Genomic DNA, 112,271 nt, shown 5'->3' with positions numbered 1-112,271 from the left:
GCGGCGGCCGGGGCGCCGGGCGACGCGGCCGGGCGGGTGGTCGCCGCGGCGGCCTGGACGCTGCGCACGGCGCGGGCGAATCCGCTGGTCAGGGCCGCGCTCACCGGATGCTGGGCGGACCGTCTGCCGACCCCGCCGAACGGTCCCGCCGAGCTGGTCGGCCGCTTCCGGGACAGGGCGGTCGCCGCACTGGAGCCCGGCTGGCCGCGCGAGGAGCTGCCCGCCCTGGGCGCCGCCTGCGAGACCGCGGCCCGGCTGACGCTGTCCTGCGTGGTCGCCCCGGCGGACGGCGCGGACCCTCGGCCGGGTCCCGCCGGGCGGGCGCCGGGCCGGGTACCGCCGCCGCGGCGGGGGCCGCACCGGGAGCCGGAGGGCGAGGCGGTGGACCGGCTCGTACGGGGCGCGTTCGCGGGGCTGCCGGAGCGCGGCGCGGCGGCCGGACCCGGTCGGGCGGAGGGGCCGGTGTCAGTGCGCCGACCCGGACAACTGCAGCCCGATCACCCCGACGATGACCAGGGTGATGGAGACGATCTTCAGGGTGGAGACCAGGTCGCCGAGGAAGACCATGCCGTAGATCGCGGTGCCGGCCGCGCCGATTCCGGTCCAGACCGCGTACGCCGGGCCCACGTCGAGCTTGCGCAGCGCCAGCGTCAGCAGGCCGAAGCTGCCGAGGGCGAACGCGGCGAAGGCGAGGGTCGGGAAGAGGCGGGTGAAGCCGTGTGAGAGCTTGAGGCAGACCGCGAAGCCGGTCTCCAGGATCCCCGCCACCACGACCAGCAGCCACGCCATGTCCCATTGCCTCCGTCAGCTCGATGACCGCTTCAGCCAGGTGACCACTTCGCCGGTACGGGACCGGCCCGGGTGCGATTATGCCCGCGGCCCGGAGGGGCGGCAGCGGATTGCCGCGGTCAGTCGCCCTCGCGTCGCTCCCGGGTGGCCAGCAGGCGGCGCAGTGAGTACAGCCGGGCCGGCTCGGCGTGCCCGTCGGCCACCCACTCGTCCAGCGCGCAGTCCTGCTCGTCGTGGCTGCACGCGCGCGGGCAGCCTTCGGTGCCCGGCTCCAGGTCGGGGAAGGCGTGGATGACCCGGGACGGGTCGATGTGGGCCAGCCCGAAGGACCGTACGCCGGGGGTGTCGATGACCCAGCCGGAGTCGCCGGGCAGCGGCAGCGCGAGCGCGGAGGTGGTGGTGTGCCGGCCGCGGCCGGTGACCGCGTTGACCTGGCCGGTGGCCCGGCGGCGCTCGGGGACGAGGGCGTTGACCAGGGTGGTCTTGCCCACCCCGGAGTGCCCGACGAACGCCGTCATCCGCCCGGTCAGCTGCTCCCGGACGCGGTCGGCGGCGGTGCCGTCGGCGAGTTCGTCGCGGTTGGTGACGACGTACGGGACGCCGAGCGCGCCGTAGGACTCCAACAGGGCGTCCGCGGAGGCCAGATCCGACTTGGTCAGCACCAGGAGCGGGTCCAGGCCCGCGTCGTAGGCGGCGACCAGGCAGCGGTCGATGAGCCGCGGGCGCGGCTCGGGGTCGGCGAGCGCGGTGACGATGGCGAGCTGGTCGGCGTTGGCGACCACCACCCGCTCGTACGGGTCGTCGTCGTCGGCCGTACGGCGCAGCGTCGAGGTGCGCGGTTCGACCCGGACTATCCGGGCGAGGGTGTCCTTGGCGCCGGTCAGGTCGCCGACCACCGCGACCCGGTCGCCGACCACGGCGCTCTTGCGGCCCAGTTCGCGGGCCTTCATCGCGGTGACCGTGCGGCCTTCGATGAGGCAGGTGAGGCGGCCCCGGTCGACGGTCAGGACCAGGCCCTCGCAGGCGTCCTCGTGCTTGGGGCGGATGTTCGTACGGGGACGGTTGCCCTTGCGGTTGGGGCGTACGCGGACGTCGTCCTCATCGGGGTTCTTGCCGTAGCGGCGCATGGCGGCGGCTGCTCTCAGGCTCTCCGGGCGGGGACCGCCGGATCGAGCATGTCCGTCCACAGGCCGGGGAAGTCGGGCAGCGTCTTGCCGGTGGTGGCGACGTTCTCCACCTCGATGCCCTCGACGGCGAGGCCGATGACCGCGGCGGCGGTGGCCAGCCGGTGGTCCTCGTAGGTGTGGAAGATGCCGCCGTGCAGCGGGCGCGGCCGGATGTGCAGCCCGTCGGCGGTCTCGGTGACGTCGCCGCCGAGTTCGTTGAGCTCCTTGGTGAGCGCGGCGAGCCGGTCGGTCTCGTGCAGCCGCAGGTGGGCGACGCCGCGGAGCGTGGAGGGGGAGTCGGCGAGTGCGGCGACCGCGGCGATGCCCGGGGTCAGCTCGCCGACCTCGCCGAGGTCGACGTCGATGCCGTGGATCCGGCCGCTGCCGGTGAAGGTCAGCCCCTGGTCGGTCAGTTCGCAGGAACCGCCCATGGCGGTGAAGATCTCGCGCAGCGCGTCGCCGGGCTGGGTGGTGCGCTCGGGCCAGTCCGGGATGGTGACCCGGCCGCCGGTGACCAGCGCCGCGGCCAGGAAGGGCTGGGCGTTGGAGAGGTCCGGCTCGACGACCAGGTCGCGGCCGAGCAGGGCACCGGGGGTGACCCGCCAGACGTTCGGCTCGCCGCCCGCCTCCGGGGTGTCCACCTGGGCGCCGACGCCGCGCAGCATGTCGACGGTCATCCGGATGTGCGGCATCGAGGGCAGCGCCGCGCCGACGTGGCGGACCTCGACGCCCTGGTTGAAGCGCGCCGCGGACAGCAGCAGGGCGCTGACGAACTGGGACGACGAGGAGGCGTCGATCTCCACCCTGCCGCCCTCCAGGGCGCCGCCGCCGAACACCGTCATCGGGAGGGCGCCGCGGTTGTCGTCGTCGATACGGGCGCCGAGGGCGCGCAGCGCGTCGATGACACCGCCCAGCGGGCGCTCGTAGGAGCGGGGGTCGCCGTCGAAGCGGACGGGGCCGTCGGCGAGCGCGGCGACCGGCGGCAGGAAGCGCATGACCGTGCCGGCGTTGCCGACGTCGACGGTGGCCGGGCCGTGCAGCCCGGCGGGGATGATCCGCCACGCCTCGCCGCCGGCCGTGCCGGAGGGGCCGGAGGAGCTGGACGAGGCCGTCTCCTCGATGCCGACGCCCATGGTGCGCAGCGCCTCGGCCATCAGGAGCGTGTCGCGGGAGCGCAGCGGGCGGCGCAGCCAGCCGGGCTCGGAGGAGAGGGCGGCCAGGACCAGGCCGCGGTTCGTGACCGATTTCGAGCCGGGCACAGTGACGGTGGCATCGACCGCCCCCGGGGCTACGGGGGCGGGCCACAGGGCGGGGAGTGCGGGGCTCTCGGTCATGCCCTTACTTTAATGGCTGGGCAAGGGTGCCGATCTTGATCAAAAGCGGCGCAACCTGCACGAAACATGGCACTGGTAGTGCAGCCGCTGGCCAGAGGCGTATACGGGGCGCCACCGCCGTACGGAATACGGGTCACCGGTGGCCGGACGGCGCCGCCCGCCACGGGGCGCGGCCGGTCAGAGGCCGAGCAGCCAGCGCCCGCCGCCCATCAGGGAGCACAGCGTCAACACATGGAAGAACCCGAGCCAGACGGCCGCCGGGACGTGGGTCAGGCGGGCGAGCTGGTCCGGGTCGGAGTCCACGGCGCCGCCGCGCCGCCGCTTGCCCTGGAGCTCGAAGGGCGGCCGTATCCCGCCGAGCAGCAGGAACCACACCACCGCGTACGCGAACGCCGCCTGCACCTGCGGTGTCGTCAGCCAGGAGACCAGCAGGAAGGTGCCGCCCGCGAGGACGACGGTGAGCACGCCGTACGCGTTGCGGATCATCACCAGCATCGCCAGCAGCAGCGCGGTGGCGCCCCACAGGAGGGCCGTGATGTGTCCGGAGGCGAGCAGCGCGGCGCCCGCCAGGCCGAGCAGGGACGGGGCTGTGTAGCCGGCCGCGGCGGTCAGCACCATGCCCAGGCCGTGCGGCTTGCCCCGGGAGACGGTCAGCCCCGAGGTGTCCGAGTGCAGCCGGATGCCGTCCAGGCGGCGGCCGGTGACCAGGGCGATCAGCCCGTGGCCGCCCTCGTGGGCGATGGTGACGGCGTTGCGCGAGAGCCGCCAGGCGGTGCGCGGGACGACGGCGCCGAGGGCGAGCACGCCCGTGACGATCACCAGCCAGAGGCCCGGATCGGGCTGGGCCCCGAAGACCCGGTCCCATACGTCGGTGATGTGGTGGGTGTCCATGTCTCCCCTTCGTGTGGCATGGCAGTGTGGCATGCATGTGCGGTAGGTATGCGGCGAGCCGTCGCCCCGAGGAACTGACGGGGATCTTCGGCGTACAGCGGTGGGACCCGAAGGAGACCCTGGCGCCCAGTTGGAACATCGCTCCGACGGACAACGTGCGGGTGGTACTGGAACGTCCCCTCAAGGGCGAGGCGGCCGCCGCCTTCCCGCCCGGCCCGGTGCGCCAGCTGCGCACGCTCAAGTGGGGCCTGGTCCCGTCGTGGTCGAAATCACCCGAGGCCGCGGCGAAGATGATCAACGCGCGGGCGGAGACGGTGCACGAGAAGCCGTCCTTCCGGCAGGCGTTCGCCACCCGCCGCTGCCTGCTCCCCGGCGACGGCTATTTCGAGTGGGTCACCGACGCCGCCGAGCGGGAGCTGGAGGAGCAGGGCAGGCGGAAGCGGCCCCGCAAGCAGCCGTACTTCGTGACGCCCGCGGACGGGTCGGTGATGGCGATGGCCGGGCTGTACGAGTTCTGGCGGGACCGCACGCTGCCCGGCGACCACCCGCTGGCCTGGTGGGCGACCTGCACCGTCGTCACCACCGAGGCCGAGACCACCCCGCTCGCCGGGGCCGCCGGCGCCGAGGGCCCGCAGTCGCTCGCCGACATCCACCCCCGGATGCCGCTGGTCCTGCCGCCGGACCGCTGGGACGCCTGGCTGGACCCGGCCCGCACCGACCCCGACGAGGTCCGCGAGCTGCTGGCGCCCCCGCCGGCCGGGCTGATGCGGGCCCATCCCGTCCCGACCGGCGTCAGCAACGTCCGCAACAACGGGCCGGAATTGGTCACCGAGCTGGACGGCCCCGAGGTCGGCACGCTCTTCTAGGGGCCCGGGGCGCGCTGCGGTGCCCTTCCCGGTGCGCCGCGGGCAGGATGGGCGTATGAGCACAGGGGCGAACGAGAGCGAGACGGTCGGCACACCTGCCGGCGACGCGCGGATCACCTGGTACCGGGACGCCGAGCCGTCCCGGGCCGTGGTAGCCGTCGGCCACGGCGCGGGCGGCGGCATCGAGGCCCGCGACCTGCGGGCCCTCGCGGCGACGCTGCCGGCCCGCGGGTACACGGTCGCGCTGGTCGAGCAGCCGTGGCGGGTGGCCGGCAAGAAGCTGGCTCCCGCGCCGAAGACCCTGGACGCCGGGTGGACCGCGCTCTGGCCGGCGCTGGAGAAGCCGGGGCTGCCGGTGGTCGCGGGCGGTCGCAGCGCGGGCGCCCGGGTGGCCTGCCGTACGGCGCGCGAGCTGGGTGCCCACGCCGTCCTGGCGCTGAGCTTCCCGCTGCACCCGCCGGGGAGGCCGGAGAAGTCGCGGGCGGAGGAGCTGACGGGCGCCGGGGTGCCGACGCTGGTCGTCCAGGGTGGCCGGGACCCCTTCGGGCGGCCGGCGGAGTTCCCGGCGGGCACCGAGATCACCGAGGTGGACCACGGCGACCACGGCTTCGCCGTGCCGAAGTCGGCGGGGGTGACCGAGGCGGAGTCGATGGCACAGCTCACCGACGCGGTGGTGGCGTGGCTGGACGGCATGTTCGGCTGACCGGCCCGGGACGCGCCTCCCGTGGGCCGGATCCCGCCGGACCTGCGCGGAAGTCCCGCGGCGGACCGGGAATGATCCGGGACGCGGCCGCTGTTGTGCCTGGCGTAGGCAGTGGAGTACGTCCAGCGCAGCACGAGGAATGGGAGTCCGCCGCATGGGAATCGCTTGCCCGGCCCGCCCGGCCGCCGACCTGAAGTGGTCGCCGATGCAGGTGGCACAGCCCGCCCTCGTTGGAGCGGCGGCGGTACCGGATCGTCGTCTATTCTCCGAATCGAGTGGGTCCGCGGCTGGATCCGCCACGGGGTTGGAGGAGGTGGGTCCGGTCACCGGTACCGACGCAGGGACCGACGGCACGGCGGGAGAGCAGACCGCTGGTCGGCAGGAGAGCGACGCCGAGCGCAACGCGCGCTTCGAGCGGGACGCCCTCGGCTTCCTCGACCAGATGTACTCCGCCGCGCTGCGCATGACGCGCAATCCGGCCGACGCGGAGGACCTGGTGCAGGAGACGTACGCGAAGGCGTACGCGTCCTTCCACCAGTTCCGGGAGGGGACCAACCTCAAAGCCTGGCTGTACCGCATCCTCACGAACACCTTCATCAACTCCTACCGCAAGAAGCAGCGGGAGCCGCAGCGCAGCGCCGCCGACGAGATCGAGGACTGGCAGCTGGCGCGCGCCGAGTCGCACATGTCGACGGGTCTGCGCTCCGCCGAGTCGCAGGCGCTCGACCACCTTCCGGACTCGGACGTGAAGGCCGCGCTCCAGGCGATCCCCGAGGAATTCCGCATCGCGGTCTATCTCGCGGACGTCGAGGGCTTTGCGTACAAGGAGATCGCGGACATCATGGGGACACCCATCGGCACGGTGATGTCCCGTCTGCACCGCGGCCGGCGCCAACTGCGCGGCATGCTGGAGGATTACGCCCGCGAGCGCGGGCTGGTCCCGGCGGGGGCGACGGCTGCGAAGACGCAGCCCGCGCCGGCGTCGGAGCCGCACGACCGGAAAGGCTCGGGATCATGAGCTGCGGAGAGCCGCACGAGAAGGACTGCTCAGAGGTCCTTGACCACCTCTACGAGTATCTCGACCGCGAGATGCCGGCGGGGGAGTGCGCGGAGTTCCAGGTCCATCTCGACGAATGCTCGCCGTGCCTGGAGAAGTACGGCCTGGAGCAGGCCGTCAAGAAGCTCGTCAAGCGCTGCTGCGGCCACGATGACGTCCCCTCCGACCTGCGCTCCAAGGTCATGGGCCGGATCGACCTGATCCGGGCCGGGGAGGCCGTGCCCGAGGTCAGCGTGCTCGACCAGGCCCGGCATGAGCAGGCCCAGCGGGAGCGTGCGGCGGAGGCGTCCGGCGGCTCCGGCGCGGACGCGGCCGAGCCCGCCGGGAAGACCGAAGCACGCAGCAAGACGGCGCGCGCCGAATAACGCCGCGCATCACCCTAAGGGGTGAGGGCTGGGGCGATTCGTCCCGCCCGATCCGCTGATGCGCCCTCTGCGGCGCCCAGGCCCCTCTATTCTCGCCGAACCCCCGTGTACCGCGGTCGCGGCCGTGCCGGGGCGTGCGCTGGGGCAGGGTGAGGAGGGCGCGATGCGGGAACTCCCGGTGACCGCGCGGGTGTATGTCGGCTGCGCCGCCCTGGCCGCCGCGCTGTGCACGGCCCCCGCGATCCGGCTCGGCGCCGCCGCCCCCTGGAGCGGCGCCCTGGCACTCGCCGCCCTGTACGGACTCTGCGAACGGCTCCGCCGCTGCCCGCTGACCGAGGGCCTGCGGCGGCGCGCCGGCGGTGCGGGCGGCCCGGCCGAGGAGTCCGGCTCCTTTCCCCAGGGGTGGGCGACGCCGGTCCTGCTCGCCGGGGCGCTGCTGCTGCCCCCGCCGCTGGCCGCGCTGACCGCCGTCCCGGGCGCCCTGCTCGCCCGGGCCGCCGCGCCCTGGCCCGCCGTCCGCCGGCTCTGGCACGCCGCCGAACTCGCCCTCGCCTGCTGGACGGCCGGCCAGGTCTTCGGGGTCTTCCGGCCCTTCGGCCGGCACGCGCTGTCCGCACCGCACTTCCCGATCCTGTTGCTGCCCGCCGCGGCCGCCTCCGCGGCGTTCTGCGCGGTGCTCGCGGCGCTGGACGGCGGGGTGCTGGCGGCCGCCGAACGGCACCCCGTGCGCACCGCCTGGCGCGGGCTGCTGCCCCGTTCGTTGGGGCCGCATCTGGTGCACGGACTGGCCGGGCTGATGATGGCGGTGCTCTGGCGCAGCGTGTACGGGCCGCCGGCGGCGCTGCTGGTGCTGCTGCCGGTGTACCTCTCCTGCTGGGTGTTCGCCCAGTACCACCGCGAACGCGCCGCCCACCAGGCCACCATCCGCGCCCTCGTCCAGGCCGTCGACATCAAGGACCGCTACACCCGCGGGCACAGCGAGCGGGTCGGCCGGGCGTCGGTGATGATCGCCCGGGAGCTGGGCATGGCGCAGGACCGGCTGGAGGTGCTGCGGTTCGCCGGGATCCTGCACGACGTCGGCAAACTCGGCGTGCCCACCCGGCTGTTGCGCAAGGACGGGCCGCTGACCCCCGAGGAGCGGCGGATCATCGAGCTGCACCCCGAGTACGGGCATGAGATCGTGCGCGGGATCGGCTTCCTGGGCGAGGCGCGGGCGGCGATCCTGCACCACCACGAGCGGGTGGACGGGCGCGGCTATCCCTACGGGCTGACGGGTCGTCAAATTCCGGAGTTCGCCCGGGTGGTGGCCGTCGCGGACGCCTTCGACGCGATGACCTCCACCCGCTCCTACCGCCGCGCCCGCCCGGTTCCGGCCGCCGTGGCGGAGCTGCGCAGGTGCGCCGGGGCGCAGTTCGACCCGCGGATGGTCCGGGCGCTGGCGGCGGCGCTCCACCGGCACGGCTGGCACCCGGACGAGGTGACGGCGGGGGAGCCGGACCCGGGACTCCCGGCGGCCCGCGGAAACGTCCCGCCGGTGCGGGCGCCCCGGTCGGGCGCCGGGCGGGGCGGCGTCCGGTGACCGGCCGCCGCACCGTCGCCTGCGTCTACGTTCCCGCCGCCGCGCTCGCCTGCTGGGGCCTGGGCCGGACCCTGTGGGAGGGGGTCGCCGAGCCCGCGAACGCGCTGGCCTTCGGCGTGCTGATCGCGGTGGGCGAGGTGGTGCGCCGCTGCCCCACGGAGCGGGCCGGCCCCGGCCGGTGGGAGAGCGCGCCGCTCGGCGCCGCCGGGGCGCTGGCGTACGCGCTGCTCGGCGAGGTGGGCGGGCGGCCGACGAGCCACGGCGTACCGCAGACCGTGGCGGTGGTGGTGGCGGGCGGTCTGGTGGGGCTCGTCCCGTATGTCGTCCGGGGCGGCAGCCCGGCACTGGACCCGCTCGCCCGCCGGGTGCTGACCGTCGGCTTCGCCGCCACCTGCTTCCAACCCCTGTACGACACCGGCACCTTGCGCACCTGGGGCGCGGCCGGTCCGCTCCGCCCGCTGTTCCTGGTCGGGCTGCTGGCGCTGACCGTGCTGTGCGACGCGGTGCTGGCGGCGGCGCTGGCCCGGGCCCGTACCGGCTGGCCCTACGGGCCGCTGCTGCGCGACGAGTTGCGGGCGCTGCCCGGGATCGGGTCGGCCATCTGCGCGACCGGCGTGGTCATCGCGCTGGCCACCGCGGTCGTCGGACTGTGGGCGCTGCCGGTGTTCTGCCTGCCGCTGCTGCTCACCCAGTTCGCCTTCCGCCGGTACACGGCGGTGCGCGCCACCTACCGCCAGACCATCGCCTCGCTGGCCCGCGCCACCGAGATCGCCGGCTACACCCGGCCCGGCCACGCCCGCCGGGTCGCCGCGCTGAGCCGCGCGGTGGGCCGTGAACTGGGGCTGGGCGCGGCGGACTTGGACGTCCTCGAATGCGCCGCGCTGATGCACGACATCGGCCAGCTCTCGCTCGTCGACCCGGTCCCGGGCGGTGCCACCGCCGCCCTGCCGACCGCCGAACAGCGCCGGATCGCGCTGCTGGGCGGCGCCGTCGTACGGCAGACCGGCGTGCCCGCCGAGGTCGCGGTGATCGTCGAGCGGCAGGCGGATCCGTACCGGGAGCAGCCGGTCACCGCCCGTATCGTCCGCACCGTCAACGCCTACGACGATCTCGCCGCGCGCTCCGGGGGGCCGGGGGCGCCGCTGCGCGCTCTGGAGGGGCTGCGGCTGGCCACCGCGCAGGACCACGAGCCGCGGGTCGTCGAGGCGCTGTCCCGGGTCCTGGCGCACGGCGGCCGGGCGGGCCGGGGCCCGGCGGGCGGCGCCTGAGCCCGGCGCCCCTGCGCCGGGGCGTGGAACGGGCGGATACGGCGCCCCACCGCGCAGCGTTCGCGGCCCGTCCACCGTCATGGAACCCATGGGTAATGAGCGCCCTGCGAGATGGGCATGGTTGGATGCGAAGGAAGCCCCCCGAAGGGGGATTCAGGGGGTCGGCGAAGGGCAAGGAGCCGCAAGGGGGGCGCAGCACACCGGGCTGAGCCCGACGGCAATCTGTGGCAAGTTGTCGAGTGGGCCCCCAGAAGGCCCCGGGCACCGTCCGGGGCGCCTCCGGAGCGGCACAAGAGCAACCAGCAGGCGGGAATCGTGAGGATCTTCGGCAAGGTACGGCACCGGCCCTCCGCCTCGTGGCGGCAGGCGACCGACCGCGCTTTCACGCTGATCGGCGACGGCCGTTACGAGGACGCGGGGGCGCTGCTGACGCGCGCGGCGGACATGGAGCCCTGGCTGTCGGAGTCCTGGTTCAATCTCGCGCTGCTGCACAAGTTCCGGCACGACTGGGAGCAGGCGCGGGCCGCCGGGCTCCGCGCGGTCGCCCTGCTGGACCGCGAGACCGGGGCGCCCGACTGGTGGAACGTGGGCATCGCCGCCACCGCCCTCCAGGACTGGCCGCTGGCCCGCCGCGCCTGGCAGGCATACGGCCTCAAGGCCCCCGGCGAGGGCTCCCCGACCGGTGAGCCGCTGGGGATGGCCCTGGGCAGCGCCGCGGTCCGGCTCTCGCCCGAGGGCGAGGCCGAGGTGGTCTGGGGCCGCCGGCTGGACCCGGCCCGTATCGAGGTGCTGTCCATCCCGCTGCCGTCCTCCGGGCGCCGCTGGGGCGAGGTCGTGCTGCACGACGGCGTCCCGCACGGCGAGCGGATCACCGCGGCCGGCGGCGCCAGCCGGGCGTATCCGGTCTTCGACGAGATCGAGCTGTGGGCGCCGTCCCCGGTCCCCACCTGGGTGGTGCTCCTGGAGGCCGCCACGGAAGCCGACCGGGACGCGCTGGAGCGGCTGGCGGCCGACGCCGGGTTCGCCGCCGAGGACTGGTCGTCGTCGGTGCGGCTGCTGTGCCGTACGTGCTCGGAGAGCCGGATGCCCAGCGACGAGGGCGACGGCGAACACCTGGATCCGCACGACCACAGCGAACCGGGCCACCCGGGGCCGCTGGGGCACCGCACGGCCGGCTCCGGCTCGCTGTGGGTCCCCGAGCGCGAGTGCGGGATCGCCGCGCCCGCCGCCCTGGTACGCGGTCTGCTGGACGGCTGGGTCGCGGACAGCCCGGACAGCCGGGAATGGCGCGATCTTGAAGAGGTCTGCTGAGAGCCGGAGCGCGTCCCCGTAGGCTGTACGGCGACCATCAGGGTTTTCAGGAAGGCGTACGGCGGAGATGGCTCAGCAGGAGAGTGACCAGCAGGTGAGCGACGAGTTCGTCGACGACGTCACGGACGCGAAGGAGCGCGAGGCGGCCCACCGCGAGCGCGGCACCTCGCGCCCGATCACCGTGGTCGGCAACCCGGTGCTCCACAAGGAGTGCAAGGACGTCACCGCGTTCGACGACGCGCTCGCGCAGCTCATCGACGACATGTTCGCCAGCCAGCGCACCGCCGAGGGCGTCGGCCTGGCCGCCAACCAGATCGGTGTGGACCTGAAGGTCTTCGTCTACGACTGCCTGGACGACGAGGGCGTGCGGCACGTCGGCGCGGTCTGCAACCCCGTCCTGGACGAGCTGCCCGCCGGGCGCCGGGTCCTGGACGACTCCAACGAGGGCTGCCTGTCCGTCCCCGGCGCCTACGCCGAGCTGCCGCGCCCCGACTACGCGGTGGTCCGCGGCCAGGACGCCAAGGGCGAGCCGATCGTGGTCCAGGGCACCGGCTACTTCGCGCGCTGCCTCCAGCACGAGACCGACCACCTCTACGGCTACCTCTACATCGACCGGCTCTCCAAGCGCGACCGCAAGGACGCGCTGAAGCAGATGGCCGAGCGGGAGCCGCGCTACCCCGTCGTCGCCAACGACTGAACGGGGCGCGCGGGGCCCTACGACGCGCCCTGGTAGGCGGCCCAGACCTGGGGCGGGAGGGCTGTGCCCAGCCCGCTGCCGGGGCCGCCGACGCCGTTCAGCGGCAGCAGCTGGGGCGCTCCCGGCTTGTTCCGGAAGAGGGTGATGGCGGTGGTGGGCTCATCGCCGTCACCGGCGCCCTTGCCGGCTGCGGGGGCGCGGTCGGTACGGACGCGGGAGCCGGCGTCCCAGAGGGGGCCGGTGTCCGACGGCGGGCTGCCGACGAACCACGCCGACTTCATCCGGTCCCCCGGCTCGGTGGCCCCCGCCGCGACCGGCCGGCCGGCCGGCTTGCCGCCCGGTGAGCCGAGCGTCCGCCAGCCCACCCCCTCCAGCGCCCAGGTCACCTGCTGGGCCACCTCGGGGTCGAGGACCCGCTGGGGGTCGGTGCGGTCGAAGCCCTGCACGCTCTGCCCGCCGTAGGTCATCTTCGAGACCGCGTACGGCTCGGCGTGCAGCCCGCCGTTGGCGAAGGTGGTGTACGCGCTGGCCAGCCGGATCGCGCTGGGTGCCGAGGTGCCCAGCGGGAAGGTCTGCTCCAGCTGCGCCAGGCTCTCCTTGCGCAGCCCGGCGTCCAGCGCCAGATCCCGGATCCGCTCCAGCCCGAGGCGCTGCCCGGCCTGCACGAACGGCGCGTTCTCGGCCCGCATCAGGGCGCCGCGCAGATCCCCGGACCGCTTCTCCACGGCCGCCGGGCGCGGCTGGTCGCCGAACTCCTCGGCGTCCTGCTGGAGGGACGCCGCGAGCACGAACGGCTTGAAGGCGGAGCCGGCCGGGACCGCGGAGGTGTCCGCGTTGTTGCTGAAGTGCCGGGTGGCGTCGGCGCCGCCGTACAGCGCGACGATCGCCCCGTCCTTGGGGCGTACCGAGGCCGCGCCGAATTCCGCGTAGGTGTCCTCGGGGCGCTTCTCCGGGTCGATGTTCCGGCCGCGGACGTCGTCGACCGCCTTTTCCAGGCGGCGGGTGCGCTCCTTGTCGAAGGTGGTGCGGATGCGGTACCCGCCGCGGGCCAGGTCCTTGTCGGTCAGCCCGGTGGCGCTCTTGACGAACTTGTTGGCGATATCGACGAGATAGCCGATCTGGCCGGCCTGGCTGGTGGGCTTGGCCACCGGGCGCGGCTCCGGGAATTCCTGGTACGTGGCCCGTTCTTCCTTGCTCATCTTCCCGGTGGCGACCAGCCGGTCGAGTATCCACTTCCAGCGCGCCACCGCCCGCTCGTGATTGGCCTTGCCCAGCCCCGGGTCGTACTGCTCGGCGCCCTTCAGCAGGGACGCCAGCAAGGCCCCCTGACTGGGGTTCAGGTCCTTGGCGTCGATGCCGTAGTACGCGTGCGCCGCCGCCTGAATGCCGTTCGAACCGCGGCCGAACCAGCTGGTGTTGAGATAGCCGCGCAGTATCTCCCGTTTGGACTTCTGGTTGTTGACCTTCAGCGCGATGATGAATTCCTTCACCTTGCGGGTGGCAGTCTGGTCCGGGGAGAGATAGGTGTTCTTCACATACTGCTGGGTGATCGTGGAGCCGCCCTGGGTGTCCCCGCCGGACAGCATGTTCACCACGGCGCGGCCGATACCGGTCAAGGAGACGCCGGAATCGCTGTAGAAGGTGGCGTTCTCGGCGGCTATCACCGCGTCCTGGACGTGTTCCGGCACTTTGTCGAGGGTGACGTTCTGCCGGTTGACCGCGCCCACGCTGACCATCTGGCTGCCGTCCGCCCAGTAGTAGACGGTGGCCTCCTTGTTGGCCAGCGCGTTCTCGTTGGGGATGTCGACCTTGGCGTAGACGACCGCGAACAGCCCGGCCAGGCAGGCGACTCCGAAGGCGCAGCAGCCCAGCCACAGCCGCCATGACGGCAGCCAGCGGCGCAGGCCCCGCTTCCCCTGGCGCGGATAGTCGAAGTACCGGCGACGTTTTTTCGTGCCCTCCATACTCGCGTAGATGCGGTGGAGGTGGCTCCGGTTGCCGGTCCGGCCACCCGCTAATCGAACGCTCACAATTGGCGGGTGGCCGGAACGCGCCGGTCGTCAGGGTGCGGAGAGGTGCGCGGACGTGTCGGTCAGAACTCGTCGTCGAACGAGACCGAGCCCTCGACGGCGACCTGGTAGGCCGAGGCCCGCCGCTCGAAGAAGTTGGTCAGCTCCTGGACGTTCTGGAGTTCCATGAAGGAGAACGGGTTCTCCGAGCCGTAGACCGGCGGGAAGCCCAGCCGCTGCAGCCGCTGGTCGGCGACGCACTGGAGGTACTCGCGCATCGACTCGGTGTTCATCCCGGGCAGTCCGTCGCCGCACAGGTCCCGGCCGAACTGGAGCTCCGCCTCCACGGCCTCCTTGAGCATGTCGGTGACCTGCTGCCGGAGCGCGTCGTCGAAGAGGTCCGGCTCCTCCTCGCGGACCGTGTCCACCACCGAGAAGGCGAACTCCATGTGCATCGACTCGTCGCGGAAGACCCAGTTGGTGCCGGTGGCCAGCCCGTGCAGCAGACCGCGCGACCGGAACCAGTAGACGTACGCGAACGCGCCGTAGAAGAACAGCCCCTCGATGCAGGCCGCGAAGCAGATGAGGTTGAGCAGGAAGCGGCGGCGGTCGGCCTTGGTCTCCAGCCGCTCCATCTGCTCGACGTGGTCCATCCACCGGAAGCAGAACTGCGCCTTCTCCCGGATGGACGGGATGTTCTCCACGGCCGCGAAGGCGGCGGCGCGATCGTCCGGATCGGGGAGGTAGGTGTCCAGCAGCGTCAGGTAGAACTGGACGTGCACCGCCTCCTCGAAGAGCTGACGACTCAAGTAGAGCCGCGCCTCCGGGGAGTTGATGTGCTTGTAGAGGGTCAGCACCAGGTTGTTGGCGACGATCGAGTCACCGGTGGCGAAGAACGCGACCAGCCGGCCGATCATGTGCTGCTCGCCGGGGGACAGCTTGGCGAGGTCGGCGACGTCGGAGTGGAGGTCGACCTCCTCGACGGTCCAGGTGTTCTTGATCGCGTCCCGGTAGCGGTCGTAGAAGTCCGGGTACCGCATGGGGCGCAGGGTCAGTTCGAACCCGGGGTCGAGGAGGTTCTTGGGGCGGTCGGCGGCGGGGGTGGACATTACTGGCATGCCTCGCAGGACTCGGGGTTTTCCAGGGAGCAGGCGACCGCCTCGGGGTCGGTCACCGGCGGTTGCGCGGGGACGGTCGCGGCGCGGGCCGACTGGGCGATCCGGGTCGCCGGCCGCGAGCGCAGGTAGTAGGTCGTCTTGATGCCGCGCTTCCAGGCGTAGGCGTACATCGAGCTGAGCTTGCCGATGGTCGGCTGTGCCATGAAGAGGTTCAGCGACTGGCTCTGGTCCAGATAGGGCGTACGGTCCGCGGCCATGTCGATCAGCGCGCGCTGCGGGATCTCCCACGCGGTGCGGTAGCGGTGCCGGACGTCCTCGGGGATCCAGCTCACGTCCTGTACGGAGCCGTTGGCGTCCCGCAGCGCGTCCCGGGTCCGCGCGTCCCACAGGCCCAGGGCCTTGAGCTCCTCGATCAGGTACGCGTTGACCTGGAGGAACTCACCGGACAGCGTCTCGCGCTTGAAGAGGTTGGAGACCTGCGGCTCGATGCACTCGTACACACCGGCGATGGAGGCGATGGTGGCGGTCGGCGCGATCGCCAGCAGCAGGGAGTTGCGCATCCCGGTCGCGGCGACGCGGGTGCGCAGCGCCGCCCAGCGGTCCGCCCAGCGGGGCTCGGCGTTCGGGTAGTGGTCCGGGTGCAGCACACCGCGGGCCGTACGGGTCGCGGACCAGGCCGGGTGCGGGCCGTGCCGGTCGGCGAGGTCGGCGGACGCCTCGTAGGCGGCGAGCATGATCCGCTCGGAGATACGGGTCGACAGCTCCCGCGCCTCCGCCGAGTCGAACGGCAGCCGCAGCCGGAACAGGACGTCCTGCAGGCCCATCAGGCCCAGACCGACCGGGCGCCAGCGGGAGTTGGAGGCGGCGGCCTGCCCGGTCGGGTAGAAGTTGATGTCCACCACCCGGTCGAGGAAGGTGACGGCCGTACGGACGGTGGCGTCCAGCCGCTCCCAGTCCATCCGGCCGTCCTCGCCGAGATGCGCCGCGAGGTTGACCGACCCCAGGTTGCAGACCGCGGTCTCCCCGTCGTCGGTCACCTCCAGGATCTCCGTGCAGAGGTTGGAGGAGTGCACGACGTTGCCCGGCTCGGCGGTCTGGTTGGCGGTGCGGTTGGCGGCGTCCTTGAACGTCATCCAGCCGTTGCCGGTCTGCGCCAGGGTCCGCATCATGCGGGAGTACAGCACCCGGGCCGGGATCTGCTTGAGGGCCTTGCCCGCGGCCTCCGCCCCCCGGTACGCAGTGTCGAACTCCTCGCCCCACAGGTCGACCAGCTCCGGCACGTCGGCCGGCGAGAACAGCGACCAGTCGGCGTCCGCCTCGACCCGGCGCATGAACTCGTCCGGGATCCAGTGCGCGATGTTGAGGTTGTGGGTGCGCCGGGCCTCCTCGCCCGTGTTGTCGCGCAGCTCCAGGAACTCCTCGATGTCGGCGTGCCAGGTCTCCAGGTAGACGCAGGCCGCGCCCTTGCGCCGGCCGCCCTGATTGACCGCCGCGACCGAGGCGTCCAGGGTGCGCAGGAACGGCACGATGCCGTTGGAGTGCCCGTTGGTGCCGCGGATCAGCGAACCGCGGGCGCGGATGCGGGAGTACGAGAGGCCGATGCCGCCCGCGTGCTTGGAGAGCCGCGCCACCTGGTGGTAGCGGTCGTAGATCGAGTCCAGCTCGTCCAGCGGCGAGTCCAGCAGATAGCACGAGGACATCTGCGGGTGCCGCGTACCGGAGTTGAACAGCGTGGGGGAGGAGGGGAGGTAGGACAGCGTGCTGGTCAGCCGGTACAGCTCGGCGACGTCCGCGAGCGCCCGCGCCGAGTCGTCCTCGGCCAGGCCGCAGGCCACCCGCAGCAGGAAGTGCTGCGGGGTCTCGATGACCTGCCGGGTGGTGGGGTGGCGCAGCAGGTAGCGCGAGTGCAGCGTCCGCAGCCCGAAGTACCCGAAACGGTCGTCGGCGCCGTCCGCCAGGGCACCGTGCACCAGCGCGTCCAGCCGCTCGGCGTGCGTCCGCACGAACTCCGCGGTCCCGTCCGCGATCAGCCCCTCCCGGTGACCGGTCGCCACGGAGGCGGAGAAGGAGACCGCGCCCTGGCCGGCCGCCTCCTCGGCGACGGCGCGGGTGAGCAGGCGCGCGGCGAGCTTGGAGTACTGCGGCTCGTCGCCGATCAGACCCGCCGCGGCGTCGATCGCCAGCGACCGCAACTCGGCCTCGTCGGAGCCCGGGTGCCGGCCGCGCAGCGCGGCGGCGGCCACCTTGCCGGGGTCGGTCTCGGGCAGATCCGCGGTCAGCTCGGTCAGGGCGCGCAGCAGCGCGGTGCCCGGCCCGTCCGAGCCGAGGGGAGGCGTGGCCGCCGCGGGCTGCACAACCCCGGCGGCTGACGCGGGTTCCGTTGGCGCGATGGTCACGTGATGCTCTCCCTCACTCGGCGGGGGCCAGGAGAGCGGCGGCGCGACGGGCGCACGCGGGCAGGCGGCACCCCGTGACGGTCAGGGGCGCGCGGGCAGGCCGCACGGCGTCCATCGGCCCAACCCTCGGGGCCCGGACGTGTCGACGCCGCACCGATGGCGGTGCGGGCGTGCCGTCGGCAGGTCCTCGGACTCAGGGACGCACGACCGGGCCGTACGGAACGACCGGTGGTGCGCACGCATACCGTTGCGGGACAGTTCCGGATTCACACCGGATTCCCCTGCGGCGACAGCGAGGACGAGCATACATGTGGTGGTCGCCTCTGGCGCGCACCCCCACATCTAGTGCGGGGTGAGTGATCAAGCGGTTTCTGTCGGTGGCCTCGGCTATCGTCGGTTCTGCATTCCCTGCTCGGTCCGACAGCAAGGAGAAGCGCCATGTCCGCGCTCGCCGACCGCCCGCACATCATGGACGCCGAGCACTTTGAAGAGGCCGCCCGGATACTCGCCTGCCTGGAAGAGGGCGTGCGGTGGGAACTCATCGACGGGAAGGCCAGGAGCAAGCCCCTGCCGGACGGGGACCACGGGCGGATCATTCAGTGGCTCACGCGCATCTGCCTGCAGCACCGCCCCGAACTCTGGCTCTACAGCCAGGGGCTCAAGGCGCAGACGTACCGCGAGGGTCGTGCTCACCCGGACGGCTCGCTGGCCCCCAGTGGCTCTTTTGGGGGCCAGGGCGAATGGGCCGACCCCGACCCCGTGCTGATGGCCGTCGAGGTCACCTCGCACGACTCCGGAACCGAGCAGTGCTACCGGGTGGAGAAGCCCAGGGCCTACGCCGAAACCGGCATCCCGCTCTACCTGTTGATCGACCGGAAGTCGTGCCAGTTGTCGGTCTACAGCGAGCCCGACGGGGAGCGCTACGAGCTCGTGCGCACCGTGTCGTACGGCAAGTCGCTCCACCTACCGGACCCGGTTGGCATCACCCTCGACACCGAGCCGCTGAAGGATTGGGTCCACTGATCCTGCGCGGTTGCCGTGCCGCACACGAGAGGGCCGCCGCGTCCCTGGTGAACGCGGCGGCCCTCCGCCGGAGTTGACAGCGGTCAGTGCCCCGCCGGCGCCCCCGCCGTGGCGGGCGGCAGGTCGGCCGTGACGCCCTCGTCGCCGAGGTCGGCGGTGTAGTCGTCGGGGGAGGTCTCGTCGGTGCCCTCGGGAGCCTTGAAGGCCCGCAGGGCGAACGTCAGGACGACCGCCACCACCACGTTCAGGACGAAGGCGGTCAGGCCGATGTAGCCGATCTGGCCGATGCCGGGGATCTCCGCGCTGGAGCCGCCGAAGTGCTTCTGGGTCGGGCTGGCCACCCCGTACGCGGCGAGGGTGCCGTAGAGCATGCCGACCGCCCAGCCGGCCAGCAGGGCCCAGCGGTGGAACCACCGGGTGAAGAGGCCGCCCACCAGCGCCGGCATGGTCTGCAGGACCCAGATGCCGCCCAGCAGCTGGAAGTTGATCGCCACCGTCTTGTCCATGGTGAGGACGAAGGCCAGCGCGCCGACCTTGACCAGGAGGGAGACCAGCTTGGCGACCCTGTGCTCCTGCTCGGGGGTGGCGCCGGGCCGCAGGAAGTCCTTGTAGACGTTGCGGGTGAAGAGGTTGGCGGCGGCGATCGACATGATCGCCGCGGGCACCAGCGCGCCGATGCCGATCGCGGCGAAGGCGACCCCGGCGAACCAGCTGGGGAACATGTCCGCGAAGAGCTGCGGGATCGCCAGCTGCGGGTTGCCCTTGATGTCCGTACCGGCCTTGATCGCCATGAAGCCGAGCAGCGCCAGCAGCCCCAGCATGAGCGAGTACAGGGGCAGGATCGTGGTGTTGCGGCGGATCACGTTGCGGCTGCGCGAGGACAGCGTCGCGGTGATCGAGTGCGGGTACATGAACAGCGCCAGCGCCGATCCGAGCGCCAGAGTGGCGTACGCCCACTGGGCGTTGGGGCCGCTGGTCAGTTCACCGCGCAATTTGCCGGTCGGTCCGGTCTGGGCCAGCGCCTGGTGCGCCGACTGGAAGACGGCGTCGAACCCGCCCAGTTTGATCGGGATGTAGACGATCGCCACCCCGATGACGAGGTAGATCAGCCCGTCCTTGACGAACGCGATCAGCGCGGGCGCGCGCAGGCCCGAGGAATAGGTGTACGCGGCCAGCACGGCGAACGCGATCAGCAGCGGCAGGTCCTTGACGAACCAGTTGGTGTGCTCCCCGCCGCCGATGCCCATCACGTCCAGGACGGCCTGGATGCCGACCAGTTGGAGCGCGATGTACGGCATCGTGGCCAGGATGCCGGTGAGCGCCACGGCCAGCGACAGCCCCTTGGAGCCGAACCGCCCGCGTACGAAGTCCGAGGTGGTGACGTACCCGTGCTTGTGCGAGACCGACCACAGGCGGGGCAGGAAGGTGAAGATCAGCGGGTAGACGAGGATGGTGTACGGGACGGCGAAGAACCCGGACGCGCCCGCCGCGTAGATCGCCGCCGGGACGGCCACGAACGTGTACGCGGTGTAGAGGTCGCCGCCGAGCAGGAACCAGGTGATCCAGGTGCCGAAGCTGCGTCCGCCCAGGCCCCATTCGTCGAGGTTGGCGGACTGCTCGGCCTGTCGCCAGCGGGCGGCGAGGAAGCCCAGGACCGTGACGGCCAGGAAGAAGAAGACGAAGACGGCCAGCGCGACGCCGTTGACGCCCTTGGTGGCGGCGGCGAGCTGGGCGCCGGCGAGGTCCGTGGAGGTGGTGGAGGTGAACGTCACTGGTCCGCACCGTCCTTGCGGGCGCGCTGCTCACGCTGGACGAGTTTGTAGGCGATCGTGGTGAGCGCGGTCGAGATCAGCACCCACGCCATCTGGTACCAGTAGAAGAACGGGATCCCGATGAGCGTCGGCTCGATCCTGGCGTACGAACTCACCCACAGCATCGCCACGAACGGAGCGAGCAGGCACAATCCGGCCACCACGCGTCCGGGCGTGACGACCGGTCTGCGGTCCGGTGAATCGGCTTTCTCTGTCATGCCCGTGGCTCCGTCCCTGGCGAACTCCTGTGTAATCGGCATGAATTTAGGCCAGTGACGTGGCGCGCGTCACTAGCTGTCCGCATATCGGTATGGCGTCGGTGCGTTGGGCGGGGCGGCCGTCGGCGCGGCCGGGGGCGGGCGGACGAGCCCGGGGACGGCGTGTCCGGATCGGACAGGCGTCGGGGCGCGTCCGCGGGAGCGTGCCGGGGCGCGCCCGCGGGCAGGGGCCGGTGCCGCGCGGGCGGGGCGTCCGCGGCTCAGTCGGCCGGGCGCTGGAGTCGGGCCACGAACTTGTAGCGGTCGCCGCGGTAGACCGAGCGCACCCACTCCACCGGCCGGCCCTGGGCGTCGAGGGAGTGCCGGGAGAGCATCAGCATCGGCAGGCCGACGTCGGTGCCCAGGAGGCCGGCCTCGCGCGGGGTGGCGAGCGAGGTCTCGATGGTCTCCTCGGCCTCCGCGAGCCGGACGTCGTAGACCTCGGCGAGCGCGGTGTACAGGGAGGTGTACTTGACGAGGTTGCGGCGCAGCGCCGGGAACCGCCGGGCGGACAGGTGGGTGGTCTCGATGGCCATCGGCTCGCCGCTGGCCAGCCGCAGCCGCTCGATGCGCAGTACCCGGCCGCCGGCGGCGATGTCGAGCAGCCCGGCCAGCCGGTCGTCGGCGGTGACATAGCCGATGTCCAGCAGCTGGGAGGTCGGCTCCAGGCCCTGGGCGCGCATGTCCTCCGTGTAGGAGGTCAGTTGCAGCGCCTGGGAGACCTTGGGCTTGGCGACGAAGGTGCCCTTGCCCTGGATGCGCTCCAGGCGGCCCTCGACGACCAGTTCCTGGAGGGCCTGGCGGACCGTGGTGCGGGAGGTGTCGAACTCCGCGGCGAGGGTGCGCTCGGGCGGGACCGGGGTGCCGGGCGGCAGGGTCTCGGTGATCTCCAGCAAGTGCCGCTTGAGGCGGTAGTACTTGGGCACCCGGGCGGTGCGCGTCGCGCCGCCGCCGTTCTCGGCACTGCCCGCGTCGGTCTCCATGACCCGCCTCTCCGACTCCTGTCGTGCTGCCGTCACCGGCTCCTCCGTACGTAGCGGCTCACATCGTGGCACGGGTGGGACGCGGCTGTTCCCGCGCGGCTCCCGGCCCGGCAGATGTCGGTCCGGTAACGGACCTGACAGCGACTCTTATACACCCTTGACACCCCAAAAGGTCTAGGCCAAGCTGCGGGCACTGGTCTAAACCATTAAAGACCACACCCGTCCTTGAGGGGGAGAACGCAATGAAGCGTGGACTCATAGCGGCGACGGCGGTCGCGGGAATGCTGATGAGCATCGCTGCCTGTGGGTCGAGCGGCGGCAACGGCGCGGACGGCTTCAAGGGCCGGAAGCTGACCGTTTGGGTGATGGACGGTTCCAATCCGGCGCAGTGGACCAAACAGGTCTCCGAGCAATTCGCGAAGAAGACCGGCGCCACCGTCGAATTCAAGGTCCAGCAGTGGAACGGCATTCAGCAGAAACTGAGCACTGCCCTTTCCGAGGACACCCCGCCGGACGTCGTGGAGATCGGCAACACCCAGACCGCCGCCTATGCCAAGGCCGGCGCACTGGCCGACCTCGGCGATCTGAAGAAGGAAATCGGCGCGGACTGGAGCGACGCCTTCAACAAGGCCGCGATGGTCGACGGGAAGCAGTACGCGCTGCCGTGGTACGCCGGCAACCGCGTGGTGATGTACAACAAGAAGATCTGGGCCCAGGCCGGGATCACGTCCCTGCCCACCACACGCGCCGAACTCTTCAAGGCGTTCGATGCCATCAGGAGCAAGACCGATGCCGAACCGCTCTATCTCCCGGGCCAGAACTGGTACTTCTTCGACGGCCTGACCATCGGCACCGGCGCCGACCTGGTGAAGCAGGCGGGCGGTAAATGGGTGTCCAACCTCGGTGACCCCAAGGTCGCCAAGGCCATGGACATCTACAAGCAGTACCAGGCGTTCAGTACCGCCCCGAAGAACAAGGACGAGGCCACTCCACAGCAGGCCGAGGTCTTCGCCAAGGGGAAGACCGGCGCCATCATCGCCATGGGATACGAGGCCGCCGAGGCCGTCAAGACCAACCCGAAGATCAAGGACGACATCGGGTTCTTCACCATCCCGGGGGAGACCGCCGCCAAGCCCGAGGGCGTTTTCCTGGGCGGTTCCAACTTCGCGGTCGCCGGAATGGGCAAGAACCAGGAACTCGCCAAGGAGTTCCTCAAGGTCGCACTTTCCAAGGACAACGACGCGCAGATGGTCAGGGAAGCCGGCTGGACGCCCAAGTCCCCGGCCCTGGCCGGCGCCGCCAAGGAGAACCCGGCCGCCGCGGCTGCCGCACCCGCCGCCGCGAAGTCCGGCGGAACCACCCCGCTGATCCCCCAGTGGGCCGCGGTCGAGAACGTGCCGAACCCGATCAAGGACTACATGACCGCCGTCCTCGGCGGCAAGGCCCCGGCGGACGCCGCCAAGGACATCGAGTCCGAGATCAACGCGCGGCTCGCCAAGCAGTAGCCGCCCACCGGCCGCGTACGGGCCGGACGGCCTTCCGGGCCCGCGCCCGTACGCACCGCCGCATCCACGGGACGACCGCCGCTTCCACGGGACGACCGCCGCATCCACGGCAACGAGGGGACCACACGCTCATGGCAGTGCAGCTCGACGGCGCGGCGGGCAGGACCGCGCCGCGGACCGGCAAGGAGGGCCCGCCGCCCGCGCGGCGCGGCCGGGCAGCCCGCGGCGCGCCGTACCTCCTGCTGCTCCCGGCCCTGCTGGCGACCGCGGTCTTCCTCGGCTGGCCGATGGTCCGCAACCTGGTGCTCTCCTTCCAGAACCTCAACATGAAGGAGCTGATCCAGCACCTCACCGACTGGCGCGGCATCGGCAACTACCAGGAAATCCTGGGCAGCTCGCAGTTCTGGCGGGTCACCCTGCGCACCGTCGTCTTCACCGGCGCCAACGTCGTACTGATCATGGTGTTCGGCACGCTGATCGGGCTGCTGCTCGCCCGGCTCGGCAAGAAGATGCGGCTGGTGCTGTCCGTCGCGCTGGTGCTGGCCTGGGCGATGCCGGTGATCGCCGCCACCACCGTCTTCCAGTGGCTCTTCGACTCCCGCTACGGCGTCGTCAACTGGGTCCTGAACAGGCTCGGTTGGCACTCCATGGCCGGCTACGACTGGGTCGGCACCCAGCTGTCAACCTTCTTCGTCATCACCGTCCTGATCGTCTGGCAGTCGCTGCCCTTCGTGGCCCTCAACCTCTACGCCGCCACCACGACCATCCCCAAGGAGCTCTACGAAGCGGCCCGGATGGACGGCGCCGGCACCTGGAAGGTCTTCACCTCCGTCACCTTCCCGTTCCTCAAGCCCTTCTTCCTCGCCACGACGTTCCTCGAAGTCATCTGGGTCTTCAAGGCGTTTCCGCAGATCTTCGCCATCAACCAGGGCGGCCCGAACCGGCTCACCGAGACGCTGCCGATCTACGCCTTCACCGAGGGCGTCGGCAACCTCCACTTCGGGATGGGCGCCGCGATCTCGCTGCTGACCATCGCCGTACTGCTGGTCGTGACCGCCTACTACCTGCGCCTGACGCTCAGGCAAGAGGAGGACGCGCTGTGAGGCGCTCGCTCGCCGGCCGGATCTGGCCCAACGCGACGGCGGTGGTCCTCGCGCTCGGCTTCGTCTTCCCCGTGTACTGGATGTTCAGCACGGCCTTCAAGCCGACCCAGGACATCATCAGCAAGGACCCCGTGTGGTTCCCGCTCCACGGCACCGTCGAGCACTTCGCGACCGCGGTGAACGCCCCGAACTTCTGGCGGCTGGCCGGAAATTCCGTCATCGTGACCGTGCTCGCCGTCGGGCTCTCGCTGCTGATCGCGCTCTGCGGCGCGTTCGCCATCGCACGGATGCGCTTCAAGGGCCGCAAGGGAATCCTGCTGACCTTCATGGTCGCCCAGATGGCACCCTGGGAGGTCATGGTGATCTCGATCTACCTGATCGTCCGGGACGCTGACCTGCTCAACAGCCTGCTGCCGCTCACCTTCTTCTACATGCTGATGGTGCTGCCCTTCACCCTCCTCACACTGCGCGGCTATGTCGCCGCGGTCCCCAAGGAGCTGGAGGAGTCCGCGATGGTCGACGGCTGCTCGCGCCGGCAGGCGTTCGTCAGGGTCGTCCTCCCGCTGCTGGCGCCCGGCCTGATGGCCACCTCCCTCTTCGGCTTCATCACCGCCTGGAACGAGTTCCCGCTCGTGCTCGTACTCAACAAGGAGCCCGGCGCCGGCACCCTGCCGCTGTGGCTCTCCCAGTTCCAGACCCAGTTCGGCAACGACTGGGGCGCCACCATGGCCGCCGCCACGCTCTTCGCCATCCCGATCCTGATCCTCTTCCTGATCCTGCAACGCAAGGCGGTCGGCGGTCTCACCTCCGGCGCAGTGAAGGGATAACCATGGCCACCGTCATCCGTTCCGCCGACACCCTCACCCGGGACGCCCTCGCCGTGCTCCAGCCCGGCTTCACCGGCACCACCGCCCCCGACTGGCTGCTGCGCCGCCTCGACGAGGGCCTGGTGTCCGTCGGCCTCTTCGGACGCAATGTGCACAGCCCCGAGCAACTCGCCGCCCTCACCGGCCAGTTGCGGGGCATCCGCGAGGACCTGCTGGTCGCCGTCGACGAGGAGGGCGGCGACGTCACCCGCCTCGAAGTGCGCGGCGGCTCCTCCTTCCCCGGCAACCTCGCGCTCGGCGCCGTCGACGACACCGCGCTGACCCGCGACGTCGCCCGCGAACTCGGCCGCCGGCTGGCCGACTGCGGCATCAACCTCAACTGGGCCCCCTCCGCCGACGTCAACTCCAACCCCGCCAACCCCGTCATCGGCGTCCGCTCCTTCGGCGCCGACCCGCTGCGCGTCGCCCGGCACACCGCCGCCTACGTCGAGGGCCTGCAGTCCGCCGGCGTCGCCGCCTGCACCAAGCACTTCCCCGGCCACGGCGACACCGCCGTCGACTCGCACCACGACCTGCCGCGCATCACCGCCGACCTGGCCACCCTTCAGGAGCGCGAACTGGTGCCGTTCCGCGCCGCGATCGCCGCCGGCACCCGGGCCGTGATGAGCGCGCACATCCTGCTGCCCGCCCTGGACGCCGAGCACCCGGCCACGCTCAGCCCGGCCGCCCTGCACGGCCTGCTGCGCGCCCCCGCCACCGACGGCGGCCTCGGCTTCGACGGCCTGATCGTCACCGACGGCATGGAGATGCGCGCCATCTCCGCCATCTACGGCATCGAACGCGGCAGCGTCCTGGCCGTCGCGGCCGGCGCCGACGCGATCTGCGTGGGCGGCGGACTGGCCGACGAGGACACCGTGCTGCGGCTGCGCGACGCCCTCGTACGGGCGGTGCGCGACGGCGAACTGCCGGAGGAGCGGCTCGCCGACGCCGCGGCACGGGTGCGCGCCCTGGCGCGCTGGACCCGGAGTGCGGGCGCGGGGGAGGGTGCCGCGCCCGCACCCGGCATCGGCCTCACCGCGGCCCGCCGTGCCTTGCGCCTGACATCCGTCACCCCCTTTGAACCCCTGACCGCCCCGGCCTATGTCGCGGCGTTCACCCCCCTCGCCAACATCGCGGTCGGTGACGACACCCCCTGGGGCGTCGCCGCCGAACTGTCCCGGCTCCTCCCCGGCACCCGGACCGCCACCTACACCGCGCACGACGCCGCCCGGACCGGCCCCGCCGACCTCGTCGAGGCCCTGCTCACCGACGCCGCCGGCCGCCCCGTCGTGGCCGTGGTCCGCGACGTCCACCGCCACCCCTGGATGGCCGACGCCCTGCACACCCTGCTGACCGCCCGCCCCCGCACCGCGGTCATCGAGATGGGCGTCCCCCAGTCCCCGCCTCGGGGCACCCCCCACATCGCCACATACGGCGCCGCCCGGGTCTGCGGCCAGGCAGCGGCCGAGGCCCTGACGTCCGCGAGCCCGCACCCGACGGCGCGGGGCTGAGACGGGCGCCCGACCGCGCCCCGCCCAACCCGACCGGTGATCCGGCCAAGAGGCCGACGCGCCGGCCGACGCATCGGGAGGCGTGGCCGGTGTGATCGGTGAGCGGGCGGGCCGGACGCGGTCGGCCGCCCCCGCCGCGTCCGGCCCGGGACCGCTACGGCATCGCCGGCCATGACCTCCGGCGCACCCCCGCCAGGACCCCGTCCTTCCGTCCCCCAGCCGGTACAGCGGCTTTCCGCCCCGGCCGGTACGGTCGCCCTACAGCCTTACAGGCCCTGCCACTTCGGCTTGGCCGCGTACGTCGCGCGGAAGTACTCGCCGAGCTTCAGCTTGGACGCCGCCGCCTCGTCGACGACCACCGTCGCATGCCGGTGGAGCTGGAGCGCCGAGGCGGGGACCAATGCGGCCACCGGGCCCTCGACGCACTGGGCGATGGCGTCCGCCTTGCCCTCGCCCGTGGCGAGCAGCACCAGATGGCGGGCCTCCAGGATGGTGCCGATGCCCTGGGTGATGACGTGGTGCGGCACCTCGTCGAGGCTGTCGAAGAAGCGGGCGTTGTCTTCCCGGGTCTGCTGGGTCAGGGTCTTGATGCGGGTACGCGAAGCGAGCGACGAACACGGCTCGTTGAAGCCGATGTGCCCGTCGGTGCCGATGCCGAGCAGCTGGAGGTCCACGCCGCCGGCCTCGCTCAGGGCCCTGTCGTACGCGTCGCACGCGCCCTGGACGTCCTCGGCCGTGCCGTCGGGGCCCATGAACGCGGTCCCGTCGAGCCCGAGCGGCTCCACCACCTCGCGCAGCACCACCGAACGGTACGACTCCGGATGCCCGGCCGGCAGGCCCACATACTCGTCGAGCTGGCAGATCCGCGTCCGCGAGGCGTCCACCTCGCCGGCTCGGACCTTCGCGGCCAGCGCCTCGTAGATGGGCAACGGGGTCGAGCCGGTGGCCACGCCGAGCAGTGCGTCGGGCTTGCGGCGCATCAGGGTGGCGATGGCCTCCGCGATGAGCTCGCCGCCTGCCGCGGCGTTCGGCACGATGACAACTTCCACGCTTGGCCTGCCGTTCTGAAGAGTGGTCTCATGTGGTATAGACCAATCTAGCAGAGGCGGGCACGCCTGACCCGTCGGCGCGGCTGAACGCATCGGCACGAATGGCTGTCGCCTTCCCGTCGTCCCGGTGGCCTCTCCACTGCCCCGCGGCCGCCCGGGCGTCGGCCCGTCAGCCGCTCGGCGTCAGCCCCTCCTTTCCCCGGGTGTCACCCCTTACAGCAGCGCGCCGCCCGTGGCGTCGATCCACTGGCCCGTCACCCACCGGCTGTCGTTCGAGGCCAGGAAGGCCACGATGTCGCCGATGTCGGTGGCGTCCGCGACCCGGCCCAGCGGGGATATCGCCCCGGTCGCCGCGCGCGCCGCCTCGCTCCCCTCGCCGCGCAGCCAGGCGGCGTTCATATCCGTGTCGGTCGCCCCGGGGGCCACGGCGTTGACCGTGATCCCGCGCGGGCCGAGGTCCTTGGCCAGGGTCCGGGTGAAGACATCGAGCGCCCCCTTGGTCATCGCGTAGGCGATCAGCTCCGGCTTGGCCGCGCCGTGCGTCAGCCCCGTCGAGGTGTTGATGATCCGTCCGCCGTCCCGCAGCCTGCTCAGCCCCGACTGCGTGACGAAGAACGGCGCCTTGGTGTTGACGGCGAAGAGTCGGTCGTAGTCCTCCTCCGTCACCGTGGCGATCTTCTTGAGCGTCCCGTCCACCGCCTTGTTGATCCCGGCATTGTTGACCAGGATGTCCAGTCCGTCGGCCTGTGCGTCGAACGCGGCCCACAGTGCCTCGGCATCGCCGGGCACCCCCAACTCGGCGCGGACCGTGAACGCCTGGCCGCCCGCCGCCTCGATCGCCGCGACCGCCTCCTTGGCCGCCGCCTCGTCGCGGCCGTAATGCACGCCGACCCGTGCGCCGTCCTTCCCCAGCCGCTCCGAGATCGCCCGGCCGATCCCCCTGCCGCCGCCCGTCACCAGTGCCGTCTTGCCGTCGAGCGCGCCCATGGCGGTGTCCCTCCCCTTCGTTCGCGCGTCCGCGGGCTGATCCCCGTGTACGCCGGATCGCGTCGTGAACGCTTTCTGTAGCGCTCGCTATAGAAAAACCGTAGCACCATTTCCGTACCGCCCGCTATAAAATTCACTCCATGGTGGCCAAGGAGACGAAGCAGCGCGGCCGGCCCCGGGCCTTCGACCGGGAGACGGCGCTGGAGCAGGCGATGCGGTCCTTCTGGGAGTGCGGCTACGAGGCCACCTCGATCTCCGACCTCACCCGCGTGATGGGCATCAGCGCCCCCAGCCTCTACGCCGCCTTCGGCGACAAGCGGGCGCTGTTCGACGAGGCGGTGGCCGAGTACGGGCGGCTGTACGGCGGCTTCATCTCCCGCGCGATCGCCGAGGAGCCGACCGCCCGCCGCGGTATCGAGCGGGCGCTGCGCGAGGCAGCGGTCGAGTACACCGTGCCGGGCCGCCCCCGGGGCTGCCTGGTGATCAGCGCCGCGCTGAACACCACCCCCGCCTCCGCCGAAGTCGCCGCGTCCCTGCGGGAGATGCGGCAGAGCAATGTCCGGGAGATGGAGCGCGTGATCCGGGCGGACATCGCGGCCGGCGAGCTTCCGGCCGGTACGGACGCACGCGGCCTGGCGGAGTATGTGGGCGTCGTCGTCGCCGGTATGTCGCAGTCCGCCCGCGACGGTTCCGACCGTACGACCCTGGAGGCGGTCGCCGAGCTGGCGATGCGCGCCCTGCCGCGGCGGCCTTCACAGGGGGCATCCGGTGGGGGAGGGCGGAGGAGAGCGGCGGGCGGCAGAGGGCAAGGCCCCGGGCAGGGACCGAGAGAGTGACCGACTGCCGGACCCCGTCCGATCGGCCCCGAAAACACCCGCGGGCCGCGGCGCCGGGACAGGACCCTCAACCTGTCCGGCACCGCAGCCCGGAGCTGACATCGGCCGGCCCCGTACTAGCGGGCGGGTGGTGCCCCGTGTGCGGTAGGGGCACGGTCCCGTCCCGGGACCGGTCGATCAGAGGCCGTGGCGCAGTCAGGGCAGAGAGCGCTGCGGGCCTCGATCCGCTCTCCTGTGCGGGGAGAACGGAAGTTCATGGGCCTGGGGTTTCCCCCAGGCGTGTTGCGCCTCACATTGTGGACTAGACCATTCTTCCCTGTCCACGGTCGTGCACGCACTACAGATACACCGTACGCCGGTAGGCTCCAAGACGTGCCCTCCATGAACGATCTCGTACGCCAGCACACCGCTCTGAGCGACTCCGACCTTGAGTGGCTGCATCTGCTGGTCTCGGAGTGGCAGCTGCTCTCCGACCTGTCCTTCGCCGACCTCGTCCTGTGGGTCCCCACCCTCGACGGTACCCGTTACGTCTCCGTCGCCCAGATGCGGCCGAACACCGGCCCCACCTCCTATCAGGACGACATGGTCGGCCACCTGGTCCCCCGGGGCCGCCGCCCGATGCTGGACTCCGCCCTGGACGAGGGCCGCATCGTGCGTGAGGGCGACCCGGAGTGGCGCGAGGAGGTGCCGGTCCGCGTCGAGTCCATCCCGGTCCGCCGCGAGGGCCGGGTGCTCGGGGTGATCGCCCGGAACACCAACCTGCTGACCGTACGGACCCCCAGCCGGCTGGAGCTCACCTACCTCCAGAGCGCGTCCGACCTCGCCCAGATGATCGCCGCCGGAACGTTTCCCTTCCCCGGCCAGCAGGTCGACATGGACGCCTCGCCGCGCGCCGGCGACGGGCTGATCCGGCTCGACGCCGACGGTGTGGTCCAGTACGCCAGCCCCAACGCGCTCTCCGCCTACCACCGGCTCGGCCTCGCCGCCGACCTGGTGGGCCACCATCTCGGCCAGGCCACCGCCGAACTGGCGCCGGCCCGCGGCCCGGTGGACGAGGCCCTGGTCAAGCTGGCCAGCGGCTGGGCCCCGCGGGAATTCGAGGTCGAGGGCAACGACGGCGTGATCCAGTTGCGTGCCATTCCCCTCAAGCCCAAGGGCACCCATATCGGGTCGCTGGTGCTGCTGCGCGATGTGACCGAACTGAGACGCCGTGAGCGGGAACTGATCACCAAGGACGCCACCATCCGGGAAATCCACCACCGGGTGAAGAACAATCTCCAGACCGTTGCCGCACTGCTGCGGCTGCAGTCCCGCCGGATGGATTCCGAACAGGGCCGGGAGGCTCTCAACGAGGCGGTGCGCAGGGTCGGTTCGATCGCGATCGTGCACGAGACGCTGTCCCAGAACCTCGATGAGCGGGTCGAATTCGACGAGATCGCCGACCGGGTGCTGGCCATGGTCGCGGAGATCGCGCCGGGCAAGGTGACCACCCGCCGCACCGGGCGCTTCGGCATCCTGGACGCCGAGGTGGCCACGCCGCTGTCGATGGTGCTGACGGAGGTGCTGCAGAACGCCCTGGAGCACGCCTTCGACCAGCTGGAACACGGCACCGTCGAGGTCGGTGCGGTCCGCGGCGGCAGCCGCACGGAGCCCCGGCTGCTGGTCACCGTCCAGGACAACGGCCGCGGTCTGCCGGAGGGTTTCGATCCGCATCGCGCCGGAAACCTGGGGCTGCAGATCGTACGGACCCTGGTGGAGGGCGAGTTGGGCGGCACGTTCGACATGGTGCGCGGGCCCGAGGGGGGCACCCAGGTCATTCTCGACGTCCCGGTGCGGCCCGAGAAGCAGCACTGAGCAGCGGCGCAGGGGAGTACGGAGGAGCGCGGAGCCCCAAAACAGCGGCAAGCCCCGGACCGATCGGTCCGGGGCTCAAAGCTGTTGCGATGCGATAACGACCGGGTTTCAGCTCCGGGCAGGCATCGAAGGTACTGCGCGCTGCGGCTCGGGGGCCACGGGGCGGCTGGCTCAGGCGCTGGCGTTGCGCGCCCGGTTGCGAGCTGCACGGCGCTTCATCGCGCGGCGCTCGTCCTCGCTCAGACCACCCCAGACGCCGGAGTCCTGGCCGGACTCAAGCGCCCACTGCAGGCACTGCTCCATGACGGGGCAGCGGCGGCAGACGGCCTTGGCTTCCTCGATCTGCAGCAGCGCAGGACCGGTGTTGCCGATGGGGAAGAAGAGCTCGGGGTCTTCTTCGCGGCAAACGGCGCGGTGACGCCAGTCCATGGCTGCTCCATCTCCTCGTGTGACGGGATCGTTGCTTGTGAATGTGAACGCTTTCACGAATCCCTCCACAAGGGAAGGGCCGAAAGCCAGTCAAGAACTGGTGCGGTCCTGTGGAATGAGGAGGAGGATTCGGGCTCTCAAGGGGGCCGGTAAAGCGGCCGTCCCGATCGCCATGAAGAGACTCGCAAACCTCGGCGACGGATACAACCCCTTCCGGAAACTTTTTTTTGATTCCTTGGTGTCGCCTAGCTCACAGCCGTCATTCCAGGGGGTGGAAGCCAGCCTAAACGTTCGAGTGAAAGGACTTTAGGCCCTACTGCTCACACAATCACACGCAGTGCACGGCGAACGCCTGTGAACGTCACACTCGTACGCAGTCCGAGGTGGTCACCATCCATCTGGAACGGCAGCGGAACCTGCGAATGCAAGGTGAAGTCCGTGAGGTCGTGGAGTGAGAGGACGTGCTTGCCCTGGGGGCCGCGATCCGGTGTGGAGGTGAGGAGTTGGGAACCGTAGCGGGTCACCGCGGGCACCGAGAACTTGTCCAGCGCGAAGAGGTCCAGGGCGGTGTCGAAGGACGCGTCGGGGGACGGGTAGATGGGGCGGTTGCCCAGATATGACCAGGGAGCGGTGTTGCAGATTATGGACATCGCGAGGTTCTCGACGATCTCCGTGCTGCCCGGCTCCTCGCCCGGTCGTTCGAGCGTGATGGTGCCCCGGCGGCGGTTGGCCTCGCCGAGGAACTGCCGTACGACCTGTCGCACGTAGAGGGAGTGGGTCGACCGCTTGCCGCGCTCTCGCTGCTGTTCGACCCGGCCGACGACGCCGGCGTCGAAGCCGAAGCCCGCGCAGAAGGTGAACCAGCGGGCCGGCACTCCCTCGTCCACGCTGCCCGGAGTGCCCTCGGCCAGTCCCAGGCCCACCGTGCGCTCGCTGCGGTCGCGCAGCGCGTCCAGCAGGGCGCCGGTCGCCTCCACGACGTCGTTGGGCAGCCCGAGGGCGCGCGCGAAGACGTTGGTGGAGCCGCCGGGGACCACGGCCAGCCGCGGGTGCGAGTCCGGGTCGGGGCCGGTCGTGAGCAGGCCGTTGACGACTTCGTTGACCGTGCCGTCGCCGCCGAGCGCCACCACCAGCTCGGTCTCCCCGCCCTCGGCGGCCTCCCGGGCCAGGTCGCGGGCGTGGCCGCGGTACCGCGTCTCGGCGACCTCCAGCTTGAGGTCACTGGCCAGTGCGTGGGTGAGTACCTCACGGGTACGGGCGCTCGTGGTGGTTGCTGCGGGATTGACCACGAGAAGTGCGCGCATATGGAGCAGCGTACCTACCTGCCGGTACCGGTCTCACGCCTGTCCGGGGTACGGGCGGGCCGGGCCGCACGCCGGGCCGGCGCTACCCTGCTGGGGTGACCAGTCAGCAGAAACAGTCCGCGAAGCGCGCCGCCGGAGCCCCCGCCGTACCGGAGCCTGCCGGTCCGCGGCCTGCCCGGCTCGGGGCCGCCGCGGCGCTCACCGCCGTCGAGGGGCTGGCCTTGGCCGTCCTCGGCGCGTACATGCTGATCAACGGGCTGGTCGGGGCGCCGGACAGCCCGCAGCAGGCGGAGATGGGCGGGCTGACCATCCTGGCGCTGGCGGTGCTGCCGCTGGTCGCCGCGCGGGGGCTGTGGCTGCGCCGCCGCTGGAGCCGGGGGCCCTCGCTGATCACCCAGATCGTGGCGCTGCCGGTGGCCTGGACGCTGGTCAAGGGCGGTGGCGCACTGATCGCCGCCGGGGCCGGGCTGGCCGTGGCGGCGCTGGTCGTGCTCGTCCTGCTGGTCAACCCGACCGCGACCGAGGCGCTGGGCATCGGCCCGCGGGAGTAGCGGGACCAGGGTCTGTCGCTGGGCCAGGGTCGGACAGGCCCTGGGTGCGAGACGCGGAGCACGGCGCGGCGGCGGGGCCTTAAGGGGCTCCGCCGCCGCGCCGTTCGGTGCCGGCTGCTCCTCGGCTACTCCTCGACCAGGAGCTTGTCGCGCAGCTGGGCCAGGGTGCGGGCCAGGAGGCGCGAGACGTGCATCTGGGAGATGCCGACCTCCTGGGCGATCTGCGACTGGGTCATGTTGCCGAAGAACCGCAGCAGCAGGATCTTCTTCTCGCGCGGCGGGAGATCCTCCAGCAGCGGCTTGAGGGACTCGCGGTACTCCACGCCCTCCAGCGCCTCGTCCTCCGCGCCGAGGGTGTCCGCGACGGCGGGGGACTCGTCGTCCGTGTCCGGGACGTCCAGCGACAGCGTGCTGTACGCGTTGGCCGACTCCAGCCCCTCCAGGACCTCCTCCTCGGAGATCCCCAGGTGCTCGGCCAGCTCATGGACCGTGGGCGCCCGGCCGTGCCGCTGGGAGAGCTCCGCGGTGGCGGTGGTCAGCGACAGCCGCAGCTCCTGGAGGCGACGCGGGACGCGGACCGCCCAGCCCTTGTCACGGAAGTGCCGCTTGATCTCCCCGACGACCGTGGGCGTGGCATACGTGGAGAACTCCACGCCGCGCTCCGGGTCGAAGCGGTCCACCGACTTGATCAGGCCGATGGTGGCGACCTGGGTCAGATCGTCGAGCGGCTCGCCGCGGTTGCGGAACCGCCGGGCCAGGTGCTCGACGAGCGGCAGATGCATCCGTACGAGGGTGTTGCGCAGCTCGGCGCGCTCCGGGGAGCCCTCGGGGAGCTTGCGCAGCTCGTAGAACATCGCCCTGGCGCCGCTGCGCTCGTGACCGTCCTGCGGCTCCGGGGAATGCTGATCCTGGGGCTTGTCGTCGGGGCCCGGCGGCCCGTGCCGATCCGCCTGCCGACCCTGCTGCTCGCTCTGGTCCATGTGGTCCGCCCGCTCTGCCTGCTCCGCCGCGTCCAACCGGCCGCCGTGGTCGTCCGCTCCCACCGGGTGCGGCCGGGCATGCTGCCCGGGGATGGTCGCGCCCGCCGCCATCCTCGCGCCGCGTTCGAGATCTTTCACGGGGCCCCCTGTTCGGTCATGACGGTCCGGGACCGGCGCCGCGCTCCTTGTACAGACTGATGGTGACCGTTCGGTCCTCGGCGACGGTGGAGTCGACCTTGCCGGCCAGCGCGGAGAGCACCGTCCAGGCGAAGGTGTCGCGCTCGGGAGCGCGGCCGTCCGTCGTCGGGGCCGACACCGTCACCTGGAGTGCGTCGTCGATGAGACGGAAGACGCAGCTCAGCACACTGCCGGGGACGGCCTGTTGCAGCAGGATCGCGCAGGCTTCGTCGACCGCGATGCGCAGATCCTCGATCTCGTCGAGGGTGAAGTCCAAGCGGGCTGCGAGTCCGGCCGTGGCCGTACGCAGCACTGACAGGTAGGCACCCGCAGCGGGCAGACGGACTTCCACGAAGTCCACAGTCCCGGGCTCGCCTGCGATCTGGGACACCCTCACCTCCAAGGTGGCACAAGCTGGTTGAGCTGGAATGCGTGATGAATGCTCTTGGTGTTCGCGTTCTTCGGGGGTGTCCGTGCCGGGCAGCCCTCCCGTCGGGTGAAAGGAGAACGATCCGGCGCGGCACATGGTTCGGCTGTGACGCTATCGCGATCCGCGGGCCGGTGTCGCCCGGAAGGAGCAGGGCAGCCATCCGGACGGAGACGGCCCGGGCTCGCCCGGCGTCGCGTCTGTCACTGAGTGTAAAACCTCGGGCACGGACAGTGGTAGGGGTCGAAGCTGTCAAATCGCAGCCGATTACGCTCCGTTGACCTCTGCCGTGCCGGCCAGGTCGTGCAGCTCCTCTCCAGTGAGCCGGAAGACGGTCCATTCGTCCATGGGTCGGGCGCCGATGGATCGGTAAAAACCGATGGACGGTTCGTTCCAATCGAGGACTGACCACTCGAAACGCTCGTATCCGCGGTCCGTGCAGATCTTCGCGAGGGCCGCCAGCAGGGCCTTGCCGTGACCGCCGCCGCGCGCCCCGGGGCGCACGTACAGGTCCTCCAGATAGATACCGTGCGTGCCCGTCCACGTCGAGAAGTTCCGGAACCACAGAGCGAAGCCCACGGGGACGCCGTCGGCCTCGGCCAGCAGCGCGAAGACGGCCGGCTGGGGGCCGAACAGGGCATCCCCGAGCTGCGTTTCGGTGGCCCGGGCGGCCTCCGGGACGCGTTCGTAGGCGGCCAGTTCGCCGATCATGGCCAGGATGACCGGTATGTCCTCGGGGGTCGCTTCGCGGATCATGCGGCAAGGCTAGGGCCTGTCCGGTGGGTCGGCGTCGGACAGAACCTGACGGGCGCCGGGCAGCGGTGTGCGGCTCACGGGGGTGCCGGCAGGCCGGGGCCTCACACCAGGGTCTGGTCCGCGAAGCACCAGCGCCACGAGTCGCCCGGCTCGAACGACCGCATCACCGGGTGGCCGGTCTCCTCGTAGTGCGCGGTCGCGTGCCGGTACGGCGAGGAGTCGCAGCAGCCGACGTGGCCGCAGACCAGGCAGAGCCGCAGCTGGACGGGATGGCTCCCGGCGGCCAGGCACTCCAGGCAGGTGTCGCTCAGCGGTGCCGGTTCGGCGCGCGGGAGGTCGGGAACATGCGTGCACTCGCTCATGATGGCCAGGTTAGATCGCCGGGAGGACCGACGGAGGATACCGGGACGGGACGGGACGGGCCGATGGACGTGATGCCGCTGCTGTTGCTGGTCGCGGGGAGCGCGGGGGTCGCCGGGCTGGCGCGGCGCACGCCGGTGCCGGCGCCGCTGCTGCTGGTGGCCGCGGGGCTCGGCGCCGCGTACATCCCGGGGATCCCGGACTACACCCTCGACCCGCACGTCGTGCTGCCGCTGCTGCTGCCCCCGCTGCTGCACACCGCCGCGCTCGACAGCTCCTATCTGGACCTGCGGGCCAACCTGCGGCCGGTGGCGCTGCTGTCGTTCGGCTATGTGCTGTTCGCGACGCTGGCCGTCGGCTACGTGGCCTACCTGGTCATCCCGGATCTTCCGCTGACCGCCGCGCTCGTCCTGGGCGCCGTCGTCGCGCCGCCGGACGCCGTCGCGGCCACCGCGATCGCCCGCAGACTGCGGCTGCCGCACCGGATCACGACGATCCTCCAGGGCGAATCGCTGGTCAACGACGCTACCGCGATCACCGCGTACAAGGTGGCGCTGGCCGCCGCGCTGGGGGCCGGCGCCACCTGGGGCGACGGCATCAGGCAGTTCGCGGTCGCCTCCCTGGGCGGCATCGGCATCGGTGTCGTCCTGATGGTGCCGCTGCACTGGCTGCGCTGCCGGCTGCGGGAGTCGGCCCTCCTGGAGAACACCCTCTCGCTGCTCATCCCGTTCACCGCCTACGCGGCCGCCGAGCAGGTCGGGGCCTCCGGGGTGCTCGCCGTCGTCGTGGTCGGCCTCTACCTGGGGCACCGCTCCTGGCAGGTCGACTTCGAGACCCGGCTCCAGGAGGGCGCCGTCTGGAAGATGGTCTCCTTCGTGCTGGAGTCCGCGGTCTTCGCGCTGATCGGGCTCCAGCTGCCGGTCGTGCTGCGCGGGCTGGGAGAGTTCAGTACGGCACAGGCCCTCGGGTACGCGGCCGTACTCTTCGCCGTGGTGGTGCTGGCGCGCTTCGTGTGGGTGTTCCCCGCGACGTATCTGCCGCGCCTCCTGTCGGCCCGGATCCGCGCCCGGGAGCCGGACACGACCTGGACCGCGCCGGTCATCGTGGGCTGGGCCGGGATGCGCGGGGTGGTCTCGCTGGCCATCGCCTTCTCCATCCCGGTGGTGCACGGGGGCGGTCCCTTCCCCTCCCGCAACCTCGTCCTCTTCCTGACCTTCACCACGGTCATCGGCACCCTGGTCATCCAGGGGCTGACGCTGCCCCCGCTGATCCGCGCCCTGAAGCTGCCCGGCCGGGACGCGCAGGCCGAGACGCTCGCCGAGGCGCAGGCGCAGAGCGAGGCGTCGCGGGCCGCCGAGGCCCGGCTGGACGAACTCCTCCAGGACGAGCGCAACGCGCTTCCCGGGCCCCTCTCCGACCGGCTGCGCACGGTCATGGAGCGCCGCCGCGACTCCGTGTGGGAGCGGCTGGGCACGGTGAACGCGGTGACCGGTGAGTCGGCCGACGAGACCTACCGGCGGCTGGCGCGGGAGATGATCGACGTCGAGCGGCGGGTGTTCGTCGAACTGCGCGACGCCCGGCGGATCGACGACGAGATGATGCGGACGCTGCTGCGGCGGCTGGACCTGGAAGAGGCGGCGGCCTACCGGGAGTCGGCGACCTGACGGGCGGGCGGGTGCGGGCCGGCCGTTACGGCGTGCCCGTGACGACCGCGGCGACCGCGGTGCCGGGGGCGAAGGCGCCCTCCCCGGCCATCGCCGTCAGCGCGAACAGCAGCTTGGCGACGTAGACCCGCTCCACGGGCAGGTCGTGGCGCTCCTCGAAGGCGTCGGCGAAGGCGTCCAGCTCGGGGGTGCGGCGGGCGTAGCCGCCGAAGTGGAAGTCCTCCGCCAGCCGCCAGTCGCCGCGCGGGCCGCCGAAGGCCGCGCGCTGGAGCCCGGCGACCGTCTCATGGAGGAAGTGCGGCCGGCCGCCCTTGAGGACCGGGACGCCGAGGGCGCGCTGGCCGGGGGCGAGGCCGGCGGCGAGTCCGGCGAGGGTGCCGCCCGTGCCGCAGGCCACCGCGACCGTGTCCGCCGCACCGCGCAGCTCCCGGCCCAGTTCCGTACAGCCCTGTGCGGCAAGGGAGTTGCTGCCGCCCTCCGGTATGACGCGGAACGCGCCGAAGCGGTCGTGCAGCGCGGCGAGGAACTCCGGGTCGGTCTTGCGGCGGTAGCCGGTGCGGTCGACGAAGTGCAGCCGCATGCCGTCGGCGGCGCAGCGCGCCAGCGAGGGGTTGAGCGGGGCGCCGGCCAGCTCGTCGCCGCGGACCACGCCGATGGTGGCGAAGCCGAGGAGCCGGCCCGCGGCGGCGGTGGCCCACAGATGGTTGGAGTACGCGCCGCCGAAGGTGAGCAGCGCGCGGTCGCCCGCCTCGGCCGCGGCCCGCAGGTTGGGCGCGAGCTTGCGCCACTTGTTGCCCGGGAGCGCGGGATGGATGAGGTCGTCCCGCTTGAGGAGCAGGCGTATGCCCCGGCGGGAGAACGGCTCGTCGTCGATCTCCTGGAGGGGGGAGGGGAGGCGGGGGCGCAGGGCCTGGGGATCGGGGCTGGTCACAGGGTGGGAGGGCCGGGGAGGGTGGGGACGGGGGTGCGGTGGCGGTGCGGCGGGTGGTCAGCTGCCGTGGAGGAAGCCGTCGCCGTGGGCGCTGATGTGGGCTTCGAGGGCGGTCAGGGCGCTCTGGGTGGCGTCCGGGGTGCCGCTGCCGCGGCGCTCGGCGTAGTAGGCGGCGCCCAGCTTCCTCAGCAGGTCGTTGCCGGCCCGCTGCTGCTGCAGCTCGTCGACCTTCTGCTTGCCCTGCGCCAGTCCCTGCTTGGCCTGCTCCTTGGCGCGGTCGAGGAACCCGGTCATTGCTGCCTCCAAGAACGTGGGTGAGATGGACATCGGTGAAACCGGTGCGGTCGGCCGGGGCCGCCCGTCATCTGTCGGGCCGGACCCACCGGTTGGCCCGGTCGGTCTCGTACGGACCAACGGCGCGGGCCGCCGTACGGTTCCCGTGCCAGGGTCGGGGATGCCGGCGCGGGGCGCGACACGGGTGAGCCGGTTGGCGCAGGCCGCGGCGCGGGCCGCCGTGCGGCCGGGGGCTCCGATGGGGGCGCCCGGTGCGGGGGGTTAGCGTGTCCCCCATGGACTACCAGGCCGTACTTGAGGAGGTAGCGGCCTTTGCGAGGCCGTTCGTGGGGCGCGGGCACGTCGCCGACTACATTCCGGCGCTGGAGCGGGTGTCCGCGGACCGTTTCGGCATCGCGGTGGCGGACATCAACGGCGACGTGTACGGGACCGGTGACTGGGAGGTCCCGTTCTCCGTGCAGTCGATTTCCAAGGCGTTCTCGCTGGCGCTGGTGATGGCCCAGTCCCACGGTGACGACGACATCTGGAAGCGGGTGGGGCGGGAGCCTTCCGGGACGCCGTTCAACTCGCTGGTGCAGCTGGAATGGGAGAACGGGATCCCGCGCAATCCGTTCATCAACGCGGGGGCGCTGGTGGTGACGGACCGGTTGCAGACGCTGACCGGTGACGCGAGTACGTCGATGCTGGAGTTCCTGCGGGAGGAGAGCGGCAACGCGGAGCTGGCGTTCGACCAGGCCGTGGCCGGTTCCGAGGCGGACCACGGAGACCGGAACGCGGCGCTGGCGCACTTCATGGCGTCGTTCGGGAATCTGGAGAATCCCGTGCCGAGCGTCATCGAGCACTATTTCTGGCAGTGCTCGATCGAGATGAGCTGCCGGGATCTGGCGGTCGCCGGGGGCTTCCTGGCGCGGCACGGGCTGCGGGCCGACGGCAGCCGGCTGCTGGAGGCGCGCGAGGCCAAGCGCATCAACGCGGTGATGCTGACGTGCGGGACGTACGACGCGGCGGGGGAGTTCGCGTACCGCGTGGGGCTGCCGGCGAAGAGCGGTGTGGGCGGCGGAATCGTGGCGGTGGTGCCGGGGCGGTGCACGCTGTGCGTGTGGAGTCCCGCGCTGGACGCGCGCGGGAATTCCGTGGCGGGGATGGCCGCGCTGGACCAGTTCACGACGCTCACCGGGTGGTCGGTGTTCTAGGGCCTGGTTCCGGGGCCTGTCCGACGCGTCACGGCCGGGCCGCGCCGACGGGCCGGGCCGCCGCCACCGCCCGGCCGTACGCCCTGGCGTTGTGGCCTTCCCGGGAGCAGCGCATTGTGGGCGGTAGGAGGTGCACCTGCCATGGAGCACGAGATGCGCGCTGAGTATGCGGAGGGCGTGCTGCCGCACGAGGACACGCCGGTCAAGCAGTGGCACATGGCCCGGCTGGGCGCGACCACGGCGATGTGCGGCCGGGCGCTGGCGCCCGCCGCCGCCACCCAGTCGGTCGAGAGGTGGGGGACGCCCGATGCCCTGCCGTTCTGCCGTACGTGCGGCGTGATGTACATGGAGGAGCACCCGCAGGACATCCCGCTGGACGTCCGCTGAGCGGGCCTACGGGCAGTTGGCCTGCGGGGAGGGGCCCTGCGGGGAGGGGCATTACGGGCAGCTGATGACCTGGCCCGCGTACGAGAGGTTGCCGCCGAAGGCGAAGAGGAGGACGGGGGCGCCGGCGGGGACGTCGCGCCGCTCGACCAGTTTGGCGAGCGCCAGGGGGACCGAGGCGGCGGAGGTGTTGCCGGAGTCGACGACGTCGCGGGCGACCACCGCGTTGACCGCGCCGATGCGTTCGGCGACCGGCTCGATGATCCGGAGGTTCGCCTGGTGGAGGACGACGCCGGCGAGGTCCTCGGGGCGGACGCCGGCGCGGTCGCAGACCTTGCGGGCGATGGCCGGGAGCTGGGTGGTGGCCCAGCGGTAGACGGTCTGGCCCTCCTGGGAGAAGCGGGCCGGGTCGCCCTCGATGCGTACCGCGCCGCCCATCTCGGGCACCGAGCCCCACAGCACCGGGCTGATGTGCGGTTCCGGCGCGGCGGTGACGACGGCCGCGGCGGCGCCGTCGCCCACCAGGACGCAGGTGGAGCGGTCCGTCCAGTCGACCACGTCGGTGAACTTCTCGGCGCCGATGACCAGGGCGTTCTTCGCCGAGCCGGCCTGGATGGCGTGGTCGGCGGTGGCCAGGGCGTGGGTGAAGCCGGAGCAGACGACGTTGATGTCCATCGCGGCGGGGGCGGCCATGCCGAGGCGGGCGGCGACCCGGGCCGCGGTGTTGGGGCTGCGGTCGGTGGCGGTGCAGGTGGCGACCAGGACGAGGTCGATGTCCCGGGCGGCGAGCCCGCCGGCGGCCAGGGCCTTGGCGGCGGCCGCCGCGGCCATCGCGTCCACGGTCTCGTCCGGCGCCGCGATGTGCCGGGTGCGGATGCCGACGCGGCTGCGGATCCAGGCGTCGTCGGTCTCCACCATCGTGGCGAGTTCGTCGTTGGTGAGCACGCGGGAGGGCTGGTAATGGCCGAGGGCCAGGACACGCGACCCGGTCATGAGGTCCCCCTGCTGGGCTTGGGGCGGGCGGTACCCGACCAGTGTCGCCGCTGGGCGGCGGCGGACGGTTGCGTGATCCGCCAATGTTCGGCGGCCAGAACTGGAGAGATCTGACCGCCGTCAGCGTGTATGGGCGGTCCGTGTGCGGGGTCGCGCCGGCGGGCCCCGGCGGCGCGTGCCGGACACGCGCCGCCGGGGCCCTGTGGAGCGGTGCGCGCTCAGGCGAGGGCGCGGAAGCGGCGGAGCCGGAGGCTGTTGCCGACGACGAAGACCGAGGAGAAGGCCATCGCGGCGCCGGCGATCATCGGGTTGAGCAGGCCGGCGGCGGCCAGCGGCAGGGCGGCGACGTTGTAGCCGAAGGCCCAGAAGAGGTTGGTGCGGATGGTGCCGAGGGTGGCGCGGGCGAGGCGGATGGCGTCGGCGGCGGCGCGCAGGTCGCCGCGGACGAGGGTGAGGTCGCCGGCCTCGATGGCGGCGTCGGTGCCGGTGCCCATGGCCAGGCCGAGATCGGCGCGGGCCAGCGCCGCAGCGTCGTTGACGCCGTCGCCGACCATGGCGACCGAGCGGCCCTCGGACTGGAGGCGCGCGATGACCGCGACCTTGTCCTCGGGGAGGACCTCGGCGATCACCTCGTCGATGCCGACCTCCGCGGCGACGGCCTCGGCGACCGCCTTGTTGTCGCCGGTGAGCAGGACCGGCGACAGGCCCAGGGCGCGCAGCCGGCGGACGGCCTCGGCGCTGGTGGGCTTGACCGCGTCGGAGACGATCAGCACGGCGCGGGCGGCGCCGTCCCAGCCGACGGCGACCGCGGTGGCGCCGGCCGCCTCGGCCTCGTTCTTGGCGGCGGCCAGCTCGGGCGGCAGCTGCAGGCTCCGGTCGTTGAGCAGCCGCTCCCGGCCGACCAGCACGGCGTGCCCGTCGACGACGCCCTGGACGCCCAGGCCGGGGACGGCCGCGAAGTCCTCGGGGACCGGCAGGGTGCCGGACGGCTCGGCGGCCTCGGCGGCGCCGGCGATGGCGCGGGCGATGGGGTGCTCGGAGGAGTGCTCCAGCGCGCCGGCCAGCCGCAGGATCTGCTCCCGGGTCTCGCCCTCGGCGAGGTGGACACCGGTCAGGGTCATCACGCCGGTGGTGACGGTGCCGGTCTTGTCCAGGACGATGGTGTCGACGGTGCGGGTGGACTCCAGGACCTCGGGGCCCTTGAGGAGGATGCCGAGCTGGGCGCCGCGGCCGGTGCCGACCATCAGCGCGGTCGGGGTCGCCAGGCCGAGGGCGCACGGGCAGGCGATGATCAGTACGGCGACGGCGGCGGTGAAGGCGGCCACCGCGCCCTGGCCGGTGCCGAGCCAGTAGCCGAGGGTGCCGACGGCGAGCGCGATGACGACGGGGACGAAGACCGCGGAGATCCGGTCGGCGAGCCGCTGGGCGGCGGCCTTGCCGTTCTGGGCGTCCTCGACGAGCCGCGCCATGCGGGCGAGCTGGGTGTCGGCGCCGACCCGGGTGGCCTCGACGACCAGCCGGCCGCCGGCGTTGACGGTGGCGCCGGTGACGGTGTCGCCGGGGGAGACCTCCACGGGGACGGACTCACCGGTGAGCATCGACGCGTCCACGGCGGAGGCGCCGTCGACGACCCTGCCGTCGGTGGCGATCTTCTCCCCGGGGCGTACGACGAAGCGGTCGCCGGCGCGCAACTCGCCGACGGGGACGCGCACTTCCCGGCCGTCGCGGAGCAGCGCGACGTCCTTGGCGCCCAGTTCGAGCAGGGCCCGCAGGGCCGCGCCGGCCTTCCGCTTGGAGCGGGCCTCGAAGTAGCGGCCGGCCAGGATGAAGGTGGTGACGCCGGCCGCGGCCTCCAGGTAGATCGAGCCGCTGCCGTCGGTGCGGGCGATGGTCAGCTCGAAGGGGTGGGTCATGCCGGGCGTGCCGGCGGTGCCGAAGAACAGCGCCCAGAGGGACCAGCCGAAGGCGGCGAGGGTGCCGAGGGAGATCAGGGTGTCCATCGTGGCGGTGCCGTGCCGCAGATTGGTCCAGGCGGCCTTGTGGAACGGCCAGGCCGAGTGCACCACCACCGGGGCGGCCAGGGTCAGCGACAGCCACTGCCAGTTGGTGAACTGGAGCGCCGGGACCATCGCCATCAGGACCACGGGGACGGAGAGCGCGAGGGCGGTGAGCAGGCGCCGGCGGAGCGCGGCGAGGGCGTCCGGGGCGCGGTCGCCGCCGGCCTCCCCGGCGGCCGGCTCCGGGGCCGGCGGTTCGGGGACCGCGGCGGTGTAGCCGGTCTTCTCCACGGTGGCGATCAGGTCCGCGGCCGCCACGCCGCTGTCCGGCGCGAGCGCCACCTGCGCCTTCTCGGTGGCGTAGTTGACGGTGGCGGTCACCCCCTCCATGCGGTTGAGCTTCTTCTCGATGCGGGCCGCGCACGAGGCGCAGGTCATGCCGCCGATCTCCAGCTCGATGTGGTCCGCGACGGCGGTGGTCATGACTGCTCCTCGGGGTGCTGCGAGTGGTCCACGGTACGGGTGTGCTGCGCGGGCGGCAGGTGGGCGGGGGCGTCCCGGCCGTCGGGGGCGAACGCGCGGCCGAGGCCGAATCCGGCGGCGAGGACGGCGAGCAGGATCAGTGCGTAGCCACCGAGCTTGACCGGCGTGGTCAGGGCCGTCATGGCGTCTCCTCATCGCGAGGCCGAGGGGCGCCGACGGCTGCCGGCGTCCCGTTCACTCGGCAGAACCATATACCCCCCTGGGGTATTACGTCATCCCGGCGCGTCCGCGTTTCCGGTCTCCTCCGGCGCCACCGCGCGGTCCACCCGGCCGGCCATCGCCCGCAGGTACCCGACCAGCTCCGGCGGCTCGTGCACCGTGAACTCATGGCCCGCCATGGCCAGCCGCACCGCCAGCCAGGGCAGCGCGTCGGGCGCGCTGCGCCAGCGGCAGGACGCGTCGCCGAGCGGTTCGACGGTGCCCGCCGCCGGCCCGCCGAGCCGGGCGGCCACCTCGTCGGCCGGCCCGTGGACGGTCGCCACCGCCCGGTACCCGTCCGCGGCCGTCAGCCCGCGCATCCGCTCCCGGACGTACGCCCCGGCGTCGGCGGCGGGCAGCTCGCGCGGCGCGGTCCGCACGCCGGTGGCGAACGGCTCGGACAGCCGGTCCATGCGGAAGATCCGCCAGTCGTCGCGGTCGTTGTCGTACGCGACGAGGTACCAGCGCCGGCCCGCGGCGACCAGCCGGTGCGGCTCCACCAGGCGCCTGCTGCGGGTGCCCGCGCCCGCCAGGTAGTGGAAGCGCACCCGCTCGTGGTTGGTGATGGCCGCGGCCAGCACCGTCAGATGCTCCGGGTCGACGGTCGGGCCGTCCCCGGCCGGCATCGGGACGGTGGCCGTGCCCAGCGTGCCCACCCGCCGCCGCAGCCGGGACGGCAGTACCTGCTCCAGTTTGGCCAGCGCCCGTACGGACGCCTCCTCGATGCCCTCGATGGTGTGCCCGGCGGTGGAGCGCAGGCCGACCGCGATGGCCACCGCCTCCTCGTCGTCCAGCAGCAGCGGCGGCATCGCGGTGCCCGCGGCCAGCCGGTAGCCGCCCTCCGCGCCCATCGTGGCGTGCACCGGGTACCCCAGCTCGCGCAGCCGCTCGATGTCGCGGCGGATGGTCCGGGGGGTGACCCGCAGCCGCTCGGCCAGCTCGCTGCCGGGCCATTCGCGGGGGGTCTGGAGCAGGGACAGCAGATTCAGCAGTCGTGCCGATGTCTCACTCATGGACCGATGATGCGGCAGGAAGTAGGACCGGAGCTGTCCTAGACGGCCTCTAGTGTCGAGGACGTCGAGGCGGTGCCGGGAGTGCGGCGCCGCCGGCCCGGCCCCCTCTGTCCCTCTCGGCTCCCTAGGAGACACGCCCATGACCGCGCCCGACCCGATCGCGCCCGACGCGGCCGAGGAGGCCCCCGCGCCCGCCGACCGCAGACGCTGGCTCGCCCTCGCCGTGGTGCTCACCGCCAGCTTCATGGACCTGGTCGACGCGACCATCGTCAACATCGCCATACCGAGCATCCAGAAGGACACCGGCGCGAGCTTCAGCGCCGTCCAGTGGGTCACCGCCGGATACGCCCTCGCCTTCGCCGTCGGCCTGATCACCGGCGGCCGGCTCGGCGACATCCACGGCCGCAAGAAGCTCTTCCTGCTCGGGATGGGGGGCTTCACCGTCGCCTCCGCGCTGTGCGGTCTCGCCGCGGACCCGGGGATGCTGGTCGCCGCGCGGGTGCTCCAGGGCGCGATGGCCTCGCTGATGGTGCCGCAGGTGCTGGCGATCATCCACGTCAGCTTCCCGGCCCGTGAACGGGGCAAGGTCTTCGGCATGTTCGGCGCGGTGATCGGGCTGGGCGCGGTCTGCGGTCCGCTGATCGGCGCGCTGCTCACCCAGGGCGACCTCTTCGGCCTGCAGTGGCGCCCGATCTTCCTGATCAACCTGCCCGTGGGAATCGTGGGTATCGTCCTCGGCCGCCGCTTCATCGGCGAGTCCAGGGCGGCCACCGCGCTCCGCCTCGACCTGGTCGGCACGGCCCTGGCCACCCTCGGCCTGCTGATGGTGCTCTACCCGCTCACCCAGGGCCGCGAGGCCGGCTGGCCGGTGTGGGGCTTCGTCTCCATGGCCGCAGCCCCGCTCGTCTTCGCGGTGTTCGTCCGCTACGAGCGCGCCAAGGCCCGCAGGGACGGATCGCCGCTGGTCGAGCTCTCCCTCTTCCGGATCAGGACGTTCGCGGCCGGCGCCGGCGTGCAGCTCCTCTTCGGCGCGGTCAGCGGCCTCTTCTTCCTCATCTGGACGCTCTCCATGCAACTCGGGCTGGGCTGGGGCCCGTTGCACGCCGGGCTGACCGGCATCCCGTTCTCCCTCGCCTGCTCGGCCGCGGCCGGGATGTCCGTACAGAAGCTGGTGCCCCGCTTCGGCCGCAAGGTGCTCCAGGCCGGCGCGCTGGTCATGCTCTCCGGTGCCCTCCTCTACCTCTGGGAGGCCGGCCACTACGGCACCGCCCTGCAGTCCTGGCAGATGGCCCCCGCGATGCTCCTGATGGGCGCCGGCATGGGCCTGATCGTCGCGCCGATCACCGACGTGGTGCTCTCCGAGGTGCCCACCGAGCACTCCGGCTCGGCCTCCGGCATCTTCAACACCACCGGGCAGGTGGGCAATGCGCTGGGCCTGGCCTTTTCGTCGGTGGCGTTCTTCGGGGTGGTCGGCGACGGCAAGGACGCCGGCGCGGCCTTCATGCCCGCCACCAGCAACGCCCTGTGGTGGATAGCCGGCGGTCTGGTGCTGGTCTTCGGGCTGCTGTTCCTGCTGCCGCGGCGGGCGCGGCAGCACGGCGCGCCCGACGCGGCCGAGGCGGACCCGGCCGCGGAACGGGACGAACGGGTGCTGGTCTCCTGACCGGTTCCGGCCGGGCGGGCGGTGTGCGGGAGCGCACCCCCGGGGGCGTGCAAGGGCAAAGGGAAGGGATGGTTCCGACCATCTTCCGGTGCGGACTGCGCACAATCGGCCCGTCCGCCGTACTCCTCGTGCGCCCCAGGGCGATACTGGCGCGGTGTCGATGATCAGCAACCTCCGCAAAGCCGTCCGGCTGCCGCAGCCGCGCCAGGGAGGGGTCGACCTCAGCCACCCCGCCCGCTCGCCGCTCGGCACCGCCGTGGTGAACTGCGCGGTGTACGTCTCCGGTGTGCGCCAGGACGGCCAGCGGTCGGCCGAGGCGGCGCTCCACCAGGTCCGCGCGTCCGGTGACGGATTCGTCTGGATCGGCCTGCACGAGCCGTCCGAGGTGGAGTTCGCCGGAATCGTCGAGCTGTTCGGGCTGCACCCGCTCGCGGTGGAGGACGCGGTCCACGCCCACCAGCGGCCCAAGCTGGAGGCGTACGACGACTCGCTGTTCACCGTCTTCAAGACCTGCCGCTACGTCGAGCACGACCGGCTCACCGACACCAGCGAGGTCGTGGACACCGGCGAGATCATGGTCTTCACCGGCGCCGACTTCGTGATCACCGTACGGCACGGCGGGCACGGCTCGCTGGGCCCGCTGCGCGAGCAACTGGAGCGCGACCCCGACCAGTTGGCGCTCGGCCCGTCCGCCGTACTGCACGCCGTCGCCGACCACGTGGTGGACGACTACCTGGACGTCGCCGCCGCCGTCCAGGACGACATCGACGACGTCGAGAGCGAGGTCTTCTCCGTACGGGGCGGCGGCGGCGCCGGCCGCATCTACCAGCTCAAGCGCGAACTCCTGGAGCTGAAGCGGGCGGTGACCCCGCTGGACCGCCCCCTCCAGCAACTCGCGAACAAGCCGACGCCGTACATCGACCCCCGGATCACGACCTACTTCCGGGACGTCGCCGACCACCTGGACCGGGTCCGGGAGCAGATCACCGGCTTCGACGAACTGCTCAACTCCATACTGCAGGCGCATCTCGCCGAGGTCGCCAACGCCCAGAACGAGGCGATGCGCCGGATGTCCGCCTGGGCCGCGATCCTGGCCGTCCCCACCATGGTCACCGGCATCTACGGCATGAACTTCGAGCACATGCCGGAGAAGAGCTGGACGTTCGGCTATCCGCTGGTCATGGCGCTGATGCTGGGGATCTGCTGGGTGATGCACCGCGGTTTCAAGCGGAACGGCTGGCTCTAGCCGTCACCGCGGGTCCGTCGTCGCGGGCCCGCGCGCTCACCGTCCGGTCACGTGCCGCGGCCGGGCCGCGCCCAGGCCGACCGCGATCTGCGGGAGCAGCAGCGCCAGCAGGACGGCCAGCGGGACGGTCCAGGTGCCCGAGGCATCGTGCACGGCGCCCAGGACGGCCGGGCCGGTGGCCGCGAGGATGTAGCCGAAGCACTGGGCCATGCTGGAGAGTTGGGCGGTGTGCCGGGCATCGGGGGCGCGCTGCACGATGAACAGCAGCGCGAGGCTGATCGCCGCGCCCTGGCCCAGGCCGAGCAGGGCCATCCACAGGTACGCACCGCCGACCGGCGCCACCAGCATGCCGGCGAAGCCGCCCGCGCAGAGCATCGCGCCGAGGGCCGCCAGCACCCCGGCCGGCAGCCGGCGGCCGACGACGACCGGTGCCAGGAACGACCCCGCGATGCCCAGCAGCGAGGAGAACGACAGCATCCAGCCGGCGTCGCCCGCGCCCATCCCGGCGTCCTTGAGCATCGTCGGCAGCCAGGCGGCGGCCGCGTAGTAGCTCAGCGACTGCAGCCCCATGAAGCCGGTGACCTGCCAGGCCAGCGGGTCGCGCCACAGCCCGCGTACGGGATGGGCGGCCTCCCGGGCCGCGGCGGCCGGCACCCGGGTGCGGCTGCGGAGCTGCGGCAGCCAGACGAGCAGCGCGACGATCGCGAGCGCGCCCCAACAGGCCAGCGTGGCCTGCCAGCTGAGTCCGGCGGCCTGCTGCACGGGCACGGTCACACCGGCCGCGAGCGCGGCACCGCCGAACAGCGACATGGAGTACAGCCCGGTCATCAGGCCGGCCTTCGCCGGGAAGTCCCGCTTGATCAGGCCGGGCAGCAGGACGTTGGCGACGGCGATCCCGGCGCCGATCACGACGGTGCCGGCGAACAGCGCGACGACCGAGTCCAGCAGCCGCAGCCCGGTGCCCAGGCAGATCAGCGCCATGGTGCCGAGCAGCGACCGCTCCATGCCGAAGCGCCGGCCCAGCCGCGGCGCGAGGGGTGCCAGCAGGCCGAAGCAGAGCAGCGGCAGCGCGGTGAGCAGACTGGTGGCGGCGGCCGACATTCCGCTCTCGGCGCGGATGGTGCCGGCCAGCGGGGAGACCGCGACGAGCGCCGGGCGCAGGTTCAGCGCCAGCAGGGTGACGCCGACGCCCAGGTGGAGCGCGCGGCGCCCGGTGGCACCGGCCGGGGCGGGCGTGCCCGGGGGCGCCGCGGCCTGCGCAACGGGCCGCTCCGGCGCCGCCGTTGTGCCTGCCGTTATGCCTCTCGGTCCTTCCGTCATGGGTGGTGGCCTTCCCTCGTCGCGTGGTGACGCGCGCGCGTCGGTGGTGTGCGGTCGGTGCGGTCGGTGCGGTCGGTGTGGTGGGGGCGGTGCGGCGGCGCCCGCCGGCTACGCGGTCTCCGTGGGCGGTTCGCGCAGTGCGTCGGCGGCCTCGGTGAGATGCGCCAGTGCCGCGCGCTCGGCGGCGTCCGGGTCCTGCGCCTCGATGGCGTCGACGATGGCGGTGTGCGCGTCGAGTTGATGGCGTACCGCGTCGGGCAGCAGCGGAGTGGCCACCACCGCCTCCAGCGTGCCGCGCAGCGCGTCGGTCAGGTGCTCGTAGAGCTCGGCCAGCACGCTGTTGTGCGCGGCGGCGGCGACGGCCCGGTGGAACCGCATGTCCGCCTCCACGAACCGGGCCACGTCGCCGGACTCCCAGGCCCGGCCGCGCACCGCCAGCGCCTCGCGCAGCGCGGCCAGGTCCTCGTCGGTACGGCGCCGGGCGGCATGGCGGGCGGCGTCGCGCTCCAGGCAGGCCCGCACCTCGTACGCCTCCAGGTGGGCGGCGCGGCGCAGCCGCCGCTGCACGGCGGCGCCGAAGTCGCTGCGGGCGCGGACGTACGTCCCGTCGCCCTGCCGCGGCTCCAGCATTCCGGTGTGCACCAGCGCGCGGACCGCCTCCCGGACGGTGTTGCGGCCGACGTCCAGCTGCTCGACCAGGACCGGCTCGGCCGGGATCTTGGTGCCCACCGGCCACTCGCCCTCGGTGATCAGCCGCTCCATCTGCTCGATGACCAGGTCGACCAGGCTGGTACGGGCGGTGCTGCGCAGCGGCATCGGGCCGTCCTCTCGTCACGCTGCTCCCTCGCCGGATTCCCCGGCAGAATTCTACCGGTGATGGGAACATCCCATGTTTAGCACTGTCAAATGGCCGGGCTTAACCTGAGGGCGTCGGTGATCTCGGCGGACGCGATGATCCCGGCAGACCCGATCACGTCAGTCACGGAGACACATGGACGAGCGAGCCCGCCGGGCGGCGCCCTGGCGGGGCGAGTGGCCGGTGATCGGCGCGGTGGCCGCGGGCGGTGCCATCGGCGCCGTGGCCCGGTACGGGGCGGCCCTGATCTGGCCCACCGGCACCGGCGCCTTCCCCTGGACGACCCTCGTCGTCAACGTGTCCGGATGTGCGCTGATGGGCGTCCTGATGGTGCTGGTCACCGAGGTGTGGACGGCGCACCGGCTGCTCCGCCCGTTCCTCGGCACCGGCATCCTCGGCGGCTTCACCACCTTCTCGACGTATGTCGTGGACATCGAGCGCCTGGTGGAGGCCCACCGGGTGGCGGCGGCGCCGGCGTATCTCGCGGCCACCGTGTTCGCCGCGCTGGCGGCCGTGACGGCCGCGATGGCCGCGACCCGGGCGCTCTTCGGACTGAGGCGGCGGACGGCATGACCGACGGCACGGCGAACGGAACGGCGAACGGGGTGGCGGGCCGCGGGGTTTCGGCGCTGCGGTTGACGGTGGTCGTCGGCGAGCAGGAGGTGTGGCACCACCGGCCCCTCTACGCGGAGATCGTGCACCGCGCCCGCGCGGCGGGACTGGCCGGGGCCAGCGTCTTCCGCGGCATCGAGGGCTTCGGGACCACCTCCGTGATCCACACCCAGCGGCTGCTGTCGCTCAGCGAGGAACTGCCGGTCGCGGTGGTCGCCGTCGACGCGGCGGACCGGATCCGCGGGTTCCTGCCGCAGCTGGACGAACTCCTGGCGGGCGGGGGCCTGGTGACGCTCGACCCGTGCGAGATGATCGTGTACCAGGGGCGCCCGGACCCGGCCGCCGGCGGGGAGGGCGGACGCGGGTGAACTGGCTGCTGGTGGTGGCCGGTGCCATGGTCGGGGCACCGCTGCGCTTCCTCACCGACCGCTTCGTCCAGGCCCGGCACGACAGCGTCTTCCCCTGGGGGACCTTCGCCGTCAACGTGGTCGGCAGCCTGATCCTCGGCCTGCTGACCGGCGCGGTCGCCGCCGGCGCGGCCACCTCGCACGCCCAACTGCTGGTCGGTACGGGCCTGTGCGGGGCGCTGACGACCTACTCGACCTTCTCCTACGAGACCCTGCGGCTGACCACCGACGGGGCGCGCCTCTACGCGGCGGCCAACGTCGTGCTGAGCCTGCTCGCCGGACTCGCCGCCGCCTTCGCCGGAGTGGCCCTCGCGCGGGCCCTCTGGGGCTGACCCCGGCAGGGCCACTGCCGCCGCGGTCCGTCAACCGCCCGGACACACGCGAGCGGTGGGGCTCCCGGAGGAGCCCCACCGCAGGGGCGGACGTACGGAACACCCGGGCCGGTGGGGACACGAGGGCCGGCCGCCAGGTACCGGCCCTCGTCGGCCCGCGGGCCGCCGGCCGTTCCCCGGCCCCGTCAGCCCGGCCGGAGAGCGGCCGGCCACCGCCGTACCGCGTCATCGGGCAGCCGAAGCGGCCACCCGGCCGCCCGGGGTGTCAGGCGGCCGTGCCGATGCGGACGCCGGCCAGGCCGTTGGCCCAGAGCTGGTCCACCTTGGCGCGCTCGTTCGCGTCCGGCTGGGTGTTCTGGCAGGACGGGCCGGGGCCGCCGCCGGACATCAGCTCGCTGCACGGACCCTCGTAGTGGTCCGGCAGGCCCAGCACATGGCCGGTCTCGTGGGCGACCACGCGCGTGGAGTTGTACTCCTGGGACTGCTTGTGGTCGATGAAGACGAAGCCCTTGCCGTGGCCGTCGGTGCTGGCGTACGAACCGCGCGGGTCGTCGCCCTCCTTGTACTGGAAGTCGCCGCCGCTGCCCGCCTGGAGCTTGACGTTCTTGACCGCGCCGTTCCATATGGACGCGGCCTGGGATATCTGGCTCTGGTACGTCGGGGCGGCGCTGGCGTCGTAGGTGACGGTGACCGCGGCCGCGTCCGGGTGTGCCTTCATCTTGGCGCGGGCCGACTTCATGACGGCCTCGAAGAACGCCTTGGTGTCCGCCTTCTCGGCCGCCGATCCGGTGTACGCGGCGATCGAGGCGGGGGTGCTGCGGTGGGAGTTGGCATGGGTCGAGGGGGAAGCTGCCGAGACCGGCGCTGCGGCTGCGAGCGCGGCGGCGAGGCCCAGTCCGAGCGCTGCCGACAGCGCCGTCTTGGGAGATTTCATGTGGGGGGCTCCTTAATCTCCGAGGGCCGTACGGCCGCCGTGTGGGGCGGCGGCCGGGGCCCTGCGGATTTCTTGGTGCCGTTGAGTCTGAACGGAGTTCGCCCGGAAGACGGAGATGCCAGGTGGCGATAGCGCCAGGCGATATCCCTGTGAAAAAGCGGGAGTTCAGGCAGGTTTAAGAGTCTGGTGTGACCTGCGCCTGCGCGTTTATGCTCCGGACGTGGAGCTAGAGGTAAGGCATCTTCGCGCGCTGTGCGCCATCGCCGACACCGGCAGCGTACGCAAGGCGGCGCGGCAGTTGGGCATGACCCAGCCTTCCTTGACGACCCAGTTGCGCCGTATCGAGAAAGCCCTCGGCGGCCAGCTCTTCTTCCGTGAACCGAGCGGCAGCCGGCCGACACCCCTCGGGCATTCGGTGCTGTGCCGGGCCCGGCCGATAGTGGCCGAAATGCGCGCGCTTGTCGAGGAGATCGCGTCGGTTTCCGTCCGCGAGGAGGGCGCCCGGCTGCACATCGGCAGTACGAACAGCCCCGCGGTGGCCGGCTGGCTGCGGCGGCTGCGGGTGCGGCTGCCGGAGACCGACACCACGATACGTACCGATGTGTCCGCCAACGCCCTGCTGCACATGGTCGCGATGGGGCAGCTCGACGCCGCCTTCGTGCACGAGGTCGAGGGCGCTCCGCTGCGCGTGCCCGAGGGCCTGGTGGAGCACGAACTCCTCGCCAGGGAGCCCCAGTTCATCGCTCTGGCGGACACCCACCCGGCCGCCGCCCGGTCCGTCGTCCGGGTCGCCGACCTCGCGGCCGACCAGTGGATGGTCGACCCGACCGTCGACGGCGAGTGGGCCGGACTGCGCCGCATCTGGGCCGCGGCCGGGATCAACCCCCGCGTGGTGCACGGCGACTACCTCACCACGGTGGACCTCGTCACGGCCGGCGAGGTCGTCACCCCCTGCCAGCCCACCGCCCGCGACCGCCCCGGCATGGCGATCCGCCCGCTGCACGGCGACCCGCTGGCCGTCCGCCTCTTCATGGCCTGCCGCCCGGACGGTGCCGCGGCCGCCTCCGCCGACGACCTGTTCGCCGATCTGACCGCCTCGTACATGGAGATCGCCTGGGCGAGCGAGGCGTACCGCGACTGGCTGGTCCGGCACGACGGCCCGCTGATGGTCGGCAGGTAGCGCGGCCGCGGGGGGATACGCGCGGGCTATCGCCCGGCGTCTCCATCCGGCGCGGTGCCCGTCGGCGGCCGCAACCGGCCCTCCCGCTCCACCTGTGCCGCCCGCTCCTCCAACAGGGCCCGCTCGCGGGCGTTGCGGGTCATCGACGCCGCCCGCAGCAACTCCTCCCGGGCCTCCGCGGCCCGCCCCAGCCGTGCCAGCAGATCGCCGCGGACGCTCGGCAGCAGGTGGTAGCCCGCCAGCGCCGGTTCCGCCGCCAACTCGTCCGCCACCGCCAGGCCCTGTCCGGGCCCGTACGCCATCCCCACCGCCACCGCGCGGTTCAGCTCCACGACCGGGGACGGCGCGACCCGGCCCAGCGCCTCGTACAGCACCGCGATCCGCGGCCAGTCGGTCTCCTGCGCGGTCCGCGCCCGCGCGTGGCAGGCGGCGATCGCGGCCTGGAGGGCGTACGGGCCGACCGCGCCGCCCAGTTCCTCGGCGCGGGCCAGGGCGGCCAGCCCGCGCCGGATCAGCAGCCGGTCCCAGCGCGCGCGGTTCTGCTCCAGCAGCAGGACCGGCTCGCCCGCCGGCCCGGTCCGCGCGGCCGACCGGGACGCCTGGATCTCCATCAGCGCCACCAGGCCGTGCGCCTCCGGCTCGTCCGGAAGCAGTCCGGCCACCATCCGGCCCAGCCGCAGCGCGTCCTCGCACAGCGCCGGACGCATCCAGTCGTCCCCGGCCGTCGCCGCATACCCCTCGTTGAAGACCAGGTAGACGACCTCCAGCACCGACGACAGCCGGCCGGCCAGCTCCCCGGCAGCCGGCACCTCGAACGGCACCCCGGCCGCGGCGAGCTTCTTCTTGGCCCGGACGATCCGCTGCTGCACGGTCGTCTCGGACACCAGGAAGGCACGGGCGATCTCCTCCGTCCGCAGCCCGCCGAGCAGCCGCAGGGTCAACGCCACCCGCGCCTGGGTGGAGAGCACCGGATGGCAGGCGACGAACACCAGCCGCAGCAGATCGTCCTCGATCACCCGGGGGTCGAGGACCCGCGCGAAGTCGGCCTCGGACGGGCCCGGTCGGTGCTCCGCCTCCCGCCCCAGGGCCTCGACCTTCCGCGCCAGCCGCTCCCGGCGGCGCACCAGGTCGATCGCCCGGTTCCTGGCGGTGGCCATCAGCCAGGCTCCCGGATTGTCCGGGACACCCGTTTCCGGCCACCGCTCCAGCGCGGCGACCAGCGCGTCCTGCGACAGCTCCTCGGCGAGCCCCACGTCGCGGACGATCCGGGTCAGCCCGGCGACCAGCCGCGGCGACTCGATCCGGAACACCGCCTCGACCGCCCGCCGCGCCTCGCCCGCCGCCGTCTCCTCCGCTGCCACGGCCACATCAGAACACCCACGCCGCGCCCCGGCAAACCGCACCGCGGCGCGGGTGCGTCAGCGCCGCCTACGCCCCCGGCGGCGGCTCTTCCACCTGCCGGATCTCGCTCGTGACCTCCCACTCGTCCCCGTGCACCCGCAGGAACCGCTTTGCCCACTCGACGGCCTCCTCCTTCGAGGCGGCCTGGATCAGCGCATATCCGCCGATGACCTCCTTGGCCTCGGCGAACGGCCCGTCCGTCACGCTCAGCTTCCCGCCCGACAGCCGCACCCGGCTGCCCTCCGCGCTCGGCCGCAGGCCGGCCGTGTCCAGCAGCACCCCGGCCTTGGTCATCTCGTCCATCAGCCTGCCCATCTCGGCCATCAGCTCCGGGCTCGGCCCGCCGGCGGGCGCCGTCCTCTCGTCGATCCGGACCAGCATCATGAAGCGCATCACGATCTCCTCTGCGTATGCCCTGTGTTCCACGTATGTCACGTATTTCGTGTGTTCCGCGGATGTCCGCGTGTTCCGCGACGCGCCTCGGTGCGCGGTGCGCCGTCACCCACTCGACGAACCGGGGACGCCGGGCTCGACATCCGCGGGGAAACTTTTTCGGCGCCTCTTCCGGGGTCCCGGAACGCCGACAGCACCCGGCTCCGCGCGGATGCCGGGTGCTGTGGGGAGGGCTACGGGGTACGGCGGGCCGACGCAGCCGTCGTCGGCGCGGCCGTGGCCGGCATCTCCGCCGTCCGCGCCCTCACCGCGGTACAGCAGAAGCACATGCACCAGGCCCAATACCTGTGAAACAGGGGCCGGTTCTGGGCGCGCCCGCGGATGCCGTGATGCCGAAGCCGGTGTCAGGGGTGTGCTCGGAAGTGGGCGTCGGCGCCCATGGCGGCGAGGGCGCGCTGCGAAGCAGGGTCCTTGTCGAGGGCGTAGTCGCAGGAGTCTTTGTGGGCGTGGTCGTTCCAGTACATGACGGCGCCGATCTGCGGGTGGGCGACCACGTACTCGGTCATGGCGTTGATGTACGAGGGCCGGACGTCGGGGTGGGTGAAAGGGACGCTGCCCCACTCCGGGACGAATACCGGCTTGCCTTCGGCGTGGGTGGTGCTCCAGGTCAGTGCCGGGCCGAAGATGGCGTCGGGTTTCGTGGCGGTCCTGGCCGGGTCGGCGTAGTTGCCGCTCTGCTGCTTCGTGCAGCCGCCGGACACGTAGCCGTCGGCCCCGACCACGTCCACGTACGGGGCGCCGGGCCAGAAACTGTTGGCGACGCTGTCCTGATGGAAGCCGCTCGCGGTGAGGATCCACACCCAGTGCAGGTGGCCGCCGCTCCGGGCGTTCAGGTGTGCGTGGGCCGCCAGTTGGTACACGTGGCGCCAGGCGGCGACGAACTGTGCCGGCTTTCCCTTCCCGGCGTCGATCTGCGCGTTCGGTTCGTGATTGAACGACACGTAGATCGCGTTCAGGTGGTGGGTCGTGGCGGCGGCGTTGACCGCACGCAGGAATGTCAGCACGGCGGCGTCCGAGGTGCCCGCGGCGATCGATGCCCAGTCCCGGTTCTTTCCCGTGCCGAGGCTGGTGAGCAGGGTGGCCCCGGAGCGCAGGGCGCCGGTCTCGTCCGTGGAGGGAAACGCGCCGGCGGTGTCGAGGGTGTCGTAGGTGCGCACGATCGCCGGCGACCGGCCGAGATGTGTCAGACCGGACAGCTGGGCGTCGCCGCCGAACAGCACGCCCGACGACGCCCCGGTCGAAGGGGAGGGCCCCGGCGTCGACGAACCCGAAGTGGCCGGCGCCGCTGCGGCGACCGGTGCTGCCCCGGAGGCGTTCGGGGTCTTATGGCCTGAACAGCCGGCAACCGCCGCTGTGATCATGGCGAGACATGCGGCGGCGGACGCCACACGGCGACGGCTGCTGAACACCCGGGACACACGCATAACCTTCTTCACCTCGTCCGGAAGCTTCCGCAGGCGCGCTTTCCGGGCCGCGGGAGGACGCAGGCTGGCAGTCTTCTTTGTGGATTCCTTGTGGATCTTGAAACCGCTTCCACGCTCTGGGCAGCCGCACCGCCGGCGAGCCGGGACGACGTGGAGCGAAACGGGGATCAGGGCGTGTCCGATGAGTCGTCGCCATGGGAATGTGCCGAAGTGCCGCTCGGAGTGTGGGGCTGAGCCTCGGTGGTCGTGTGGCCTCAGGCTCCGCGGGCCGAGGCCCGGACGACCGGGTCGGGCAGGTGCTCGACCATCGGGTCTTCCCGGCGGCGCCGTCGGGACCGTAGCTGGTGCAGGCACTCCCGCGCGACGACGGTGGTCAGCCATCCGCCGAGGTTGTCGATGTGTTCCTCGTCGGACCGGCTCAGCCGAAGCCAGGCGTCCTGCACCGCGTCGTCGGCCTCCGCCACCGAACCCGGCATCCGATAGGCCACCGCACGCAGCCGCGGGCGCTCCCGCTCGAAGTGCTCGGCCAGCCGCTCGTGCTCGTTCACCTGTCGCTCCATCCCCTCGTCAAGACTCACCCGGATGAGCCTCCAGAGGCCGCCGATGTGACGGCGGTGACGGAACTCATCACCTCAGGGCCAGGAAAGGAGCGGTGGGGGCACCAGGCTGGATCAGCGGCGTCGACGAGCCTGGGGCTGTCGACGTCGCCCTCGTTCACAGCGCGGGTCGGCCACGTGCACGCTGGTCCTCGGCCACGCGTCCGCGGTCGTCACGCTGCGGATCTCCGCGCACCTGTGGCCGGGCGAAGAAGACCGCACCCGGACCGCCATGGACGCCGTGCTCGGCGGCCTGCGGACCGGGTGCGGACAGGAAGACCAAGCGACCAAAGAAATCGCAGGTCAAGCGGCATGATCGAAGATCAAGCCTTCTTCGTCTCCCAGAAGATCTTGTCGATCTCGGCGATGAGCTCCAGGGCCTTCTCGCCCGTCTTCGGGTCGTTGGAAGCCTTGGCGGCGCTGAGGGCCTTGAGGGTGTCGTTGACCAGCTGGTGGAGCTGCGGGTACTTCTCGAAGTGCGGGGGCTTGAAGTAGTCGCTCCACAGCACCGAGACGTGGTGCTTGGCCAGCTCGGCGCGCTGCTCCTTGATCAGGATGGCGCGGGCGCGGAAGTCCGCGTCCTCGTTGGCCTGGTACTTCTCCTGGACGGCCTTGACCGACTCGGCCTCGATGCGGGCCTGGGCCGGGTCGTACACGCCGCAGGGCAGGTCGCAGTGCGCGCTGACCCTGACCTTGGGGGCGAACAGGCGGGAAAGCATGTTCAGTCCTTCCTCGTGATCGTCTTCTCAGGTGCGAGATTACTCGGTGCGGGAAGGCTTTTCGCGGGTGGCCCGGGGGTCTTAGGGCAAAAGTCCAGTGCCGGGTTGCGACTGATGGAGGATGGACCGGTGAAGGGTGCGAACCGGGGCGGGACCGGGAGGTACGGGATGCCGGAGCGGGTGCGGGAGCCGGAGCGGGACGGCGGCGGTGTGGAGCCGGCGCACGGCGGGCTGCTGCGGTCCTTCGGGCTGGCCGAGGTGTACAACCCGTCGATGGTGCCGACGCTCCGGCCGGGGGACCAGCTGGTGGTGCAGTACGGGGCCGCGGTGCGCCCCGGCGACGTCATCGTGCTGCGGCACCCGTTCCGGCAGGACCTGCTGATCGTCAAGCGGGCGGTGGAGCGTCGGGACGGCGGCTGGTGGGTGCGCGGCGACAACCCGTATGTCGAGAACGACAGCCGGGAGTTCGGGGCGGTGCCCGACGAGCTGGTGGTCGCCCGCGCCTGGGCGCGGGTCCGGCCGCCGCGCGGGGTTCAGTGCTCGCCGCGGGCGGTGGCCGCCTGGGCCTGGTCGGCGGTGCGGCCGGTGCGCTCGCTCTCCAGGCGTTTGCGGGCGCGGTAGGCGGCGACGTTGGCGCGGGTGGCGCAGCGGTCGGAGCAGTAGCGCCGGGACCGGTTGGTCGAGGTGTCGAGGTAGGCGTTGCGGCACGGCCGCGCCTCGCAGATGCCCAGGCGGTCCACGCCCAGCTCGGTGAGGTGGAAGGCCAGGCCCATGCAGGCGGTCGCGGTGTAGCCGGCGGTGGCGTTGGCCGCGTGGTCGGCGATGTGCAGGTGCCACTTGGGGCGGCCTCCATCGTCGCGGTGTTCGTGGCCGGAGATCTGCGGGCTGACCGGGAACTCCATCATCAGGGCGTTGAGCAGGTCCACGGCCCGTACCTCGTCGCCACCGTCGGCGGCCTCGAAGACGGCGCGCAGCCGGGTGCGCACCTGGCGCAGCCGGGTCACGTCGCTGTCGGTGGCGCGCCGGGCGGCCTGCTGGGCGGGGCCGAAGAGTTCGCGCACCGCCTCGACCGAGGTGAGGGTGTCTTCGCCGCGCTCGGGCTGCTCGGTGTTGACCAGCCGCACGGCGTAGTCCGAGTAATAGGCCAGTTCCACTTGTAGTCCTTACGGGGACGCGTCTAAGGTGCGAGTGCGAGCATTCGTAATGGGTGTTGTCACTACGAGGGTATTACGGGCCGGAGGGGTTGTGATGACCGAGACCGCCATGGGCGACGACTGGCAGACGTGGCAGGACAGTTGGGACCGGCAGCAGGAGTGGTACATGCCCGACCGCGAGGAGCGGTTCCGGGTGATGCTCGACATGGTCGAGGCGCTGGTGGGCCCGGCGCCCAGGGTGCTCGATCTGGCATGCGGTACCGGCAGCATCTCCGACCGGCTGCTGAAGCGGTTCCCGAAGGCCGAGAGCGTGGGCGTCGACCTGGACCCGGCCCTCCTGGCCATCGCGCAGGGCCACTTCGCGGGCGAGGACCGGATCCGCTTCGTCCGGGCCGACCTCAAGGACCCGCAGTGGACCGCCCTGCTGCCGTACGACTCGTACGACGCGGTGCTGACCGCGACGGCGCTGCACTGGCTGCACTCGGAGGACCTGCGGGGGCTCTACGGGCAGCTGGGCGGGCTCGTCCGGGACGGCGGGGTGTTCCTCAACGCCGACCACATGCCCGACGGTTCCACACCGCGGATCGACGCCGCCGAGCGGGCGTTCCGGCACGCGCGGATGGACCGCGCCAAGGAAGCCGGCGCGGTCGACTGGGCCGAGTGGTGGCAGCTGGCCGCCGCCGACCCGCGGCTGGCCGGGCCGACCGCCGAGCGCTTCGCGATCTACGGCGAGCACGCGGACGGCGACACCCCCTCCGTGCGGTGGCACGCCCAGGTGCTGCGTGAGGCGGGCTTCGCGGAGGCGCGCGCCGTATGGGCGTCGCCGACGGACAGCCTCGTGCTGGCGCTGAAGTAGCCGCGGTGGCGGGCGGCGGCGGGCGGCACCCCGAAGGTGCCGCCCGCCGCGTCGTTCCGCGGGGCCGCGGGGACTCAGAGGACCTTGGACAGGAACGACTGGGTCCGCTCGTGCTGCGGGTTGGTCAGGACCTCGCGCGGGTGGCCGGACTCGACCACCACGCCGTCGTCCATGAAGACCAGCGAGTCGCCGACCTCGCGGGCGAAGCCCATCTCGTGGGTCACCACGACCATCGTCATACCGTCCGCGGCCAGGTCCTTCATGACGTCCAGGACGTCGCCGACCAGCTCCGGGTCGAGGGCCGAGGTCGGCTCGTCGAAGAGCATCAGCTTGGGCTCCATGGCCAGCGCGCGGGCGATGGCCACCCGCTGCTGCTGCCCGCCGGAGAGCTGCGAGGGGTAGTTGCCGGCCTTGTCGGCCAGGCCGACCCGGTCCAGCAGCTTGACCGCCCGCTCCCGCGCGGACGCCTTGGACTCGCCCTTGACCTGGACCGGCGCCTCCATGATGTTCTCCACCGCGGTCATGTGCGGGAAGAGGTTGAAGCGCTGGAAGACCATGCCGATGTCGCGGCGCCGGGCGGCGACCTCGCGGTCGCGCAGCTCGTAGAGCTTGCCGTGGTGCTCGCGGTAGCCGACCAGTTCGCCGTCCACCGACAGCCGGCCGGCGTTGATCTTCTCCAGGTGGTTGATGCACCGCAGGAACGTCGACTTGCCGGAGCCGGACGGGCCGATCAGGCAGAAGACCTCCCGGGGCGCCACCTCCAGGTCGATGCCCTTGAGGATGTGGGCCGAGCCGAAGGACTTGTGGACGCCCTCGGCCTTCACCATCGGGGTACCGGACTTGCTGCTGCTCATGCCGCACCTCCGGCGCGGTTCGGGCCGGCCAGCTTCGCCTTGAGGCGCTGGAACGGGGTGGGCGGAAGCTGGCGGCTGGAGCCGCGGGCGTAGTAGCGCTCCAGGTAGAACTGGCCGATGCTCAGCACCGTCGTGGCGATCAGGTACCAGGCGGCGGCCAGGATCAGCATCTCGACCACGACACCGGAGTCCCGGCCGACGTTCTGCGCGGCCTGGAGCAGGTCGTAATACTGGACGGCGATGACCAGGGACGAGGTCTTGAGCATGTTGATGACCTCGTTGCCGGTCGGCGGCACGATCACCCGCATCGCCTGCGGCACGACGATCCGGCGCAGCGTCTTGCCGTGGCTCATGCCCAGCGCGTGCGCCGCCTCGGTCTGGCCCTCGTCGACGGCGTTGAGGCCGGCTCGGCAGATCTCGGCCATGTACGCGGCCTCGTTGAGTCCCAGGCCCAGCAGCGCGCACAGGAACGGGGTCATGAAGTCCGACCACTCGTCCTTGTAGATCGGCATGATGTCGATGTACTGGAAGACCAGGCCGAGGTTGAACCACAGGAACAGCTGGACGTAGACCGGGGTGCCGCGGAAGAACCAGATGTAGAACCACGCGACCGTCGAGGTCACCGGGTTCTTCGACTGCCGCATGACCGCGAGGATCACACCCAGCACGATGCCGATGACCATGGCCAGCAGCGTGATCCACAGGGTGTTCCGCAGACCCTTGAGGATGTCCGCGTTGAACATGTAGTCCGGTATCGCGCCCCAGTTGACCTTCCCGGCGGCGAACGCCTTGACGAGCAGCGCGAGCAGCCCGATGACGACGAGCGCGGCGACCCAGCGCCCGTAGTGGCGGACCGGAATGGCTTTGATGGGCTCGGGCTGGGCCGGCGGAGGGGCAGCCGGCGGCTCGGCCGGCTTGTCGACGTCAACTGACACGGATGTTGCCTTTCAGCATTCGGCGGAGTGGCGCGTGGCGGATGGTGCGGGGCGCAGGACGGTGTCAACCGCGGGCTCAGGAGCCGCCGTTGAGCTGCACGTCCTTGACCGCGGCGTCCTTGACGTCCCACTTCTGCAGGACCTTGGCGTACGAGCCGTTCTTGATCGCGAGCTCCACGGCGGCCTTGAGCGCGTCGCGCAGCTGCTGCTGGTCCTTGGGGACGGCGATGCCGTACGGCGCCGCCTTGAGCGGGCCACCGCCGACCATCTGGAAGTCGTTGCCGCCGCCGGAGACCTTCACCGCGTACGCCGCGACCGGGTAGTCGCTGGAGACCGCGTCCACGCCGCCGGTGCGCAGCCGCGTCTGGGCCTCGGAGTCGTTGTCGAACGCCTCGATGGAGATGGGCTGCTGGCCGTTGGTCTCACATGCCTTGGACTTGTCCTTGGCCAGGTCGTCGGAGACCGTGCCGCGCTGCACGGCGAGCTTCTTGCCGCACAGCGTCTCCCAGCTGTCGATGCCGTTGGTCTTGCCCTTCTGCGTGTAGAGCGAGACGCCGACGTTGAGGTAGTCGACGAAGTCGACGCCCTCACCGATCTTCTTTCCGGTGCCGCTGTCGATGCCCTGCTGACGGTCCTTGGTGTCCGTCATCGCCGACATCGCGATGTCGTAGCGCTTGGACTTCAGACCGCCCATGAGGGTGTCGAAGGTGGCGTTGTTGAAATTGAGCTTGATGCCCAGTTCCTTGCCCATCGCCTCCGCGAGGTCCGGATCGATGCCCGCGACCGCGCCGTTCGAGCGGTACTCCACCGGCTTGTACGTGATGTCCGAACCGACCTGGAGCATGGCCTTGTCCTGGACGTCCTTCGGCAGCATCTTGAACAACGGCGCACTGGTGTCGCGGTTCTTCTGCGCCGCCCGCCGGGCCTTCGCCTCCTGGGTCTGGTCACCGCACGCGCTGAGCAGCAGCAGCGAAGCGGTGACCGCGGCTATCGCGGCGATGCCCTTACCGGACTTGCTGGACCTACCTGACCTGCCGGCCGCCGCGCGACGGGTGGTCTCTGCGGTCATGCTGATCCTCCTGCGGATGGTTAACCGACGTGCCAGTGTGAGCAGCCGATGAGTTGGTGAAAAGGGGGCGGGCACACACCTTTGGGCACCTTTGATCGTCGCGACGTCGATCGGTGACGGAATCTTGCCATCCGGGCTCCGGTATTCGGACTGCCTGAGAGGTCAAAATCGGATAACGGACGGGTGAGGCGAGTTCGCGCCCTTGCGTCGCAAGGGGAGGCGGGTGCGCGCGGGGCGCGAGAAGCGCGTCAAAGGCCGGTGATGTCTCGAAATCCGGACAGTCGCGGGGGATCTTCGGTGATTTCCGGCATTCCGTCGCTATTGTCGGAGCCTTGTACCGGAGGGTAACGAATCTAACTCGTCGCCTCCCACGCCCGTCCGGTAGAAAGGGTCGTTACACCCCTCATCCGGGGCTCAGGGCGCGTGTGCGGCGCGCCCGGCGTCCGTACCTCCCCCCGCGCGGCGGCTATCCGCCGAGCAGGGCGCGGACGCGGTGCCCGCCCACCCCCCAACCAGGGAGTGGCCACCCTCAACAGATTTACGACAAAGGGGTCAGACAAAGTGGCAGCGGAGATCGTCAATCCTCGCAGCGACAGCGAAACGGGCGCGGAAGGGCCGGACGCCACGTCCGGCGAGTTCTTCGACCCGGCCTTCGCGCTGCATCGCGGCGGCAAGATGGCCATCCAGGCGACCGTGCCGGTGCGCGACAGGGACGACCTGTCCCTCGCGTACACGCCGGGTGTCGCCAAGGTGTGCAGCGCCATCGCAGAGCAGCCAGAGCTCGTGCACGACTACACATGGAAGTCCCAGGTCGTGGCCGTGGTCACGGACGGCACCGCCGTGCTGGGCCTGGGCGACATCGGCCCGGAAGCCTCGCTCCCCGTGATGGAGGGCAAGGCCATCCTCTTCAAGCAGTTCGGCGGCGTGGACGCGGTCCCGATCGCGCTCGCCACCACCGACACCGACGAGATCGTGGACACCGTCGCGCGGCTGGCGCCGTCCTTCGGCGGCGTCAACCTGGAGGACATCTCGGCACCGCGGTGCTTCGAGATCGAGCGCAGGCTCCAGGAGCGGCTGGACATCCCGGTCTTCCACGACGACCAGCACGGCACCGCGGTGGTCACCCTCGCCGCGCTGCGCAACGCCGCCAAGCTCACCGGGCGCGAGCTCGGCGACCTGCGGGCGGTCATCTCGGGTGCCGGCGCGGCCGGTGTCGCCATCGCCAAGATCCTCATCAACGCCGGCATCGGCGATGTCGCGGTGTGCGACCGCAAGGGCATCGTCTCGGCGGACCGCGAGGACCTCACGGACGTCAAGCGCGAGCTGGCCGGCTTCACCAACAAGGTGGGCCTGACCGGCGCGTTGGAGGCCGCGCTGGACGGCGCCGACGTCTTCATCGGGGTCTCCGGCGGCACCGTGCCGGAGGAGGCGGTGGCGAAGATGGCGAAGGACTCGCTGATCTTCGCGATGGCCAACCCCAACCCGGAGATCCACCCGGACGTCGCCCACAAGTACGCGGCCGTCGTCGCCACCGGCCGCAGCGACTTCCCGAACCAGATCAACAACGTGCTGGCCTTCCCCGGCATCTTCGCCGGCGCGATGCAGGTGCGCGCCTCGCAGATCACCGAGGGCATGAAGCTCGCCGCCGCGGAGGCGCTGGCCGCCGTCGTCGCCGACGAGCTCAGCGCCGACTGCGTCATCCCCTCGCCGTTCGACGAGCGGGTCGCCCCGGCCGTCACCGCGGCCGTGGCCGCCGCCGCCCGCGCGGAGGGCGTCGCCCGCCGCTGACCGCGGCACCGGGCGGACACGCCGACGGGCCGGGCCCGCATCCTTCGAGGGCGCGGGCCCGGCCCGTCGCCGTGCGGCGGACGTCGGCCGGGGCGCGGACCCCGCCCGCCGCGGCCCGGTCGTACGCGGTGCGTGTCACACCCGTACGCGCTGTTGCGGCGCGCGGACGCGGCCTACGTTGGGTTCATGTTTGCTGCCTACGCCGCCCGCATCGACCGCGACCAGCCGCTGAACGGCCTCGAATTGGGGGAGCGCCCGGCCCCCGGGACCCGCCCCGGCTGGACGACCGTCGACGTGAAGGCCGCCTCCCTCAACCACCACGACCTGTGGACGCTGCGCGGCGTCGGGATCACCGAGGACGCGCTCCCGATGATCCTCGGCTGCGACGCCGCCGGAGTCGACCAGGACGGCAACGAGGTCGTCCTGCACTCCGTCATCGGGCAGACCGGCCACGGCGTCGGCCCCGCCGAGAAGCCCTCCATCCTCACCGAGCGCTACCAGGGCAGCTTCGCCGAGCAGGTCACCGTCCCCACCTGGAACGTGCTCCCCAAGCCGAAGGAACTCTCCTTCGAGGAGGCCGCCTGCCTGCCCACCGCCTGGCTGACCGCGTACCGGATGCTGTTCACCAACGCGGGCGTACGGCCCGGGGACAGCGTGCTGGTCCAGGGCGCGGGCGGCGGTGTGGCGACCGCCGCCATCGTGCTCGGCGCCGCCGCCGGCCTGCGGGTCTTCGCCACCAGCCGGGACGAGACCAAGCGCAAGCGGGCCGTGGAGCTGGGCGCCGAGGCGGCGTTCGCGACCGGCGAGCGGCTGCCGGGGCGGGTGGACGCGGTCATCGAGACGGTCGGCGCCGCGACCTGGTCGCACTCCGTCAAGTCCCTCCGGCCCGGCGGCACCCTGGTGATCTCGGGCGCCACCAGCGGCTTCACCCCCAAGAGCGGTGAACTCAACCGGATCTTCTTCCTGGAGCTGAAGATCGTCGGCTCCACGATGGGCAGCAAGGAGGAGCTGGCCGGCCTGCTCAGCTTCTGTGCCGCCAAGGGCATCCGGCCGGTCATCGACTCCACTCTGCCGCTGGACCGGGCGCGTGAGGGCTTCGCGAAGATGGCGGAGGGTGAGCTGTTCGGGAAGATCGTGCTGACGGTGTGACGCCTCGTCACATCCGGGGAGAGGGCGGGGACGTGCGGATCCTGCGTGCGGAGCGGCGGGCGGCCGTGCCGTGGAGCAACGGCGGCGGGCTCACCCGCGAGGTCGCGGCCCACCCGCCGGGCGCCGGCTGGGACGCCTTCGCCTGGCGGGTGAGCCTGGCCGACGTCACCCGGGACGGCCCGTACTCCTCGCTGCCCGGCGTCCGGCGGATCCTCACCGTCGTCGACGGCGCCGGGCTGGAACTGACGGTGGACGGCGCCGTGCACCGACTGCCCGGCCGCTTCCGCCCGTTCGCCTTCCCCGGTGCCGCCGCCACCGGCTCCCGGCTGCTCGGCGGCCCGGTCGTCAACCTGAACGTGATGTGCCGGGAGGGACGGGCGACGGCGGCCGTCACGGTGGTGCGGGGAAGCCGGGAGGTGGCGCCGGGGCCGCGCACCACGGCCGTGGTGGTCGCGGTGGCGGGCGACACCTGGCTCGGTGCCGAGGCGGCGGGGGAGCCGGGCGTGCGGCTGGGGCGGTTCGACGCGGCGGTGTGGGAGCCGCCGGGGGACGCGGCGGCGCCGGTGGTGGTACGGACGGACGGGGCCGCGGCGCTGATCGAGCTGTCCGACGTCAACGGGACCGCGGCGACGGGATGTTGACCACGGTTCCGTGCAGCCGGTAGCGGGCGACGGAGGGCGCCGCCGGGGCCGTTGCCGCCGGGTCGTCCACGGGGACGGCCGGTACCGGCGTGACGCCGGGCAGGGCGCCGATCGCCGCCCGCAGCCGGTCCGCGGCGCCCCCGGCGGTGAACTCCCGCCAGGCGTCGGCGTCCGCCCACTCCGCGATGTTGAGCACCCGGTCGCCGTCCCGGGAGAGATGGAGATGGGCGCCGAGCAGCCCCGGTACCCGCTCGCGGTCCAGCATGCCGACGACGGTGTCGGCGAGGGCCCGCTGGGCGTCCGGGCCGGTGGTGGCGAAGGCGGGGGTGGTCAGGAAGGCGGGCCGGGTCGCGGCGGGCGCCTCGGGGACGTGGCTGCGGTGACGGCGGTAGCGGATCAGGCCGGGGCGGCGGATGCCTGGCAGGGCCTCGTCGATCCGGCCGACGGCCGCCGGGCGCCGGGTGTGCGCCCACTCCAGGTGCGCCGCGTCGTCCGTCCACTGCGCGTAGTTGAGGACATGGCCGCCGTCGGTGCTCAGGAAGGCGCTCAGCGCCAGCATCGCGTCCGGGCGCCGCTGGTGCTCCCAGCCGGCGAGCACCGCGTCCGCCGCCGGGCGCTGCATGCCGGCGTCCGGTACGAGCCAGGCGCTGACGAGAACGGTGGCGGCGTCGGGGCGCCGGAAGTCGGGGAGGTCGGTGGCGAGAGGCATGGGGGCTCCGTGGTGATCCGTGGTGATCCGGGGTCTCGTACGGGAGCCTGGGGCCTCAAGTGCGGTTGAGGTCAAGGGAGATGGGGCGGAAGCGGCGGGGGCCGCCCGCACCGGCGTGGCGGTGCGGGCGTGCGCGGGGCGCCCGCGGTCAGCGGCCGGGACCGCGGGGGCGGGTGGTGCGGCCCGCCCCCGCCCCCCTGCAGCCCCTAGTCGTCGCCCTGCGCGCCCGAGGGGTGCTCCTCGGGGCGGCGCAGCAGGGCGCCGATGTGCGCGGCGGCGGTCGACAGCCGGCGGCGCGATTCCCGCAGCTGCTCGGCCGTGACGCCGTGGTCGCGGGCCGCGTCCCGCAGGTCGTCGCGGAAGCGGTCCAGCAGCCGGTCGAAGTCGCGGGCCGGATCGCCGCTGCCGGGCTCGGCCGCCCACGCCGGGGCGGGCGGGGCCTCGGCGGCCGGCGGCTCCGTGGCCGTCGCCGGGGGCTCCTTGGACAGGTCCGGCCGCTCGACCGTGACGCGGACCTCGTCCGCCGCGGGCCCGGTGTGCTCGCCGGTCCCTCCGGGGCCGGACGGGGCGCCGGTGTAGCGTCCGATCTCGCGGGACACCTCGGACAGCGCCTCGCGCACCGCGCCCGACCAGTCGCCGGAGCGGACCGCCCCCTGGGTGCTGTCCTGCACGCTCCTGATGACCCGCTGGATCTCCTCGCGCGCGAACACCTGGGCGTCCCTGGCCTGTTTGCGGGCCCGCTGGGCGTCCTGCCTGGCGCGCCGGCTCTCCTCCTTGGCGCGCCGGGCCTGCTCCTTCCACTCCTCCTTGGCGCGCCGGAACTCCTCCTTCGCCTGCCGCCAGGAGTCCTTGTCCCCGAACGCGCCGTCGAAGTAGTCGGAGGCTTCCGGGAACGGCCGCTCGCCGGCGCCCCGGTCGCCCCGTCGCCCGCGGTCGCCCTTCCTGGCCTGCTGGGCGGCCTCCCGGATCTCCCGGCGCAGATCGCGCGCCGAGCCGCTGACGTCCTCCCGGATGTCCGAGGCGAGCGCCGCGACCGACTCCCGGATCTCCAGCTCCAGATCGGCCAACTCGCCTCCCCGGTCGGCGAGTTCGGCGCGGCCGGCGCCGGTGATCGAGTAGACCTTGCGACCCCCCTCGGTCGCGTGCGTCACCAGGCCCTCGGCTTCCAGCTTGGCCAGCCGGGGGTAGACCGTGCCGGCGGAGGGGGCGTACAGCCCCTGGAAGCGCTCCTCCAGGAGGCGGATGATCTCGTAGCCGTGCCGCGGGGCCTCGTCCAGCAGCTTGAGGAGGTAGAGCCGGAGGCGGCCATGGGCGAAGACGGGGGGCATGCTCAGAGCACCTTCTTCTCTGCGGGCGGGGTGGACGGGGCGGACGGTGCGGGGCCGTCGTACGGGTCGGGGGCCGGGCCGCCGCCGGACGCGCCGCCGACCTCGGGCCCCTCGAAGGCGGGGCGGCGCAGCAGGGAGAGCGCCCCGGAGACGGTGGTGGCCTTGAGGCGGCCGGTGCCGGCGCCCAGCGAGCCGGTGATCTTCTTGGCGCCCCACTGGCCACTGACCCGCAGATCGTCGAAGGCGTTGGCGACCGCGCCGCTCGCGGTGTTGGCCTCCACCCGGGCGTCGGCCGGGTCGGGCAGCCGGATGGCGATCTCCCCGGAGACCGTCGTCAGGTTGATGTCGGTGACGGCCGCCGGGTCCAGGTCGATGACCATGTCGCCGCTGACGGTGTCGGCGCGCACTGTGCCGCCGGTCCCGTCGATCACCGTCAGGTCCCCCGAGACGGAGTTGAACCGGAGGTCGCCGGTCAGGCTCTGCGCCACGACGTTGCCGGTGACGGTCTCGGCCCTCACCGGGCCGGACAGGCCGACGAGGGTGCCCTCGCCGTTGACGCCGTGCAGCTCCGTGGGCCCCGAGACGCCGGAGACGACCGCGGCGGCGCCGACCACCGCGACCTCGACGCGGGTGGCGGCCGGCACGGCCACCGAGACCACCGCGCCGCGGCGCCACCCCTTGCGGTCGAGGTACTTCAGGAACCCCTTCAGGGGGAGGTCCTCGTATCCGATGGAGAGGGTGCCGTCCGTGCAGGACACCGTCACCGGCGGGCCGTCCAGCTCGCTGATCTCCAGGCGGGCCGGGCTGCCGTCACAGGTGCCGACGACGTTGACGGTGCCGCCGGCCAGCCGCACCTGCAGCGCGCTGACGGGCTCCTCGATCTCCAGCTTGCGTGGTGCGGAGATCGACCATTCGCTCCGGGCTGACATTCCTGACCTCCCCAGGGTAGGCGGGCAACGCAACATATCGCGTCTTCGATAGACACGATATATCGCAGTCTGCGGGAGTCAAGCGGGTCCGCCCCTGACGCCGCCCCTGTGCGCCTCCGTTTTCCCTGGGTGCGCCGCGGAATGTCCCTGGCCGCGTCGCGGACCGGGCCCGAACGGGCCCGGTCCGGAACTCGCGACACCCGTATCGCGTGGTTACGCGTCCGGCGCGCGCTACACGTTCCGCCCGCGTGTGACGCGACGCCCCCGGGGGCGTCGCGTCACACGCGGGCCGCCGGCGTCCTACTCGTCGTCCTCGTCGTCGAGCCGGGCCAGCCAGGTGGCCAGGCGCTCCACCGGCACCTCGAAGTCCGGGTTGAGGTCGACGAACGTCCGCAGCTGGTCGGCCACCCAGCCGAGGGTGACCTCCTCCTCGCCGCGCCGGTTCTCCAGCTCCTCGATGCCGCGGTCAGTGAAATACACGTGCTCTCCACCAGGGGTCATGGGACATTCCGGCCAGGATAGGCAGGCTCACGGACCTCTCGCGCCACAGGCGGCCGGGAGTTAGCCTGATCGCCTGTCAACGGTCCTGCGGCAATGGGGAATTGCCGCTCAGGGGGAGCAGGAGGCCGTGATGCCCGAGCGTGCGCAACGCATCGAGCTGCCGGACGGCACGGAGGTCTGGGCGCGGGTGTCCAGGCTGGTCGCCGCCGGGCTCGACGAGCCGGACGACGCCGGCTGGGACGGGGAGTTCGAGGACGTCGGGGCCTGGGACGCGCTCGGCGCCCGGGTCGAGGGCCTGCGCGAGGTGATCGGCGGGGTCGCGGCCAGCGTCCGGGAGGCGACCGAGTGGGTCGCCCCGCACGAGACCAGCGTGACCTTCGGCGTCGAGGTGTCGGCCAAGCCGGGCAAGGCCGTCGCGCTGCTCGCCGAGGACCTGCGCGCTCAGCGCCGCGGCCAGGAGGCGGCGAAGCTGGAGCAGGAGGCGATCTCCCAGCTGGCCGAGACGCTGGGCGCCGAGCATCCGCACACCCTGTCCGCCCGGCGCCGCCGGCGCCCGTACTGGGACTTCGAACCGCAGCCGGTGTGACGCCTGCCCGCCGCCCGACCTCCACCCCCAGAAGGCGGCGCTCCGTGCCGGCACCACAGCGTGAAGGGCCCGTTCCCACCTCGGTGGGAACGGGCCCTTCAGGCATCTACCTCAGCCGTGCGGCACCGCTCAGGCGTCGAACACCTCGGCCACCAGCTGGGCCTGCTCGGCCTGGTGGCGCTTGGCCGAACCGACCGCCGGCGAGGAGCTGTGCGGCCGGGAGATCCGGCGCAGGCGCTCACCGTGCGGGACGTCGGCACCGACGGCCAGGTCCAGTGCGTCGATCATGTTGAGGCCGAGGAACGGCCAGGCACCCTGGTTCGCCGGCTCCTCCTGCGCCCAGAGGTACTTCTCGGCGTTCGGGAACTTGGCGATCTCCGCCTGCAGCTCCTTGCCGGGAAGCGGGTACAGGCGCTCGATGCGGACGATCGCCGTGTCGTTCGCACCGCGCTTGGCGCGCTCCGCCTCCAGGTCGTAGTAGACCTTGCCGGAGCAGAAGACGACCTTGCGGACGTCCTCGGCCCTGACCGTGCTGTCGCCGATGACCGGCCGGAAGCCGCCCGTGGTGAACTCTTCCGTCTTCGACGCCGCCGCCTTCAGACGCAGCATCGACTTCGGGGTGAAGACGATCAGCGGCTTGTGGTGCGGGTTGTGGACCTGCCAGCGGAGCAGGTGGAAGTAGTTCGACGGGAGCGTCGGCATGGCGACCGTCATGTTGTTCTGCGCGCACAGCTGGAGGAAGCGCTCGATCCGGGCCGAGGAGTGGTCCGGACCCTGGCCCTCGTAGCCGTGCGGGAGGAGCAGGGTGACGCCGGAGGTCTGGCCCCACTTCTGCTCCGCCGAGGAGATGAACTCGTCGACGATGGTCTGGGCGCCGTTGGTGAAGTCACCGAACTGGGCCTCCCACATGACCAGCGACTCCGGGCGGGCGAGCGAGTAGCCGTACTCGAAGCCCATCGCCGCGTACTCGCTCAGCAGCGAGTCGTAGACGTTGTAGCGCGCCTGGTCGTCGGACAGGTAGAGCAGCGGGGTGAAGTCGTCGCCGGTCTGCCGGTCGATGAGCACCGCGTGCCGCTGGCCGAACGTGCCGCGGCGGGAGTCCTGGCCGGCGAGCCGGACCGGGGTGCCCTCCATCAGCAGCGAACCGATGGCCAGGGTCTCGCCCATGCCCCAGTCGATCGCGTCGTCCTCGACCATCGCCGCGCGGCGCTGCAGCTGGGGCAGCAGGCGCGGGTGGACGGTGACCCGCTCGGGGATGTTGACCTGGGACTCGGCGATCCGCTTGACGACCTCCTGGGAGATCGCGGTGTCCACGAAGACCGGGAACTCGGCCTTGGGCTGCGGCACCTCGGGGGCGACCGGGGCCGTCGTGGCGTCGCGGACCTCGGTGAAGACCTTCTCCAGCTGGCCCTGGAAGTCCTGGAGCGCCTGCTCCGCCTCTTCGAGGGTGATGTCGCCCCGGCCGATCAGCGACTCGGTGTAGAGCTTGCGCACCGAGCGCTTCTTGTCGATCAGGTCGTACATCAACGGCTGGGTGAAGGCCGGGTTGTCCGACTCGTTGTGGCCGCGGCGGCGGTAGCAGATGAGGTCGATGACCACGTCCTTGTTGAACGCCTGGCGGAACTCGAAGGCGAGCCGGGCGACACGGACGACGGCCTCGGGGTCGTCACCGTTGACGTGGAAGATCGGCGCCTCGATCATGCGGGCCACGTCCGTGGCGTACATGGAGGAGCGCGAGGACTCCGGCGCGGCGGTGAAGCCGACCTGGTTGTTGATGACGACGTGGACGGTGCCGCCGGTGCGGTAGCCGCGCAGCTGCGACATGTTCAGCGTCTCGGCGACCACGCCCTGGCCGGCGAACGCGGCGTCACCGTGCAGCTGGATCGGCAGGACCGTGAAGTCCGTACCGCCCTTGTTGATGATGTCCTGCTTGGCGCGGGCGACACCCTCGACGACCGGGTCCACGGCCTCCAGGTGGGAGGGGTTGGCGGTCAGCGAGACCGTGATCTGCTCGCCGTCCAGGCCGGTGAAGGTGCCCTCGGCGCCCAGGTGGTACTTCACGTCGCCGGAGCCGTGCATCGACTTCGGGTCGAGGTTGCCCTCGAACTCCCGGAAGATCTGCGCGTACGACTTGCCGACGATGTTCGCCAGGACGTTGAGCCGGCCGCGGTGGGCCATGCCGATGACGACCTCGTCCAGGCGCGACTCGGCCGCGGAGTCGATGACCGCGTCCAGCAGCGGGATGACGGACTCGCCGCCCTCCAGCGAGAAGCGCTTCTGGCCGACGTACTTGGTCTGCAGGAACGTCTCGAACGCCTCGGCGGAGTTCAGCCGGCGCAGGATCCGCAGCTGCTCGTCGCGCTCCGGCGACTTGTGCGGGCGCTCGACCCGGTCCTGGATCCACTTGCGCTGCTTGGGGTCCTGGATGTGCATGAACTCGATGCCGGTGGTGCGGCAGTACGAGTCGCGCAGCACGCCCAGGATGTCGCGCAGCTTCATCATGGACTTGCCGGAGAAGCCGCCGACCGCGAACTCGCGCTCCAGGTCCCACAGGGTGAGGCCGTGCTCGGTGATGTCGAGGTCGGGGTGCTTGCGCTGGTGGTACTCCAGCGGGTCGGTGTCGGCCATGACGTGGCCGCGGACCCGGTAGGAGTGGATCAGCTCGAAGACCCGGGCGGCCTTGGTGACGTCGTCGTCGTGCGAGGCGTCGATGTCCCGCAGCCAGCGGACCGGCTCGTACGGGATTCGAAGCGACTTGAAGATGTCGTCGAAGAAATCGTTCTCGCCGAGCAGCAGCTGGTTCATGATCCGCAGGAACTCGCCGGAGGCGGCGCCCTGGATCACCCGGTGGTCGTAGGTGCTGGTCAGCGTCATGACCTTGGCGACACCCAGCTTGTTCAGGGCGTCCTGGGAGGTGCCCTGGAACTCGGCCGGGTAGTCCATCGAGCCGACGCCCATGATCATGGACTGGCCGGGCATCAGGCGGGGCACCGAGTGGACGGTGCCGATGCCGCCGGGGTTCGTCAGCGACGCGGTGACCCCGGTGAAGTCGTCCATCGTCAGCTTGTTGTCCCGGGCCCGGCGGACGATGTCCTCGTAGGCCTGCCAGAACTCGAAGAAGCTCAGCGTCTCGGCCTTCTTGATGGCCGCGACGACCAGCTGGCGCTCGCCGTTCGGCTTGACCAGGTCGATGGCCAGGCCGAGGTTGACGTGCGCCGGCTTGACCAGCGTGGGCTTGCCGTCCTTCTCCGCGAAGTGGCTGTTCATCGACGGCATGGCCTTGAGGGCCTGCACCATCGCGTAGCCGATGAGGTGGGTGAAGGAGACCTTCCCGCCCCGGGCGCGCTTGAGGTGGTTGTTGATGACGATGCGGTTGTCGAAGAGCAGCTTCACCGGGACCGCGCGGACGGACGTGGCCGTCGGCAGCTCCAGGGAGGCGTTCATGTTCTTCGCGACGGCGGCCGACGGGCCCCGCAGGGTGACGTACTCCGGGCCCTCGGGGGCCTGGCCGTCAGCGACCTGCTTGGCGGTGGGCTTGGCCGGGGCGGCCTTCGCCGGCGCGGCCTGCGCGGGGGCCGGAGCGCCAGGGGTGGGCACGGCGTCAGCCGCTCCGGTGGAGCCGGTGCTCGCACCGGGAGGCGTAGCCGGGGTGGCCGGCTGGGCCGCGGCCTGCACGGCGGGCTTCGGCTCGACCGCGGCGGGCGCGGCGGGCGCGGCCGGAGCCGCCGGGGCCGGAGCGGGGGCGGCAGCCTCCGCCGGCTGGCTCGGCGCGGTGGCGCCGCCCGGCTTGTAGTCGGCGAAGAAGTCCCACCAGGCTCGGTCTACCGAGTTCGGGTCCTGGAGGTACTGCTGGTAGATCTCGTCGACGAGCCACTCATTGGGACCGAACGCAGCGGCAGGGTTCTTCCCCTGCCCCGCTTGGTCCGTCGAGACACTCGCACTGTTGGGGGACTGTAGCGACACGGCGGCAACCGCCCTCTTCCGCTTCCTAAGGTGGTGGACAGCGGGAATAAAGGCTACGCCTCTTGTGACCTTTGGTGCAGTCCGGGAGGGTCACTCGTCGCGCACGTCACATTCACCGAAGGGTTTCAGGGCATGACTTGGCGGGAAATACCCGGGGTTTGCCCGCGTGCGGGTAGCACCCATCGCCGTTGCACCCCCGGAACGAGTGCTCCCACCACCGACCCTACGTCAGCGGGCGTCAGCCCCGGGTTGACTCCAGCCCCGGAAGGGTGACCCGGATCCGGCAACCGCGGAGTGATTCGGCCACCCCGATGCGCCCGCCGTGCAGATCCACCGCCCAGCGCGCGATCGCCAGGCCCAGTCCCGTACCGCCGTCGGTGCCCGGACCCGAGGGTCCCGGCCCGCCGCGGTTGAACCGCTCGAAGACCCGGTGGCGCTCCGACGCGGGGATGCCGGGGCCCTCGTCCTGCACCTCCAGCTCCAGGCCCTCCGGCCCCTCGCCGCGCCGCGCGCGCACCGTGACCCGGCCGTGCCGCGGGCTGTGCTTGATCGCGTTGTCGATGAGATTCGCCACGACCTGGTGGAGCCGCTCGGCGTCCGCGTACGCGGTCAGCTCCGGGGGCGACACGTCGAGGTGGAGGTGGACGTCGGTCCGCGTATGGGTGCCGGAGGCGGCAAGGCCGGAGAGCCCGGAGAGCGTGGAGGCGCCGCGGCTCATGTTGGCCTCCTTGAGCACCCCGGACAGGTACGGCCAGACCTCGAAGCGGCGGGTGTGCAGCGGCACCACGCCGTTGTCCAGGCGCGACAGGTCCAGGAGGTGCTCCACCAGCCGGCCCAGCCGCTCGGTCTGCTTCAGCGCCGTCCGCATGGTCTCCGGGTCCGGCTCGCAGACCCCGTCGACGACGTTCTCCAGCACCGCGCGCAGCGCCGCGATGGGGGTGCGCAGCTCGTGCGAGACGTTGGCGACCAGTTCCTTGCGGTGGGTGTCCACCGCCTCCAGGTCGGCCGCCATGCGGTTGAAGGCGTCCGCCAGGTCCCCGAACTCGTCGCGGCGGTCCGAGCGCACCCGGCGGGTGTAGTCACCGTGCGCCATCGCCCGGGTCACATCGGTCATCTCGCCGAGCGGCGCGGTCAGGCTGTTCGCCACGAACTGGGTGATCAGCAGCGAGGCGATGATCGAGAAGACCGTGATCACCCGCAGCTCTGTCGCCGAGTGCATCGCGACGAACACCAGGAGTGTGGTGATGATCACCGAGACGATGACCAGTGCGCCGAGCGCCGCCTTGACGGAGCGGTACGGATCGAGGGGCCGCAGCCCCTCCCAGACCCGCTGCCACAGTCCGCGCACGCCCGTCAGCCAGCGCCGGGTCATGCGGGCGGGGTCTCCAGGGCGTACCCGACGCCGTGGACGGTGCGGATCCGCTCGGCGCCGATCTTGCGGCGCAGCGCCTTGATGTGGCTGTCGACCGTACGCGTCCCGGAGGCGTCCGCCCAGTCCCAGACCTCGGCGAGCAGCTGCTCGCGGGAGAGCACCGCGCGCGGGGTGTTCGCCAGGCAGACCAGCAGGTCGAACTCGGTGGGGGTCAGGTGCACGTCCGTGCCGCGCACCCGGACCCGGCGCTGCGCGTGGTCGATCTCCAGCTCACCCAGCCGCAGGATGCCGCTGCGCGGGGTGTGCGCGGCCAGCGCGGCGCGCTCGACCCGGCGCAGCAGCACGTGCACCCGGGCGGCCAGCTCCCGCATGGAGAACGGCTTGGTCATGTAGTCGTCGGCGCCGACCCCGAGGCCGACGAGCATGTCGGTCTCGTCGTCCCGGGCGGTGAGCATCATCACCGGCACCGGGCGCTGTGCCTGCACCCGGCGGCACACCTCCAGGCCGTCGAAGCCCGGCAGCATCACGTCGAGGACGAGCAGATCCGGCTGCCACGCCTCGGCGGTGTCCACCGCGGCCGGGCCGTCGGTGGCCGTCTGCACCTGGAAGCCCTCGGCGCGCAGCCGGGCCGCGATGGCTTCGACGATCGTCGGATCGTCCTCCACGACCAGCACCCGGCGCTGGGCGCCCGGCGTGGCCGCGGTGGTGCCGCCCTGGGTTGTCTGAGTCTGGTCCATCGCCCGCCCCTGCATGTGCCCTGCGTGGTCGCGTCTTGCTGGGCAGCAGCGTAAGGGCATGGTGTGACCGTCGGCTACGCACCCTACGCGGACCGGAGCGCCAGATGGACGACGTCCGGGACTCCTCGGGCAACGGGGATCTCTTCCGTCCGTACCCCGTCGAATCCGGCATTTCGCAGGGCCAGTTCGAACTCCGCGGACGGCTGCGCCGACCACACGGCGAGCACTCCGCCGGGCGTCAGCCGGTCCCGGCAGGCGGCCAGTCCGGCGGGGGAGTAGAGGCTGTCGTTGTCCTCGGTGACGGTCCAGTCGGGGCCGTTGTCGATGTCCAGGCACAGTGCGTCGTAGGGGAGTTGGCCCGCGCCGTCGTGGAGGTACGCCACCAGGTCGGTGTGCAGGATCTCGGTGCGCGGATCGGCCAGCGCCTCCCCCGAGACGGCCGAGAGCGGACCCGTGCGGTGCCAGTCGATCACCGCCGCCTCGCGCTCGGCCACCGCGATCCGGCCCCAGCGCGGTTCGGCGGCGGCCCGTGCCAGCGAGAAGCCGACGCCCAGCCCGCCGATGAGGACGGCGGGGTGCGCGCGACCGGCCGGGAGCGCGGCCAGCGCGGCGTCGACCAGCAGCCGCTCGGAGCGCCCGTCGGAGGTGTCCATCAGGAAGCAGCCATTGGCGATGATCTCGTAGACGGGCCCGTCGGATCCGGGCGCCGCAAGGGTTCCGGGGCCCTCGGCGGCCGGGCCCCGTTGCCGTAACACCACCTCTCCGTACGGGCCCTGACGGCGGTCGAGGGTGCGTGCGGCCGACTCGGGGCCGGCGGTCGGATGCCAGGGGTGGGCGGGATCCATGCGGCCATCTTGGCCAACGCCGGGTGCGCCGGTCCAACGGCGGGCGGATGGTGGCGGAGGGAGGGTTCCGGGCAACGTCGCGTGCTCCACAAAGGTTGAGTGCCGTGACGGATCTCACGTACACAGCTGGCTCATGGGTTGAGCGGGCACAGTGGTCGCGGACGTTGTGCAGGGCGGTGGAGCGGCGGGTCCGTCGGGAACGGCGGAACCGCGGGAGTCCGCGAGAAAGGGGCCTTGGGCAGTGAGCACACTGGAGACGGCCGGGGGTGTGCCGGTCGATGACGGGCCGGGCGTCGGCCCGCGGGCCGACGGCACGCCGGTGATCCTCGCGGGCATGCCCCGGCAGCGCGGCGACGCGGCGCTGGTGCCGGCCACGGCGGCCACGGACGCCGCCGGCGGTGCGGCGCAGGACGCCGCCGCCCGCCGCCCGTGGACGGGACTGCGGCCCTGGCGGCTGCTCCCCACCCCCACCGGCACCCCCTTCACCTTCGGCTACGCGCTGCTGCTCGTCGCCACGTCGCTCTTCGCCGACCACGGCGACCCCGCCCTGGTCGCCTCGCTGCTCCAGGGCTCCAGTACGGACGTGACCCATCTCGCGCAGGACCCGCTGCTGGTGCTGGTCGCCAGCGCCCTGTGGATAGCGGGCGGGCTCGGCTCCTCGTTCGCCCTGGTCTTCCTCGTCGTGGTGACGGCGCTGGAACGGCGGATCGGCGGGCCGCGCACCGCCGCGGTCTTCTTCGGCGGACATGCGCTGGCCACCCTCGCCACCGAAATGCCGGTCGGCTTCTCCGTGGCCGCGGGCGGGCTGCCGGACAGTTCGCTGCACCGCCTCGACTACGGCATCAGCTTCGGCGTGATGACCTGCACGGGAGCCCTGGCGGTCCTGCTGCCCGGCTGGCTGCGCTGGCCCCTGCTGGCCGCCGTCGGCTACATGGGCGTCACCGATCTGCTGACCTCTGCCGACCCCATGACGGACTGGGGCCATCTGCTCTCGCTCGCCCTGGGCGTGGCCGCCTGGCCGCTGCTGCGCCGCTGGCGCGACCAGCGCGCCGGGCCCGCGCCGCTCCTCGGGGACCTGGGGCACCCGGCGCTGCGCACCCCGCGTACGTACTGAGGCGCCCCGCGCGCCCGGCGCCGCCGCTTCTTCGCGGAGACCGTCAATTCATTACGGAGACCGCCGCGTCGTCGCGGAGAATGGTGCCCTTCGCGGGCGCCACGACCGAGCGCGCCCGCCGGCCGCAGGAGCAGAGAAGAGCCGTGTCGCACGAGCGCCGCCCGTCGAAGGACCGCGAACCGTCCCCTCCGCAGGCCCCGGACGCCGCTCGGCTCCCGCTGCTCTCCGACTGCGGCAGCTGCTTCGGGCTGTGCTGTGTGGCACTGCCGTTCGCGGCCTCGGCGGACTTCGCCCTCGACAAGGAGGCCGGGCGGCCCTGCCCGAACCTGGGGGCCGGCTTCCGCTGCGGGATCCACGCCGAGCTGCGGCAGCGCGGCTTCTCCGGCTGCACCGTCTTCGAGTGCTTCGGCGCCGGCCAGAAGGTCTCCCAGGTCACCTTCGAGGGGAAGGACTGGCGGCAGGCGCCGGGGACCGCGCGGGCGATGTTCGACGCGTTCGGCGTGATGCGGCAGTTGCACGAGCTGCTCTGGTACGTGGCCGAGGCCCTGACGCTGCCGGCGGCCCGTCCGGTGCACCGCGAGCTGCGGGCCGTACAGGAGACGACCGAGCGGCTGACGCTCGGCGGCCCCGAGGAGCTGGCCGGCGTGGACGTGGCCGCCCACCGGGGCGAGGTCAACGCCCTGCTGCTGCGGGTCAGCGAACTCGTACGGGCGCAGGTCCCGGGCCGCAAGAAGGAGCGGCGGGGGGCCGACCTGATGGGAGCCAGGCTCAAGGGCGCGAGTCTGCGGGGGGCCGATCTCCGGGGGGCCTACCTGATCGCCGCCGACCTCCAGGGCGCCGATCTGCGCACCGCCGACCTGATCGGGGCCGATCTGCGGGACGCCGATCTGCGCGGTGCGGATCTGACGGGCAGCATCTTCCTGACCCAGGCGCAGGTGAACGCGGCCCGTGGCGACGCGGCCACCAGGCTGCCGCCGGGGCTGCGCCGCCCCGCCCACTGGTAGCCCGTCCTCTTCTCCTTCTCCCCGCTGCTTCTTCCTCCCCCTTCCCCGCGGTCGGGCCCTGCGCGCATGCGCCCGTACCCGGTTGCCCCGTTGATCGCTCACAGCGAACGCGCGGCCGGAACATCCGTGGAGGCCCTGGCATTGAGTGGATAAAGCTCAACTTGCTTGCCGAAGGGGAGATCATGACTGCTGAGTCGCCGGCATCCGCATCGCTCACTCTGCCCGTGCTGCCCCTCGATGACGAGGTCGTCCTGCCCGGCATGGTGGTGCCGCTGGACCTGTCCGACGCCGACGTACGGGCGGCGGTGGAGGCCGCGCAGGCCGCCGCGTCTTCGGGGCCTTCGGGTAACAAGCCGAGGGTGCTGCTTGTGCCCCGGGTCGACGGGACGTACGCGGCGATCGGCACGCTGGGGAGGATCGAGCAGGTCGGGCGGCTGTCCGACGGCGACCCCGGGGCGCTGATCCGCGGCGTGGGCCGGGTGCGGATCGGCTCCGGCACGACCGGGCCGGGGGCCGCGCTGTGGGTGGAGGGGACCCCCGTCGAGGAGAAGGCGCCCGAGCCCCTCCCGGGGGCGGTCGCCGAACTGGTCACGGAATACAAGGCGTTGGCCACCAGCTGGCTGCGCAAGCGCGGGGCCTGGCAGGTCGTCGACCGGGTCGCCGGCATCGACGACGTGCCGACGCTCGCCGACAACTCCGGATACCTGCCGTTCCTGACCACCGAGCAGAAGCTCCGGCTGCTGGAGACCACCGACCCGGTCGCCCGGCTGAAGTACGCCGCCGAGGTGCTGCGCTCCCATCTGGCCGAGCAGGACGTGGCCGAGTCCATCGCCAAGGACGTCCAGGAGGGCGTCGACAAGCAGCAGCGGGAGTTCCTGCTGCGGCGGCAGCTGGAGGCGGTCCGCAGGGAACTGGCCGAGCTGAACGGCGACCCCGAGGACGAGGGCGGCGACTACCGCGCCCGGGTCGAGGCCGCCGACCTGCCGGAGGAGGTCCGCAAGGCCGCCCTGAAGGAGGTCGACAAGCTGGAGCGGGCCAGCGACCAGAGCCCGGAGGGCTCCTGGATCCGCACCTGGCTGGACACCGTCCTGGAACTGCCGTGGAACGAACGCACCGAGGACGCCTACGACATCGCCGGCGCCCGGCGGGTCCTGGACGCCGACCACTCCGGGCTGGCGGACGTCAAGGAGCGGATCAGCGAGTACCTGGCGGTGCGCAAGCGGCGGTCGGAGCGCGGGCTGGGACTCGTCGGGGGCCGTCGGGGCGGCGCGGTGCTGGCTCTCGTGGGGCCGCCCGGCGTCGGCAAGACCTCGCTCGGTGAATCCGTCGCGCGGGCCATGGGGCGGAAGTTCGTCCGGGTCGCGCTCGGCGGCGTACGGGACGAGGCGGAGATCCGCGGCCACCGGCGGACGTATGTCGGCGCGCTCCCCGGCCGGATCGTGCGGGCCGTCAAGGAGGCCGGTTCGATGAACCCGGTCGTCCTCCTCGACGAGATCGACAAGGTGGGCTCGGACTACCGGGGCGACCCGGCCGCCGCCCTCCTGGAGGTGCTGGACCCGGCGCAGAACCACACCTTCCGGGACCACTACCTGGAGGTCGAACTGGACCTGTCCGACGTGGTGTTCCTGGCCACCGCCAACGTCCTGGAGTCCATCCCGGAGCCGCTGCTGGACCGGATGGAGCTGGTCCGGCTCGACGGCTACACCGAGGACGAGAAGGTCGTCATCGCCCGGGACCACCTGCTGCCGCGCCAGCTGGAGCGGGCCGGCCTGGAACCCGGCGAGGTGACCCTGGAGGACGCGGCGCTGCGCCGGCTGGCGGGCGAGTACACCCGCGAGGCGGGCGTACGGAATCTGGAGCGGTCGGTCGCCCGGCTGCTGCGCAAGGTGGCGACCCAGCACGAACTGGGCGAGCGGGAGCTGCCGTTCACGGTCGGCGTGGAGCAGCTGCGCCCGCTGATCGGGCGCCCGCACCACACCCCGGAGGCGGCCCAGGACCCGGCCGAGCGGCGGACCGCGGTGCCCGGTGTGGTCACCGGCCTCGCGGTCACCGGCGCCGGCGGCGACGTGCTCTACGTGGAGGCGTCGCTGGCGGATCCGGAGACCGGGGCGTCGGGGCTGCAACTGACCGGCCAGCTGGGCGACGTGATGAAGGAGTCGGCGCACATCGCGCTGTCGTTCCTGCGCTCGCACGGCGCGGAGCTGGAACTCCCGGTCGGTGACCTCAAGGAGCGCGGGGTGCATCTGCACGTACCGGCCGGTGCCGTCCCCAAGGACGGCCCCAGCGCGGGCATCACGATGACCACCGCGCTGGCCTCGCTGCTCTCGGGCCGCCAGGTGCGGCCGGACGTCGCCATGACCGGCGAGGTCTCGCTCACCGGGCGGGTGCTGCCGATCGGCGGCGTCAAGCAGAAGCTGCTGGCGGCTCACCGGGCGGGCATCACGACCGTGATCATCCCCAAGCGGAACGAACCGGATCTGGACGATGTGCCCGCGGAGATCCTGGAAGCGCTGGAGGTGCACCCGGTCGCCGATGTCCGGCAGGTGCTGGAACTGGCCCTGACCCCGGCGGCGCAGGGGGCCGACCCCGGGGTCCCGCTCGCGGCGTGACGGCCCGCGGCGGCCGGCCCGCCCCCTCGCGGGGGCGGGCCGGCCGCCGTGCGCTCACCCGTCGGCCAGCGCCCGGAGGCGGTCCATCGACCCGTTGAAGCGGTTGTGGTCACCGACCGCCGGGCCGGTCGAGGTGTACTGCCAGATGGTGTGGAAGCCCCAGCCGGCAGGGAGTTCGCCGACCGAGGAGCCGTAGCGCGGCACCCACAGCGGGTTGATCCGGCCGAAGGCCGCGGAGTTGCCGGTGCACTGCTTCCACCAGCCGGTGGAGGTGTAGAGCACGGCGTCCCGGCCGGTGCGCGCCTTGTAGGTGGCGAACCAGTCCTTCATCCAGTCGACGAGACCGGTCGGGCTGAGCCCGTAGCAGGTCGCGCCGTAGGGGTTGTACTCCATGTCCAGGGCGCCGGGCAGCGTCCTGCCGTCCTTGGACCAGCCGCCGCCGTGGGCGACGAAGTAGGCGGCCTGGGCGGCGCCGCCGGAGGTGTCGGGAGTGGCGAAGTGGTAGGCGCCGCGGATCATGCCGGAGCGGTAGGAGCCGTTGTACTGCTGCGCGAAGTACGGGCTGGTGTAGCTGGTGGACTCCGTCGCCTTGACGTAGGCGAACCGGACGCCGCTGTTCCAGAGGGCGGACCAGGCGACGTTGCCGTTGTGGCTGCTGACGTCGACGCCCTCGGCGGACGCGGTGAGCGAGGGCGGCGGCAGGATCCCGGTCGTGGCGCCCTCGTGCCGCGCGACCTGCGAGCCGGCCCAGTCCTGGTCGGGGTGGGTGGGTTCGGGGGCGTGCCGGCCGGCCGCCGCGCCGGCCGTGCCGGGCAGGCCGAGGAGCAGGGCGACGGTCGCCAGGAGGGCCCCGGCCGCGGTCGCGAGGGAGTGCACGGGGCGGTGGGGGGTTCCGGATCTGAGCACGGGCATACGTGCCTCCGTGGATCTCGGTGGATCTCGCTGCGGTGACGTTGCGGAGAAATGACCTTGAGGGGGGAGGAACTGGCACCACTGATTGGTGTGGCCATGCCAGAACAGACGGTACGCGCGTAGACCCCCGTGACAAAAGAGGGTCGCGGGGCTTCCGTTGGTCTAATCCTGCGAAATACTGGCCCAACTGCGGTTTCGGCGGCCCGGGAGAGAAATTTTCAGGCGGTGAAACGCGGGAATTGCGGGAAATAGAGGAAAACGCGGGAAAGGGCGCTGACGTGCACAACACCGGAGCCGGCGGTACGGCGGACGGCGAACCGATGGGCGTGGATCACGTATTCCTGGCCCTGGAGCGCGAGTTGGCCGTATTCCTCCGCCGCGCCCGCGCCTCGTCCGGCGAGATGTCCCGCGAGGTGCACCCCGACCTCGAATCGGCCGCCTACGGCCTGCTGATCCGGCTCGCCGACGCCGGAGCCCAGCGCGCCACCGACCTCGCCGGCTTCTTCGGCGTCGGCAAGGCGACCATAAGCCGCCAGCTGCACGCCTTGGAGCGGCTCGGGCTGGTCGCCCGCGAACCGGACCCGGCCGACGGCCGCGCGGTCCTGGTGCGGATCACCGACGAGGGCCGCGCGCGCTTCGACCGCGTCCGCACCGCGCGGCGCGCCCGCTATGCCCGCCGGCTGGCCTCCTGGGACCGCGCCGAGGTCGCCGAACTCGCCCGCCTGCTGCACCGGCTGAACGCCGAGCAGGAGCAGGAGGGCGAGCCCGGGGAGCAGGACGGGGAACGCGAGAGGGAAGGGGAGGGCGCGCCCGGGGAGGGCGGCCGGGGGCGATGCCGGTAGCCGTGGCCGCCCGGCCGCGGCCCGGTCACGGGGCCACGTGGACCACCGCCGCATCGTCCCGGGCCTTCCCCCGGGGGTGCGCGGCGCCCTCCGGGTCGGCGGCCTCGGCCGCCCGTACCCGGTCGATCAGCGCCTGCGGGCCGGACGTGACCACCAGCGCCACGCAATCCGCCCAGGAGCCCTCCCGGAAGACCTCGACCCAGCGGCTCGCGCCGTCGCTGAGCGCGGTCAGCGAGCGCAGCTGCGCGCGCGGGGTGCTGCCGGTGACCGCGCGGGCGGCGACGGCCGGGTCGGCGGCGGCGGTGAAGAAGCCGCCCTCGGCGTTGCGCAGCGCCTCGACCGCGCGGACGTAGGCACCGGCCGCGGCGGCGCGTTCGGCGGAGCCGCGCGGCAGGGCCCGTACGGCGGCGCGCTGTTCGCGGACCGCGGGCGGGAGTTCACCGAGCCGGGTGTCCTGTACGGGATGCACCGAGCCGTCCGCCTTCTCCAGAAGCAGGACGGAATCGGAGAGCACCAGGTGGTCGACGGTGCGGTCGGACCAGCGCGCGGCGACCACCGTTGCCTGCGGAGTGCGGGGGTGAGAAAGGTCACAGGCGTCCCGATGATTCTCGGCCGTCCTGGAGATGGCGGCGGCGAGCACCTCAGTGAGCGTCATATCCCGGTGTGAAACCGACAGTTCGAGCATCGCGCCGCCGAGCCGCGCGGTGAACCACGGCACGGAATGGACGCACCCGTAGTCCCCTTCGGGCGGTGTCACACCGTCCAGCAGGATCAGGACGCCGCCCTGGCCGGAGGCGGGCAGGGCGACGGACGCGTAGTCCTCGTTTGGGCGTTGGGGGTCGCCCGGCTCTGTCGCGAGTTCGATGCGCATGGCGGAAAGTCTGCCGGAGGTGTCCGGATCGCGACGGTGCCCGGGCGTTGTCCGCGGTGGTGGCGTAGGGCCAGGTCAGCGGGGTGCCGTCGGGTCGGGCGGGAGGGGCGTCCGGCTGCGGGCGCGCATCCTTCCAGGACCGGCACGCATCTCCAAACCCGTCCGGGGGTTGCCCGAGGTTGCGGCCAGAATTGGTACCGCGCGGAAGTTGATGGTCAAACTCCGTTTGATGTTCACTCGTTCAGGTGGCCGGGCATGTGTTGCCGAGCCACTGCGCGGCGCCGATGGAATGGTCATTTCCCGGATCAAATGGGGTGGGCCAGGACGTTCGTCGCGACGCGCACAGCCGGGCTGTTCCCCTTCGCGGAATTGTGTGCACTGCCGCGGTTTTCGCGCAGGTCCGCCCCGCGAACGGGGAGCGAGCCGGGTCCGCGACGCCGGCACGGCGTGGGCAGGCGAGACAGGAATGCGAGCAGCGGTGCGGAAGATGCGGCTTCGGGGCGGCGCAGGGAAGCCGGGATCACCGGCCGGTCCGGTCTCGGTACCGGGTACGGCTCCCGGCGCGACGGGCAGTGGCGCGAACGGTACGGAACGGCGCCCCGCGCGGGTGCGCAACCGGCTCATGGGAGCCGTCGCGGTGGTCGCCGTCGCCGTCCTCGGAGCCGGCGCCCCCGGCCTGGCGACCGTCGCCGACAACGCCGACACCAGCCAGCAACTGGTCGATCTGGCCCAGCTCAACGCGCACGCCATCACCCTGGCGCACTCCCTCGCCGACGAGCGCGACGCGATGACCGCGTACGTGGCCGCCGGGCGCACCGGCAGCAACCTCAGCGCGGCCCCCACCTCCTCCCAGCGCGCCCAAGTGGACCGGCAGATCGGCGAGCTGCGCTCCGACGCCCAGGGCTCGGCCGGCGCCACCACCGCGTTCGCGGCCGCCGACAAGCTCCTCAAGGAGCTGCCGCAGACCCGCCAGAAGGCCCTCGCCGGGCCCGCCACCGCCGACCAGGTCCACGACGCCTACAGCCAGGTCGTCCAGGCGCTCGGCGCGATCAGCGACGACATCGCCCGTGGGCTGCCCGGCCGGGCCGACCCCGCGGACGCCGACACCCGCGCGCTGCCCGCCCTCGGCCGGGCCGCCGACCAGGCGGCCAGTACCCGCGCGCTGCTGATGGCCGGGCTCAAGGCGGGCGGTGCGCAGCCCCGGCTGACCGCCGCCGCCCAGGTCGCCCACATCCGCGAGCAGGGCGCGCTGGACGACTTCAACCAGGCCGCGAGCCAGGGTGGCCGGGACCGCTACCAGCGCACCGTCAACGGCCCCGACGTCGACGGCGCCGAGCGCTATCTGACCCAGCTGACCGACCATCCCTATCTGGACCCCGCCGCCATCGCGCTGAGCCGGAGCCGGGTGCAGTCCGCGCTCACCGCCCGGATCGGGCTGATGCGGGGCACCGAGTCCGCGATGGCCGCCGCCGACGTCCAGCGCCTGGGCACCCTGCGCGACGGCGACGTGGACCAGCTGGAGATCCGCATCGCGCTGGCCGGCGCCTGCCTGCTGCTGGCCGTCGGTGCCGGCGTCTGGGCCGCCCGCACGATGACCCAGCCGCTGGCCGCGCTGCGGCTCGGCGCCGGCCGGGTGGCCGCGGACCCCGCGCACGAGGAGCCCGTCAACTACAAGGGCCGCAACGACGAGTTCGCCGCCGCCGTACGCTCCGTCAACGCGCTGCACGCGCAGGTCGCCGAGTCGGCCCGGCGCACCGCCGAACTGGAGGGCGAGCGCAAGCGGCTGGTCGGCGGCCGGCAGCGGCTGGTGGCCCAGGGCGAGGTGCTCCAGGAGCAGGCGGAGACCCTCAAGGAGGAGGTCGCCGACCTCCAGGAGCGGCTGGCCGCGCTGCGCACGGGCGTGCACGGCCGGTTCGTCAACCTCGCGCTGCGCACCCTCGGCCTGGTCGAGCGCCAGCTCGGGGTCATCGAGTCGCTGGAGGAGAGCGAGCAGGACCCGGAGCGGCTGGAAACCCTCTTCAAGCTGGACCACTTCGCCGCGCGGATGCGCCGCAACAGCGAGAACCTGCTGGTCCTGGCGGGCGCCGAGCAGCACGGCGGCAACCACCCCGGGCCGGTCCCGCTGCTGGACGTGCTGCGGGCCGCGGTCAGCGAGATCGAGCGGTACGAGCGGGTGCGCATCGGGTCGCTGCCGCCGCACTCGCAGCTCGCCGGGTTCGCCGCCGACGACGTCAGCCACCTGGTCGCCGAACTCCTGGAGAACGCCACCGCGTTCTCGCCGCCGGACGCCCAAGTCGAGCTGTCCGGCTGGCTCCTGGAGAGCGGTGAGCTGATGCTCTCGGTCCAGGACGAGGGCATAGGGATGACCGCCGACCGGCTGGCGGAGCTCAACGAGCGCCTCTCGGAGCGCGAGGCCGCCGAGGCCGCCGCGACCTCCGAGACCGTCGACGGGGCGCTGGGCCTGGGCCTGTACGTGGTGGTGCGGCTGGCCGCCCGGCACGGCGTACGGGTCCAGCTGCGCGCCCAGGAGCAGGGCGGGATCGCCGCCGTCGTCGTGCTGCCCGGCTCGATCCTGCCCACGCGTCCGGCGCCCGGGACCGTCGTGCCCGGACAGGGCGGCGCCGGGACCGCGCCGAGCCTGCCGGGCTCGGTCGCGGAGGCGAACTCCAACACCCTCCAGACGCGGCTGAACCGGCTGGATCCCGCGCCGGCCGAGGAGCCCGCCGCCCAGGACGCCCCGCAGCCGGCGCCGGTGGAAACCGCCGAACCGGCCGCCGCCGAGGACCCGTTCGTGGCCGCGGCGGAGCGCGCCATCGACGCGGCCGGGCTCGGCACCCCGGCCGAGCCGGAGCGGGCCCGCCCGGCCGCCGCCGTACCGCCCGCCGCCCCGGAGACCGCGCCCGCCGCCGAAGGGCCCGAGCCGAGCCCGTACGGCCCGCGGTCGTCCGGTCCGTACGCCACGGCCGCGCCCGCGGGCACCGGCGGTACCGCCGGCGAGCACACCCGCACCGAGGACACCGTGTCCCCGGCCGACGGCACCCCGGCGCCCGGCAAGGGCCGGCCCGCCGCCCCGGCGCCCGCCGCCCCGGCCGAGGCCGCCCCGGACGCGGTCCCCGGCCCCTACGCCATCGGCCCGGACCGGCACAGCCGTCCGGAGCCCGGCCCGGCGCCCACGGCGGCGCCGGAGCGGAGCGCGGCCCCGGAGGCACCGGCTCCGGCACCGCGCCGGACCACCGCGACCGGGCTGCCCAAGCGCACCCCCAAGGTCGTGGCGCAGCAGCAGGCGCCCGCCGCGCCGCGCAGGACCGGAACGTCCCATGCCGAGGCGCTGCGCCGCCGGCTCGGCGGATTCCAGCAGGGGGCGCGGGACGGCCGGCGCGATGTGGCGGCCGAGATCGCGGAAGGCACAGCGGAGCAGACCATCCCACAGACGGACACCGACGGAGCGGGGGCCCCGGGAGAACGCCACGTTGTCGAGGAGGCAACCGATTGAAGGCGCAAGCGCCCACTGCGCACGGACAGGGCCTGAGCAGTCAGGCACGGAACCTGCACTGGCTGTTGACCAACCTGGTCGACGAGGTCCCCGGCATCCGCTCGGTCGCGGTGGTCTCCTCCGACGGCCTGCTGCTGCTGTCCTCCGACCCCGGGAGAGCGGACGCCCCGCCGGCCCGCCCGGGTGACAGCGACGGGCCCAAGGGCTCCAGCGCCGACCTGGCCACCATCGTGTCCGGGCTCGGCAGCCTCACCACCGGGGCGGCGAAGCTGATGGACGGCGGGGCCGTCAAGCAGACGATGGTCGCGATGGAAGAGGGCAGCCTGTTCGTCATGGCGATCAGCGACGGTTCGCTGCTCGGGGTGCACGCCGCCCCGGACTGCGAGATGAGCGTCATCGCCTACCACATGGCGCTGTTCGTCGGCCGGGCCGGCCACGTCCTGACCCCCGAACTCCGCACCGAACTGCGCAAGTCGATGGAGAACGTCCAGTGAGCGAACGAAGCGAGCGAGCCGTCGAGAGCCGCGCGGCGAGCGTGTGCGGGGCCGAGCGGAGCGGGGGATCGGCATGACCAAGGCGCCCAAACTCCCGGTGCGCGGCGCGGACCGCAAACCCGCGCGGGTCCGCCCGTACTCGCTCACCGGAGGCCGGACGCGGTTCGGCCATGTGCTGCTCGTCGAGACGTTCGTGGCCGCGCTGGACGCGCCCGAGGAGCGCCGCGAGCTCACCTCGGGCGGCTGGGCGGACCGCGTGATGCCCGAGATGCGGGCGATCGTCGAGCTGTGCCGCCGGATGCGCTCGGTCGCGGAGATCTCCGCGCTGCTCAAGATGCCGCTGGGTGTGGTCCGCGTCCTGCTCAGCGACCTCGCCGACCAGGGAAAGATTCGCGTCTACGGCACCGGGCACGGCACCGGCCGGCCCGACCGCGCGCTGCTCGAAAGGGTGCTGAGTGGACTTCACAGGCTCTGACACGATATCGGCCGGATCGAACTCGCCCGCCGGTTCCGTGGGAGCGTCCGACCAGGCGGCCACCGCCGCCGACGCGGGGCTGCAGAGCTGGCAGACCGACCGTTCGCGGGCGCCGGTCGCCACCAAGATCGTGGTGGCGGGCGGCTTCGGCGTCGGCAAGACCACCTTCGTCGGCTCGGTCTCGGAGATCACCCCGCTGCAGACCGAGGCGCTGATGACCCAGGCCAGCGCCGAGACGGACGACCTGTCCGCGACCCCCGAGAAGACCACCACCACGGTCGCCATGGACTTCGGCCGGATCACCCTCGACCAGGACCTGGTGCTGTACCTCTTCGGCACGCCCGGCCAGCAGCGCTTCTGGTTCATGTGGGACGACCTGGTGCGCGGTGCGATCGGCGCGATCGTGATGGCGGACACCCGGCGGCTGGAGGACTGCTTCCCGGCGCTGGACTACTTCGAGAGCTGCGGACTGCCGTACGTCGTCGCCGTCAACCACTTCGAGGGGACCGACTCGTACGCGGAGGACGACGTCCGCGACGCGCTGACCGTACCGCCCGAGGTGCCCGTCGTGATCATGGACGCGCGGCGCCGGGCCACGGTGATCGAGTCCCTGCTCGCGCTGGTCGGCCACGCGCTGGCGGCCACGCCCGAATAGCCTGCCCCCCACCCCCGCCACCCCTCACCCCCGAACAGCAGTAGCAGAGAAGAGCCCCGCCATGCGGAAGATACTCATCGTCGGAGCCGGCCAGTCCGGTCTCCAACTCGCCCTCGGCCTCCAGTCCCAGGGCTACGAGGTCACCCTCATGTCCAACCGCACCGCCGACGAGATCCGCTCCGGCCGGGTCATGTCGACGCAGTGCATGTTCCACACCGCCCTCCAGCACGAGCGCGACCTGGCGATCAACTTCTGGGAGAGCCAGGCCCCGCGCATCGAGGGCCTCGGCGTCTCGGTCGCCGCCCCCGGCAGCCACGAAGGGCCCGACGGCTCGCAGCGCGCCATCGACTGGGTCGGCAGGCTCGACGGCTACGCCCAGTCCGTCGACCAGCGGGTCAAGATGGCCGGCTGGATGGAGACCTTCGCGCAGCGCGGCGGCCAGCTGGTCATCCACGGCGCGGCCGTCTCCGACCTGGACTTCTTCGCGAGCCGCTACGACCTGACGCTGGTCTCGGCCGGCAAGGGCGAGCTGGTGTCCATGTTCGGCCGGGACGCCGCCCGTTCGCCGTACGACGCCCCGCAGCGGGCGCTCGCGGTCTCCTACGTCCACGGCCTGGGACCGCGCCCCGAGCACCCCGAGTTCGAGGCGGTCCGCTGCAACCTCGTCCCCGGCGTCGGCGAGCTGTTCGTCATGCCGACCCTGACGACCTCGGGCCGCGCCGACATCCTCTTCTGGGAGGGCATCCCCGGTGGCCCGCTGGACGCGTTCCAGGGCATCAAGGACCCCGGCGAGCACCTGGCGAAGACCCTGGAGCTGATGGAGACGTTCCTGCCCTGGGAGTACGCCCGCGCCACCGGGGTCGAACTGACCGACGCCAACGGCACGCTGGCCGGCCGCTACGCCCCGACCGTCCGCAACCCCGTCGGCAAGCTGCCCTCCGGCGGTCTGGTGCTGGGCGTCGCGGACGTCGTGGTGGCCAACGACCCGATCACCGGCCAGGGCTCCAACTCGGCCGCCAAGTGCGCGGCGTCCTACCTCGCCTCCATCGTGGAGCGCGGTGAGCAGCCGTTCGACGGGGCTTGGATGCAGGAGACCTTCGACCGCTACTGGAACACCGCGCAGCACGTCACCAAGTGGACCAACGCGATGCTGGGCCCGCCGCCGGAGCACGTGCTGAACCTCATCGGCGCGGCCGGTCAGCTCCAGCCGGTCGCCGACCGGTTCGCCAACGGCTTCGACGACCCGTCCGACTTCGAGAACTTCTTCTTCGAGCCCGAGAAGACCGGCGCCTACCTCGCCTCGCTCACGGCCTGACGCCGCGCCCGGACTCCGGCCGGCGGACCCGGGGACGGTCCGCCGGCCGGTTCTCAGCCTCTGCTCAACCGCGCTTCGTCCAGGGCCACTTGGGGCCGCCGCCGGCGGTGCCCTCCGGGTCGTACTCGTACTTCCAGCCGCGCGGCAGGCCGAGGCGCCCCACCCGGCCGGGGACCCGGCGGTAGACATGCAGCGTCGGCGGGCGGCCGTCGTCGTTCGGCACCGGGATCTCGTACGTCTTCGGCGGCTGGCCGGTCGGGCCGACCAGGACCGGGAGGACCCGGCCGTCCAGGGGCCCGCCGACAAACAGGGTGTTCTCGCTTCGCACCGACCCAGTGTCACACCGTGGGGCGCCGGGCGGGGCGGTGGCCCGCCCGGGCGCGTCCCTCGGCCGGTGTGATAAAGCCGCAGGTCACAGCAGGTGTACGGCCTCGCTGACGAGAGGCAGGACGCGGCGCGCCAGATCGCCGGCCGGGCCCTGGGCGGTCTCCCTCCGCAGCGCCGCCGCCGTCACCCGCGCGGTCTGCGGGTCGCGGGCCGCGGTCGCCGTCAGCAGGGCGACGAAGTGGTCCACCAGCCAGTCGCGCAGCTCGTCGAGCGGCGGCTGCTTGTCCTCGTCGAGCCAGATCAGCGAGGCGGCCTCCACGGCCGTGATCCACATCCGGACGGTCATCCGCAGCCGCGGGCCCGGCTCCGGCTCGCCCACATGCCGCAGGATCTGCGCGGCGGCGGCGCGCCGCACCTCGTCCACGATCGCGGACGTCCGGGAGGTCTCCACGACGCTGCCGCCCTGGAGGAGGGCGCTGAACCCGGCGTCGTGCTGGTCGACGAACGCCAGGTAGCGGTCCAGCGCATGGCCCAGCCGCTGGGTGAGCGGCCCGGTCTCCGGCTCCGCGAAGCACTGCTCCAGCTCGTCGGCGGCGCTGCGCCGCGCCGCTTCGTACAACTGCTGCTTGCCGCCCGGGAAGTAGCGGTAGACCAGCGGCCGGGAGACCTCGGCGGCGGTGGCGACGTCGTCCAGCGAGACGTCCTCGGGCGCGCGCTGGGCGAACAGGCCGAGCGCCGCGGCCAGCAGCTGGCTGCGGCGCTGCTCCACGCTCAGCCTGCGGTAGGCGGGTCGGGGTACTGCTGGGGCGGTGCCGCTGCCGTTCATGAACAGCAGCGTAACCGCAGAGGATTTCGGATCGCACAGCTGCTCGGGACGTATCGGGGGCAATCGGGTCCTTCACGCCAACAGGCCCGAGCTGCGCCACAACCGGCGGCCGGCGCCGCGCAGAACGCCGATCTCGTCGAGGAAGTCGGTCAGCCGCCGGGCGCCGTTCTGCATCACCTCGCGGCGGTGGCCGCTGGCCCTGACCTGGGCTATCGCCGCGCGCCGGTCCAGACCGACGTTCGCGTACACGTCCGGGTTGACGAAGGCGACGGAGAAGACCCGGGCCGCCTCGCCGGAGCTGATCCGGGTCAACTCCCGCTCCCAGCGCGGCGCGGTGACCATCTGGCGGCGCAGCTCCTCGCGGGCGTAGCGGACGTGCCGGGCCTCCTCGACGACATGGATCCGGGTCACCCCGCGCACCAGCGTCTGCACCCGCTCGTCCGGGAACGTCAAGCGCTGCATCCAGTCCAGGATCTCCTCGCCGAGCAGGGTGCAGGCGAACGAACCGGGCGTGGTGGAGACGGTCTTGAGGACCCGGGCGAGGTTGTGGTTGAGCCGGGTGACCGGGTATGTCGGCGCGCCGGCCTTCTGGATCATGCGGGCGAACATCTTGGAGTGCCGGCACTCGTCGGCGATCTCGGTGAGCGCGTAGCGGACATGGGCGCTGGTGACCGGCTTGTCGTAGATGTGCCGCACCAGCAGCTGCATCAGGATGATCTCGAACCAGATGCCCAGGGAGGCGAGTGAGGCGGCCTCGTGCCGGGAGAGGTCCTGCTGCTGCTCCGGCGACATCCGCCGCCACATGGGGGTGCCGTAGAGCGAGACCAGCTCCGGCGGCCAGAACCACCTGCCCTCTTCGAGGGGCGCGTCCCAGTCGAGTTCGGTGTCGGGGTCGAAGGAGTGCCGGGCGGAGGAGTCGAGCAGGCGCTCGGCGACCTGCTCCCGGTCCTTCAGCAGCCCGAGGGCGTCCCGCAGGACTTCGGTATCCGTCAGGGTCATGGGGGTGGGCGCACTCGTCATGGCTCCGGCTACACCTCGCTCGTGGGTTACCCGCGGTCACACGCGGTCGCCTCTTATGAGACTCCGCGTCAGTAAGGACGTCAATCCCTCCCGCGCGACTTATTGACCCATGGGTAAGAAGCGTGTGAGCCTGCCAACCATCCGCCCGTGACACGGTGTTCGGCGGGGTGGGAGGAGATCGCGGTGTCGACCCGAGAGCTGTACACGCAGGACCCAGGAGACTCCCTGTGGAGCGTGCCCGCCGCTGGTGCGGCCCGGTTCAGCTGGGAATACGACGACGGTCGCGACCGGCTGCTCGCCCTGTACCAGAAGGGCAAGGACAAGCAGTGGGACGCCACCCTGCGGATCGACTGGGACCTGGAGGTCGACCCCAAGGATCCGCTCGGCACCCCCGACGAGGCCATGTCGCTGTACGGCACCAAGTACTGGGACCGGATGACGGAGAAGGACCGCGGCGATCTCCGCCAGCACTACACCGCCTGGCAGTTCAGCCAGTTCCTGCACGGCGAGCAGGGCGCGATGGTGTGCGCCGCGCGGATCGTGGAGTCCGTCCCGGACCTCGACGCGAAGTTCTACTCCGCGACCCAGACCATGGACGAGGCCCGGCACGCCGAGATATACGGCCGGTTCCTCCACGAGAAGATCGGGATGCTCTACCCGATCAACGACAACCTCCAGGCGCTGCTCGCCGACACCCTCAAGGACTCCCGCTGGGACATGCCCTACCTGGGCATGCAGGTACTGATCGAGGGGCTGGCGCTGGCCGCCTTCGGCGTGATCCGCGACACCACCGACAAGCCGCTGCCGAAGCAGATCCTGGCCTACGTCATGCAGGACGAGGCGCGCCATGTCGCCTTCGGCCGGATGGCGCTGCGCGACTACTACCGGCAGCTCACCGACGCCGAACTCCGCGAGCGCGAGGAATTCGTCATCGAGGGCTGCTACTTGATGCGCGACCGGCTGCGCGGTGTGGAGGTCCTGGAGAACTACGGCATCCCGCGCAAGGAGGCCGCCGAGTTCACCGAGCGCTCCGAATTCCTGCACCTCTTCCGGAAGCTGCTGTTCAGCCGCATCGTGCCGTGTGTCAAGGACATCGGCCTGTGGGGCGAACGCCTCCAGCGCGCGTACCTGGACATGGGCGTCTTCGAGATGGGCGACGCCAACCTCGATCTGCTGATGGCGCAGGACGAGGAAGTGGCGGAGAGGCTGGACGCGGAACGGTTCGCCGCCGAGGAGGCGGCCCGCAAGGCGGAGGTCGCGGACGCCATAGCCCAGGGCGCGTCCGCGACGGGGGTCCGCCCTGCTCCTTGAGAGCTCCGGGGAGAGCCGGCGGCTCACTCCGCCAGGAAGCCGGTGACGAGGCGGTCGAGTTCCGCCACCTCGCTCTCCGGCATCGCGTGGTGCCCGACCCCCGCCAGGGTCTCGATCCGCGCGCCGGCCAGCGTCCGCTCCGCCCGCTCGGCGACCTGCCGCGGATCGTGCGCCCTGCTCCGCCCCGCCAGCAGCACCAGCGCGGGCGGGGCGGTGCTGCCCAGCCGCGCCACGTCGGGACGCGGCCCGGTGATCGTCTTCGCGCTCCGGAAGTCCCGGGCGCCCAGCCCCATCAGCCGTACCAGCTCGGGCGCGAGAGGCCGGCCGCCCCGGGTCTCCCACGCCAGGAACCGCCGGGTGGTCGCCTCACCGGGCCGCAGGAACAGCGGCGCGGCCCGCAGCAGATACGACGCCCGGTAGCCCGCGAAGCACTGCGTCGGGTCGAGCAGCACCAGCCGCGCCACCCGCTCCGGAGCGTGCACCGCGTACCGCAGCGCGATCCAGCCCCCGTACGAATGCCCCAGCAGCGCCGTGGCGTTGAGCCCGAGGCCGTCCAGCACGGTGTCCAGCCAGGCCGTCAGGTCGTCCGGGGTGCGCAGCGCCCGCCCCGCGGGCACGCTCAGCCCCGGCGCGCCCATCAGGTCCACGGCGTACACCCGGTGCGTCCGCCCGAAGCCGGCGGCATGCGCGTACCAGGCGGCCGAGGTGACGCCGCCGCCGGAGAGCAGCACCAGCGGCGGTGCGCCGGCCGGCCCGCAGGCGTTGACGCGGGTGGTGCCGAACTCCCCGGCCAGCTCCAGCCGTTCGACCGGGACCGGCCAGAGTGCCATGGCCTGCCCGTACGCGGCACGGAACGCGGAAGTGGCGGTGGACGTCGCTGTCATCGGTGGCCCCCGTGGCGAGAAGAGAGAATGTGGTCGCGCCGGTAGGTATCCTGCCGGACCGCGCCGGCGGCGCCACCGCAACCCCCTGGAATCCATGGGACCTTCAACGGGGGCAGGGCCGGGAAGACCCTAGGGGCCGTCCAGTGGGACAGGGCCGGGAAGGCCCTGGTTCCGGCCCGACCGTGCCAGCCAGCGCCCCTCGTGCCGGGACACCTCGATCGGCCGCCCGAAGCAGGCCGTCATCCGCTCACCGGTCAGCACCTCCGCGAGCGGGCCGCGCGCCTGCACCCGCCCCTCGCGCAGCAGCACGGCGTGGTCGACGGCGGGGGACAGCTCCTCCAGGTGGTGGGTGACGGTCACCGTCGCCAACTCCGGCCGGTTCAGGGCCAGTCGGTGCAGCGCGTCGATCAGGTCCTCGCGCGAGGGCAGGTCGAGCGCGTTGAAGGGCTCGTCGAGCAGCAGCAGCCGGGGGTGGCTCCCAGCGGTGGCCGGGGGAGGGCCGGCCATCAGCGCGCGGGCGATCAGGATCCGGGCCCGCTGGCCGCCCGAGCAGACCCCGAACGGGCGGTCCGCCAGCTCCTTGCAGTCCAGTTCGGCCAGCAGCCCGTGGGCGCGCTCGCGGGTCGCCGCGTCGTACCTGCGCCACAGCGGCTGGACCGTACCGGTCGCGCCGGTCAGCACCACGGTGTGCCCGGTGGCGTCCTGGGGGACCTTCTGCGCACTGGACACCAGCCCGATGACGGCCCGCAGTTCCCGTAGGTCGACCGAGCCGAGCCGGTGGCCGAGCACCTCGACGGTGCCCACGGTCGGGAACATCAGGGCGCCGATGAGGCGCAGCACGGTGGTCTTGCCGGCGCCGTTCGCGCCGAGCAGCGCCCAGTGCTCACCGGACCGCACGGTCCAGTCGATGCCGTCGAGGACGACCTGGCCGGTGGTGTGGCGGCGGACACCGACGCCGTCCAGCGCGGCGATCACCCGGCCTGCGTGCGGATTCGGGGACCGCGGCTGCGAAGTCTGCGGGGGAGTCATCGCGGCAGACTAGCTGCGTACGGCAGCTATCCGTGCGGGCGTCCGGTGGGTGGAATCGGGTCCCGACACCCGGTGGTGACCGCCGGGGGGTGACGTCCGGCGGCGGTTCAGGACAGGCCCAGCAGCGCCCGCACCCGGGCGTACTTGGCGGTCAGCCGCTCCCGGGTCGGCGCGTCCAGGACGGCCAGCCGCGCCGGATCGGCGTTGTGGGCCAGATCGGCCTCCTTGACCAGCAGCGCGCCGGGCGTGGCCAGGACCCGGGCGGTGTACTCCTCGACCGGCTCGCCCGCCCGCTTGGTGACGGCCCGCACCATCGCCCTGGTCGCCGGGGTGAGCGCCGCCTGATCGAGCCACGCCTCGCTCAGCGCGTCGTCCTCGACCGCGTCGTGCAGCCAGGCCGCCGCGATCTGCTCGTCGCTGCCGCCGCGCTCCCGTACGCCCGCCGCGACCGCGGCCAGGTGCTCGGTGTACGGGCGGCCGGCCTTGTCGGTCTGCCCCGCGTGCGCGCGCCGGGCCACCGCCTCGACCTCGGCGAGCGACAGCGGCGGGCGCGCCGCGGCGGACGCGGACGGGATCTCCTGGGAAGCCATACGGCCATTGTGGCCGGGGAGTTCGGGAGGCCGGGGGCGGGGGCCGGGAGTAAGGGAACCGGGCCGGGCGGCCGCCCCCCTGGACTGCGGTCACCGCCGCTCCGCACCGCCGCTCCTCACCGCAGCCCGGCCGCCATCACCGCCCGCGCGATCGGCCCGGCGCTGCCGCCCCCGCTGATGTCCTCGCGCTCGGCCTCCGCGTCCTCCACGACCACCGCGACCGCCGCCACCGGCTCGTGGTTGTCCTTGTTGCGCACCCAGGAGACGAACCAGGCATACGGCATGCCCTCGTTGCGCTCCCCGTGCTGCGCGGTCCCCGTCTTGCCGCCCACCGTGAACCCGTCGATCGCCGCCGGCCGGCCGCTGCCGTGCGCCACGACCTCGGTCATCATCTCCTGGAGCTGCTCGGCGGTGGCCGGGTTCATCACCTCCTGGGTGGGGCGGCGCTCTCCGGCGGCGACCAGCACCCCGCCCGCGTCGGTCACCTTGTCGACCAGGTGCGGCGGCGTCAGCTGGCCGTCGTTGGCGACCGCCGCCGCGACCATCGCCATCTGGAGCGGGGTGGCGGCGGTGTCGTACTGCCCGATGGAGGAGAGCGCCAACTGCGCCGGATCCATCCGGGTGTCGAACGTGCTCCGCACGACCGGGGAAGGGATCCGCAGCCCGCGGTCGTTGAACCCGAACCGCTCCGCCGTGCCGGCCATCTCCCGCAGCCCGACGTCCACGCCCAGCCGCGCGAAGACGGTGTTGCAGGAGAGCCGGAACGCCTCCTTGAGGCTCGCGTGCTCGCAGCCCGGCGCCGGATTGCCGAGGGAGGTGTGGGTGCCCGGCAGGGTATAGGGGTCGGGGAGGTCCAGTGGGGCGTCGATGTCCCGCACCCGGCCGCTCTCCAGCGCGGCCGTCGCGGTGACGACCTTGAAGACGGAGCCGGGCGGATAGGTCTGCCGCAGCGCCCGGTTGAGCATCGGCTGCCGCTCCGACCGGTTCAGCCGCCGCCAGGCGTCGGAGACCGAAGCCCCGTTGCCGGACAGCTCGTTGGGGTCGTACGAGGGGCTGCTCACCAGCGCCAGCACCCGGCCGGTCCGCGGCTCGACCGCCGCCACGGCGCCCTTCCTGCCGTCCAGCCCGCGGTAGGCCGCGCGCTGCATCGCCGGGTTGATGGTGGTCTCGACCCGGCCGCCCGGCCGGAGCGCCCCGGTCAGCCGGCCCCACCCGGGGAAGAGCGCGAGCCGGCCGTCGGTGCCGGCGAGGATGCCGTCCTCGGCGTGCTCGATCAGCGAGGTGCCGTAGAGCTGCGAGGAGAAGCCGGTGACGGGCGCGTACAGCGGCCCCTCGGTGTAGGTGCGCTCGTACCGCAGCCGCCCGCCGCTGTCCCGGGAGCCGGTGACCGGGCTGCCGCCGACGTCCACGGTGCCCCGCGGCTGGGCGTAACGGACGATGCTGGCCCGCCGGTTGGCCGGGTTGGCGTTGTAGCCGTCCGCTTCGATGAGCTGCACCCGGACGGCGTTGACCAGCAGGGCCACCAGCAGCAGGAAGGAGAAGGCGGCGGTGTGCCGGATGGCGCGGGTCACCGGGCGCCTCCCGGGGCGGTGGGCGCCGCCGGGTCCGGGGCCGGCCGCGGTGCCCGCGCCCGGTCGCTGATCCGCACCAGCAGCGCGACGATGATCCAGTTGGTCACCACGGACGACCCGCCCTGCGCCAGGAACGGCAGTGCCATCCCCGTCAGCGGGATCAGCCCGGTCACCCCGCCCGCGATCACGAAGACCTGGAGGGCGGGCAGCGCCGCGAGCCCGACGGCCAGCAGGCTGCCGAACGGATCGCCCAGCCCGTGCGCCGCCTGGTACCCGCGGCCCACCAGCAGCGCGTACAGCACCAGCAGCGCGGTCAGCCCGGCCAGCCCCAACTCCTCGCCCCAGGTCGCCAGGATGAAGTCCGACTTCTGCGCGAACCCGATCAGATACGAATGCCCCTGCCCGAGGCCGGTCCCGAACAACCCGCCCGCGGCGAACGCGAACAGCGACTGCGCCAGCTGCCCCGGCCCGCGGCCCGCCGTGATCCCGGCGAACGGATGCAGCCAGTCCTGTACGCGTCCGTGCACATGCGGCTCCAGCGTGCCGACGGCCGCCGAGCCCGCCGCGGCCAGCAGCACCCCGACCGCGATCCACCCGGTCCGCCCGGTGGCGACGTACAGCAGCACCACGAAAATCCCGAAGAAAAGCAGCGAGGTGCCCAAATCCCGTTCCAGTACCAGCACCCCGACACTGATCAGCCAAATCGTGACCACCGGTCCCAGTACTTGCCCGGCCGGCAGTCGCAATCGCCCCACGGACTGCCCGGTGTGCGCCAGCGCATTTCGGTTCGCCGCGAGATATGCCGCGAAGAAAACCGTGATCAGCACCTTGGCGAACTCACCGGGCTGAATGGAAAATCCGGCGGCCCGGATCCAGATCCGGGCGCCGTTGACCGCGGGAAAGAAAATAGGCACCACCATCAGCAGCAGCGCCAGCGCGGCGCACCCGTCGGCATACCGCTGGAGCGTGCGGTGGTCGCGCAGCAGCACCACCACCGCGATGAACAGCCCGACGCCGACGGTGGACCAGACGAGCTGCGCGGGCGCGGCCGGGTCGGCGGGCGTCTCCAGATCGAGCCGGAAGATCAGCACCAGGCCGAGGCCGTTGAGCAGGACGGCGGTCGGCAGCAGCAGCGGATCGGCGTACGGGGCGCGCAGCCGCACCGCCAGGTGTGCCAGCAGCGCCAGTCCGCCGAGCCCCGCCCCGTAACCGGCCGCCCCGCTCGGCACCGGGTGCGCCCGGGCGAAGCCGACGACCACATATCCGCAGGCGCTGAGGAGTACGGCGCCCATGAGGAGGGCCAGTTCGATGCCCCGCCTTTTGGGGAGCGGCGGCGAGGGTGGGGGAGTGCCCTCGGGGTGTGCGCCGGCCGCCCTTTTCGCCGCGGGCGCCGTCATATCTGCCATATCCGGCAACGTAGCAAGCAGGAGCCCATATTTCCGTTATGTCGCATACGGCGTTCCGGGCGGAGGCCGGTGCGCACACGGAACTCGGCCGGGATGCGGAGCGGGGTGGGCAACCCGCCGCGCTCCGTCCCGCGTCCCAGGGGGAGAGCCGGCGCCCCGCGGGGGTAACCCAGGGTTGTTCGGTGAACGAGGTCAATGGCAGTTTGTAAACTCGGTCGGAACGAATAGCAGAAGGCCGAGCTCGTCACGCTGATGCGGACGACCGAACGCACCGGTCGACGTCATGGACCTGCGCCATGGCGCCGCACGCGAGGGGCTATGGCGTATGTCACATCCGTGCACGCCGAGTGGAGGTCCCGCGCCGTTTCGGCCCCCGGGGGCGGCCGAGCGCGGGCGACCGTCCCCCGCGACGAAAGGCAGTATGAGCGTCATGACGACCCTCCGTTCCCGGATCATTGCCTGGGCCGGCCGTATGTATCTGGCGAGAACGAGGAAGAAGGGCTTCGACCTGTCTCGAATGTCTTTCTTGCCCGAATCCGTCCTGATGCCGTTGCGGCGCGAGGGCCTCGACCCGGTGAACGAACTGGCGGCCGTCCGCGAAAAGGAGCCCATCAGCAAGCTCCCGGTGCCGATCGCCGCCAATGTCTGGCTCGTCACCGGCTATGACGAGGTCAAGGCCGTACTGGGCAAGGCCAATGCCTTCAGTTCCGACTTCACCAACCTCGTCGGCAGCGCAGGCGCCGGCGCCGAACAGAACCCCGGCGGCCTGGGATTCGCAGACCCGCCCGTCCACACCCGCCTCCGCCGCCTGCTCACCCCCGAATTCACCATGCGCCGACTGAGCCGGCTCACCCCCCGTATCCACGAAATCGTCGAAGAACGCCTCGACGCCATGGAAGCTGCCGGCCGGGACGGCGCACCGGTCGATATCGTCCACTCCTTCGCGCTGCCCATTCCCTCCCTGGTCATCTGCGAACTCCTCGGCGTCCCTTACGAGGACCGGGCCGATTTCGAGCGGCTGAGCGCTGCCCGTTTCGACCTCTTCAGCGGTGCGAACGCGTCATTCGGCGCCATATCCGAATCCCTTTCCTACTTCCGGGACATCGTCAAGAAGCAGCGCGAAAACCCCGGTGACGGACTGCTCGGCATGATCGTGAAGGAGCACGGCGACGCGGTCTCCGACGAGGAACTGGCCGGCCTCGCCGACGGCGTGCTGACCGGCGGCTTCGAAACCACCGCCAGCATGCTGGCCCTCGGGGCCCTGGTCCTCCTCCAGGACCCGAAGCACTTCGCCGCCCTCAAGGACGGCGACGAGGCGGTCGACCGCTATGTCGAGGAACTCCTCCGCTACCTCACCGTCGTCCAGGTCGCCTTCCCCCGCTTCGCCCGCGAGGACATGGAGATCGGCGGCGTGCGGATCGCCACCGGCGACGTCGTCCTCTGCTCCCTCAGCGGCGCCGACCGGGACGGCGAACTCGGGCCCGAAATGGAGCGGTTCGACCCGGACCGCAACGTCCCCTCCCACCTCGCGTTCGGCTACGGGATCCACCGCTGCGTAGGCGCCGAACTCGCCCGCATGGAACTCCGCGCCGCCTACCCCGCCCTCGTCCGCCGCTTCCCCACCATGCGCCTCGCCGCCGCCCCCGAGGAACTCGCCTTCCGCAAGCTCTCCATCGTGTACGGCATCGAATCGCTGCCGGTGCGGCTCGACGGCTGATCCCGGCCCCACCACCGGCGACGTACGCCCCTCCGCCGCCGGCTGGCACAATCCGCCCGTGACCATTCGCCTACTGATCGCCGATGACCAGGAGATGGTCCGCCGGGGCATGCGGCGCATCCTGGAGCACCAGCCGGACATGGAGGTCGTCGCCGAGGCGGCCGACGGCGTGGCCGCGGTGGACGCGGCACGGCGGCTGCTGCCGGACGTGGCGCTGGTGGACATCCGGATGCCGCGCCGGGACGGCCTGGAGGTGACCCGGCTGCTGGCCGGCCCCGAGGCGGCGCATCCGGTGCGCGTGGTGGTCGTCACCACCTTCGACCTCGATGAATACGTCTATCCCGCACTGCGGTTCGGCGCCTCCGGCTTCCTGCTGAAGCGGTCGGGACCGGCGCTGCTGGTCGAGGCGGTCCGGGCGGCGATGGCCGGCGACAGCCTGATCAGCCCGTCGATCACCGTCCGGCTGCTGCGGCACGTCACCGGGGACCCGGCCACAGCTCCGCGGCGCGACCGGCAGCGGCGGCGCGACGAGGTGCTGACGGAACGGGAGATCGAGATCGCCGGGAAGGTCGCGGAGGGCAGGACGAACGCCGATATCGCCGGTGAGCTGTTCATCTCGGCGGGCACGGTCAAGACCCATGTCGCCAGCATCCAGCGGAAGCTGGGCGTCCGTAACCGTGTCGGCATCGCGGTCCGCGCCTGGGAACTGGGGTACGCGACGGGGCGGATGCCCTAGGACGCCCACGCCCACGCCCACGCCGACCCGGCCCCGCCCATCGGCGAGGCCCTAGCCTCTTCCGTATGGATCACGGAGCCGCGTTACGGCGTCCGCGGCGCCGCCGGTGGTGGTGCGGTGCGGCCGCACTGTCGATGCTCGCCCCGGCCGTCGTGGCGCCGCCGGCCGGCTCGGTGCCCGCGGTCATGGCCGCGCTCGCCCTCGTCGCCGCGATCGCGGCCTGGCCGGCGGGCCGGGTCTCCCTGGCACACGCGGCGGGTGGCACCGCACTCGCCTCCCTGGCCGCGGACCTGGCCTACGGGGGCGCGCCGGGGCTGGTCCTCCTGTGGGCGCCCTTCGAGTCGGTCGCGCTGCTCGTCCTCCTCTACCGGGCGATTCGGCGGCTGCCGCGTCCCCGGGCAGCCGTCCTCGTGGGGGCGGCGGCGGTCGCGCTCCCGCTGCGCTTCACCCTGCACGCGGCGCAGACCGGGCCGAAGGAATCGGTCGTCATGGTGGCACTGGCCCTCTTCCCCGCCGCGGGCGCGGCCGGCACCGGGCTCTATCTCCGGTCGCTGGACACCCGGCGTGCGCACGCCGTCGCGCTGGCTCGGCGCGAGCAGCGCCTGGAACTCGCCCGGGACCTCCACGACTTCGTCGCCCATGAGGTGACCGGGATCGTGCTGGAGGCGCAGGCCGCCCAACTGGACGGCGGCGGCGCCGGCGGCGACCGCGCCCTCCTGGAACGGATCGAGCAGGCGGGGCTGCGGGCGCTGGATTCCATGGACCGCACCGTGCAGACCCTGCGCGCGGCCGGCGACCGCGCACCGCTGGAGCCGCCGCCGACCCGCCACCACGGCCTGGCCGACCTCCCCGAACTGGTCGCGCGGTTCGCCGCGATGACCCCGGCGCGGGTGGACGTGCGGATCGGGGCGGGGGAGGGGACGGAGCCGGCCGGCGACCTGTCGCGGGAGGCCGAGGACACCGCGTACCGGGTCGTCCTGGAAGCCCTGACCAATGTGCGGCGGCATGCGCCGGCGGCGACCCGGGTGGCGGTGACGGCGGGCCGGTCCCCGGACGGCGGGTTGCGGATCTCCGTGGTCGACAACGCCGTTGGCCCGCACGGGACGCCCGCGGCCACCCGGGAGGGCGGCGGCACCGGCCTGGCCGCCCTGGCCGAGCGCGTCACCGCCCTCGGCGGCGTACTGGAGGCGGGCCCGGTGGGCGAGGAGGAGGGGGCGGGGCCGGGACCAGGACCGGGCTGGCGGGTGAGCTGCCTGCTGCCGCCGGCCGAACGCCGGTAGGGCGCCCCGGCATCGCACCGGGCCGGAAGGCGAGGTCCCCAAGGAAAACCGAACCCCCCAGGGGAAACCGGGGCCCCCATATCTGCCGATCGGCAGATGTGCCCGCCACCCTCGCCCCGGAATCCTTTCCGGCGTCAGCCGCCGGGCGTCCCCGCGCCCGCCGCCACCACGCCTCAGGAGACCCCGATGCACCGCCCTTCCCGGCCCGCCCGCCACCGCACCCGCCGCCCCACCGCCCTCGTCGCGGCGCTCGCCGCCGCGGCCGTCCTGCCGGCCACCGCCTGCTCCGTGGACGCCGCCAAGGCCACCCCCGTCACCAAGACCTTCCCCTATACGGGCAGGACGCTGAAGCTCACCACCCACGAGGTCGCCACCCGGCTGATCGCCACTGACCGGCACGACGTCAAGGTCACCCGCTGGTTCGACGCGGCGGCCGGCACCGAGCACCTCACCTGGGTACTGAAGGGCGACACCCTCGACATCGACGCGGGGTGCAGCGGTATCGCCCTCTGCGACGCCAGGTTCCAGGTCGAGGTCCCGCGCGGCATCGCCGTCACCAAGGACGGCAGGCCGACCTCCCTCACCGGCACCGCCGCTCCCACCGGGAAGCGCGGCTGACATGCTCGACCTCCGCACCGTCACCAAGCGCTACAAAGGCCGCACACACCCCGCCGTCGATGACCTGACGCTCCGCCTCACGCCCGGCCTGTGCGGCCTCCTCGGCCCCAACGGGGCAGGAAAGTCCACCCTCTTGAGGATCGCCGCCACCGTCACCCGCCCGACCTCCGGCACCGTCCTCTTCCACGGCGCCGACGCGGTCGCCCGGCCGCAGCCGCTGCGCCGGGCGCTCGGCTACCTCCCGCAGGACTTCGGCGTCTACCCGAACCTCACCGCACGCGAGTTCCTGCGCTACCTGGCCGCCGCCAAGGGCGTACCGCGCGCAGTGGCCGCGGCCCGTATCGACGACCTCCTCGAACTCGTCAACCTCACCGACGCCGTCAGGCGCCCCCTCGGCACCTACTCGGGCGGCATGCTGCGCCGGGTCGGCATCGCGCAAGTCCTGCTCGCCGACCCGCAGGTGATCGTCGTCGACGAGCCGACGGCCGGTCTCGACCCCGAGGAGCGGGTCCGGTTCCGCAACCTGCTCAGCGATCTGGCGGCGGAGCGGGTGGTGCTGCTCTCCACCCACATCGTCTCCGACATCGAGTCGGTCGCCACCGACATCGCGGTCCTCGCCGCCGGCCGCCTCCGGGTCCGCGGCACCCCCGAAGAACTGCTGCGCACGGTGGCCGGCCAGGTCTGGGAAGTCCTCGTCGACCCCGCCTCCGTCCCGGCGGTGCAGGCCCGCCACACCGTCAGCCGCCTGGCCCGCACCCCCGAGGGCGTGCGCATCCGCCTGCTGTCGCCGCACCGGCCGTACGAGGGCGCGGCGCAGGTGCCCCCCGACCTGGAAGACGCCTACCTCTCCCTCGTCCACGGCACGCCCACCCCCCGCCCCGCCAAGGCAGCGTGAACAGTGCACCCCCAACCTGCCCTCACCCTAGGGGAATTGACGCGGGGCATCACCGCTCCCGCCCTCGCCGACTTCCGGGACCGGGTCCGCCGCCCCGCCTACCTCGTCACCCTGGCCGCGGCGGTGCTGCTCGGCTACGTGGCGGTTCCCGACTCCGGCGCCCACTGGGCGATCCTCCAGATCGGCGACTACCGGGGCCGCTACAACAGTGCTTACGTCGGCACCGTCACGGCCCTGGCCGGCGGCCTGTGGATCAGCCTCGGCGGCTTCTACCTCACCCGCAACTCCCTCGAACGCGACCGGAGTTCCGGTGTGGGCCGGCTGATCGCCGCGACCCCGCTCCGCACCCCCGCCTACCTGGCCGGCAAGTTCCTCGGCAACCTCCTGCTGCTCACCTCCATGCTGCCCGTCCTCGCCGCCACCGCGCTCGTCATGCAACTCACCCGCGGCGAGTCCACCGCAGTAGACCTCCTCGCGCTCTGCCGCCCCTATGTCCTCATGGCGCTGCCCCTGGTCGCGCTGACCGCCGCCCTCGCGCTGCTCTTCGAGGCCCTGCCGCTGCTGCGGACGGGGCTGGGCAACATCGTCTGGTTCGGCATCTGGCTGGTCCTGGCCACCGGCGGCCAGGGCCCCGGTCTGCCCCTCGGCGGCACCGGAGTCAACGCCGTGGCCGCGTCCCTGCGCGACGCGGCCGTCGCCCAACATCTCCGCCTCACCGGTGAGTTCAGCCTCGGGCTGACCTATCTCGACAAGCCGCTGACCCCGTTTCCCTGGCACGGGTTCACCCCCACCCCCGCCTACACCCTCGGCCGCCTGGCCGTACTCCTCATCGCCCTCGCCCTCGCCGTCCTCCCAGCCCTCTGGTTCCCCCGCTTCGACCCGGCCCGCCAACGACCTGAACCGACCGGACCGCATACCCACAGAACGCCACCCGACCACCAACCACCCGACCACCCATCTCCCGTGCCACCACAACCTTTGGCGTTCCCTCGGCCGTCGCCGTACGGGCGGCAGCGACGGTGGCCCGGACCGTCGCCCCAGCCGCCGTCCGCAACCGGCCTCCCGCCCCTGCGCCGGCTCTACGCGGGCGAACTCCGCATCCTCCTCCGGGGAACCCCCTGGTGGTGGTACGCCGGTGCCTCCCTCATCGCCCTCGCCGGGTTCGCCGCACCGCTGCCCGGCACCGTGCGCGTGCTGCTCCCACTGGCCTGGCTCTGGCCGATCCTGCTGTGGTCCCGGCTCGGCACCCAGGGCCACGAACACCGCGCGGACGTCCTGCTCGCCGCCTGCCCGGCCCCCGGCCCGCGGCTGCTCGCCGAGTGGGCCGCGGGCGCGACGCTCGCCGCCCTCACCGGCGCGGCCCCGCTCGTCCGCATGCTCGCCGCCGCCGACCTGCCCGGCGCCGCCGCCTGGACCGCCGGAGCCCTCTTCATCCCCTCCCTGGCCCTGGCGCTGGGCACGCTGAGCCGTACCCACCGCCTCTTCCAGGCGCTCTACCTGCCCCTCTGGTACACCGTCGCGACGGGCCTCCCCCTCTTCGACTACATGGGTGCGCTACACACCCCCGCCCACTTCCCGGGCCCGCACCCGGCCGCGACGCTCGCGGCCGCGGCGGCGCTGCTGGGGGTGGGGATGGCGGTGGCGGTGCGCCGCCGACCGTAGCCCCAGAAGTCACCAAAGCCCCAGAACTCCCCCGAAGCAGCGAAGGGCCGGCCCCGGTCTCCCCGGGCCCGGCCCTTCCCAGTGAGCGGAGCGGCCTCGGCGAGGACTCCCACACCGCCTCACCAACCCACTCGGCGACTGACTCGATGACTCGTTCACTCGGTAATGGTGGTCACTCGGCCACTCGGTCACTCGGTCAAGAACTTCCTGAGGGTGAACCCCAGGGTGGCCACACCGATGAACGTGGCACCTCCCGCACCCAGCGAGGTGTAGGCGGGTGCTCCCACGGTCCAGAGAATGACCGTGCCGAGCATCGCGGCGATGAGTGCACCGAGCATGATGACCGCTGCCCAGAGGCCCCGGAGTGACGGCTCGTAGGTGGACAATGCGCATCAATCCCCTCATCTGTGAATGCGCAGCTCTGTCGAGACGGGCTGCCCGACGATGCTGCGTCCGACCGATCGCGATGCTGAAGGGGGGCAAATCGCAGACCCAAAGGGGTAGTTATCGCTAGCACAACACAGAATCCCTGCCGCTCCAGGAACCACTCCTTTGCACTGCACAGGCACTACGGTTCCGCTGTAATGCCCCAACCACCGAACCGGAATCCCCGCAGGCACCAAGAACCCTCATATGCCCTACACCCCTGTACCCCGATCACCCCTTTCCCTCTTGAGCACGGCAAGCCCAGGCGCCATTGCCCCGAGGAATGACGCCGGGTAAACGTCGCCGAAAGGCTCGTCTGCGAGGCCCGGCACGGACGGTTCGGTGAACTGCTCCCCGGGATTCCAGGGAAACGACCCGGCGCGCGGCCGGCGCTCGCGACGAACCCTGGAAAACAACCGCGGCGGCGACGGAGATCGTCTTCTGTTCGCCTGCGTACGAAGGTGACCCGGGGCACCGACAGTACGGCCGCCGCCCTGGGTCTGGGGCATGTCCGGACGGGCATGATGAGGGGCGGAGAAACGGGCGCTGACCTGCGAGGAAGCCCGCCGAGATCACCACCTCGCCATGACGTGATCACTGTCATGGGCCTGCGTTCGGCGGCACCCGCCCGCACATGCACAAAGACCCCGCTGACCGCTTGTCCGCTGGTCACGGGGTCTTCCAGCGCTTCACTCGAAGCGCCCCCGGCATGGCACACGATCCCGAATCGGACAACTGTGACAAGTCGCACATCAGTGAGAAGTCGCACAGGGGTAAGTGCTTGCCCTGCGAAGGGCCTCGGGGTGGGATTGCGGCAATTGTCGAGTGGGGGTCTCACCTTGCAAGGGGATTGATCATGCGCAGAGTTCGTGCGCGGCACCGCATCGTGGTCGCAATGGCTGGGGTCGCCACCCTCGCCAATGTCGCTCTGATATCACCCGTTCTTTCCGATCCTGCCGTCGCCGCCCCCGTGCGTGCGGCGCAAGGAGCCAAAGCCGTGCCGGTAGAAGCCGGGCGGCAATCGGAGAACACGGCCCGCGGCTTGCTGACCACCGAGCAGTGCCAGGTGAAGTGGCAGATCTCCTGTTACACCCCGACCCAGTACCAGCAGGCGTACAACCTGAACCCGCTGTACCGGGCGGGGGTCACCGGCAAGGGGCGCACGATCGTGATCGTGGATTCCTTCGGCTCGCCGACCATCCAGCACGACCTGGATGTCTACAGCACCCGGTTCGGTATGAAGAGCACCCACGTCGACGTGGTCAAGTGGGGTACCGTCCCGTCCTTCGACGCCGCCAACCCCGCCCATAACTTCTGGGCCGGGGAGAGCACCCTTGACGTGGAGATGGCGCACGCCGTCGCCCCGGACGCGCACATCGTCCTGGTGGAGACCGGGGTCAACCAGAGCGGGGACGGCACCACCGGCCTGCGAGAGATGATGGACGCCGAGAAGTCGCTCATCGACCGCGGTGTGGGCGATGTGATCAGCCAGAGTTTCGGTGCGACGGAGAACACCTTCCCCGGCTTCCGCAGCGGTGATTTCTCCAGCATTCAGAACCTGCGGTACGCCTTCAAGGACGCGGCCAGGCACGGTGTGACCGTCCTCGCCGCCTCCGGCGACGACGGAGCCACCAGCCCCACCGCGAACGGCCAGGCCAACTACCCGTACAGGGCCAACTCCTGGCCGTCCTCCGACCCGCTGACCGTCTCGGTCGGCGGCACCCGACTGCACTTGGACGCCAAGGGCGACCGCATCGCGCCGGACAGTGTCTACAACGACCACGGCGCGAGCGGCGGCGGCCCGTCCCATGTCTTCGCCCGTCCCTCGTACCAGAACGGGGTCGAGCGGGTGGTCGGCGACCGCCGCGGCACCCCCGACGTCTCGATGTCCGCCGCGATGAACGGCTCCCCGTGGGTGTACTCCAGCTACGACCCGAAGCGGGTCGGCTGGGATGTCTGCTACGGCACCAGCGCGGCCAGCCCTCTCTTTGCGGGCATCGTGGCCCTGGCCGACCAGGTCGCCGGGCACCGGCTGGGTGACATCCACCAGGCCCTGTACTCGCTGTCCGCGCAGTCCTCGCGGAACCCGTCCGCCGGGATCGTGGATGTGAAGGACGGCACCAGCAGCAGCTACGCGGGAGTCACCGGCTACACCGCGGTGAAGGGCTACGACATGGCGACCGGCGTCGGCACGATCGACGCGGCCCGCTTCGTCCCGGCCCTTGCCAAGAAGGGCTGAAAGCATTCCCCTCCCCGAGGGGCGGGCGCCTGCCGCAGACCGACCGGGCCCGCGCCGGCCGCTCAGGAGGTGATCCACCGCCGGTGTCACGGCTGCATCGATGGCCACGAGGAAGCAGTCGATGTGGAGATCACCAAGGCGCTGGAGGAGAACGGCGACACGGCTTGAGGAGTGCGCCGGAGGTGTGTCGCGATCAGTGAGAGGCAGTAAAAAAGAGCGGGAGTCAGTGAGACTGACTCCCGCTCTTTCATGTCGGCGCTCGTCCTGGTCAGAGCTGATTCCTGCTGACTGACTGGCGAGTGCCCCCGGCAGGATTCGAACCTGCGCACACGGCTCCGGAGGCCGTTGCTCTATCCCCTGAGCTACGGGGGCGTTGCCGCTGTTCTTGCGGCGACGGGTAGAACCCTACCAGCTCTGATGGGGTGTTCATGAACAGGGTTTTGGGAGTGGGCGGATGGTGAGGGAAGGGTGCTTTTAGCGCATGGGGCGGGTGTGCCGGCGGTGCTCGTGGAAAGGTCCCCCGCACGGGGGCGGAAGTGGGCAAAACCGGGACGCAGCCGCAGGTGGGCCCCTAGTCTCATCGTGTGCCTGGCTTGTCCGGTCGGATCCTTGTCGTGGACGACAACAAGGTGATCCGGCAGTTGATCAGGGTCAACCTTGAGCTGGAGGGCTTCGAGGTCGTGACCGCGGCTGATGGTGCCGAATGTCTGGACGTCGTGCACCACGTAAGACCGGATGTGGTGACCCTCGACGTGGTGATGCCGCGGCTCAATGGCCTGCACACCGCCGCGCGACTGCGTTCCGACCCGCGGACCTGGGACATCCCGATCGCCATCGTCAGCGCGTGCACCCAGGGCGAGGTGGACAACGGCGAGTCGGTGGGGATCGACGCCTTTCTGGCGAAGCCGTTCGAGCCGACGGAGCTGGTGCGTACGGTCGGGCTGCTGGTCCGTGAGGGGCGGCAGCGGGAGCGCGGTGCCGAGGGCGGGGAGGCCGAGGGCGGGCGCGAGGCGGCGGGGGGCGGCATGACGGCCGCCGACGGTACCCAGGGGAACGCCGTGGGGGACGGGGTCGAGAGCGCTGTCGAGAGCGGTGGGGAATCCGGGGCCGGGGGGCGACCGGCGGGCTGAGGCGGCGGGGCGAGGGGCCGGGGCGGGGCGGGCCGGATGTCGCCGGGTGTCCACAGGGCGAAACCGGGTCGCATGGACGCCCCCCTTCTCCCATACGCTTGTCCTGTGACACCCGCCGAGCTCTCCCGTACCGTCCTGCGCTCCGTGCGTGGTGCCGTTGAGGAGCGGGAGCTCTCCGTGGCCGTACCGGCGCGGATCGTGGTGCAGCCGCCGCCGCGGCCCGGGTGTGGGGACTACGCCTCCAACATCGCGTTGCAGCTGGCCGGGCCCGCGGGCCGGCCGGCCCGGGAGGTGGCCGAGATTCTGCGGAAGCGGCTGGCGGGCAGTGCGGGGATCGCCCGGGTCGATATCGCGGGACCCGGTTTCCTGAATTTCACGCTGGGGGACGGGGCGCTGGCCGGGCTCGTACGGGACGTACTGGCGCGTGGGGACGCGTATGGGGAGCCGAGTGCTTCCGGGGAGCCGAGTGACTCCGGGAAGGCGAGCGATTCCGCGAAGGCGGGTGCTTCCGGGGGCGGGCAGGGGAGTGGGGCTTCGGGCCCTGTGGCGGCCTCGGTGGGCGGTGGCGCGCGCGGGCTGGTCGTGGCCGAGGTGCTGGCGCGGATCGGAGCGGGTGGCGCCGGCCGGGCGGCCGGCCGCGGCGACCACGTCGCGTGCCTCGATGACGGGCTGGTCGGTGAGGGTGCGGATTTCGTCAACTGCCTTTCTGCTTCTGGTTCTTCTGGGGCCAGAT

At 72.3% G+C, this 112,271-nt stretch carries 104 protein-coding genes, 1 tRNA gene, 3 pseudogenes and 1 riboswitch (2 of these 109 only partly in view); of the genes and pseudogenes, 52 read left to right on the top strand and 56 right to left on the bottom strand.

What is annotated here, in order from left to right; translation table 11 throughout:
* A pseudogene (locus tag GR130_RS33300) lies at positions 1-292 on the top strand (TetR family transcriptional regulator) (its annotated part extends 225 nt beyond the left edge of the window); the annotation flags it as partial.
* Positions 293-465: 173 nt separating this feature from the next.
* Here the strand turns inward: GR130_RS33300 and GR130_RS33295 are convergent.
* From GR130_RS33295 to GR130_RS33280, 4 genes are all read right to left on the bottom strand, one after another.
* Complete coding sequence (locus GR130_RS33295; RefSeq protein ID WP_043266021.1) at positions 466-789, bottom strand: DMT family transporter; 324 nt, start codon at positions 787-789, stop codon at positions 466-468.
* A 119-nt stretch (positions 790-908) separates the two neighbouring features.
* Complete coding sequence (rsgA, locus tag GR130_RS33290; RefSeq protein WP_159508142.1) at positions 909-1,916, bottom strand: ribosome small subunit-dependent GTPase A; 1,008 nt, start codon at positions 1,914-1,916, stop codon at positions 909-911.
* A 14-nt stretch (positions 1,917-1,930) separates the two neighbouring features.
* Entirely contained in the window at positions 1,931-3,289 is a 1,359-nt protein-coding gene (aroA, locus tag GR130_RS33285) for a 3-phosphoshikimate 1-carboxyvinyltransferase (RefSeq protein WP_159508141.1), read from the bottom strand.
* 177 nt (positions 3,290-3,466) lie between these two features.
* Positions 3,467-4,180, bottom strand: a complete 714-nt coding sequence (locus GR130_RS33280; RefSeq protein ID WP_159508140.1) for a M50 family metallopeptidase — start codon at positions 4,178-4,180, stop codon at positions 3,467-3,469.
* A gap of 35 nt (positions 4,181-4,215) precedes the next feature.
* Between GR130_RS33280 and GR130_RS33275 the strand changes: the two genes are divergently transcribed.
* The 8 genes from GR130_RS33275 to def all read left to right on the top strand — a co-directional run bounded on the left by GR130_RS33275 (position 4,216) and on the right by def (position 12,026).
* Positions 4,216-5,046 (top strand): SOS response-associated peptidase, encoded by an 831-nt coding sequence (locus tag GR130_RS33275; RefSeq protein ID WP_159508139.1) that lies wholly within the window; start codon positions 4,216-4,218, stop codon positions 5,044-5,046.
* A 55-nt stretch (positions 5,047-5,101) separates the two neighbouring features.
* Complete coding sequence (locus tag GR130_RS33270; RefSeq protein WP_159508138.1) at positions 5,102-5,749, top strand: alpha/beta hydrolase family protein; 648 nt, start codon at positions 5,102-5,104, stop codon at positions 5,747-5,749.
* A 313-nt stretch (positions 5,750-6,062) separates the two neighbouring features.
* Positions 6,063-6,767 (top strand): sigma-70 family RNA polymerase sigma factor, encoded by a 705-nt coding sequence (locus GR130_RS33265; protein ID WP_201305066.1) that lies wholly within the window; start codon positions 6,063-6,065, stop codon positions 6,765-6,767.
* Positions 6,764-7,171: a mycothiol system anti-sigma-R factor gene (gene rsrA, locus GR130_RS33260; protein ID WP_159508136.1), complete on the top strand. Its 408-nt coding sequence runs from the start codon at positions 6,764-6,766 to the stop codon at positions 7,169-7,171. The genes GR130_RS33265 and rsrA overlap by 4 nt, the downstream gene beginning before the upstream one ends.
* A 163-nt stretch (positions 7,172-7,334) precedes the next feature.
* The gene (locus tag GR130_RS33255) at positions 7,335-8,750 is read left to right on the top strand and encodes an HD-GYP domain-containing protein (protein WP_159508135.1); all 1,416 of its coding nucleotides are present in this window, start codon (positions 7,335-7,337) and stop codon (positions 8,748-8,750) included.
* Positions 8,747-10,018, top strand: a complete 1,272-nt coding sequence (locus GR130_RS33250) for an HD-GYP domain-containing protein (RefSeq protein ID WP_159508134.1) — start codon at positions 8,747-8,749, stop codon at positions 10,016-10,018. The genes GR130_RS33255 and GR130_RS33250 overlap by 4 nt, the downstream gene beginning before the upstream one ends.
* Positions 10,019-10,333: 315 nt before the next feature.
* A complete protein-coding gene (locus tag GR130_RS33245) occupies positions 10,334-11,329 on the top strand; it encodes a tetratricopeptide repeat protein (protein ID WP_159508133.1) in 996 nt (331 codons plus the stop codon).
* Positions 11,330-11,396: 67 nt separating this feature from the next.
* The gene (def, locus tag GR130_RS33240) at positions 11,397-12,026 is read left to right on the top strand and encodes a peptide deformylase (protein WP_159508132.1); all 630 of its coding nucleotides are present in this window, start codon (positions 11,397-11,399) and stop codon (positions 12,024-12,026) included.
* A gap of 17 nt (positions 12,027-12,043) precedes the next feature.
* Here def and GR130_RS33235 read toward each other — a convergent pair whose 3' ends face one another.
* The 3 genes from GR130_RS33235 to GR130_RS33225 form a co-directional block, all read right to left on the bottom strand.
* A complete protein-coding gene (locus tag GR130_RS33235) occupies positions 12,044-13,990 on the bottom strand; it encodes a transglycosylase domain-containing protein (RefSeq protein ID WP_159508131.1) in 1,947 nt (648 codons plus the stop codon).
* A gap of 128 nt (positions 13,991-14,118) precedes the next feature.
* Positions 14,119-15,153 (bottom strand): ribonucleotide-diphosphate reductase subunit beta, encoded by a 1,035-nt coding sequence (locus GR130_RS33230; RefSeq protein WP_159508130.1) that lies wholly within the window; start codon positions 15,151-15,153, stop codon positions 14,119-14,121.
* Positions 15,144-17,549, bottom strand: a complete 2,406-nt coding sequence (locus tag GR130_RS33225; protein ID WP_159508129.1) for a ribonucleoside-diphosphate reductase subunit alpha — start codon at positions 17,547-17,549, stop codon at positions 15,144-15,146. The genes GR130_RS33230 and GR130_RS33225 overlap by 10 nt, the downstream gene beginning before the upstream one ends.
* Positions 17,550-17,710: 161 nt before the next feature.
* Positions 17,711-17,861: riboswitch (cobalamin riboswitch) on the bottom strand.
* A gap of 126 nt (positions 17,862-17,987) precedes the next feature.
* On the opposite strand from GR130_RS33225, the gene GR130_RS33220 reads away from it, so the two are divergent.
* A complete protein-coding gene (locus tag GR130_RS33220; RefSeq protein WP_159508128.1) occupies positions 17,988-18,572 on the top strand; it encodes a Uma2 family endonuclease in 585 nt (194 codons plus the stop codon).
* A gap of 83 nt (positions 18,573-18,655) precedes the next feature.
* Here GR130_RS33220 and mctP read toward each other — a convergent pair whose 3' ends face one another.
* From mctP to GR130_RS33205, 3 genes are all read right to left on the bottom strand, one after another.
* The gene (mctP, locus tag GR130_RS33215) at positions 18,656-20,263 is read right to left on the bottom strand and encodes a monocarboxylate uptake permease MctP (protein ID WP_159510371.1); all 1,608 of its coding nucleotides are present in this window, start codon (positions 20,261-20,263) and stop codon (positions 18,656-18,658) included.
* Between the two features lie 77 nt (positions 20,264-20,340).
* Positions 20,341-20,601, bottom strand: coding sequence for a DUF3311 domain-containing protein (locus GR130_RS33210; RefSeq protein WP_159508127.1), 261 nt, complete (start codon positions 20,599-20,601; stop codon positions 20,341-20,343).
* Positions 20,602-20,861: 260 nt separating this feature from the next.
* Positions 20,862-21,623 carry a GntR family transcriptional regulator gene (locus tag GR130_RS33205; protein ID WP_159510370.1) on the bottom strand — a complete coding sequence of 254 codons (762 nt, stop codon included), beginning with the start codon at positions 21,621-21,623 and terminating at the stop codon, positions 20,862-20,864.
* 242 nt (positions 21,624-21,865) lie between these two features.
* Between GR130_RS33205 and GR130_RS33200 the strand changes: the two genes are divergently transcribed.
* The 4 genes from GR130_RS33200 (at position 21,866) to GR130_RS33185 (ending at position 26,608) form a co-directional block, all read left to right on the top strand.
* Positions 21,866-23,128: an extracellular solute-binding protein gene (locus GR130_RS33200; protein WP_159508126.1), complete on the top strand. Its 1,263-nt coding sequence runs from the start codon at positions 21,866-21,868 to the stop codon at positions 23,126-23,128.
* Between the two features lie 131 nt (positions 23,129-23,259).
* Positions 23,260-24,231 (top strand): carbohydrate ABC transporter permease, encoded by a 972-nt coding sequence (locus tag GR130_RS33195; protein ID WP_159508125.1) that lies wholly within the window; start codon positions 23,260-23,262, stop codon positions 24,229-24,231.
* The gene (locus GR130_RS33190; RefSeq protein WP_159508124.1) at positions 24,228-25,058 is read left to right on the top strand and encodes a carbohydrate ABC transporter permease; all 831 of its coding nucleotides are present in this window, start codon (positions 24,228-24,230) and stop codon (positions 25,056-25,058) included. The genes GR130_RS33195 and GR130_RS33190 overlap by 4 nt, the downstream gene beginning before the upstream one ends.
* 2 nt (positions 25,059-25,060) lie before the next feature.
* A complete protein-coding gene (locus tag GR130_RS33185; RefSeq protein ID WP_159508123.1) occupies positions 25,061-26,608 on the top strand; it encodes a glycoside hydrolase family 3 protein in 1,548 nt (515 codons plus the stop codon).
* 266 nt (positions 26,609-26,874) lie between these two features.
* On the opposite strand, the gene nagB is transcribed toward GR130_RS33185, so the two are convergent.
* Together nagB and GR130_RS33175 are read right to left on the bottom strand one after the other, a co-directional pair.
* Complete coding sequence (gene nagB / locus GR130_RS33180) at positions 26,875-27,657, bottom strand: glucosamine-6-phosphate deaminase (RefSeq protein ID WP_159508122.1); 783 nt, start codon at positions 27,655-27,657, stop codon at positions 26,875-26,877.
* A 213-nt stretch (positions 27,658-27,870) separates the two neighbouring features.
* The gene (locus tag GR130_RS33175; RefSeq protein WP_159508121.1) at positions 27,871-28,644 is read right to left on the bottom strand and encodes an SDR family oxidoreductase; all 774 of its coding nucleotides are present in this window, start codon (positions 28,642-28,644) and stop codon (positions 27,871-27,873) included.
* 140 nt (positions 28,645-28,784) lie between these two features.
* On the opposite strand from GR130_RS33175, the gene GR130_RS33170 reads away from it, so the two are divergent.
* Entirely contained in the window at positions 28,785-29,480 is a 696-nt protein-coding gene (locus tag GR130_RS33170) for a TetR/AcrR family transcriptional regulator (protein WP_159508120.1), read from the top strand.
* A gap of 381 nt (positions 29,481-29,861) precedes the next feature.
* Positions 29,862-31,334 (top strand): sensor histidine kinase, encoded by a 1,473-nt coding sequence (locus tag GR130_RS33165; RefSeq protein ID WP_159510369.1) that lies wholly within the window; start codon positions 29,862-29,864, stop codon positions 31,332-31,334.
* Positions 31,335-31,505: 171 nt separating this feature from the next.
* Here GR130_RS33165 and GR130_RS33160 read toward each other — a convergent pair whose 3' ends face one another.
* Both GR130_RS33160 and GR130_RS33155 read right to left on the bottom strand, forming a co-directional pair.
* Positions 31,506-31,763, bottom strand: a complete 258-nt coding sequence (locus GR130_RS33160) for a WhiB family transcriptional regulator (RefSeq protein ID WP_003983230.1) — start codon at positions 31,761-31,763, stop codon at positions 31,506-31,508.
* Between the two features lie 320 nt (positions 31,764-32,083).
* A complete protein-coding gene (locus GR130_RS33155; protein WP_159508119.1) occupies positions 32,084-33,067 on the bottom strand; it encodes a diacylglycerol/lipid kinase family protein in 984 nt (327 codons plus the stop codon).
* Positions 33,068-33,162: 95 nt separating this feature from the next.
* Here GR130_RS33155 and GR130_RS33150 point away from each other — a divergent pair, with 95 nt between their 5' ends.
* Positions 33,163-33,618, top strand: a complete 456-nt coding sequence (locus GR130_RS33150) for a hypothetical protein (protein WP_159508118.1) — start codon at positions 33,163-33,165, stop codon at positions 33,616-33,618.
* Positions 33,619-33,743: 125 nt separating this feature from the next.
* Here the strand turns inward: GR130_RS33150 and GR130_RS33145 are convergent, their stop codons facing one another.
* From GR130_RS33145 to GR130_RS33130, 4 genes are all read right to left on the bottom strand, one after another.
* The gene (locus tag GR130_RS33145; protein WP_159510368.1) at positions 33,744-34,709 is read right to left on the bottom strand and encodes an RNA polymerase sigma factor SigF; all 966 of its coding nucleotides are present in this window, start codon (positions 34,707-34,709) and stop codon (positions 33,744-33,746) included.
* Positions 34,710-34,752: 43 nt separating this feature from the next.
* Positions 34,753-35,166 (bottom strand): anti-sigma regulatory factor, encoded by a 414-nt coding sequence (locus tag GR130_RS33140; RefSeq protein WP_043266046.1) that lies wholly within the window; start codon positions 35,164-35,166, stop codon positions 34,753-34,755.
* Positions 35,167-35,469: 303 nt separating this feature from the next.
* Positions 35,470-35,958 carry a GNAT family N-acetyltransferase gene (locus tag GR130_RS33135; RefSeq protein ID WP_159508117.1) on the bottom strand — a complete coding sequence of 163 codons (489 nt, stop codon included), beginning with the start codon at positions 35,956-35,958 and terminating at the stop codon, positions 35,470-35,472.
* 101 nt (positions 35,959-36,059) lie between these two features.
* Entirely contained in the window at positions 36,060-36,320 is a 261-nt protein-coding gene (locus tag GR130_RS33130) for a UBP-type zinc finger domain-containing protein (protein WP_159508116.1), read from the bottom strand.
* A 63-nt stretch (positions 36,321-36,383) separates the two neighbouring features.
* Between GR130_RS33130 and GR130_RS33125 the strand changes: the two genes are divergently transcribed.
* Positions 36,384-37,982 (top strand): Na+/H+ antiporter, encoded by a 1,599-nt coding sequence (locus GR130_RS33125; RefSeq protein WP_159508115.1) that lies wholly within the window; start codon positions 36,384-36,386, stop codon positions 37,980-37,982.
* Positions 37,983-38,007: 25 nt separating this feature from the next.
* Here the strand turns inward: GR130_RS33125 and GR130_RS33120 are convergent, their stop codons facing one another.
* Positions 38,008-38,913 carry a 1-aminocyclopropane-1-carboxylate deaminase/D-cysteine desulfhydrase gene (locus tag GR130_RS33120; protein ID WP_159508114.1) on the bottom strand — a complete coding sequence of 302 codons (906 nt, stop codon included), beginning with the start codon at positions 38,911-38,913 and terminating at the stop codon, positions 38,008-38,010.
* Positions 38,914-38,970: 57 nt separating this feature from the next.
* Complete coding sequence (locus GR130_RS33115; protein ID WP_159508113.1) at positions 38,971-39,207, bottom strand: hypothetical protein; 237 nt, start codon at positions 39,205-39,207, stop codon at positions 38,971-38,973.
* 275 nt (positions 39,208-39,482) lie between these two features.
* On the opposite strand from GR130_RS33115, the gene GR130_RS33110 reads away from it, so the two are divergent.
* Positions 39,483-40,400: a glutaminase gene (locus GR130_RS33110; RefSeq protein ID WP_159508112.1), complete on the top strand. Its 918-nt coding sequence runs from the start codon at positions 39,483-39,485 to the stop codon at positions 40,398-40,400.
* 141 nt (positions 40,401-40,541) lie between these two features.
* Positions 40,542-40,787 (top strand): hypothetical protein, encoded by a 246-nt coding sequence (locus GR130_RS33105; RefSeq protein ID WP_159508111.1) that lies wholly within the window; start codon positions 40,542-40,544, stop codon positions 40,785-40,787.
* Between the two features lie 51 nt (positions 40,788-40,838).
* Here GR130_RS33105 and GR130_RS33100 read toward each other — a convergent pair whose 3' ends face one another.
* From GR130_RS33100 to GR130_RS33085, 4 genes are all read right to left on the bottom strand, one after another.
* The gene (locus GR130_RS33100; RefSeq protein WP_159508110.1) at positions 40,839-41,777 is read right to left on the bottom strand and encodes a beta-ketoacyl-ACP synthase III; all 939 of its coding nucleotides are present in this window, start codon (positions 41,775-41,777) and stop codon (positions 40,839-40,841) included.
* A gap of 218 nt (positions 41,778-41,995) precedes the next feature.
* Complete coding sequence (locus GR130_RS33095) at positions 41,996-44,257, bottom strand: heavy metal translocating P-type ATPase (protein ID WP_159508109.1); 2,262 nt, start codon at positions 44,255-44,257, stop codon at positions 41,996-41,998.
* Complete coding sequence (locus GR130_RS33090; protein ID WP_159508108.1) at positions 44,254-44,439, bottom strand: hypothetical protein; 186 nt, start codon at positions 44,437-44,439, stop codon at positions 44,254-44,256. Before GR130_RS33090 ends, GR130_RS33095 begins: the two co-directional genes overlap by 4 nt.
* 90 nt (positions 44,440-44,529) lie before the next feature.
* Entirely contained in the window at positions 44,530-45,528 is a 999-nt protein-coding gene (locus GR130_RS33085) for a helix-turn-helix transcriptional regulator (RefSeq protein ID WP_159508107.1), read from the bottom strand.
* 139 nt (positions 45,529-45,667) lie between these two features.
* Between GR130_RS33085 and GR130_RS33080 the strand changes: the two genes are divergently transcribed.
* Positions 45,668-47,191: an MFS transporter gene (locus GR130_RS33080; protein ID WP_159508106.1), complete on the top strand. Its 1,524-nt coding sequence runs from the start codon at positions 45,668-45,670 to the stop codon at positions 47,189-47,191.
* 160 nt (positions 47,192-47,351) lie between these two features.
* Complete coding sequence (locus GR130_RS33075) at positions 47,352-48,437, top strand: magnesium and cobalt transport protein CorA (RefSeq protein ID WP_159510367.1); 1,086 nt, start codon at positions 47,352-47,354, stop codon at positions 48,435-48,437.
* A 36-nt stretch (positions 48,438-48,473) separates the two neighbouring features.
* Here the strand turns inward: GR130_RS33075 and GR130_RS33070 are convergent, their stop codons facing one another.
* Both GR130_RS33070 and GR130_RS33065 read right to left on the bottom strand, forming a co-directional pair.
* Positions 48,474-49,757 (bottom strand): CynX/NimT family MFS transporter, encoded by a 1,284-nt coding sequence (locus tag GR130_RS33070; protein WP_159508105.1) that lies wholly within the window; start codon positions 49,755-49,757, stop codon positions 48,474-48,476.
* Positions 49,758-49,865: 108 nt separating this feature from the next.
* Positions 49,866-50,573 carry a FadR/GntR family transcriptional regulator gene (locus GR130_RS33065; protein WP_159508104.1) on the bottom strand — a complete coding sequence of 236 codons (708 nt, stop codon included), beginning with the start codon at positions 50,571-50,573 and terminating at the stop codon, positions 49,866-49,868.
* A gap of 175 nt (positions 50,574-50,748) precedes the next feature.
* Between GR130_RS33065 and GR130_RS33060 the strand changes: the two genes are divergently transcribed.
* The 3 genes from GR130_RS33060 to crcB are packed head-to-tail and all read left to right on the top strand — an operon-like array spanning position 50,749 to position 51,964.
* A complete protein-coding gene (locus tag GR130_RS33060) occupies positions 50,749-51,186 on the top strand; it encodes a fluoride efflux transporter FluC (RefSeq protein WP_159508103.1) in 438 nt (145 codons plus the stop codon).
* Positions 51,183-51,593, top strand: a complete 411-nt coding sequence (locus tag GR130_RS33055) for a DUF190 domain-containing protein (RefSeq protein ID WP_159508102.1) — start codon at positions 51,183-51,185, stop codon at positions 51,591-51,593. Before GR130_RS33060 ends, GR130_RS33055 begins: the two co-directional genes overlap by 4 nt.
* A complete protein-coding gene (gene crcB / locus GR130_RS33050) occupies positions 51,590-51,964 on the top strand; it encodes a fluoride efflux transporter CrcB (RefSeq protein ID WP_159508101.1) in 375 nt (124 codons plus the stop codon). The genes GR130_RS33055 and crcB overlap by 4 nt, the downstream gene beginning before the upstream one ends.
* 265 nt (positions 51,965-52,229) lie before the next feature.
* On the opposite strand, the gene snpA is transcribed toward crcB, so the two are convergent.
* Entirely contained in the window at positions 52,230-52,898 is a 669-nt protein-coding gene (gene snpA, locus GR130_RS33045; protein ID WP_159508100.1) for a snapalysin, read from the bottom strand.
* A gap of 220 nt (positions 52,899-53,118) precedes the next feature.
* Between snpA and GR130_RS33040 the strand changes: the two genes are divergently transcribed.
* Positions 53,119-54,078 carry a LysR family transcriptional regulator gene (locus GR130_RS33040; protein ID WP_236573772.1) on the top strand — a complete coding sequence of 320 codons (960 nt, stop codon included), beginning with the start codon at positions 53,119-53,121 and terminating at the stop codon, positions 54,076-54,078.
* Between the two features lie 26 nt (positions 54,079-54,104).
* Here the strand turns inward: GR130_RS33040 and GR130_RS33035 are convergent, their stop codons facing one another.
* From GR130_RS33035 to GR130_RS33020, 4 genes and pseudogenes are all read right to left on the bottom strand, one after another.
* Entirely contained in the window at positions 54,105-55,439 is a 1,335-nt protein-coding gene (locus GR130_RS33035; protein WP_236573770.1) for an RNA polymerase sigma factor, read from the bottom strand.
* A gap of 67 nt (positions 55,440-55,506) precedes the next feature.
* Positions 55,507-55,875: a YciI family protein gene (locus GR130_RS33030; protein ID WP_159510365.1), complete on the bottom strand. Its 369-nt coding sequence runs from the start codon at positions 55,873-55,875 to the stop codon at positions 55,507-55,509.
* Between the two features lie 401 nt (positions 55,876-56,276).
* Positions 56,277-57,152, bottom strand: a complete 876-nt coding sequence (locus GR130_RS33025; protein ID WP_159508098.1) for a glycosyl hydrolase — start codon at positions 57,150-57,152, stop codon at positions 56,277-56,279.
* A 476-nt stretch (positions 57,153-57,628) separates the two neighbouring features.
* A pseudogene (locus tag GR130_RS33020) lies at positions 57,629-57,904 on the bottom strand (sigma factor); the annotation flags it as partial.
* A gap of 193 nt (positions 57,905-58,097) precedes the next feature.
* On the opposite strand from GR130_RS33020, the pseudogene GR130_RS41705 reads away from it, so the two are divergent.
* Positions 58,098-58,268, top strand: a pseudogene (locus GR130_RS41705) (tyrosine-type recombinase/integrase); the annotation flags it as partial.
* A 7-nt stretch (positions 58,269-58,275) separates the two neighbouring features.
* Here GR130_RS41705 and sodN read toward each other — a convergent pair.
* Entirely contained in the window at positions 58,276-58,671 is a 396-nt protein-coding gene (gene sodN, locus GR130_RS33010; protein WP_159508097.1) for a superoxide dismutase, Ni, read from the bottom strand.
* Between the two features lie 168 nt (positions 58,672-58,839).
* Between sodN and sodX the strand changes: the two genes are divergently transcribed.
* Positions 58,840-59,292, top strand: coding sequence for a nickel-type superoxide dismutase maturation protease (sodX, locus tag GR130_RS33005; RefSeq protein WP_159510364.1), 453 nt, complete (start codon positions 58,840-58,842; stop codon positions 59,290-59,292).
* On the opposite strand, the gene GR130_RS33000 is transcribed toward sodX, so the two are convergent.
* A complete protein-coding gene (locus tag GR130_RS33000; protein WP_159508096.1) occupies positions 59,205-59,825 on the bottom strand; it encodes a CGNR zinc finger domain-containing protein in 621 nt (206 codons plus the stop codon). The two genes, sodX and GR130_RS33000, sit on opposite strands and share 88 nt — an antisense overlap.
* 94 nt (positions 59,826-59,919) lie before the next feature.
* Between GR130_RS33000 and GR130_RS32995 the strand changes: the two genes are divergently transcribed.
* Positions 59,920-60,681 carry a class I SAM-dependent methyltransferase gene (locus GR130_RS32995; RefSeq protein WP_159508095.1) on the top strand — a complete coding sequence of 254 codons (762 nt, stop codon included), beginning with the start codon at positions 59,920-59,922 and terminating at the stop codon, positions 60,679-60,681.
* 74 nt (positions 60,682-60,755) lie between these two features.
* Here GR130_RS32995 and GR130_RS32990 read toward each other — a convergent pair whose 3' ends face one another.
* The 3 genes from GR130_RS32990 to GR130_RS32980 all read right to left on the bottom strand — a co-directional run bounded on the left by GR130_RS32990 (position 60,756) and on the right by GR130_RS32980 (position 63,539).
* Positions 60,756-61,508: an amino acid ABC transporter ATP-binding protein gene (locus GR130_RS32990; protein ID WP_159510363.1), complete on the bottom strand. Its 753-nt coding sequence runs from the start codon at positions 61,506-61,508 to the stop codon at positions 60,756-60,758.
* Positions 61,509-61,531: 23 nt separating this feature from the next.
* Positions 61,532-62,470 carry an amino acid ABC transporter permease gene (locus tag GR130_RS32985; protein WP_159508094.1) on the bottom strand — a complete coding sequence of 313 codons (939 nt, stop codon included), beginning with the start codon at positions 62,468-62,470 and terminating at the stop codon, positions 61,532-61,534.
* A 76-nt stretch (positions 62,471-62,546) separates the two neighbouring features.
* Positions 62,547-63,539 carry an ABC transporter substrate-binding protein gene (locus GR130_RS32980; RefSeq protein ID WP_159508093.1) on the bottom strand — a complete coding sequence of 331 codons (993 nt, stop codon included), beginning with the start codon at positions 63,537-63,539 and terminating at the stop codon, positions 62,547-62,549.
* Between the two features lie 561 nt (positions 63,540-64,100).
* On the opposite strand from GR130_RS32980, the gene GR130_RS32975 reads away from it, so the two are divergent.
* The 3 genes from GR130_RS32975 to GR130_RS32965 all read left to right on the top strand — a co-directional run bounded on the left by GR130_RS32975 (position 64,101) and on the right by GR130_RS32965 (position 67,117).
* A complete protein-coding gene (locus tag GR130_RS32975; protein WP_159508092.1) occupies positions 64,101-65,327 on the top strand; it encodes an NAD(P)-dependent malic enzyme in 1,227 nt (408 codons plus the stop codon).
* Positions 65,328-65,513: 186 nt separating this feature from the next.
* Positions 65,514-66,476, top strand: coding sequence for a zinc-binding dehydrogenase (locus GR130_RS32970; protein WP_159508091.1), 963 nt, complete (start codon positions 65,514-65,516; stop codon positions 66,474-66,476).
* Positions 66,477-66,508: 32 nt separating this feature from the next.
* Positions 66,509-67,117 carry a HutD/Ves family protein gene (locus tag GR130_RS32965; protein WP_159508090.1) on the top strand — a complete coding sequence of 203 codons (609 nt, stop codon included), beginning with the start codon at positions 66,509-66,511 and terminating at the stop codon, positions 67,115-67,117.
* On the opposite strand, the gene GR130_RS32960 is transcribed toward GR130_RS32965, so the two are convergent.
* From GR130_RS32960 to GR130_RS32945, 4 genes are all read right to left on the bottom strand, one after another.
* Positions 67,089-67,826, bottom strand: a complete 738-nt coding sequence (locus GR130_RS32960) for an antibiotic biosynthesis monooxygenase (RefSeq protein WP_159508089.1) — start codon at positions 67,824-67,826, stop codon at positions 67,089-67,091. The two genes, GR130_RS32965 and GR130_RS32960, sit on opposite strands and share 29 nt — an antisense overlap.
* 206 nt (positions 67,827-68,032) lie before the next feature.
* Positions 68,033-69,154: a PadR family transcriptional regulator gene (locus tag GR130_RS32955; protein WP_159508088.1), complete on the bottom strand. Its 1,122-nt coding sequence runs from the start codon at positions 69,152-69,154 to the stop codon at positions 68,033-68,035.
* A gap of 2 nt (positions 69,155-69,156) precedes the next feature.
* Positions 69,157-70,083, bottom strand: a complete 927-nt coding sequence (locus GR130_RS32950) for a DUF4097 family beta strand repeat-containing protein (protein ID WP_159508087.1) — start codon at positions 70,081-70,083, stop codon at positions 69,157-69,159.
* A 300-nt stretch (positions 70,084-70,383) separates the two neighbouring features.
* Positions 70,384-70,563, bottom strand: a complete 180-nt coding sequence (locus GR130_RS32945; RefSeq protein WP_030811338.1) for a DUF6104 family protein — start codon at positions 70,561-70,563, stop codon at positions 70,384-70,386.
* Between the two features lie 151 nt (positions 70,564-70,714).
* Between GR130_RS32945 and GR130_RS32940 the strand changes: the two genes are divergently transcribed.
* The gene (locus GR130_RS32940; RefSeq protein ID WP_159508086.1) at positions 70,715-71,170 is read left to right on the top strand and encodes a CU044_2847 family protein; all 456 of its coding nucleotides are present in this window, start codon (positions 70,715-70,717) and stop codon (positions 71,168-71,170) included.
* A 129-nt stretch (positions 71,171-71,299) separates the two neighbouring features.
* Here GR130_RS32940 and GR130_RS32935 read toward each other — a convergent pair whose 3' ends face one another.
* The 4 genes from GR130_RS32935 to GR130_RS32920 all read right to left on the bottom strand — a co-directional run bounded on the left by GR130_RS32935 (position 71,300) and on the right by GR130_RS32920 (position 78,087).
* On the bottom strand, positions 71,300-75,133 hold the full coding sequence (locus tag GR130_RS32935; RefSeq protein WP_159508085.1) for a multifunctional oxoglutarate decarboxylase/oxoglutarate dehydrogenase thiamine pyrophosphate-binding subunit/dihydrolipoyllysine-residue succinyltransferase subunit: 3,834 nt from the start codon (positions 75,131-75,133) through the stop codon (positions 71,300-71,302).
* Between the two features lie 238 nt (positions 75,134-75,371).
* A complete protein-coding gene (locus tag GR130_RS32930; protein WP_159508084.1) occupies positions 75,372-76,505 on the bottom strand; it encodes a sensor histidine kinase in 1,134 nt (377 codons plus the stop codon).
* Complete coding sequence (locus GR130_RS32925) at positions 76,502-77,242, bottom strand: response regulator transcription factor (RefSeq protein WP_018536131.1); 741 nt, start codon at positions 77,240-77,242, stop codon at positions 76,502-76,504. Before GR130_RS32925 ends, GR130_RS32930 begins: the two co-directional genes overlap by 4 nt.
* An 83-nt stretch (positions 77,243-77,325) precedes the next feature.
* Complete coding sequence (locus GR130_RS32920) at positions 77,326-78,087, bottom strand: spermidine synthase (RefSeq protein WP_159508083.1); 762 nt, start codon at positions 78,085-78,087, stop codon at positions 77,326-77,328.
* Positions 78,088-78,328: 241 nt separating this feature from the next.
* Between GR130_RS32920 and GR130_RS32915 the strand changes: the two genes are divergently transcribed.
* The 3 genes from GR130_RS32915 (at position 78,329) to lon (ending at position 82,814) form a co-directional block, all read left to right on the top strand.
* Entirely contained in the window at positions 78,329-79,201 is an 873-nt protein-coding gene (locus GR130_RS32915; RefSeq protein WP_159508082.1) for a rhomboid-like protein, read from the top strand.
* Positions 79,202-79,344: 143 nt separating this feature from the next.
* The gene (locus tag GR130_RS32910) at positions 79,345-80,205 is read left to right on the top strand and encodes a pentapeptide repeat-containing protein (protein ID WP_236573768.1); all 861 of its coding nucleotides are present in this window, start codon (positions 79,345-79,347) and stop codon (positions 80,203-80,205) included.
* 182 nt (positions 80,206-80,387) lie between these two features.
* Entirely contained in the window at positions 80,388-82,814 is a 2,427-nt protein-coding gene (gene lon / locus GR130_RS32905) for an endopeptidase La (RefSeq protein ID WP_159508080.1), read from the top strand.
* A gap of 54 nt (positions 82,815-82,868) precedes the next feature.
* On the opposite strand, the gene GR130_RS32900 is transcribed toward lon, so the two are convergent.
* Entirely contained in the window at positions 82,869-83,726 is an 858-nt protein-coding gene (locus GR130_RS32900; protein ID WP_159508079.1) for a lysozyme, read from the bottom strand.
* Positions 83,727-84,046: 320 nt separating this feature from the next.
* Between GR130_RS32900 and GR130_RS32895 the strand changes: the two genes are divergently transcribed.
* Positions 84,047-84,568: a MarR family winged helix-turn-helix transcriptional regulator gene (locus tag GR130_RS32895; RefSeq protein WP_236574050.1), complete on the top strand. Its 522-nt coding sequence runs from the start codon at positions 84,047-84,049 to the stop codon at positions 84,566-84,568.
* Between the two features lie 25 nt (positions 84,569-84,593).
* Here the strand turns inward: GR130_RS32895 and GR130_RS32890 are convergent, their stop codons facing one another.
* Positions 84,594-85,439, bottom strand: coding sequence for a protein phosphatase 2C domain-containing protein (locus GR130_RS32890; protein ID WP_159508078.1), 846 nt, complete (start codon positions 85,437-85,439; stop codon positions 84,594-84,596).
* A 622-nt stretch (positions 85,440-86,061) separates the two neighbouring features.
* On the opposite strand from GR130_RS32890, the gene GR130_RS32885 reads away from it, so the two are divergent.
* From GR130_RS32885 to GR130_RS32865, 5 genes are all read left to right on the top strand, one after another.
* The gene (locus tag GR130_RS32885) at positions 86,062-88,932 is read left to right on the top strand and encodes a nitrate- and nitrite sensing domain-containing protein (protein WP_159508077.1); all 2,871 of its coding nucleotides are present in this window, start codon (positions 86,062-86,064) and stop codon (positions 88,930-88,932) included.
* Positions 88,929-89,426, top strand: coding sequence for a roadblock/LC7 domain-containing protein (locus GR130_RS32880; RefSeq protein WP_159508076.1), 498 nt, complete (start codon positions 88,929-88,931; stop codon positions 89,424-89,426). Before GR130_RS32885 ends, GR130_RS32880 begins: the two co-directional genes overlap by 4 nt.
* 73 nt (positions 89,427-89,499) lie before the next feature.
* On the top strand, positions 89,500-89,901 hold the full coding sequence (locus GR130_RS32875; protein WP_159508075.1) for a DUF742 domain-containing protein: 402 nt from the start codon (positions 89,500-89,502) through the stop codon (positions 89,899-89,901).
* A gap of 37 nt (positions 89,902-89,938) precedes the next feature.
* Positions 89,939-90,556 (top strand): GTP-binding protein, encoded by a 618-nt coding sequence (locus tag GR130_RS32870; RefSeq protein WP_159508074.1) that lies wholly within the window; start codon positions 89,939-89,941, stop codon positions 90,554-90,556.
* A 61-nt stretch (positions 90,557-90,617) separates the two neighbouring features.
* A complete protein-coding gene (locus tag GR130_RS32865; RefSeq protein ID WP_159508073.1) occupies positions 90,618-91,871 on the top strand; it encodes a styrene monooxygenase/indole monooxygenase family protein in 1,254 nt (417 codons plus the stop codon).
* 64 nt (positions 91,872-91,935) lie between these two features.
* Here the strand turns inward: GR130_RS32865 and GR130_RS32860 are convergent, their stop codons facing one another.
* The 3 genes from GR130_RS32860 to GR130_RS32850 all read right to left on the bottom strand — a co-directional run bounded on the left by GR130_RS32860 (position 91,936) and on the right by GR130_RS32850 (position 94,023).
* On the bottom strand, positions 91,936-92,199 hold the full coding sequence (locus GR130_RS32860; RefSeq protein ID WP_159508072.1) for a hypothetical protein: 264 nt from the start codon (positions 92,197-92,199) through the stop codon (positions 91,936-91,938).
* A gap of 84 nt (positions 92,200-92,283) precedes the next feature.
* On the bottom strand, positions 92,284-93,024 hold the full coding sequence (locus tag GR130_RS32855) for a TetR/AcrR family transcriptional regulator (RefSeq protein WP_201305065.1): 741 nt from the start codon (positions 93,022-93,024) through the stop codon (positions 92,284-92,286).
* A 72-nt stretch (positions 93,025-93,096) separates the two neighbouring features.
* Positions 93,097-94,023, bottom strand: coding sequence for an AurF N-oxygenase family protein (locus GR130_RS32850; protein ID WP_159510361.1), 927 nt, complete (start codon positions 94,021-94,023; stop codon positions 93,097-93,099).
* Positions 94,024-94,227: 204 nt separating this feature from the next.
* Here GR130_RS32850 and GR130_RS32845 point away from each other — a divergent pair, with 204 nt between their 5' ends.
* Entirely contained in the window at positions 94,228-95,355 is a 1,128-nt protein-coding gene (locus GR130_RS32845; protein ID WP_159508071.1) for a ferritin-like domain-containing protein, read from the top strand.
* A gap of 23 nt (positions 95,356-95,378) precedes the next feature.
* Here GR130_RS32845 and GR130_RS32840 read toward each other — a convergent pair whose 3' ends face one another.
* The 5 genes from GR130_RS32840 to GR130_RS32820 all read right to left on the bottom strand — a co-directional run bounded on the left by GR130_RS32840 (position 95,379) and on the right by GR130_RS32820 (position 100,826).
* Positions 95,379-96,239: an alpha/beta fold hydrolase gene (locus GR130_RS32840; protein ID WP_236573766.1), complete on the bottom strand. Its 861-nt coding sequence runs from the start codon at positions 96,237-96,239 to the stop codon at positions 95,379-95,381.
* Between the two features lie 129 nt (positions 96,240-96,368).
* Entirely contained in the window at positions 96,369-97,268 is a 900-nt protein-coding gene (locus GR130_RS32835) for an ABC transporter ATP-binding protein (RefSeq protein ID WP_159508070.1), read from the bottom strand.
* A gap of 107 nt (positions 97,269-97,375) precedes the next feature.
* A complete protein-coding gene (locus tag GR130_RS32830) occupies positions 97,376-97,858 on the bottom strand; it encodes an HD domain-containing protein (RefSeq protein ID WP_159508069.1) in 483 nt (160 codons plus the stop codon).
* Between the two features lie 116 nt (positions 97,859-97,974).
* Positions 97,975-99,429 (bottom strand): penicillin-binding transpeptidase domain-containing protein, encoded by a 1,455-nt coding sequence (locus GR130_RS32825; RefSeq protein WP_159508068.1) that lies wholly within the window; start codon positions 99,427-99,429, stop codon positions 97,975-97,977.
* Positions 99,426-100,826, bottom strand: coding sequence for an FtsW/RodA/SpoVE family cell cycle protein (locus GR130_RS32820; protein WP_159510359.1), 1,401 nt, complete (start codon positions 100,824-100,826; stop codon positions 99,426-99,428). The genes GR130_RS32825 and GR130_RS32820 overlap by 4 nt, the downstream gene beginning before the upstream one ends.
* A gap of 430 nt (positions 100,827-101,256) precedes the next feature.
* On the opposite strand from GR130_RS32820, the gene GR130_RS32815 reads away from it, so the two are divergent.
* The 6 genes from GR130_RS32815 to GR130_RS32790 all read left to right on the top strand — a co-directional run bounded on the left by GR130_RS32815 (position 101,257) and on the right by GR130_RS32790 (position 107,743).
* Positions 101,257-102,552 carry a cytochrome P450 gene (locus tag GR130_RS32815; RefSeq protein ID WP_201305064.1) on the top strand — a complete coding sequence of 432 codons (1,296 nt, stop codon included), beginning with the start codon at positions 101,257-101,259 and terminating at the stop codon, positions 102,550-102,552.
* Between the two features lie 58 nt (positions 102,553-102,610).
* Positions 102,611-103,288: a response regulator gene (locus GR130_RS32810; protein ID WP_159508066.1), complete on the top strand. Its 678-nt coding sequence runs from the start codon at positions 102,611-102,613 to the stop codon at positions 103,286-103,288.
* 65 nt (positions 103,289-103,353) lie between these two features.
* Positions 103,354-104,568, top strand: a complete 1,215-nt coding sequence (locus GR130_RS32805) for a sensor histidine kinase (RefSeq protein WP_236573763.1) — start codon at positions 103,354-103,356, stop codon at positions 104,566-104,568.
* A gap of 186 nt (positions 104,569-104,754) precedes the next feature.
* Positions 104,755-105,186 carry a hypothetical protein gene (locus tag GR130_RS32800; protein ID WP_159508065.1) on the top strand — a complete coding sequence of 144 codons (432 nt, stop codon included), beginning with the start codon at positions 104,755-104,757 and terminating at the stop codon, positions 105,184-105,186.
* A 1-nt stretch (position 105,187) separates the two neighbouring features.
* A complete protein-coding gene (locus tag GR130_RS32795; protein ID WP_159508064.1) occupies positions 105,188-106,081 on the top strand; it encodes an ABC transporter ATP-binding protein in 894 nt (297 codons plus the stop codon).
* A gap of 36 nt (positions 106,082-106,117) precedes the next feature.
* Positions 106,118-107,743: a hypothetical protein gene (locus tag GR130_RS32790; protein ID WP_159508063.1), complete on the top strand. Its 1,626-nt coding sequence runs from the start codon at positions 106,118-106,120 to the stop codon at positions 107,741-107,743.
* A 188-nt stretch (positions 107,744-107,931) separates the two neighbouring features.
* Here the strand turns inward: GR130_RS32790 and GR130_RS32785 are convergent, their stop codons facing one another.
* Positions 107,932-108,081 (bottom strand): hypothetical protein, encoded by a 150-nt coding sequence (locus tag GR130_RS32785; RefSeq protein WP_159508062.1) that lies wholly within the window; start codon positions 108,079-108,081, stop codon positions 107,932-107,934.
* Between the two features lie 1,085 nt (positions 108,082-109,166).
* Between GR130_RS32785 and GR130_RS32780 the strand changes: the two genes are divergently transcribed.
* Positions 109,167-110,408 (top strand): S53 family peptidase, encoded by a 1,242-nt coding sequence (locus GR130_RS32780; protein ID WP_236573755.1) that lies wholly within the window; start codon positions 109,167-109,169, stop codon positions 110,406-110,408.
* A 300-nt stretch (positions 110,409-110,708) separates the two neighbouring features.
* Here GR130_RS32780 and GR130_RS32775 read toward each other — a convergent pair.
* A tRNA-Arg gene (locus GR130_RS32775) sits at positions 110,709-110,780 on the bottom strand.
* 212 nt (positions 110,781-110,992) lie between these two features.
* Here GR130_RS32775 and GR130_RS32770 point away from each other — a divergent pair.
* A complete protein-coding gene (locus tag GR130_RS32770; RefSeq protein WP_236573753.1) occupies positions 110,993-111,538 on the top strand; it encodes a response regulator in 546 nt (181 codons plus the stop codon).
* A 105-nt stretch (positions 111,539-111,643) separates the two neighbouring features.
* Positions 111,644-112,271, top strand: the beginning of a protein-coding gene (gene nrtL / locus GR130_RS32765) for an ArgS-related anticodon-binding protein NrtL (RefSeq protein ID WP_236573751.1). 746 nt of this gene lie beyond the right edge of the window; 628 of the gene's 1,374 nt are visible here — the first part of the coding sequence; the start codon lies at positions 111,644-111,646; its stop codon lies off the right edge, out of view.

This window comes from Streptomyces sp. GS7 (genome assembly GCF_009834125.1).
In the GTDB taxonomy this organism is placed as follows: Bacteria; Actinomycetota; Actinomycetes; order Streptomycetales; family Streptomycetaceae; genus Streptomyces.
The sequence above is the reverse complement of the archived record's forward strand: the minus strand, read 5'-3'. Positions and strand labels throughout refer to the sequence as shown.

What these genes read in the sequence shown, in the direction of transcription:
- GR130_RS33295 (WP_043266021.1), bottom strand. Translation starts at nt 789, where the DNA reads ATGGCGTGGCTGCTGGTCGTGGTGGCGGGGATCCTGGAGACCGGCTTC.
- rsgA (WP_159508142.1), bottom strand. Translation starts at nt 1,916, where the DNA reads ATGCGCCGCTACGGCAAGAACCCCGATGAGGACGACGTCCGCGTACGC.
- aroA (WP_159508141.1), bottom strand. Translation starts at nt 3,289, where the DNA reads ATGACCGAGAGCCCCGCACTCCCCGCCCTGTGGCCCGCCCCCGTAGCC.
- GR130_RS33280 (WP_159508140.1), bottom strand. Translation starts at nt 4,180, where the DNA reads ATGGACACCCACCACATCACCGACGTATGGGACCGGGTCTTCGGGGCC.
- GR130_RS33275 (WP_159508139.1), top strand. Translation starts at nt 4,216, where the DNA reads ATGTGCGGTAGGTATGCGGCGAGCCGTCGCCCCGAGGAACTGACGGGG.
- GR130_RS33270 (WP_159508138.1), top strand. Translation starts at nt 5,102, where the DNA reads ATGAGCACAGGGGCGAACGAGAGCGAGACGGTCGGCACACCTGCCGGC.
- rsrA (WP_159508136.1), top strand. Translation starts at nt 6,764, where the DNA reads ATGAGCTGCGGAGAGCCGCACGAGAAGGACTGCTCAGAGGTCCTTGAC.
- GR130_RS33255 (WP_159508135.1), top strand. Translation starts at nt 7,335, where the DNA reads ATGCGGGAACTCCCGGTGACCGCGCGGGTGTATGTCGGCTGCGCCGCC.
- def (WP_159508132.1), top strand. Translation starts at nt 11,397, where the DNA reads ATGGCTCAGCAGGAGAGTGACCAGCAGGTGAGCGACGAGTTCGTCGAC.
- GR130_RS33235 (WP_159508131.1), bottom strand. Translation starts at nt 13,990, where the DNA reads ATGGAGGGCACGAAAAAACGTCGCCGGTACTTCGACTATCCGCGCCAG.
- GR130_RS33230 (WP_159508130.1), bottom strand. Translation starts at nt 15,153, where the DNA reads ATGCCAGTAATGTCCACCCCCGCCGCCGACCGCCCCAAGAACCTCCTC.
- GR130_RS33220 (WP_159508128.1), top strand. Translation starts at nt 17,988, where the DNA reads ATGTCCGCGCTCGCCGACCGCCCGCACATCATGGACGCCGAGCACTTT.
- GR130_RS33210 (WP_159508127.1), bottom strand. Translation starts at nt 20,601, where the DNA reads ATGACAGAGAAAGCCGATTCACCGGACCGCAGACCGGTCGTCACGCCC.
- GR130_RS33205 (WP_159510370.1), bottom strand. Translation starts at nt 21,623, where the DNA reads ATGGAGACCGACGCGGGCAGTGCCGAGAACGGCGGCGGCGCGACGCGC.
- GR130_RS33200 (WP_159508126.1), top strand. Translation starts at nt 21,866, where the DNA reads ATGAAGCGTGGACTCATAGCGGCGACGGCGGTCGCGGGAATGCTGATG.
- GR130_RS33195 (WP_159508125.1), top strand. Translation starts at nt 23,260, where the DNA reads ATGGCAGTGCAGCTCGACGGCGCGGCGGGCAGGACCGCGCCGCGGACC.
- GR130_RS33185 (WP_159508123.1), top strand. Translation starts at nt 25,061, where the DNA reads ATGGCCACCGTCATCCGTTCCGCCGACACCCTCACCCGGGACGCCCTC.
- GR130_RS33175 (WP_159508121.1), bottom strand. Translation starts at nt 28,644, where the DNA reads ATGGGCGCGCTCGACGGCAAGACGGCACTGGTGACGGGCGGCGGCAGG.
- GR130_RS33170 (WP_159508120.1), top strand. Translation starts at nt 28,785, where the DNA reads ATGGTGGCCAAGGAGACGAAGCAGCGCGGCCGGCCCCGGGCCTTCGAC.
- GR130_RS33165 (WP_159510369.1), top strand. Translation starts at nt 29,862, where the DNA reads ATGAACGATCTCGTACGCCAGCACACCGCTCTGAGCGACTCCGACCTT.
- GR130_RS33160 (WP_003983230.1), bottom strand. Translation starts at nt 31,763, where the DNA reads ATGGACTGGCGTCACCGCGCCGTTTGCCGCGAAGAAGACCCCGAGCTC.
- GR130_RS33155 (WP_159508119.1), bottom strand. Translation starts at nt 33,067, where the DNA reads ATGCGCGCACTTCTCGTGGTCAATCCCGCAGCAACCACCACGAGCGCC.
- GR130_RS33145 (WP_159510368.1), bottom strand. Translation starts at nt 34,709, where the DNA reads ATGGCGGCGGGCGCGACCATCCCCGGGCAGCATGCCCGGCCGCACCCG.
- GR130_RS33135 (WP_159508117.1), bottom strand. Translation starts at nt 35,958, where the DNA reads ATGATCCGCGAAGCGACCCCCGAGGACATACCGGTCATCCTGGCCATG.
- GR130_RS33130 (WP_159508116.1), bottom strand. Translation starts at nt 36,320, where the DNA reads ATGAGCGAGTGCACGCATGTTCCCGACCTCCCGCGCGCCGAACCGGCA.
- GR130_RS33125 (WP_159508115.1), top strand. Translation starts at nt 36,384, where the DNA reads ATGGACGTGATGCCGCTGCTGTTGCTGGTCGCGGGGAGCGCGGGGGTC.
- GR130_RS33115 (WP_159508113.1), bottom strand. Translation starts at nt 39,207, where the DNA reads ATGACCGGGTTCCTCGACCGCGCCAAGGAGCAGGCCAAGCAGGGACTG.
- GR130_RS33110 (WP_159508112.1), top strand. Translation starts at nt 39,483, where the DNA reads ATGGACTACCAGGCCGTACTTGAGGAGGTAGCGGCCTTTGCGAGGCCG.
- GR130_RS33105 (WP_159508111.1), top strand. Translation starts at nt 40,542, where the DNA reads ATGGAGCACGAGATGCGCGCTGAGTATGCGGAGGGCGTGCTGCCGCAC.
- GR130_RS33100 (WP_159508110.1), bottom strand. Translation starts at nt 41,777, where the DNA reads ATGACCGGGTCGCGTGTCCTGGCCCTCGGCCATTACCAGCCCTCCCGC.
- GR130_RS33095 (WP_159508109.1), bottom strand. Translation starts at nt 44,257, where the DNA reads ATGACCACCGCCGTCGCGGACCACATCGAGCTGGAGATCGGCGGCATG.
- GR130_RS33090 (WP_159508108.1), bottom strand. Translation starts at nt 44,439, where the DNA reads ATGACGGCCCTGACCACGCCGGTCAAGCTCGGTGGCTACGCACTGATC.
- GR130_RS33085 (WP_159508107.1), bottom strand. Translation starts at nt 45,528, where the DNA reads ATGAGTGAGACATCGGCACGACTGCTGAATCTGCTGTCCCTGCTCCAG.
- GR130_RS33080 (WP_159508106.1), top strand. Translation starts at nt 45,668, where the DNA reads ATGACCGCGCCCGACCCGATCGCGCCCGACGCGGCCGAGGAGGCCCCC.
- GR130_RS33075 (WP_159510367.1), top strand. Translation starts at nt 47,352, where the DNA reads ATGATCAGCAACCTCCGCAAAGCCGTCCGGCTGCCGCAGCCGCGCCAG.
- GR130_RS33070 (WP_159508105.1), bottom strand. Translation starts at nt 49,757, where the DNA reads ATGACGGAAGGACCGAGAGGCATAACGGCAGGCACAACGGCGGCGCCG.
- GR130_RS33065 (WP_159508104.1), bottom strand. Translation starts at nt 50,573, where the DNA reads ATGCCGCTGCGCAGCACCGCCCGTACCAGCCTGGTCGACCTGGTCATC.
- GR130_RS33060 (WP_159508103.1), top strand. Translation starts at nt 50,749, where the DNA reads ATGGACGAGCGAGCCCGCCGGGCGGCGCCCTGGCGGGGCGAGTGGCCG.
- GR130_RS33055 (WP_159508102.1), top strand. Translation starts at nt 51,183, where the DNA reads ATGACCGACGGCACGGCGAACGGAACGGCGAACGGGGTGGCGGGCCGC.
- snpA (WP_159508100.1), bottom strand. Translation starts at nt 52,898, where the DNA reads ATGAAATCTCCCAAGACGGCGCTGTCGGCAGCGCTCGGACTGGGCCTC.
- sodN (WP_159508097.1), bottom strand. Translation starts at nt 58,671, where the DNA reads ATGCTTTCCCGCCTGTTCGCCCCCAAGGTCAGGGTCAGCGCGCACTGC.
- sodX (WP_159510364.1), top strand. Translation starts at nt 58,840, where the DNA reads ATGCCGGAGCGGGTGCGGGAGCCGGAGCGGGACGGCGGCGGTGTGGAG.
- GR130_RS32995 (WP_159508095.1), top strand. Translation starts at nt 59,920, where the DNA reads ATGACCGAGACCGCCATGGGCGACGACTGGCAGACGTGGCAGGACAGT.
- GR130_RS32990 (WP_159510363.1), bottom strand. Translation starts at nt 61,508, where the DNA reads ATGGTGAAGGCCGAGGGCGTCCACAAGTCCTTCGGCTCGGCCCACATC.
- GR130_RS32980 (WP_159508093.1), bottom strand. Translation starts at nt 63,539, where the DNA reads ATGACCGCAGAGACCACCCGTCGCGCGGCGGCCGGCAGGTCAGGTAGG.
- GR130_RS32970 (WP_159508091.1), top strand. Translation starts at nt 65,514, where the DNA reads ATGTTTGCTGCCTACGCCGCCCGCATCGACCGCGACCAGCCGCTGAAC.
- GR130_RS32960 (WP_159508089.1), bottom strand. Translation starts at nt 67,826, where the DNA reads ATGCCTCTCGCCACCGACCTCCCCGACTTCCGGCGCCCCGACGCCGCC.
- GR130_RS32955 (WP_159508088.1), bottom strand. Translation starts at nt 69,154, where the DNA reads ATGCCCCCCGTCTTCGCCCATGGCCGCCTCCGGCTCTACCTCCTCAAG.
- GR130_RS32950 (WP_159508087.1), bottom strand. Translation starts at nt 70,083, where the DNA reads ATGTCAGCCCGGAGCGAATGGTCGATCTCCGCACCACGCAAGCTGGAG.
- GR130_RS32940 (WP_159508086.1), top strand. Translation starts at nt 70,715, where the DNA reads ATGCCCGAGCGTGCGCAACGCATCGAGCTGCCGGACGGCACGGAGGTC.
- GR130_RS32930 (WP_159508084.1), bottom strand. Translation starts at nt 76,505, where the DNA reads ATGACCCGGCGCTGGCTGACGGGCGTGCGCGGACTGTGGCAGCGGGTC.
- GR130_RS32925 (WP_018536131.1), bottom strand. Translation starts at nt 77,242, where the DNA reads ATGGACCAGACTCAGACAACCCAGGGCGGCACCACCGCGGCCACGCCG.
- GR130_RS32920 (WP_159508083.1), bottom strand. Translation starts at nt 78,087, where the DNA reads ATGGATCCCGCCCACCCCTGGCATCCGACCGCCGGCCCCGAGTCGGCC.
- lon (WP_159508080.1), top strand. Translation starts at nt 80,388, where the DNA reads ATGACTGCTGAGTCGCCGGCATCCGCATCGCTCACTCTGCCCGTGCTG.
- GR130_RS32900 (WP_159508079.1), bottom strand. Translation starts at nt 83,726, where the DNA reads ATGCCCGTGCTCAGATCCGGAACCCCCCACCGCCCCGTGCACTCCCTC.
- GR130_RS32895 (WP_236574050.1), top strand. Translation starts at nt 84,047, where the DNA reads ATGGGCGTGGATCACGTATTCCTGGCCCTGGAGCGCGAGTTGGCCGTA.
- GR130_RS32890 (WP_159508078.1), bottom strand. Translation starts at nt 85,439, where the DNA reads ATGCGCATCGAACTCGCGACAGAGCCGGGCGACCCCCAACGCCCAAAC.
- GR130_RS32885 (WP_159508077.1), top strand. Translation starts at nt 86,062, where the DNA reads ATGGGAGCCGTCGCGGTGGTCGCCGTCGCCGTCCTCGGAGCCGGCGCC.
- GR130_RS32875 (WP_159508075.1), top strand. Translation starts at nt 89,500, where the DNA reads ATGACCAAGGCGCCCAAACTCCCGGTGCGCGGCGCGGACCGCAAACCC.
- GR130_RS32865 (WP_159508073.1), top strand. Translation starts at nt 90,618, where the DNA reads ATGCGGAAGATACTCATCGTCGGAGCCGGCCAGTCCGGTCTCCAACTC.
- GR130_RS32855 (WP_201305065.1), bottom strand. Translation starts at nt 93,024, where the DNA reads ATGAACGGCAGCGGCACCGCCCCAGCAGTACCCCGACCCGCCTACCGC.
- GR130_RS32850 (WP_159510361.1), bottom strand. Translation starts at nt 94,023, where the DNA reads ATGACCCTGACGGATACCGAAGTCCTGCGGGACGCCCTCGGGCTGCTG.
- GR130_RS32840 (WP_236573766.1), bottom strand. Translation starts at nt 96,239, where the DNA reads ATGACAGCGACGTCCACCGCCACTTCCGCGTTCCGTGCCGCGTACGGG.
- GR130_RS32835 (WP_159508070.1), bottom strand. Translation starts at nt 97,268, where the DNA reads ATGACTCCCCCGCAGACTTCGCAGCCGCGGTCCCCGAATCCGCACGCA.
- GR130_RS32830 (WP_159508069.1), bottom strand. Translation starts at nt 97,858, where the DNA reads ATGGCTTCCCAGGAGATCCCGTCCGCGTCCGCCGCGGCGCGCCCGCCG.
- GR130_RS32820 (WP_159510359.1), bottom strand. Translation starts at nt 100,826, where the DNA reads ATGACGGCGCCCGCGGCGAAAAGGGCGGCCGGCGCACACCCCGAGGGC.
- GR130_RS32815 (WP_201305064.1), top strand. Translation starts at nt 101,257, where the DNA reads ATGAGCGTCATGACGACCCTCCGTTCCCGGATCATTGCCTGGGCCGGC.
- GR130_RS32805 (WP_236573763.1), top strand. Translation starts at nt 103,354, where the DNA reads ATGGATCACGGAGCCGCGTTACGGCGTCCGCGGCGCCGCCGGTGGTGG.
- GR130_RS32800 (WP_159508065.1), top strand. Translation starts at nt 104,755, where the DNA reads ATGCACCGCCCTTCCCGGCCCGCCCGCCACCGCACCCGCCGCCCCACC.
- GR130_RS32795 (WP_159508064.1), top strand. Translation starts at nt 105,188, where the DNA reads ATGCTCGACCTCCGCACCGTCACCAAGCGCTACAAAGGCCGCACACAC.
- GR130_RS32785 (WP_159508062.1), bottom strand. Translation starts at nt 108,081, where the DNA reads ATGCTCGGTGCACTCATCGCCGCGATGCTCGGCACGGTCATTCTCTGG.